The sequence below is a fragment of the Burkholderia sp. Bmkn7 genome, from assembly GCF_041103175.1.
GTDB classification, from domain to species: domain Bacteria; phylum Pseudomonadota; class Gammaproteobacteria; order Burkholderiales; family Burkholderiaceae; genus Burkholderia; species Burkholderia cepacia.
Map to the genome: position 1 here is coordinate 2,158,949 of NZ_JBGCUH010000002.1, position 115,343 is coordinate 2,274,291.

The window sequence follows — 115,343 nt, forward strand, 5'->3', positions numbered from 1 at the left end:
GTCGCGCAACGAAGTCGCGCGGATGCTGAAACGCTACAAGGGCGTCGCGTGGGACCAGAGCCCGCTGTTCCGCAAGATCTACGAGGAGGAATACGGGCAGTTCGGCGGCGAGCCGTTCGGCTGCCTGGTCGGCGATTTCCATTTCAACCACAGCCCGCCCGACGTCGAGATGCTCGGCGAGCTGTCGAAGATCGCGGCGGCCGCGCACGCGCCGTTCATCGCCGGTGCGTCGCCGGAGCTGATGCAGATGGATTCGTGGCAGGAGCTGTCGAACCCGCGCGACCTGACGAAGATCTTCCAGAACACCGAATATGCGGCGTGGCGCAGCCTGCGGCAATCGGAGGATTCGCGCTACATCGGGCTCGCGATGCCGCGTTTTCTCGCGCGGCTGCCGTACGGCGCGCGCACCAACCCGGTCGACGAATTCGACTTCGAGGAAGACACCGACGCCGCGAACCACGACCGCTACACGTGGGCGAACTCGGCGTACGCGATGGCCGCGAACATCAACCGCTCGTTCAAGCAGTACGGCTGGTGTTCGTCGATCCGCGGCGTCGAGTCGGGCGGAGCGGTCGAAGGACTGCCGAGCCACACGTTCCCGACCGACGACGGCGGCGTCGACCAGAAATGCCCGACCGAGATCGCGATCAGCGACCGCCGCGAGGCCGAACTCGCGAAGAACGGCTTCATGCCGTTCGTGCACCGGAAGAACTCGGATTTCGCGGCGTTCATCGGCGCGCAGTCGCTGTACCAGCCGGCCGAGTATCACGATCCCGACGCGACCGCGAACGCGCGCTTGTCCGGCCGCCTGCCGTACCTGTTCGCGTGCTGCCGCTTCGCGCATTACCTGAAGTGCATCGTGCGCGACAAGATCGGCTCGTTCCGCGAACGCGACGACATGGAGCGCTGGCTGAACGACTGGATCATGAACTACGTCGACGGCGACCCCATCAATTCGTCGCAGGAAACCAAGGCGCGCAAGCCGCTCGCGGCCGCGCAGGTGGTGGTCGACGAAGTCGAGGACAACCCCGGCTACTACACGTCGAAATTCTTCCTGCGGCCGCATTACCAGCTCGAAGGGCTCACCGTGTCGCTGCGGCTCATCTCGCGGCTGCCGACCGCGAAGGCGGCCAACGAATGAGCGGCGGCACACGCAACGATTGGACTTCAACGCGGCATTCATCCTGACATCGCACTGAAACGGAGACGGTTATGGGCGTGGCAATGTTTATGAAGGTGGACGGCGTGACCGGCGAATCGGCGGACGCGCAGCACAAGGGCTGGACCGACATCCAGTCGTTCACGTGGGGCGCGAGCCAGCCGGGCGCGATGGCGAGCGGCAGCGGCGGCAACGCGGGCAAGGCGAGCTTCAACGACCTGGTCGTTGCCGCGTACATGGACAAGGGGGCACCCGCGATCATCAAGAACTGCGCGAACGGCAAGCATTTGTCGTCGGTCGAGATTTCCGCGTGCAAAACCGGCGGCACGCAGGTCGAGTTCATGCGCGTGACGCTGCAGGAGGTGCTCGTCACGTCCGCGCAAGTCGCGGGGATCGATCCGGGCGACGTCGCCGACCGGCTGATGATGCACTACGGCTTCCAGGCCGCGAAGGTGAAGAAGCAGTACTGGCAGCAGAACGACAACGGCGGCAAGGGCGCGGAGGTGACCGTCGGCTGGAACATCAAGGAAAACACCGAGATGTGACGGCGCGGAGACGACCATGGACGACCCGCGAACCCGCGACGGCCGGGAGGGCAACCTGCGCGACCGGCTACAGCCCGCGCTGCTCGACCGGCTTACCGACGACACGCCGCAGCGCGCGAGCGAAGCGCCCGGCGCGCAGTGGATCGGCACCGAACGCCTGCGTGCGGCCGTGCTGCGCGATCTCGCATGGCTGCTCAACACGCGCAACGCCGAGGACGGTTTCGTCGACTGGCCGGCGTTCGCGCACGCGCAGGCGTCGGTGCTCAACTACGGGATGCGGCCGCTCGTCGGCAAGCCGATGTCGGGCGTCGAGCGGATGTCGGTCGAGGCGTCGATCCGCGACGCGATCGTCCGCTTCGAGCCGCGCATCGCGCCCGACAGCATCGACGTCCGCAGCGTGACCGATGCGCCGGCCGGCCGCGCCGGCGAACGGCGTCACAACGTGCTGCTGTTCGAGATTCGCGGCACGCTGTGGTCGATCCCGCATCCGCTCGAATTCGTGCTGCGCTCCGACCTCGATCTCGAGACGGGCGCGATGTCGCTGCAATCCGTGGCGGGAGCCTGACGCGATGGATACGCGCCTGCTCGACTACTACAACCGTGAACTCGCGTACCTGCGCGAGCTCGGCGGCGAATTCGCGCAGCAGTTCCCGAAAGTGGCCGCGCGGCTGCGGCTCAACGAATCGGGGCCGCCCGACCCGTACGTCGAGCGGCTGCTCGAAGGCTTCAGCTTTCTCACCGCGCGCGTGCAGCTCAAGATGGATGCCGAGTTTCCGCGCTTCACGCAGGCGCTGCTCGATGCCGTGTATCCCGGTTATGTCGCGCCGCTGCCGTCGATGGCGATCGTGCGGTTCGCGCCGATGCTGAACGAAGGCAGCCTCGCGCAAGGCTGGCGGCTGCCGGCCGGCACGGCGCTGCGTGCACGGCCGGCCGCGTCCGAGCAGACCGCGTGCGAATTCCGTACCGCGCACGACCTGACGCTGTGGCCGCTCGAACTGACCGATGCGAGCGTCACCGGCGCGCCGTCGTGGCTGCCGCGCGGTGTCGTCGCCGCACGGCAGGACGTGCGCGGTGCGCTGCGCATCCGGCTGAAGGCGCGCGGCGGCGCCAGGCTGTCGCAACTGCCGCTCGACCGGCTGACGTTCCATCTCGCGGGCCCCGAGCGCGACGCGCTGCACCTGCTCGAACTGATCGCCGCCCATGCGCTCGGCGTCGTGTGCCACGACCCGGCGCAGCCGCCGCGCTGGCTGCATACGCTCGATGCCGACGCGATCGTCCACGAGGGTTTCGATCCCGCGCAGGCGATCCTGCCCGACGACGGCCGCAGCTTCCACGGCTACCGGCTGCTGCGCGAGTATTTCGCGTTTCCGGCGCGTTTCCTGTTCTTCAGCATCGGCGGGCTGCGTGCCGCGCTCGCACGCGCGACCGGCGACGAGTTCGAACTGACCGTGCTGTTCGACCGCCACGACGCGGCCCTCGAAGCGGCCGTCAGCGCGCGCCACCTCGCGATGAACTGCACGCCGGCCGTGAACCTGTTCGCGCGCCGCGCCGATCGCATCCAGTTGCAGCCGGGAGCGCGCGAACACCATGTCGTTGTCGATCGCAGCCGGCCGCTCGACTACGAGGTCTATGCGGTGCAGCGCCTCGCGAGCGAGCAGCGCGACGACGGCCAGTCGCGCGAATTCCGGCCGTTTCACGCGTCGTTCGCCAGCGACGACGGCAACCACGGCGCGTACTACACGGTGCGGCGCGAACCGCGGCTCGTCTCCGCCCAGGCGCGCGCGAACGGCACGCGCACCGGCTACGTCGGCAGCGAGACCTACGTGTCGCTCGTCGACAGCCAGTGCGCGCCATACGACGAGACGATGCGCTACCTGGCGGCCGACACGCTGTGCACCAACCGCGACCTCGTGCTGCTGCAGCCGCCCGGCGACGCGAACACGTTCACGCTGCGCGTGTCGGCCCCGGTCGACAGCATCGTCGCGATCCGCGGCCCGTCGCGGCCGCGCCCGCCGATCGCGGATGCGCAAACCGCGTGGCGGCTGATCCGCCATCTCGGGCTGGCCCGCCACACGCTGACCGATCTCGACGACGACGAGGGCGCGCACGCGCTGCGCGAACTGCTCGGCCTGCATGCCGACCCGGCCGATGCCGCGATGCGCCGGCAGATCGACGGCGTGCTGCGCGTGGCGTTCTCGCCGGTGTTCCGCCGGCTGCCGGCGTCCGGCCCCCTGATGTTCGGGCGTGGCGTGCAGGTCGACGTGACCGTCGACGACCATGCGTTCTCCGGCGAGAGCCCGTTCCTGCTCGGCGCGGTGCTCGAACAGTTCTTCGCGCGCCACGTGTCGATCAACGCGTTCGCCGAATGCGTGCTGACCAGCGCGCAGCGCGGCACGCTCGCGCACTGGCCGGCGCGTGTCGGCAGGCGGCCCGCGATATGAAGCGCGACATGTCTCCGCGTGCCGGAACGGCCACCGAAGCCGCACGCCGCGACGCGTGGTGGGCGCGCCTGCGTGCCGCGCCGCACGGTTACGACCTGTTCCAGGCGCTGCGCTGGCTCGATGCGCTGTCGCCCGGCCGCGCGCCGCTCGGCCATGCCACGCGGCCGCGCGACGAGCCGGTGCGGCTCGGGCAGCGACCGTCGCTCGCGTTCGCGGCGTCGATGCTTGCCGGCGTGTCCGATGACGGCACCGTGCCGCCGCGCATTGCGATTCACGGATTCGGGCTGTTCGGCCCGAACGGGCCGCTGCCGACGCACCTGACCGAATACGCGCACGAACGCGCCGCGCAGCACGACGACCCGACGTTTGCCGCGTTCGCCGACCTGTTTCATCACCGGCTGATTCTGCTGTTCTACCGCGCGTGGGCAGACGCGCAGCCGACGGTGAGCCTCGATCGCCCGGAACGCGCGCGCTTCGACGGTTATGTCGCGAGCCTGATCGGGCGCGCGGCACAGGGCGACAAACCGGCCGCGCAAGCCAACGCCGATACCGACACGCTCGCGCCGCATGCGCGTTATTTCCATGCCGGCCATCTCGTCCGGCACACGCGCAACCCGGAAGGGCTCGTGCAGATCCTGCGCCGGCATTTCGGTGTCGACGCCCGCATCGTCGAGCACGTGCCGCAGTGGGTCGCGATCGAGCGGTCGCAGCGCTGCACGATCCGCGCGACGCGGCCGACGTTGCGGCTGGGCGCCGTCGCGCTCGGTATCGCCGTGCGCGATGCGCAGTCGCGCTTCCGGATCGTGCTCGGCCCGCTGTCGCTCGACGCATACCGTCGCTTCCTGCCGGGCGGCCCGCATGCCCGGCAGCTTGCGCACTGGGTGCTCGAATATGTCGGCATCGAGTTCGACTGGGACGTGCAGCTCGAACTGGCGGCCGATGCGGTGCCGGCGATCGCGCTCGGCGCGCCGCAGGGCATCGGCCGCACCGCGTGGCTCGGGCAGCGGCTCGAACCGGGCCCCGCGCGTGACCTCGTCGTCCGCTACGACGTGCGGCGCGGCGGCGTACCCCTTCATCGCGAAACCGCCTAAACGGGAACCGTCATGTCCGATATCGGCCGCGCCAACCTGTTCGGAAAGCTGAATCCGTTCCTCTACGAGACGCTCGAGCAGGCGACCGGCTTCTGTCGGCTGCGCGGCAATCCGTACGTCGAGCTCGCGCACTGGTTCAAGCAGATGCTGCAGCGGCCCGACGGCGACCTGCAGCGCGTGCTGCGCCACTTCGCGATCGACGACGCTGCGATCGACCGCGGGCTCGTCGCCGCGCTCGACAAGCTGCCGCGCGGCGCGGGCTCGGTGTCGGATCTGTCCGTGCATATCGACGACGCTGTCGAACGCGCGTGGGTGTACGCGACACTGAAGTACGACGCGACGCGCATTCGCGGCGCGGTGCTGCTGCTCGCGATCCTGAAGACGCCGCAGTTGCGCAACGTGCTGCTGGCGATCACGCGCGAATTCGAACGCATCGTGCCGGACGTGCTCGCCGACGCGCTCGAATCGATCGTCGAAGGCTCGCCCGAGGCGCCGCCGGCCGGGCAAGCGACGCCGGACGGCGGCACGGTGTTGCGCGGCGCAGCCGGCGCCGCGGACGGCCCGGCACTCGCGCGCTTCGCCGTCGACCTGACCGCCCGCGCGCGGGCCGGCGAGATCGATCCGGTCGTCGGGCGCGATGCCGAGATTCGCCAGATCGTCGACATCCTGTTGCGGCGCCGGCAGAACAACCCGCTGCTGGTCGGCGAGGCCGGCGTCGGCAAGACGGCCGTTGCGGAAGGTTTCGCGCTGCGGATCGCCGCCGGCGACGTACCGCCGTCGCTGCGCGACGTCGCGCTGTACCTGCTCGACATCGGGCTGCTGCAGGCCGGCGCGAGCGTGAAGGGCGAGTTCGAGAGCCGGCTGCGCGGCGTGATCGACGAGGCGATGTCGTCCGAGCGTCCGGCGATCCTGTTCATCGATGAAGTCCACACGCTCGTCGGCGCGGGCGGGGCGGCCGGCACCGGCGACGCCGCGAACCTGCTGAAACCCGCGCTCGCGCGCGGCCTGCTGCGCACGATCGGCGCGACCACGTGGTCCGAGTACAAGCAGTACATCGAGAAGGACCCGGCGCTGACGCGACGCTTCCAGCTCGTGCACGTTCACGAACCGGAAGAGGCCGCCGCGCTGACGATGCTGCGCGGTCTGGCCGGGAAGCTCGAGGCGCATCACCGCGTGCTCGTGCTCGACGACGCGCTGCAGGCCGCCGTCACGCTGTCGCACCGTTACATTCCCGCCCGCCAGCTGCCGGACAAGGCGATCAGCCTGCTCGACACGGCCTGCGCGCGCGTCGCCGTCAGCCAGCACGCGGTGCCCGCGCCGATCGAGGATGCGCGCCGCCGCATCGACAGCCTGCGCGTCGAACAGGAGCGGATCGGGCGCGAATGCGCGCTCGGCACCGGCGATACCGCGCGGCGCGATGCGATCGACCACGACATCGCCACCGCCCGGGCCGAACTCGACCGGCTCGACACGCGCTGGCAGACCGAACGCGACGCATTGACGGCGATCGTCGATGCCCGCGCGCTGCTGCTCGACGACGACCCGTCGCACGTGCTCGACGCCGCCGCGCGCGTCGCCGCTCAAACCCGTCTGTCGGCCGCCCAGCAGGCGCTGGCCGAGCTGCAGGGCGATGCGCCGCTCGTGCTGCCCGCCGTCGACACGCACGCCGTGGCCGCCGTCGTCGCCGACTGGACCGGCATTCCGCTCGGCCGGATGGTGCGCGACGAAACGCAGGCCGTGCTGAAGCTCGCCGATACGCTCGGCGAACGCGTCGTCGGCCAGAAGCACGCGGTCGAACTGATCGCCGAGCGCATCCAGACCGCGCGCGCAAGACTGGACGACCCGAAGAAGCCGCATGGCGTGTTCCTGCTGTGCGGGCCGTCCGGCGTCGGCAAGACCGAGACCGCGCTCGCGCTGGCCGACACGCTGTACGGCGGCGAACACAATGCGATCACCATCAACATGAGCGAATTCCAGGAGGCGCATACCGTGTCGACGCTGAAGGGCGCGCCGCCCGGCTATGTCGGCTACGGACAGGGCGGGGTGCTCACCGAGGCCGTGCGCCGCCGCCCGTACAGCGTCGTGCTGCTCGACGAGATCGAGAAGGCGCACCGCGACGTGCACGAGATTTTCTTCCAGGTGTTCGACAAGGGCTGGATGGAGGACGGCGAAGGGCGCGACATCGATTTCCGGCATACGGTGATCCTGCTGACGTCGAATGTCGGCGCCGAGCGCGTGATGCAGCTGTGCCGCGATCCCGAGCGCCTGCCCGATGTGCAGACGCTCGCCGATGCACTGCGCGCGCCGCTGCTCGACGTGTTTCCCGCCGCGCTGCTCGGCCGGCTGACCGTCGTGCCGTACTACCCGCTCACCGACGCGACGCTCGCGCGGATCGTCGCCCTGCAGTTGCGGCGGATCGAGCAGCGGATCGACGCGCATCACGGCATCCGGCTGCGCTGCACCGACGCGGCGACCGCGCTGGTCGTCGAGCGCTGCCGGACGATCGAATCCGGCGGCCGGATGGTCGACGCGATCCTCACGCATACCGTGATGCCGCGCATCGGCCGCGCGATCCTGCAGGCCACGCTCGAAGGCCGCACGCTGTCGTCGATCGAGCTGGGCGCGGCCGACGGCGAATTCGCCTACCGGTTCGACGAGGAGGAGACGACTTGAATCGCGTATTCACACTCGACAGCCCGCACGGCGACGACCTCAAGTTCCATACGCTCGACGGCAGCGACGAACTCGGCCGGCTGTTCGAATTCCGGATCGAGGCGCTCGCCGACAGTCACAGCCTGTCGCTGAAGGACATGCTCGGCAAGCCCGTGACGGTCCGGATCGAACAGCAGGACCTGTCGACCCGCTACCTGAACGGTATCGTTGCGCGCGCATCGCTCGCCGGGCGACGCGCCGAGCGGTACTACGGCTACGAGCTGATCGTGCGCCCGTGGCTGTGGCTCGCGACGCGCCGCTCCGATTGCCGGATCTTCCAGAACAAGACCGTGCCGGAGATCGTGCAGGAGGTGCTGTCGACGTATGGCTTTCCGATCGAGAACCACCTGGCGGAGACTTACGTGCCGCGTGATTACTGCGTTCAGTACAACGAGACCGACGCCGCGTTCGTATCGCGGCTGATGGAGTTCGAGGGCATTTATTACTGGTTCCGCCATGCGGAGGACACGCATACGCTGATGCTCAGCGACGCAATGTCGTCGCATATCGCGCTGCCCGGCTACGAGACGATTCCGTACATCGCGCGTGACCGCACCGCGATCGCCGACGAGGAGCACATCGACGGCTGGCTGCCCGCGCAGGAAGTGAGCGTCGGCAAGCACCAGACCACCGACTACGACTACACGAAGCCGCGCGCCGATCTTTCGTCGCAGAAGGTCGATCCGCGTGGTCATGATCACGATAGCTTCGCTTCGTTCGAGTGGCCGGGCGGGTACCGCGACGATGCGCCCGGTGCGCATTACAGCCGCGTGCGGCTCGAGGAGCAGCAGGCCGAGCATGAGCGGGCGAGTGCCGATACCGATGTGCGCGGTGCTGCGCCGGGTTACCTGTTCACGTTGGCGCATTGTCCGCGTGCGGACCAGAACCGCGAATATCTGATCGTGCGGTGCCAGTACCGGTTTCAGGAGAACGCGTATGCGAGCGATCAGGGCGCGGAGGCTGTGGTGCATCAGACGATGATGCTCGTGCAACCGTCGAGCCTGCCTTACCGATCGCCGCGCGATACGCCGCGGCCACGAACCAACGGGCCGCAGACGGCCACCGTGGTCGGGCCGCCGGGGGAGGAAATCTGGACCGATCAGTATGGGCGCGTGAAGCTGCAATTCCGCTGGGATCGGTATGGGCAAAGCAATCAGGATTCGTCGTGCTGGGTGCGGGTGTCGAGTCCTTGGGCGGGTGGTGGATTCGGGGGTGTGCAGATTCCGCGGGTGGGCGACGAGGTCGTCGTGGATTTCCTGAACGGCGATCCGGATGAGCCGATCGTGACCGGGCGGGTTTACAACGGCGAAAAGATGCCGCCGTGGGGGCTGCCCGGGAGCGCGACGCAGAGCGGGTTGCTGTCGCGCTCGTCACCGGGCGGGACGACCGAGCATGCGAATGCGTTCCGGTTCGAGGACAAGAAGGGCGCCGAGCAGCTGTGGATGCACGCGGAACGGAATTTCGATGCGGAGACGGAGCTCGATCATTCGCTTTCCGTCGGGAACAACCATACGCATACGGTCGGAAACGACGAGACGATGCAGGTGAAGAACAACCGGCAACGGAGCGTGGGGCAGAACGAGACGGTGAACATCGGGCAGAACCGGGTCGCGCAGATCGGGGCGAATGAGACGCATGGGGTCGTCGGCAACCGGACGCGGACGGTCGGACAGAACGAAACCGTGACGATTGCCGCGAATCGGGACGCGACCATCGGAGGCGTGCATACCGAGACGGTCGCGAAGGGCAAGACCGAAACGATCGGCGAAGCCAAGACGCTGAACGTCGGGCAGATGTATCAGACGACGTCGCAGGACATGAAGACGCTGGTTGCGTCGGCGCATACAGAAGAGATCGGCACGCGCACTTCGACGATTGCGAAGGCGCATACGCACACGGTCGGCGGTGAGCACACCGTCAACGTCGGTGCGAACCACACGACGAACGTGCAACATCAGGTGCTCGTCAACGCAGGCGATCAGCTTGCGCTCGTCTGCGGGATGTCGAGCATCGTGATGAAAAGCGACGGCACCATCACGATCCAGGGCGTCAACGTCGCATCGACCGGTACGAACACCCACAGCGTGAACGGCAAGACGGTGACATCGTCAGCGACTGCGGAGCACACGGTCGAAGGTGCCGTCCTGAAACTGAATCCGTGACGGAGGCCCGCACGAATGCAGAACTGGCAGCCGACCAATCCGGTGGAGCGCAGGTTCATGGATGCGCATGCGGACTGGATGAGTTTCGCGAACGACAAAGCCGCGAGGTTGATGGTCTGGCAGACCGACGAGACCGATTCGGAACTCGTGCGGCTGTATTTCCAGGTTCAGGACGAGACGTCGTGCGCGGTCAGGACGATGCGGGCGTCGTTCGTCGATGAATCGGGTTATGCAAAGGCATTGACGGATGAACTCGTTGCGTTCTACGACAGCCGGCGAGAGGGATCTGATGCGCAGGGCGTGCGTGCGAACTGGCAGCCGCCGTATGACGACGGCAAGAATCCCTTGCTGTATCTGTTCGCGGTAACCGACAGCCTGATGCAGCACCATCCGGATGTTTTTCCGGCGATGGTGTTCGTGCTGGAACCGGCGAAAGTGCGGGATGACGCGGCATGGGTGCGATGGATGGACGATGTGCTGTCGATCATTGCGGTCGCGCCGCAGCTTGCCGAGCGCGTGCGGTTTGTCGTGCCGCGTATTGATATCGCGCCGTTTGCTGCGTTGATGCAACGGCATCGCACCGCGGTTCGCGTCGTGCACGCCAAGTATTCGATGGCTAGTGTGCCTCGCGAGTTACTGGCGGAATCGGGCGAGCGCGGGCCGAGCGGCGAATTTCGACGGCACTTCGTGATGCTGACCGAGATGATCGAAGGCGGCAATCCCGCACGGCTCGAGGAACTGCGTGCGGCGGCACTGAGCGTCGCGGAGCGCGAGGAGTGGTTTGATCAGTGCGTGGTCGTGCATTTGATCGCAGGTGCGGCATATCTGAAGTGGCACGATCGGGAGCGTGCGATCGAAGCGTATCGCAGTGCCGTCAGCAGCGGGATGCGGGCGGTCGAAGCAGGGCATCCGGCGGGGCACAAGCTCGTCGCAAATGGTTTGTTCGGCGAAGCGAGCGTGCATCTGACGCACAGGGATTATGCGCACTCGGCGTATTGCTATGAGCGTGCGGTGGCGTCGACTACCGCTGCGAAGGACGGGCTGATGACGGTCGAGGCGTGGCGGATGAGCGCGGTGTGCTGGGAGCGGGCAGGGGAGCGTGACCATGCGCTGGAGGCCGGGTTCAACGCGCTCGATGCGGGATTGATGATCGACGAGCCGATGCGGGCGAACAGCAATCTGCCGATGGTTGTCGAGTGGATGGTGTCGCAGCTCGGTGTACAGGACCGACGGCGCAACGCGTTGAGCGAGAAGGTCGCGGCGTTGCGCAGCGGTCGCTGAGCGGGGGCGAAACCGTGGCACTTCTGGCCGTCAAGCATCTGGATCCCGTTGTTGGCGTGGACGTTCATTCGGTACTGGTCACGCCAGGTACGCCGCCGGTGTTCCTGCCGCACCCCCATGTCGGGTTCATGCTCGATCTGCGCGAGTACATCCAGGCCGCAAAGGCTGTGGCCGGCTGCATTGCGATGATGATCGTGCAGGAGAAGGTGACCGAATACATCGAAGATCATCCTGAAGATGTGAAGAAACTCGAACACCTCGCCGATGAAGCGGGCCAGCAGGTCGATGAACTGACCAGCGACCCCAATGTCGCCGAGGGGATGAAACTGGCGAAAGCAGCCAACACGATCAAGAATCGCATCGGCGACGATCTTGGCTCGAACGTCGGATCGGGGGGCGGCAGCGGCAGGCCGATTTTCGTGAACGGCATGATGCGGGCCACGGCCGGAACGCATGCGTATCACGTTCCGGGTTTGCATTTTCCGCTTGGCGAATCGTTTGCCCCGCCGCCGGCCGAGTTCGAACCGTCCAATGACGGGGAATCGTTCATGGGCAGCAAGACGGTGCTCGCCAACAACGATCCGATGTCGTACATGGCGCTGGAGGCGTTGAGTTGCTGGTCGATCGGGATGGAGCCGCCTCCGCACAACAGCGCGCATACGGATCGAACCTATCCGTCGATGCCGAGTTCGGTGATGCTGCCGATTCCGGCAGGAAGACCCGTGTTGGTGGGCGGGCCGCCGATCATGAACATGGCTGCGGCAGCGAAGGGGTTGTTCAAGGCGTTTCAGGGATCGAAGTGGGCGAAGGCGCTGGCGGACAAGCTGCATCTGAAGCCTGGATTTCTGAAGTGCAACGTCCTGCATGCCGAGCCGGTGGATGTCACAACCGGCGAAGTCATCGTCGCGCAGCACGACTTCACGATTACCGGACATCTTCCTCTCGAGTGGAACCGGTGTTATGCGAGCCGCGCGCAACGCGTCGGTACGGTTGGCGTCGGATGGCGTACGCCGGCAGACATTCATTTGAATCTCATTTCGCGCGACGACGGAATCGGCGCAGCGATCTACTTTGTCGACCATGCCACGGCATTCGACGAAGTTCCAACGCACGAGGGGTGGGCAACGCGTGCCGCTGACTGGCAGTACGGCCATGCGCTGTACTTTCGTGACAACCAATTGGTATTGCGTACAGGCGAGGGCATCGAATACGGATTCCAGTTGCACCATCCGTGGGACACGATCGTCGACAGGTTATCCGACGCGCCGTCGCTGACGCTGATGCTCGACTGGATCGGTGACCTCTACGGTCATGCGTGGCTGTTCGAGCGCGGTTCGTCGGGTCACGTGTCACGGATCGTCGAACATGGCGTCGCTGGACTGACGGGACGCCTCATCGAATGTCGTTCGAATGTTGACGTTGACGGACACCACGGCCTGACAGCGGTGATGACACTGACCAACGCTGACGGACACGTGTATCCGCTGGTCCGTTACGAACACGATCGCAATCGGAACCTCGTCGCGGCAATCGATGCCATGAGCAATCCGCGCCGCTTCGACTATGAAAGCGGCAATCGGATGACTCGGCACGTCAGTGCCAGTGGTGTTGCGTTTCACTATAGCTATCGACGAGGTGCCGACGGCGCGTGGCGTGTCGACCATGCGTGGGGCGACGATGGGGTGCTCGACTATCGCTTCGAATACGACCTCGCTCGAAACGGAACTCGTATTACCGAATCCATGGGACGCGTTGCCGTCATTCAGATGAATGAACGTCACGTTCCGATCGCCGAAATAGATGTCCTCGGCAGCATGACCAGTTACCGTTACGACAGCCAGTGGCGTACCTGCACGCAGACCGACCCGATGGGCCGTACGTCTCGGTGGGAATACGACGCGAATGGCAATCTGATTGCACAGTTCATGCCGGACGGTCGATCGGTTCGAGCCGAATACGACAGCAATCACAAGCCGGTTTGCGTGACCGGGGCCGGGGGGCGTCAATTTCGATACGAATGGGATGCACGCGGTCGTCTGATGAGTCGCGCCACACCATCCCAGGCGACGTTCAGATATGCATACGACAAACTCGGTCGCGTGACGTCCTGTACCGGTCCGCAGGGTGACGTTACGACGTTCGGTTACGACCGATACGGCAACCTGACCACGATTGTCGATGCGCTTGGACACCGAACGCAATACGAACGCGACGCACGAGGCTATGTCATAAGCTCCCTCGATGCAGCGGGACACCAAAATCGTTACGAAAGAGATGCCTGCGGACGACTGGTACGCGCCATCGAATGGGACGGACGCGAGATTCACTGCAGCTACGACCCGGATGGCAATCTCTTACGGTATCGCGACCCGCTCGGCAATGTGACGCGCCTTGCCTATACGACGCTGGGAGAAATCGCGAAGCGGATTCAGCCCGATGGCACTGAAGTCCAGTATCGCTATGACACTGAAGGGCAGCTCGTCCAGGTCGTCAATGAACGGGGAGAGTCCTATCTGCTCAAGCGCGACGCGCTCGGCAGGATCGTTGAAGAAATCGACTACTGGGGACAGTCGCGCGTTTACGAATACGGGTCGACCGCAGAACTCTTGCGTAGCGTCGACCCGCATGGCCAGGCCATCGAGTATCGATATGACGAAGTAGGGCGAATCGTCGAGAAACGCATTCCTGATCCCGACCGGCACGACGGTGTTCGGACTGACTGCTTTCACTACGACGAGCACGGCGATCTCGTTCGCGCGTCGACCGCGTCCTCGCACCTCGAATTCAGATATGACGACGACGGCAGGCTGGTCGAGGAACGACAGGGCGACGACTTTACGCTTTTCAATCGATATGATGCGACCGGTAATCGAATCGAACGAAGAACGCGCCTCGCTGCAGGCAGCGAAATCGTCGAGCAGTCGATTCGTTACAACTATGACGCACTGAATGCGGTCGTCCGGATCGAGATCGATGGACATGCGCCAATCGTCATCGAACGGGATGCACTTGGCCAGATTCGCGACGAACGCCTGGGTGACGCCCTGCGACGAGAAATGTCGTACGAAGCCAAGGGACGTTTGTCCCGACAGGCGCTGCTTGCCGATACCGGGGAAATGTTCGCGATCGAATACGCGTACGACGCGAACGGCGACCTGATCGAGCGACGCGACTCCCGGACCGGCATCGAGCAGTTTCAATACGACCCTGTCGGGCAGGTCGTCGCGCATATCGACTGCGCAGGCACGACACGCCGCTTCATGTACGACCCCGCCGGAGAACTGCTCAACAACCGGGTGTTCCGGTCAGGCGCGCTGCGAGGCGAAACCGGATTGCCGGCATGGCGTCGGGAAGGCGTGCACGAAGACAGTCACTACGTATTCGATCGTGCCGGCAATCTCGTGCACAAGCGCGCGGCGCACCAGGAGATTACGCTGCGGTGGGACGCTGCAGGGCAGTTGGCCGAGACGCTGACGACTCGTCGCGCCGGGCAGGGCGACGCCAACGACGATCATCACCTCCGCGTACGGTACGAATACGACGCATTTCGCCGACGGATCAGGAAAATCACATCGTCGCGCCGGCTCGAATCCAGCCACACCGCTGTTCGTCAATTCTTTTGGGACGGCGACGTCCTCGCAAGCGAACTGCGCTCCGACCAGTCAGACGAGAAAAATGGCCAGACACAAGGTGTGCTGATCCGACAGGACGTACGGGACTGGATTCACTATCCCGATACGTTTCGGCCGCTCGCCGTGGTTCATCGAACCATCGACTCGCGCATACCTCCACTCGTGCCAGAACATGCCGGTGTCGAGCCCGGAAGCGCGCCTTCGCTCGATGAGAGACGGTCGCCCACGGCGATCGCCGACTATTCCGCTCCGAACACGACGTCGACTACGCGCCAGCAACCGGCGTCATATTGCCCAGCCAGCACGGTCTACTTCTTCCATAACGACCCTAATGGGGCGCCCGTCCGCGTTGTCGACGAGCGTGGCCAAACTGCGTGGGAAGCGAGTTACGCCACATGGTCGAGCAACACGCCGATACAGCGGAACGACAGGCCATCGTTCGATCAGCCCATTCGTCTTCAGGGTCAGTATTACGACGAAGAAACCGGATTTTGCTACAACAGACACCGGTATCTCGACCATGGAATCGGGCAGTTCATCAGCCAAGACCCGAGCTGCATCGAGGGAGGTTCGGCACTCTATCGATATGCACCGAATCCGGCCGCCTGGATCGACCCTTACGGTCTTGCAAACACGATCGACGGTCACGGGAATACGGTCCCGATTGTCTCCCTGGGTATCCCCGACAAGTCCTTGTTCAAACCCAAATCCGGCATCACAACGGCGTACTCGCGCAACTCCCAATGCGGACCGACCCCGGCGCAGACGAGGTCAGTGCAGGGCAAGCCATGCGTGGCGTGCAATCAAACGGCCACAACGATGGTTGCTGACCATATCGATGCGCTCGTGGTCGAGTATTATCGAACCGGAGCCAACGACGTCACTGCGCAAACGTCAATCGCCGCGGTACAACCGCATTGCCCAGATTGCTCTCGGTCCCAAGGGGGCAAAGCGTCGGGCTTTTCGCGCGCAATGAAAAAGGCCCTTCATATCCAATGAAGAAGATTTTGAATATCTGAACGCACACCTGGAGTGCAAAGATGGAATCACAACACGAAACAGCCATAGCGGACATGCAGCGCGAAGTATGCGAACGATACGGGTTGCAAGAAACGGCAGTGGAGAACATGGTCGCCTTCGCGACGTCGACTGTGGGGCAGATGCCAGTTTATGGCACGCGTCTGGAACGTCGTCCGGACGATAACATCAGTTGGTATTTCCATTGCGGCGAATACTCGGACGCCGATGACTTTTATCAGCCGGTGCATACGGAGCATCTTCAGCAAATGCTGCCGCTCGTCATCAAGTACCTTCGGTTGCCGCCCGGCACGCGCTTCATCGTCGATGACCAGGGATACGAGGATGTTTGGCAGGAGCCGGCCTGATCCTGCAGGCGGAGCGGCACCGAGGGCGTACGCGGTGCACAAATTCCGCGGCCCGCGTTCTTGATTTTGCATGACTTGAATCGTTGCCCCCCATTTTTCTGCTAGGTCTCTGCTTGGGCGGGAGAGGGCGTCACAAAATATAAGCACGTCTCGTTGCCCATGAACCTCTTTCCGGTTCGGTATTGGCTCGCGTTTTTTGCGCAATGCCAAGGTGCTCGACGAATCATGGGTGTGGCGATCAGAGGAATTAACATCACATGCGGCAATTCACTTGATCGCCATACGAATCACATTGAATCAAATTGATTCGACCAATAAATTAATTTGCCTGCTTGAAGGTAGCGGTCCCGGTGATCGACGGCTTCCCATTAAATGCCGAATTCCCGTTTCCAGAGAGGATTCCGATTACGGTTCCGTCGCTCGCAGTAAATTGAAGTGTCGTTGCGGCCACTCCAATGGTAAGCGAGAAGGTTGCCGTTCCATACGTCAACAACTGCGTCGGTGTAAGGGTCTGGCCGTTCAGCGTCCGAAGAAAAGAAAGATTGGCTGAGGACGAGAACGCGCCGCTCCCTGCAACTGTAAGCGTAATCGCAGTTTGGCTTGCATCGTAGGAAAGCGCCTGACAACTAAAGGCAAGAATTTGATACTCATTGATCACCTTAAACGAGAAAGGTCCACCCGCATTAATGAAGAGCAGCTCTCCATGCTTGACTTTATTGAAAACCTCGGGGTGATCTTTCGCAATACGTTCTGCTGCCTTGTTGGCTTCCTCGATTGCAAGAGCCGCGACCACGCCGTATGCATTTTTTTGTTCACTGGTAAGCGATTGAACATTCTCGGACATTTTTTCACCCATTTTGTTTCGGTTCGAAGGATGCGCGCATGGCAAGATCGTCACACCGCAATAATAATCGAGCACATTCACGCCTTGACTTGCAAATATTGAGTGATCTGCAACTCAAGTTATTCGCGATTTGCCTATATCGGGACTCGCTTGAATATGAAATTATGCGAACCGCACCTTGTGATCAATTACACGTGATTACACGCGTATAAAATTGGGGCTAGCAAATAGAGGCACCCCTGCCTGATGAATTCGCAGGCAAGCCTACTGGAGGCGGCGGCGCCCGAGTCGTGGAGCGGAGGCAACGGTGTCGATCAATGACATTGCGGGAGCTGTCAGCTTTTCTGGCGGAACTGCTGGAGCGCGAGTCGAGCGATACCGCCCGGGAGATCCGGCATCTGTACCGGATCATTCGTAACGCCTGGCTTCACAAAGAACACGTGGTCGTGGCAGGCGTTTCGAAGGAGGCGATTTCGGGCTTGTTACGCTGTTGCCGAGCGCGAGGTGCCGGGAGCAGCCATGCCTTGATTGCCCGGATCATGGCGACAATTCTCTGAATTCCATTTTACATAACGTGAATTATCAGTGATTTTTGCTGTAGTAGCTTTTTAGAAATGTCGTGTTCTAGCCATTTAGAAATGTCGCGTTTGGAACTCGGTAAGCTTGCCGGCTCCCCGTCAGATCATGGAGCCGGCGATGCACCGAACAGCTCTGGTGACATTGAACATGCGAGAACTCGACCGTCTGAAGGTAATCCGGGCCGTGGTGGATTTGGACCTGAAGCCTGGCCGCGCGGCAGAACGGCTGGGCCTGACGGTCCGGCAGATCGAGCGGCTGGTGATTCGATACCGGGAGTCTGGTGCGGCGGGCCTGGCCTCGCGCAAGCGTGGCGGTCCCGGCAACCGGCGGCTGGATGCGGAGTTGGCCCAACGGGCGCTGACGATCATCCGCGATCGCTACGCCGATTTCGGACCGACATTGGCCTGCGAGAAGCTCTGGGAATGCCACGGCATTCGGTTGGCCAAGGAAACGGTCAGGAGGCTGATGACGGACGCTGGCTTGTGGATTCCACGTCGGCAGCGACCGCCGAAGGTGTACCAGCCGCGAGCACGTCGGGCCTGCCTGGGCGAATTGATCCAGATCGACGGCAGCGATCATCGGTGGTTCGAGGAACGGGCGCCGGCCTGCACGTTGCTTGTCTATGTGGATGACGCAACGAGTCGGCTGATGATGCTGCACTTCACGCAGACCGAATCGACCTTCAGCTACTTCGAGGCGACGCGAGCGTACATCGAACGTCACGGCAAGCCGGGGGCGTTTTACAGCGACAAGTACAGCGTGTTCCGCAACGTAACGCCAGGCAAGACTGGTAATCGAGTGACGCACTTCGGCCGCGCGATGTACGAGCTGAACATCGACGCGTTCTGCGCAAACAGCAGTCCGGCCAAGGGGCGAGTCGAGCGAGCACATCTGACTCTGCAGGATCGCTTGGTCAAGGAGATGCGCTTGCGCGGGATCAGCACGGTGGTCGACGCCAACGCTTACGCACCCTCCTTCATGGCCACTTACAACGCGCGGTTTGCGAAGCCGCCGAAGAGCGACTTCAATGCGCACCGACCGCTGCGCGCCGATGAGAATCTTGACTTGGTGCTGACCTGGCGCGAGCCGCGGAAAGTGACGAAGTCGCTCACAGTACAGTACGACCGAGTGATGTATTTGCTGGACGATACACCGGAGAATCGGCAACTGATTGATCGAACGATCGAGGTTTGGGAGTACCCGGATGGGCGGATCGAACTCCGAGCAGAGGGTCGCGTGTTGCCCTGCAGGCAGTACGATCGGCTGGCCGAGATCGATCAAGGTGCCATCGTCGAACACAAGCGTCTGAGTCACATGCTGCAGATCGCGCAAGCGCTTCAAGCGCAACGCGATAACAGCCGAATCGGTAAGGCACCGTCTCGAACGCATCGAGGCGACTCGACCAAGGCAAATCGCAACACCATGCAGCCGAACAAAAAGAAGCAACGTGAGTTCACGCAGGCCGATGTCGAGCAGGTGATCGTAGATCTAGCTGAACACCGACAGGCACAGAATCAACCCCGCAAACCTGGCCGGCGGTCTGCGAAGGCCAACGCGGTAAGCGGAAGCGCCCTGCCCGATCAGGACCAAATCTTCGACACGGCGTGATCCGGAAGCCCAAGAGAAACAAATCCTGAACCCTTGAAAACACGACATTTCTATTTAGCTGGCGCCACGACATCTTGAAATGGCTACGACATTTGTGTAGGTCCCAAGTTCAGATGTCGCGTTTCCGCTAAATAAAAATGTCGTGTTTTGGCCTGTAGGTTGATCGCCTGCACCCTTGGGAGCGCCGGCGATGAACGCGACTGGGACGATCACCATGACGATGCGTGAAGTGGATCGGCTGAAGGTCATCGAGGCTGTAGCCGAGTGTCGGCTCAAGCCTGGCCAGGCGGCCGAACGGCTGAAGTTGAGCGTGCGGCAGATTGAGCGTCTGGTATTGCGCTATCGCGCGGCCGGCGTGGCCGGATTGGTGTCAGGCAAGCGTGGGCGCCCGAGCAATCATCAGTTGCCGGCTGGAAAGGCGCAGCGGGCGCTGGCATTGATCCGCGCTCGCCACGCCGATTTCGCCCGCCGCATCAAACCAGATACGCGGCCACTTCCTCCGGCGTCAGGAACCGCACCAGCGTCACGGACGGGTTCTGCGCCGGATGGCAGGCGCCATTGAAGCCGTTCCAGCTCCTCTTGATACCCTCTTCCGTCTCCAGCGCGATCAGCGCGCATTTACCGTGCTTGCGGTGGCTGCGCAACGGCGCTTCGCCCCATGCGAGCGCCAGGTTGTCGACCAGCACGCCGTTCGCGTACGCATGCGCCTGCAGCCAGTGAAACTCCGACGAATCCTGATCTTCGTCGCCGCTCCTCGGCGCGATCGGCTTGCCGACGCGCAGCGTCCGCGCATGTTCGCCGATCAGGCGCTGTAGCAGCGTGAACGCATGGAACGTGTTGTTGACCGCATGCGCGCTGGCGACGAAGCCCGTGCCGGAAGCCGGCAGCACGACGACGCACTCCGGTTCGTAGCTCAACGCCGACGCTGCACACAGAAAGTGCAACTGATCGAACGGCAAACTGTCGTTGTCGGCGATCCGCTCCAGCAACGCCTGCAGCGCGGTGTCGGCCACGAGATCGCCGTGATTGTCGCGATCGCGCATCAGCATCGCCATCAGCGGCAGGACGAGCGTATCGACCGCGTCCCGCAACGCATCGATTTCCCGGCCCTGTAGCCCGTCGAGCGCATCGAGCCGTTGCCGGGCGGCGTGCCAGTCGCGCCGCTCGTCGTCGGTGGCGCCGTCGTCGTCATCCTCGACTGCCCTTGCGCAAAACGGCGCGAGTTCAGGCAGCCACGCCCCAAGCCTCGCCAGCGCGGCCGGAAACAGGATGCGCGGATCGGCCCCACCCTCGACGATCGCGCCACCGAGCAACGCCAGCAATGCCGCGCGATTCGGATGCAGCGCCGGCAGCTCGGCCGCACACGCGTGCAGGATCGCGTCGGCGCGGCGACGGTCCTGCGCCTGCGCACGCAGTTCGTCGACTTCGGCCAGTTCGAAGAAGTCGTCCAGCGTGAAGAGATCGGTTTCGTCGAGGACGGGCCGGTGCAGGACGGCAAGGAGTTCAGGTGTCAGCTGCGTCATGGTTGGCATGGCAGGAACGGGCGAATGGGCGACAAGCGTGATCGAGGCGGTCGGCGTGTCGGTTTGCAGACGTGCGGTTCAGACTGTCATTCAAATTGGAAACCTTTGTTCGGCGCGTGCTCCTCGTCGATATACGTGCCCTGAAAATCCACGTCGCTGCCGTGGCCGAGCACGGTCCCGCATTGACCGCGCTGTTCGACTTCCATCTGCGCACCGTGAATGGCGAAATCGAGCTGGCAGCCGTCGGCGCCCACGTGGAATGCCTTGCCGTCGGCCCGCACGACGGCGTCTGCCTTGTATTCCCGTCCGCTGTTTTCACCGTTCCACGACGACGCGTCGAACGTCAGCCGTGCCGCATCGGCATACGGGTTGAGGTGAATCATGATGATTCCGCCGCGATTGCGCGGCAACGGCCTGGACGAAATCTCCAGGAGCGTCCACGTTTGCGACCAGTGGAAGTCGTTGATGTCGAGCACGATTTCGGGGTTGGGCTGGGAAAGCTGCTGCAGCCGCCGGAGATAGCTGGTACGCAGGCAGTCGACGTCTCGTCCGCAGGCATCCCGTTGGCTTCGCCAGCCGCGCTGATCGCGCTTCAGTCCATTGAGGCCGGAGTCGCCGTGCGACCTGTCGACGCGTTGCGGCGCAAGCGACCACGCGATCGCGAGCTGATCGTCGAGTTTCGACAACTCGGGGACGGCGCATATCGTTTGCTCCGCCGGTTGTCTGGCCAGATGGCAATTGAAGGACGCCGCGTATACGGTGCCGGCGAACCAGATGGACACCGGCAGCAGTGCGATGCGGGCCAGCGTCCGGGGGGCAATCGTTGTCTTCATGTCGAATGGGATGAAGGTGGATGGTCATGCAATGGTCACGTGTTACTCCCGCATCCCCTCCAGATCGCGGATCAACTCGCTCGCCGAGATCTCGTCGAGCGTCGACAGCGCATCGGGTTCGCGAATGCTGCCCCAGTTCGACGGCGAACCGGCCTGCAACGCGCCGAGTTGCTGATCCGGATTCATGTCGACCGCCCCGACGAAGATCCCCGGGTCCAGCGACAGTTCGATCACCTTGCCCGCGCCGAGCGGCTTCGTGAAATACCAGATGCAGCCGGCATCCTCGACCTGGCCGCGCCGCCAGCCCTTGTTGACGAGCCCGAGCACGCGGCCGGTCGGCACCTTGACGCCCTTCCAGCGTTCGAGCTGCCGCCCGTTGCGCTCGTCGTCGGTCAGCCGGTACACGTCGCGACCGAGCTGCGCGAACGGCTGCAGCAGCTCGTAGTCGGCGAACACCTGCCCGAATGCGGCGGCATCGGCCGGCGCGATCTCTAGCGCATGCGGCACCCCGATGCGGATCGTCGCGCCCTCCGGCAACGCAAACGCATCGTCGTCGGCAGTCGCCGCCGTGCCGTCTTCCGCCACCCGGAAGCAGGCCTTCAGCGTGCCGCCGAAGTTGCCGCCGTCGTCGACTTCGTACACACCCCAGACAAGGCGCTGGACAAGGTGGCGCACGAGCGGATGCTCGGCGAGAAACGTGCGAAACACCTCGGGTGTCCAGCGGCGGCGCCCGCACATCGCCACCTCGAGCCGCGCGACCTGCTGGCTCGCGATGGTGCGCGCATCCTTCTTCAGCACCTTGAAGCGCTCGACCGCCTCCTTGCCCTTCACGGGATCGTCGGTCTTCTTCGGCTTCGGCAGGTCCGCGAGCCGCGCGCCGGCCACGCCGTCGGCGCCGGTCTCGCGCACATACGGCTTGAGCGTCTCGTCGAAGCCGACCCGGAATGCACGCGGACCGAAGTCGAGCAGCATCGTCCCATGTTCGTCGAGCCCGAGATCCGGCGCGAGACGGTCCTCCAGCTCCTCGGACGACAGCCCGCGCGCTTCCGCGATCGCATCGATCTTCTCTCGTGCGCGGTCCTGCAGCGCGCGGAACTTGACCTTCTGCGCGATGCCGTTGAGCAGCATCAGCGCGACGTCGCTGCCGATCGAGGCCAGCACGTCGAGGCCGGTCGCCGCGCGCGCATGCGCCGATTCGCCGGGCCATGTGCGGATCAGCGGCGTCAGCTTGCGTGCGGTGTCGTCGTTGCCGAACAGGCCCAGCGCGGTGAGCGCCCAACCCTCCTTGCCCGGCGCGCCGGCATCGAGCCATGCGTTGAAGCAGTCCCACGCGAAATCGGCCAGCGACTCCGCCGTGCACGCGTCCTTCACGACATCGATGCCGCCGTAGACGCCTTCACCGGTCGGGAACGTCAGCATCTGGCCGAGATGGTCGAGCGCGTCGTCCGGCAGCGCCTTGCCGTTTTTCAGCACCGGCCGGCGCCAGCCGCGCGGCTGCCAGAATTCGGGCAACTTGCTGCGCTTGGTCGGAAAACGGTCGAGCGGGCTCTCGTCGAGCACGGCGCGCACCGCTTGCGGCACCGCGTCGTCGGCATAGCGCGAGGCGACGTCGATCAGCAGCGCCTCGTGGCCGTTCGCCTGCAGCAAACGCAGCGCCGCGCCGGCGCAGTCGCGCGCTTCGCCCGGCTTGCCGAGCGACGGTGCGATCAGGCCGCAGGCCGCATGCTCCGGAAACTTGAGCAGCCACGCACGGCCGTCGTCGCGCAAGGTCTTCAGCTTCGCGAACGCGCGGGCCGCGATCGGCGCGCATTCGACGGCGCCGTAATTCAGCGCGTAGCCGAAATTCTCGGTCGGCTTGTTGCGCACGGTCGCGATGAGGCCGGGCAACGCGGGCAGGCCGAAGGTCGCCATCACCAGGGTCACGCCCGCCGTGCTGTGTTCGCCTGCCACCGCGTTCCAGATGTCGACGGCCACCGCGGCCGGCAACAGCGTCAGGTATTCGGCGCGCAGCCAGTACCAGAAGTAACGCTCGCGCTTGCGCGCGTCGATCATCGCGCGCCACGCGGCGACGAACGCCGGCGCGTCACCGTGCCGGATCGCCTTCGCCGCCGCCTCGCCGAGCGGCCCGTAGTATTTTTTGCTCGCGTCGAAACCGAGGCCGTCGATCAGCGTCATCGTGTCCTTCGACGCCGCGGCGAGCCGCTTCACTTCCCACTGGTCGGGCGTTTTCGCCTGCTTGCGCTTCGCTTCGTCCCAGCATTCGACCGCTGCCAGTTCGAGCGGCTCCAGCGTGAGCGCAGCCGCCCGCTTCTGCCGTGCGGCAAGCCAGGGGGGCGCGGCCAGCACACCCGGCAATTCCTCGGCCGATGCGACCTCGGCCGGGCCGGCCAGCAGCGCGAGGAGCTTGTCGATCACGGCCTGGGCCGGTGCGTCGAGCCACGGCCGCAGCCCGTCGACGTGCGCCGCATGCGCGCGCAACAGGCGCGTGAGGCTCGGCGTCAGCAGCCCGGCATCCTTGCCGCCCGCTGCCACGAGCCGCGACAGCGCGACCATGCCGGCCACCGGCCAGCGATCGAGCGACAGCGACAGGCGCGCGAGCGCGCCCTTCGAACCGCTGGCGACCTTCGCCAGCGCAGCCACCGCGTCGGGCGTGCCGATCGCGGCGAGCGCGTCGCCCGCCTCGTCGGCGGCAGCGCCGCGTTCGAGCACGTCGAACGCGGCGCTGCCGCGCTCGCGCAGCACGGTCGCGACCATCCGCGACATTCCCCAGAACTCGCGGCCATAGCTGTTCGGCCGGATTCTCCCGGCCACCGCGATCGCATCGGGATCGGTCGCGGTCAGCAGCATCCAGTGCAGCGTCTCGGGCACGTCGGGTTCAGCGCTCAGCCTGCGCACCAGCGCATTCGACAGCTGCGGCACATCGGGCAACAACAGTGCGGGTATCGGCTGGCGGGTCGGGTGCAGCGCCGGCAACGCGGCCTCGATCCTGTCGACGCAGGCCTGCCAGTCCGCCTCGCTCGCCGCGGCAAGATGCTCGCGCAGCGCCGCCTCGCCGCCGACGATCGGCCCGCGCCAGCTCCCGCGCACCGGGCCTTCGACATTCGTCGAGAAACGATGGAGGCGGCGCTGCGCCTGACGGTCGTAATCGGCGTGCACGTGGATTTTCAACGCGTCGAGCAGCACGTCGATCGCGCCCGTCAATCCGTACTGCGCAACCAGGTAGTCGGCAACCGGGCGGCCGATCGTGGTTTCGCCGTGATAGTCGCCCACGGTCATCGCCAGCGCGAACAGCACGGCGTCGGCTTGCGCGTCCGCCACCGGCCCGGCGATCGGCGTACGCGCGGCCAGCCGGTCGAGCATCCGCTGGGCGGCCGGCCGCAGCGCCGCGTCGGTCGCGCCGATGTCGATCGAGTACCCGTCCTTGCCTTCGATCTTCAGCCACGCAGCGCGCACGTCGAGCACGGTCACCGGGACGGGAAAACGGCGGGACGCATAGGCTTCGCGCAGGATCTGCGGCGACAGCCGCACGGGATCGCCGTGCATCAGCCACGGCGGGGCGCCGGTGTCGGCGACGGCGGGTGCGGCAGGCGCCGGCGCGGCGGCCGCCTCGGACGCCAACCACTCGCCGAGTGCCACGGCAGTTGCCTGCCCGTGCTCGTGCACGCTGGCCGACGCGCCCCAGCCATGCAGCAGACGGCGCGACTTGAGCAGGTCGAGCGCCATCGCGGCGCCCTGGTCGCCGACGTCGTAGCGGCGCTTGATCACGGCGACCGTCAACGTCTCGCCGGGCTTCAGGTCGCCGTTCGCGATCTGCGCGCGCACGGTCTCGAAGACACGCTCGCACTGGGCGTCGAAACCTTCGGCGGCGACGGGCGGCAAGGGCGCGGCGGCCGTGGCGGCGGTGGTGCTGGAAACCGTTGAACGCGGCGTCGATGCCGCCGGCTGGGCCGACGGTGTGGGCGGCACACCTTTCGCGGCTTTCGCCGCTGCGGGTTGCGCGTTCGCGCCCGGTTCCGCGTCTGTCGGCGCCTGCGGCACCGCGGCCGGGGTTGCCGGCGACGCGACGGCCGGCGGCTTGGCGGCAGTCGCGCCGATGCTGGCGCCGGCCGCCACCGCGACTTCGGCATAACCCTTGCCGGTCTTCTCCTTGACGAGCTTGTCGAGCGCGGCGCGCGCCTTCGCGTCGTCCGCGAACGACTTCGTCTGGCTCTGGCCCGCGGTGCCGATGCGGCCCCAGCGGATATTGAGCCCGGAGCCTTCCTGCTCCACTTCCCAGAACTTGCTGGAGTTGCCTTCGATCAGTTCAAAACGACGCATCCGTTCCCTCTCACTCGGATCGACGACGCGGCACGATGCCGCGCCCGCATGCCATGGCCGCAACGCAGCCATGGCGCCCTCTCGTTCATTCATCCCGCGAGCCGTGCAGCCTGCCCGACGGCTCGCGGTGTCGGGCGCCGACTGCTCGCCCGTTCGACGGTCATGCCGTCATTGCTCGACGATGCCCAGCAGCAGCAACGTCAGCGAACCCAGTTGCGTCAGGATCGACGCCGATTGCGCACCGCGCAAGCCGTCGGCCAGCGTGCGCAGCAGCCGCCCGGCGTGCGCGAGGCCGGCACGCTCCAGTCGCGTGGCCTGCGCCAGCGCACGCTCGACCGCGCCGCCGCCCTGATGGCGCATGCCCTGGCGCAGCCACTCGGCCAGCAGCGCCAGCGTGTCCTCCGCGAGCGCGACCAGCGCGGGCAACGACTCGCGCCCGCCGGCCAGCGGCAGCGGTTGCGGCGCCGTCGTTTCGGTCTGCAGCACGACGGCGCGCTGCGCGGTCAACACGGCCAGCGGCCGCATCACGGCCGTGCCCGCATGCAGCCGGACGGTACCCGCCAGCGCGCGCAACGTGCCCCATTCGCCGGACAGCGCGCGCGCCAGCGCATCGACCGCGCCGGGTGCCACGGCGCGATGCGGCAGCGCGAGGTGCAGCACATCGTCGCCGTCCACATCGGCCGTCCCTGCTTCCCCCTGCTCGAGCCGCGCGTGCAGCACCTGGGCAGCCGCATCCCAATGGACCGACCGCACGACCATCGGCTCGAACGCGACCACGTGCAGCGACCCGGCCGCGCCGGCCGCCGCGCCGTTCGCCGCCTGTCTCGGCCGCACGAAGTCGGGCAGCGCGTCACGCAGGTGCGCGACGAGCGCCGCGATGCCCGGCTGGCGGATCGGCGCGACGAGATCGTCCCAGGAGGTCGGCGACAGCGGCAGCACGCCTGTCTGCCGCACGCCGGCGGAGATGTCGACCGCACCGTTCGCGCGCCGCTTCGCGGTCTTCGTGACGACCTGCCCAGCGGCGATCTGCCGCAACGGAAAACCCGCGACGCGGCGGCCGGCCAGATCCGGCGCACGGCCGCCGGCCGCGACGTCGGCGGCACGCGGCCAGTTGCGCGTCAGCACCATCACGGTCTGCGTATCGGGATCGGCGAACAGCACGCTCGCCCCCTCTTCCGCGTCGTCGGCCCACAGCTCGACGCCGAGCGACACCAGCCGCAGATGATCGAGTTCGACCTCGCCCTTCACGCCGATGCCGAGCATCTGGCGGGCCGGCACCGCGGCACCCTCAAGCTGCGTCGCGGCGGACAACGCCGCGCGCAAGCGTGCCCACAGTTCGGCCAGCACGCGCACGAGCCGCAGCGGCTCGAAGCGGCTGCTGCGCGCATGCTGTGCGTGCACGAGCTGCCAGGCTTCGTCGAGCGCGTCGTCGACCCACTGCCAGCCGCGCTCGCGCAGGCGGCCGCGCAGCGACTCCACGCGCGCGGCCAGCGCGATCGGCGGCTGGCTCGAACCGTCCAGCCACAGCGCGTGTACCAGCCTGTCGAGGTCGGCGATCAGCGCGTGCGCCGCTTCGTCGCGCAACGGCGACCGGTCGTCGCCACGCTCGTCTTCTTCGCCGGCCGGCGGGCGCACCTCGACGATCGTCTCCGGTACGCCGTCGGCCGGTGCCCCGGCCTGCCGGAATGCCCAGACGGCCAGCACGACGTGCGCGCAGCCGCTGCCCTGCCGGCAGTCGCAACGCGCATGCGCGAGCGAGCGTCGCGAGAAGAACCGCACGGTACACATCGGCAGGCGTGCAACCGGCGACGACTGTGCGCCGGACCACGGCTGCACGGTCACGGCGGGCCGCGCGGCCGCCATGCGCGCGGCCTGTTCGAGCACCGACGGCGCAAAACTCGTCGCCAGCGCGGCATCGTCGAAATCGGCGGGGCTCCATGCGCGATCCGCGGACGACGTGCCGTTCGTGTCGTCGCCCGGCGGCGCATCGTCCGCACCGGCACCTGCTGCGCCGCGTGCGACATCGTCCGGATTGCAGATCGATTCATCGCGCGTATCGGCCTGCCCCGTCTCGTCGTCTCCGCCTGCACCCACCTCGCCCGGGGCAACCGCTTCGATCCCCCGCATGCTCGCCTGATAGGCGAACACCAGCATCACGCGATGCCGGCACATGCCGCTCGCGGTGCAGTTGCACGCCGCGTCGCGCAAGGTCCGGCCCGGCGGCAGGCTGGTACGCACGCCGTCGGCGAACGACGCATGCACGGTGCCGTCGCCGTCGACGGCCACCGCCGGCACCGCGCCGGCGGCGACGTCCTTCTGGGCGCGCTTGACGAACCCGGCGTTGGCGAGCGCCGTCAGCGCTTCGGGCGTCAGTTCGAGGAGGTCGTCGCGGATCGGTGCGCTCATCCCTGCACCTTCTCGGCGAGCCACGCGGCCAGTTGGCCGGGCGTCATCGCGCCGACTTGCGCACCGGCGTTCACGAGCCGCGCGGCCATCTCGCGGTCGTAGGCGGGCTCGGCAGCCGAATCGAGCGCGGCCAGCCCGAGCACGCGCGCGCCGCTCTCGGCCAGCGCCTTCACGCGACGCACGAGTTCGTAGCCGCTGCCGCCTTCATAGAAATCGCTGACCAGCACGATGATCGTGCGGGCGGGATTCGCGACGCAGGATTGCGCATACGCGACGGCCTTCGCGATGTCCGTGCCACCGCCGAGCTGGACCTTCATCAACAGCTCGACCGGGTCGGACACGTCGGCGGTCAGGTCGACCACCGACGTGTCGAAGGCCACGAGCCGCGTGCGCATGCCCGGCAATTGCCACAGGCACGCGGCCATCACCGCGCTGTGAATCACCGAGTTGACCATCGACCCGCTCTGGTCGACGAGCAGCACGATGTCCCACGGCTCGGCGTGGCGACGCGTGCGACTGTTGAAGACCGGCGTGTCGAGATACAGCTTGCGCCGCTCGGGATGCCAGTGACGCAGGTTCGCGGCCAGCGTGCGCGTGTAGTCGAAATTGCGCGCGATCTTCATCCGCGAGCGCCGGCGCCGGTCGCGGGTGCCGCTGAAGGCCTGCCGCACGTCGGTCGCCAGCCGCTCCATGATTCGCCGGACCACCTCGGCAACCAGCCGCCGCGCGGCCGCCAGCACCTCGGGATTCATCAGGTGCTTCGTGTGCAGCACGGCGCGCAGCAACGATTCGGACGGCTCGATCCGCTCCAGCACCTCGAGGTTCGTGACGACTTCGTCGATGCCGAAACGCTCGACCGCGTCGCGTTCGAGCCGGTCGATCACCTCCTTCGGAAACAGCGTGTGGATCGTGTTGATCCAGTCCGGCGTGCTCAGCGCGGACGGCCCGAGGCCGGCCCCGCGCTCGCCGCGCTGCGCGCGGTCGTCGTCGCGGCCGTACAGCCAGTCGAGCGCCGCATCGGCGGCCCGCGCGTCCGCACCCGGCGTGCCGCATGCGGCCTCGGCCGGTTCGCCGAGCAGCAGGCGCCAGCGTTCGAGCGGACCGGGAATGTTCAGCGGCATGGCAGGACTCGCGGAAAACGCGCCGCACCGTGCCGTGACGGCGCGACATCGTGGTAAGGGAAGCGGAAGCCGGATGCGCGGCGGCCTGTCGGTCGGCACTTCATGACGCCTCCGGATCGGGCGTGAGCCCCCAGCGGCGCAAACGGCCGAGCACCTGCCCCTCGATGCGCGCGGCGTGCGCGGCCTCTTCGGGCGACGCATCGTCCGCGTGCCGCTCCGTCAGCACGCGGCGTGACAGGTGTGTCGCGTCGTGCAGCGCGAGCACCTGATCCGCGAGCTGCCCGCGCTCCCGCGGCGGCAACCACGCGAACGCGCTGCGCAAGCCCGGCAACGCGAGCACGAAATCGGCGTCGTCGAGCGCGCGTATGGTCGCATCCATGCCCGCGACGAAAGCCGGTGCGCTCGCCAGTGTCTCGCGCGCCAGCGCAAGCAAACCGCCGAGCGCATCGCCGAGCGCCGCGGCCGGCATCGCCCGCAGCAGCGCCATCGCATCGTCGATGCCTGCGACGGGTTGACCGTCGTCGACGCCGGCCTGCCCCGCCAGGCCGAGCAGCGCGCCGAGCGCCGCGCCGCGACTCGCGGGCGCCGCTGCCTTATCGGCCGCCTTGCGCCGCCAGACGGCCAGCGCGCGCGACGGCTCGATCGCGAGCGGCGTGTGGCCGGCACCGTCGGCACCGGCCAGTACGTCGGCTACGATCCGGCGCAGTGCGACGTGCCCCTGTACGTGGGCGTCGAGATCGGCCGGCGGCAGCGCGGCGGCCGGCTCCAGCAACCATAGCGCGCGATCGAACCCGGCCTCGACGACGATCCGCAGCACCGGTGCATCGTTCATGCCGAGCAGATGGCCGTGACGCAGCAGCGTATGCAGGTTGCCGAGCGCCGGGGCGAGCGACTCGAAGCGCTGCTCGCGCGCGACCGCATCGTGCAGCGTGTCCAGCAGCGCGGTACTCAGCGCTGCCAGCCCGGCCCACGCGGCGCGGTTCAGGCCATCCGCGAGCGGCGCGATGCGGCCGCCCGCCTCACGCAATTCATCCTCGAGCCGCGCGCGTGCCGCGTCGGACAGCGTCGCGCCCCACGCGCCGGCTTCGATCAGCGCCGCCTGCTGCTCGAGCGGCTCGCCGAGCTGCCAGACTTCGTCGCGTTCGCCCGACATCGCAAGCTGTGCGCCCTGGCGGCGCACGATGCCCGGTACGCGCAACAGCGCCAGCCGGTGCAGCACGCGGCTGCGCGCACGCCCCTGGTCGGTCAGCAGGTCGAGCGTCAGCGTGCCGTGCAGCACGATGCCGAGCGCGGCCAGCTCGTCGCGCACCGCGGCGACGAGCGGCGGTTGCGGCGTGCCGGGCGCGAGCTCGCCGGCGGCGTCGCCCGCCAGCGCATCCATCGCCTCGACCAGCACCGGATCGGTGCCGGCCCGCAGCGGCCCGCGATAGGTCCACGGCAGCGGCGCGTCGAGCGCCTCCTTCACCAGCGCGCCGGCCAGCGCGTCGAGCCAGTCGCAACGCAACGGCCGCGCGTGGCCGCGCAGGCGTGCCAGCCCTTCGGCCCGCACGTGCACGGCAATCAGGTCGGCCGTCGATACCGGCAGCTTGCGCGCGCGCAGCCGCTGCATCACGTTCTCGAGCACGCGCCGCGCCGCCGCTTCCGCGCCGTCAGCCCAGACCCACTGGTAATAAGCCGGCGAAGGCATCCCCGATGCGTAGCCCGCGAACGCGTCGAGACGCTTGAACGTGTAAGGCACGAGATAGGAACCGTAGCGGACGCTGCGCGCAGCCCCGTCGGCGGTCGTCGAATCCGTGTCGCACGCGCTGGCGTCGTCTTCCCGTTCGTCGGGCACGGCACCGGCATCGCCGTCGATCGCGCCGGGTTCGGGCGTATCGGGCAACGCGGCCGGCCGCGTGCGCCAGAGTGTCGCCAGCGCCGGCGCGTGATAACCGCCGCAGACGACCAGCACGTCGTCCGCCTGCCCGTCGGCTTCGGCGACGGCCCACGCGATCCAGCGCGCCATCATCCGTTCGCGTGCCTGGTTGCCGAGCGAGCCCGGATCGTCGGCGCGCAGATGCGAGAAGTAGGTCGACAGGCGCGCCTCGAGTTCGTCCAGCGCGCCCGGCGTATCGCCGACGTCCTCGAACAGGTGGTCCCACAGCGCATCGCGGCCTTGCACCGAGAGCGTGTCCGCCAGCGCGCGCTCGTATGCGTCGGCGCGGGCCTCGTGTTCGGCGTCCGCGACATCGGCGTAGCGGTTCTCCAGCCGCGAGAACGCCGCGTGCCACGCGGGCAGGTCGATGAACCGGACCGTCGCGCCGACTTCGCGCCCCGCCTGCAATGCCTGCCATTCCGGCGAATGCTCGGCGAACGGGGTCCACGAGCCGTAATGCGCGGTATCGCCGGACAGATAGCTGTAGATCGCGATCGGCAGGCGGTGCGGACGATACAGTTCGTCGAGCCGGCCGTTGAAGTCGGCCGGCCCCTCGATCAGCACGTAGCGCGGCCGCCGTGCGCGGATGCGCTCGGCTACCAGCCGCGCGCACGCGGGGCTGTGATGGCGGATGCCGACGATGTGCGGCTGGCCGGGCGTCACGGTCTGCATGCGGCGCCTGTCAGTCGAAGTCGACGCATACGGAGGCGCCGGACGCGATGCAGCCCGACCTGCCCTTGTCGATCTCTACGCCCTTTTTGCCGTGCACGCGGCACGCATCGGGCACACGACGTCCCGGCCCGCGCATGCCGCCGCGATCGGTCGTACTCATGTTGCGCATCACGGCAGACGGTGGCGTGCCGCGTAATACGCGCGCCAATGCGCCCCTTCGCGCCGGGCGGCCTTCTGTTCGAAATAGCGGCGCAGCTTCGCGCGGTCGTCGGCGTTGTCCTTGACCACGGTGCCGGCGATGCAGTCGACGAGATCCTGCGGCGACCCTTCACGCTGCTCGAGAAACCATGCGCGCACGCCGACCGCATGCGCGACGTTCACCGCTTCGGCCGTCGACATCACCGCCGTCAGCCGGTCCATCGCGCCGTCGCTGCCCGCCGCATCGCCGGCCCCGCCGCGCAAATCGCGAAACGTGGTGACCAGCAGTTCCAGCACCGGCTGCGGCACGGCCGCCGGAATGCCGCTGCCGGCCAGCAGGCGCGCGCTGGCTTCGCGCACGAGCGCGAGTTCGCTGTCGAAGTCGAGAATCGGAAACACGGTTTCGAAATCGAAGCGCCGCTTGAGCGCCGCGCTCATCTCGTTCACGCCACGGTCGCGCGTGTTCGCGGTCGCGATGATGTTGAAGCCCTCGCGCGCGTACAGCATCCCGTGTTCGCCGTGCAGTTCGGGCACGGCCATCACGCGATCCGACAGCATGCCGAGCAGGCAGTCCTGCACTTCCAGCGGCGCACGCGTGATTTCCTCGAAGCGCACGATCCGGCCGTCGTGCATGCCCTGGTACAGCGGCGCGGGCACGAGCGCGCGCGGGCTCGGCCCTTCGTTGATCAGCAACGCGTAGTTCCAGCCGTACTTGATCTGGTCTTCGGTGATCGATGCGCCGCCCTGGATCGTCAGCGTCGACGTGCCGCTGATCGCGGCCGCCAGCAGCTCGGACAGCATCGATTTCGCGGTGCCCGGCTCGCCGACCAGCATCAGCCCGCGCCCGGTGGCGAGCGTGACGAGCATGCGCTCGATGCTCGCGATCGGCGCGACCACCTTCGGCGCGATGCCGAGCGAGCGATCGCCGGCAATGAATGCGCGGGCGGCCGTCAGACTCAGTTGCCAGCCCGGCGGGCGTGGTTGGGCGCCATCCTGCGCCTTCAGCTGCGCGAGCTGATCGGCATACAGGACTTCAGCGGGCGGACGCTGCAATGCATGCGGTTGAGACGGAGCCATGTCTGCTTCTTCTTGTCTTGTATTCGCGGTCGGGCTCGATGGCCCTCGGAGCGCGAATTATATCGCCGCGTGCAAGATCGCGATCCGTCGATGACGGTATTTGTCATCTCATGGGCCGATCGCCGGAGCGGGCGCCGGCTTGCGATGCGTCGAGCCGGGGAGAAACCGCATCGGGCTCGCGTGGCGCAACGCGGTGGCGTCGGCCGGGCCGGAATCCGGATGATGTCCGGGGGCGCTGCCCGAAGGGAACGCGGAATCGGGCAACCCGGGTTACCCGATCCTTAAAGGGGGAAGTCATTGAATTCACGAGCACCCGGCCGTCGTGAAGCGATTCAGTTCACGACGGACAGGGTGCTCGAGTCCGGTCGCGCCGCGAGGCGACTGGAACCGACGACGCGACAGTCTCTACATCGACAAAGCGGCCGCCAACCGACGCTTTCGATCATCGCCACGGTCGCCCGGTTGGCCCTCGTCGACCACATCCCGCACGAATCCTCGCCGGCATCGCGCCGGCGAGGATTCATCGGCGACGGCGGGCGGCATCCCGCGTCGCCAATCCGGATCAAACCGCGATACGTGCCAGGCGGCTGCGGATGATCTCCGTCGCCTCGCTCACGATGCGCTCGACGAGTTCCTTCACGGTCGGGATATCGCGGATCAGGCCGACGACCAGGCCGCACGACCACGCGCCCGCGTCGAGCGCGCCCTCCTTCATGATGCGCGGATACACGCCGGCGACTTCTTCGGCGATATCGTCGAACCGGATGCCGGCGCCGAGCCTGCTTTCCTTTTCGAGAATGCGATCGACCGCGGCATTGCGCAGCACGCGCTCGGTATTGCGCAACGGGCGCATGACCAGGCGCGTATCCAGCTCGGAGGCCGCGACCAGCGCCTGCTTCACGTTCTCGTGCACCGGCGCCTCGCGGGTGGCGACGAAGCGCGTTCCCATGTTGACGCCGTCCGCGCCGAGCGAAAGTGCCGCAACCAGCGACCGGCCGTCAGCCATGCCGCCGGAGGCCACGAACGGAATCCTGAGTTCTTCGGCGGCGCGTGGCAGCAGAATGAAGTTCGGAATGTCGTCCTCGCCAGGGTGGCCGCCGCATTCGAATCCATCGACGCTGACCGCATCGCAGCCGATGGACTCGGCCTTCAGCGCGTGGCGAATCGACGTGCACTTGTGGATCACCTTGATGTGCGCTTCCTTGAGCGCGGCCAGGTAGGGCTGCGGGTTGTTGCCGGCCGTTTCGACGACCTTGACCCCGCCTTCGACGATGGCCCGGATGTAGCCGGGATAGTCGGGGGACGTGACGGTCGGCAGGAACGTGAGGTTCACGCCGAACGGCTTGTCGGTCATTTCGCGGCAACGCCGGATTTCAGCGGCCAGATCGGCCGGCGATCGCTGGGTCAGGCCGGTGATGATGCCGAGTCCGCCGGCGTTGGAGACTGCTGCGACCAGCTCCGCGTACCCGACATGGTGCATGCCGCCCTGGATGATCGGATAGTCGATGCCGAAGAGTTCGGTGATCCTGGTTTTCATGATGTTTGCGGTTCAGGTTGAGACGAAAGCGCCTTCGCATGCAGGGCACGCTGCGGCCCCGACGCGCGTCATCGCGCGGCTGAATCGGCGGTGCGAAGCCGACGGAACTCCACGCTGCCGGGCAACGGAGGCGCCTGCCGCTACCCGGGGGCGGCCACATTGGCCTTCTCGTGGCCCGGACGGCACACGATACTGCGTCCCCCGCGCTGCCGGCCGCATGGCGATCCTGTCGCTGCCCGCCAACTGGCGCCAGGTTGACACGACCAGTTTCCTCTCGGGCCGAACTGCCGTACATTGGCGAAACTGACACATTGAATGCGATATCCGACACATCATGCCTCGCGCCGCCATTCTTGCGTATGACGATTGCTACGCGTCCAGCCTGGGCGGGTTCGCCGACATCCTGCAGATCGCGAACGCGCACTGGCGGCGACAAAGGGGCGATGGCAATGCGCAGTTCGAATGGCGGTTCGTTTCTCCGACGGGGAAGCCGGTCATGGCGAGCAACGGCTTGCAACTGAACACGGAGCCGATCCGGCCGCGAGAGAAGTTCGACCTGGTTTTCATTCCCAGTGCGCATTACGCGAGCGGCAAGGCCTTCGACCGGTTGCTGGCACGACAGTCGGCCGCATGCGACTGGCTGGTTTCGCAATGGAACGCGGGGGCCTATCTTGCGGCGAACTGCACCGGCACGTTCGTCCTGGCCAGAACCGGCCTCCTGGACGAACGGCCCGCGACGACCACATGGTGGCTGGCCGATCAGTTCCGCAGCCGGTTTCCCCGCGTCGACCTTCAGTTGGAACCCGTCGTCACCGAAGCCGACCGCCTGATCTGTGCCGGAGCATCGGCGTCCTACCTGCTGCAGACCATCCATGTCATCGAGCGCTTCTGCGGGGCGGCCATCGCCGCGCAGTGCGCGAAGACGATGCTGATCGACGTCAGCCAGACGAAGCAATTGCCGTATCTCCCGTTGCTGGCAGACAAGGAACACGCCGACTCGCTGGTTCACCGCGCGCAGTATTGGCTGCAGAAGAACATGACGAAGGACGTGAAGATGTCGGAGATGGCGCATGAGCTCGGCGTGAGCGAGCGCACGATCATCCGCCGGTTCCGCGCGGCGCTGAATCAGCCGCCGTTACGGTATTTGCAGAACCTGCGCATCGAAGCCGCGCGCGGCTTGCTGGAGGCCGGCGATCTCAGCCTCGAGCGGATTACGGCCCAGGTGGGATACAGCGATACCAGCTCGTTCTGCCGACTGTTCAAGGACAAGGTCGGCCTCAGCCCCGGCGCATACCGCGATCGCTTTCGCCCCGCGGGGGAATCGTAGACAACCCGACGTGCGCGCGCCGGCACGATTCACGACCCGTTCGGTTACGATTGCCCGATCGTGCCCACGATCGAAGCGGTCGAGCCCGATGAAATGCAGCGGCGTCATACGGCGCTGCTGGCCGGCGGTCAGCAGACAACCCGAACGGCGCGCCGCGCGCGCCGTTCGATTACCCCGACCTTCGCGATGCACTATCACCCCGACGACATCTACCGACTCTACCGGAGCGTGCCGACGCTGCTGCTGAACCGCCCGGCGCCGGCCGAACAGTTCCTGGCCGCTGCTGTCGAGACCGGCGCCGAACTCGGCCATGTGCTGCGCGACTATCCGCAGGTCCGTTACCAGCCGCTCGACTTCCACTACCTGTGCCAGCAAAGCCTGTCCGTGCTGGACGACACGCTGCTCGCCGACCTCACGGACGACATGAACGTGGGATGGCGCGGCGCGCACTGGGCCGCGCTGTTGATCGCGTTATCGGGCGATGCGCGCCATCTGCCGCACCTCGACGAAGTCAGGCGCCACCGCGGCGTCGAGTGGGCGGCCGAGCTTGCGGAAGCCGCGTCCGGCCCCGACGCCGGGTCGTCGGCATTCCGTGGCTGCCGGTCGATCGTGCGCCTGCGCGATCAGCTTGCCGCGTTGCCGCGCGTCGCGGTCCGCTTGCGGCCCTGGCTCTCGCCGGAAGCACTCGAAGCCAGGGCGATCGCCGTTCGTGCCGCGTATCGCGGCGGTGGCATCGAAGCCGCGCTGCCGGTTGCCCGACGCTAGGCTCCCCGTCGGCCATCGCCCGACGGACGATCACGCGATGGTCAACTGAATCACCTGACCTCGCCCTTGAGCCTTTGAGCCCATCGCAAACCCGGTGATGGGTTTCCCGCCGAACCGCCCCCTCCCCGCCTTCGTCCCGCCGCGATTCCACGCGATTTCGCAGAGGACCTTTCCTGTGCAACGCCTTAATCGACCGGCGCGCGATCTCCAATAATGGCCGCTCGATCCGCCGGCCGCCGCGCCGGTAAAACGATAAAAAACTCCTTTGCATTCCTACAAGATGAACAAACACGCCAGCACTCGACTCGCGGGGACCGCCATTGCCACCTGCCTGACCGCCTTCGCGTCGGAGGGTGCACACGCGCAGAGCAGCGTGACGCTGTACGGCCTGATCGACACGTCGATCACCTACGCGACCAACCAGCGCACGCACGGCGCCGGCTCGCCGGGCAGCGGCGCCGTCGCGATGACGAGCGGCGCCCTGAACGCGTCGCGCTGGGGGTTGCGCGGCCGCGAGGATCTCGGCGGCGGGATGGCCGCGATCTTCGGGCTCGAGAACGGTTTCTCGGGCACCACCGGCGCGCTGTCGCAGAAAGGCGTCGACATGTTCGGCCGCCAGGCATGGGTCGGCGTGAGCTCGAAGACGGCCGGCGAACTCACGTTCGGCCGCCAGTACGACCTGATCCTCGATTTCGTCACGCCGCTCGGCGCGTCCGGCCCCGGCTGGGGCGGCAATCTCGCGGTTCATCCGTACGACAACGACGATTCGAACCGCAACCTCCGCATCAACCAGGCGGTGAAGTACACGAGCCCGACGTATCGCGGGCTGAGGTTCGGCGCGATGTACGGGTTCTCGAACACGGCCGGCCAGTTCGCCAACAACGCGGCATGGAGCGCGGGCGTGTCGTACGCGAACGGGCCGCTGAAGCTCGGCGCCGGTTACCTGAAGATCAGCCGCGACCGCAATGCGCCGAACCCGAACGGTGCGCTCAGCACGGTCGACGGCTCGGCGACGATCACGGGCGGCAACCAGCAGATCTGGGCCGCGGCGGGCCGTTATGCGTTCGGGCCGCATTCGGTCGGCGCCGCGTGGTCGCACTCGACCACCGACGGCGTGACGGGCGTGCTCCAGGGCAGCGGCATCGCGCCGTTGAAGGGAGAATCGCTGGTGTTCGACAATTTCTCGGTCGACGGGCGCTTCGCCGTCACGCGTGCGTTGAGCCTCTCGGCCGCGTACACGTACACGATGGGCCGCTTCGACACGCGCACCGGCCAGACGCGGCCCAAATGGAACCAGGTCGTCGCGCAAGCCGACTATGCGCTGTCCAAGCGCACGGATGCGTATCTCGAGGGCGTCTACCAGAGCGTGAGCGGCGGCAACGGCAACCCCGCGTTCAACGCGACCGTCTGGACGCTGACGCCGTCGGCGAACAGCAACCAGGTCGTCGTCGCACTCGGGCTGCGGCACAAGTTCTGAAGACGAAGCACGGCGTCGCCACGCCGTCCGCGCAACGCATGCGTTTCGGCACGGCTCGATCGCATGCCCCGAGCCGCAAAGGCCGTGCCCGTGCACGGCCTTTGCGCAGTGGCATCGCGCCGCGTGACGGCACGAATGCCGCCCGGTCTGTGGCGTCGACGCAAAAAAATGCGGAGAAACTGGTCACGCTGTGACATTTTTCCTAATCTGTTTGCAGCGACGCCGAGATTTGGCGTTCCGGCCGCAACACTCTTTCATATGGCGCACCACCGGCTTACGAACATGATTCACGTCGTAGGTGCCGGATCTTTCGCGCCGTTCGGCCGGATACGGGCGTGTCGATCGCCCCACGCGTTCAATGCAGTCAACCGCTGGAGACGAACTATGAGCAAAACGAACCGATTTGCGGTCCTGACAACCGTCGTACTGCTGGCCGGTTGCCACCATGCGGCCAAGACACCCGAGAATGCCGGCATGGAGCCCGCGCCCTCGAGCGAAGCCGTCGCAACGGTGACGGCCGACGAGCTCAACAATCCGAACAGCCCGCTCGCGAAGCGCAGCATCTACTTCGATTTCGACCAGTACTCCGTCAAGCCCGAATACCAGTCGCTGCTGCAGGCACACGCCGACTACCTGCGCAGCCATCCGGCGCGGCACGTACTGATCCAGGGCAACACCGACGAACGCGGCACGTCCGAATACAACCTGGCGCTCGGCCAACGCCGTTCGCAGGCCGTGATGAGCGCGCTCGAAACGCTCGGTGTGCAAGCCACGCAACTCGAGGCGGTCAGCCTCGGCAAGGAAAAGCCGGTCGCGCTCGGCCACGACGAGGATTCGTGGGCACAGAACCGCCGCGCGGATCTCGTCTATCGTTGATCCCGGGCCGCCGTGACGGCGGCATTCGCTTCAGGAACGGCATGGCAGCCCGCTGGTCGCGCAAGCGGCCGCGCGGTGCCGCCCGTGCCCGCATGCCCGCCCCATGCATGCGATCGGCGCGAAGGCGACCGATCGCGCAATGCTTCGCGCTCAACGCCGGCGATCGAGCCGGCGATGCAGCCAGTACGACATCACGGCCGACGTCACGATCGCATCGAGCGTGGCGATCGCGTCGATGTCGCTGAACTGGTCGATTTTCATCAGGTAACCCTCGAGTTCGACAAAACCGATCATCGCACCGGCGCCGACGACCATCCCCAGCAGCACGAACCAGCGCCGCCGGAGCCGCGTGCCGATTGCGCCCATGATGCCGCCGGTCACGGCCGCCGGCAGGAAGTAGCCGAACAGGAACGACGCGAAGAAGATCAGCGGAACCATGCCGGCACCGACTTTCAGTGCCTCCCACGACGGGCCGTCGATCAACGACCACCCGACCAGCATCACGGCCGGCCAGACGAGCGATGCGACCAGCGGGCCGCCGACCGCAAACGACAAGCAGCCGAGCACGGCGGGACGGAACGGACGCGACGACGGACGTTCAGCGGTGGCACTCATGTTTTTCGTGGTCGGAACCGGAATGGCGGCGTGCCGCAGTGTACCAACACGCCGTGCGACGACGCCGATCCGCCCCCTCGCATTCGACCATCCGCAAAACGCATGGAATAAACGCCCCGCCCGAAACGTTTCTTCAGCGCGCAGACGCACGGTTCACGCGAACCGGCCTTTCCCGCGGCCTGCGCGTTGCAAGGAGGTGGAAATGAGATCTGCAACCTTGGCCGCGGCGCTGATCGCGGCGCTGGTGCTCGTGCTGTCGGCAGGATGTACGTCCGGCGGCGGCGCGCCGCAAGGGCCGGGCATGAGCCGGTACGGCGGCAGTGGCGCGGGAGGTGCGGGCGGTGGCGGAGGAGGCAGCGGCTACTGAAGAACCGCTGCGAGCAGTCGGGCGACGCGTCGCGCACGAGCACCGGAAACCGGCTGAATCGCGCGCGACGCCCCGCCCGGCCGCACGACTTAACGCATGGCCTTCACGTCGGCCGGCGTGACGCTCGCGGGCTGGCCGCCCCACGTCGCACGCAGGTAGTTCGCGAGCTGCGCGAGTTCGTCGTCGCTCAGCGTATGCGCGAAACCGGGCATCGGCTGCAGGTTCTCGAACCCGGCGAACTTCTGCTCGCCGATGCCGTCGAGCATCGCGACCAGCAGGTTGCGCGGGTCGCCCTGGCGCACCGTCGAGTTGCCGTTCATCGGCACCGCCACGTGCGGCTTGCCTTCGCCGTTGAAGCCGTGACAGCCCGCGCAGACCGCGAGATACACCGAGCGGCCAGCCGCGAGCTGCGCGGCGTCGGCCGACACCGGCTTCACCGGTTGCGGCGCGGGCGGCGTGTCGCCCAGCAGGTACACGGACAGCGCACGCAGGTCGTCCTTCGTCATGTACTGCGTGCTCAGGTGCACGACCGGGTACATCTCGCCGAACGCCGAGCCTTGCGGCGCGATGCCGACCCCGAAGAACGTCTGCAGGTCGGCGCCCGTCCAGCCGCGCGCGGCAAGGCCGGCCGGCGTGATGTCGGGCGCGGCCACGCGGCCGAGCGCCGCGCCCGCGAACGGCTTCGCGCTGTCGAGCTGGCCCGTGAACGCGCGCGGCGTGTGGCATTCCGCGCAGTGGCCGAGCGCACCCGCCAGGTAGCGGCCGCGCTGCCAGTCGGCGGACTGGCCGGCCGAGGCATCGGGCAGGCTGTCCTTCAGGAACACCATGTCCCAGAAGACCATCCCGAACCGCAGGTTGTACGGGAACTTCAGCTCGTGCTCGCGGTTTTCCTGCGCGACCGGCCTGACGGTCTTCAGGTACGCGTACATCGCGTCGGAATCGGCACGCGTGAGCTGCCGGTACGACGTGTACGGCATCGACGGATACAGGCGCTTGCCCGGCGCCTTGCCGTCGTGCAGCGCGGCGTAGAAATCGTCCGCGCTCCAGTTGCCGATCCCGTGATCCTTGTCCGGCGTGATGTTCGAGCCGTAGAACGTGCCGAACGGCGATTCGAGGGGCGCGCCGCCGGCGAACGGCGCGCCGTCCTTCGCGGTGTGGCACGCGGCGCAATCGGCGGCCTTGACGAGATAGCGGCCGCGCGCGACCGGGTCGGCACCGGGCGCGCCGGAAGCGGCGTTCGAGGCCGGGGCGTCGTGGCCGCCGCATGCGGCGAGCAGCAGCGCGCAAGCCGCCGCGAGCACCGGGAGGCCCGCAGCCCGCGCGACACGATGAGCGAATGTGCGTTTCATGCGGCGTCCTTCACGAGTCCCGGCGTCGTCAGCACCACGTCCTTGACGGCTTCGTAGTAGCGGACATAGCCCGTGCAGCGGCAGAGGTGCGCATCGAGCGCCTCGGTGATCGTGCGCTCGACGTCGGCCTTCGCAACCGGCTCGCGCTTCAGGCGTTCGATCAGCACGGTCGCCGCGTTGACGAAACCCGGCGTGCAATAGCCGCACTGGAAGCTGAAGTGCTCGAGGAACTTCTGCTGGATCGGCGACAGCTCGACCACTTCGCCCGCTTCGTTGCGCTTCGCGTGGCCTTCGATCGTGCGGATCGTGCGGCCGTGGAAGAAATGCGCGCCGGTGATGCAGGTGCGCACTTCCTCGCTCGTACCGTCCGGCTTGTCGACGATCACGACGCACGCGTGGCAGATGCCCTGCCCGCAGCCGAGCCGCGACCCGGTGAGGCCCGCGTATTCGTGCAGGAACTCGATCATCATCAGCCCTTCCGGCACCTGCATCGGGCCGACGGACTTGCCGTTGATGTTGATCGACAGCGGTTTCGACTGGAACCGGACGAGCGGACGCTCGACGGCGGCCGGTGCCGATGCCGGTACGGCCGGGGCCGAGGCCGGGGCCGGTGCGGAAGCGCCGGTCGCAGCGGCGCTGGCGCTCGCGGCCGAAGCCGCGGTTTGGGCGGTCGTCATGCGAGCACCTCCTGAATCTTTTGCGGGGTCACCGGCAGGTCGGTGAAACGATGGCCGATCGCGTGCGCGATGCCGTTCACGATCGCGCCGACGACGGGGATCATCACCACTTCGGCGACGCCCTTCGGCGGATCGGTCTCGGACAGCGGCGGCAGCACGTCGCCCGTTTGGGTCCATACGGCGACATCGGACGCACGCGGCAACTGGTAACGGTTGAAGTTCCACGTGCCGTTGCCGGGGCCGTCTTCATACAGCGGCAGGTATTCGTGCAACGCGTGGCCGATACCCATCGCGAGACCGCCCTGCAACTGGCCCGACACGAGCTGCGGCGAAATCTGGTTGCCGCATTCCATGATCGAGTGATGCGTGAGCAGCTCGACCTTGCCGGTCGCTTCGTGCACGGCCAGCTCGACCAGCGTGCCGACCGCCGTGTAGTACGTGACGGCCGCGTTGTTGCGGCTCGTCGGCGGAATGAACACGCGCTTGCGGTCCAGCACGCGGTAGCCGTTCGCGGTCGGCGCCAGCGTGCCGCGCAGCACGGTCGCGCCGGCAGGCGCGGCGGTGCCGGGCACCGGGCCGTTGTCGCCCGTCTTCGGTGCGCCGACGCGCAGCGACAGCCCGTCGATCGGCAAACGATCGACCACGCCGCCCACTTCGAACTCGGCGTCGGTCCACTGCCAGCGGTTGAACACGTGCACGACGGCGCCGGTCGGCAGGCCGAGCGCATGCGCCTGCTTCGCGAGCTGTTCGAACGACAGCGGCTCGAGGCCGTCGGCGGTCAGCTTGCCGTCGACCCAGCGCGCGTCCTCGATGCGGATCGTGTACGGCGCGGCCTGGCCGCCGCCGAGGCCGCGCGTCCAGATCGACATCGCCGCCGGCCACAGGCCGTAGCGGAACACCGCGCGCGCGGCTTCGCGCGTGCTGTGCGTGAAGTAGTACGCGGAGTTCGTCGCGCTCGACGGCGACGCATAACTCGGCGACCAGCGCGGGTTCGCGCTCAGGCGATCCTGGTCGGCCTGCGACATGATGTACGGATCGCCGCTGGTCTCGACCGGCAGGTCCGGCCATTCGGTCACGGCGACCTGCACGTCCGTCGCCGGACGGCCGAGCCACTTCACGACGGCCACCGCCTGCGACGTCGACATCCCGGTGCCGATCTCGGCAGCCGTGTGGCGCAGCGACACCTTGCCGTTCTCGTCGAATTCGACTTTCGCGAACGACGCTTCCGCGCCCGTGCCGAAGTCCTTCTGCACGCACGCGAAGCCGACGCCGTAACGCTTGCCCGGGTTCGCCGCCTCGTATTCGGCCTTGCGCGCGGCGCGGCGCGTCCACAGCGGATGCTGCCTCGAACGCTCGAGCACCTCGTCGACGCGCAGCGCGCCGGCGGGAATCGCGCCTTGCGTGTTCTTCATTCCCGAACGCAGCGCGTTGCGCAGGCGGAAATCGATCGGGTCGATGTTCAGCTGCGCGGCAATCTCGTCGACCGCCATCTCGGTCGCCGCCATGCTCTGCAGCGTGCCGTAGCCGCGCGCGGAACCGGCATCGATCGCGCGCGATGCAATCGCCACGGCCGCGAGGTCGCTCTTCGGGAAGTAGTAGATCGATTGCGCGGCCGTCGCGCCGACCATCGCGACCGACGGCGAGAAGTTCGAGCGCCCGCCGCCGTTCGCCTCGAAGTCGCCCTTGAACGACTGCAGCAGGCCCGTGTTGCGGTCCACGGCGATCCGGTAATGCATCTTGAACGCGTGACGCTTCAGCGACGTCTGGAACTGTTCGTAGCGATCGTTCGCGAAACGCACCGGGCGGCCGTCCGCGTACAGCGCGCAGACGAGGCCGTAGAACGGTACGTTGAAGTGATCCTTCGAGCCGTAGCCGACCGTGTAGCACGGATGCACGAACAGCTTCTTCACCGGGAAGCGGCACTTCGCGACCATCGCGGCCGCGTTCTCCGCCACCTCGAGCGGCGACTGGGTCGGCACGACGAGGTGCAGCGACTGCGTCGCGGCGTCGTACCAGCAGTTCGCGTTGTCGGGTTCGAGCGCGGCGGTGTCGACCGACTGCGTGCTGTATTCGCGGTCGAACACGAGCCAGTCGGCCGACGGATGGTCGAGTTCGCTCGCGATCTGCCCGGCGAGGAACATGCCCTGCTCGTCGAGCTTGCCGTGCTCCTTGCCGTCCGGCCACACCGGCAGGTGCTTGCGCATCATGCTCGGAAAGATCGGCGCGTCCTTCAGGCTCGAATAGACATCGTCGTCGTAGGCCGTCTTGCCGCCCACGCGCACGTAGCGGAAGGTGCCCCACGGATCGCGCTCGAGCGGGCCCGTGACCGCGCCGTAGCGGATCACGTCGTCGCGGAACTTGAGCGCGTTCTTCGCGAAGCGGAAGCGCGCGAAGTCGTGATAGATGAGGATCGCGACCGCATGGCCGAGATACGCGGGCGTCTTGCCGGCGGGCAGCAGCATGTCGTCGCCGTAGAACGCCGGGAACGCGACGCCGTCGCGCACGAGATCGTCGGCCGTGACCACGCGGTCCGGTTTCAGCTCGTCGCCCAGCAGCGAAAGGTCGAAGCCTTCGTACGTGCGGTCGGCCTGCGTGACGCGCAGGATCAGCGCATGAGACTGCTGCTGCGGCCAGTGCGGCATGTCGGCTGCGCGCACGTCACGGGCGAACACTTTCGAGCCCGTGACCTTCGCGATGCCGTCGATGCGGAATTGGGGGATGCCGGTGACGCTATCCCATTTGACAGGGGTGAGGAGTTTTTCTTCGAAGAGCGCCGCGAACGCGCGGCTGCCCAGGGGCGCGACATACACTGCGACGCCCGCCAGCACGCTGGCTTTCAGAAAACCCCGCCGTGACAGGCCGTGGTTTTTCATTGGGGGGAACCTCCTGATACGGCTCGGACGGCGATCGGATGTCGCGACGTTCGGAGCGGCGCGCATTCTGGCATTGTTTTTGATATATCGCCTATAGTATTTCCCGCATGAAATACTTATTGAATTTCTTATAACGGTATTCAGCCGGGCTGCGACAGCCGGTCGCGGGTGGCAATCAGGTCATCAGGTCGCATCGCCTGCCCGCTTGCGGCGGTTTCGTTCGTGTCGATCGCGCCCGGCGGATACGTGCCTGTCTCCTGTCGATCGCCGAGCCTTGTTCGGTTCGCAACGATGCTGCCCCGGCGCCGGCGAATGCGCAAGACTTTCGTGGGCGTGGTTGACGACTGGTGGCCGACGCGGCACGCGGGTCCGCCGGGCGATCCGGGCAACCCGCGCCGCCCGTTTTTCATGGTAATGTCGTGCGCATCCGGCCTGGCCGGGCTTCCGCCACGTGCCGTGCGGGTGCCGCCAGCCATCGCGATATCGAGCGACATCGTGTCGAGGTCAAAAACCATGGCAGTCAGGGCATCTCTCCTGCACTCCGTTCTCGCCACTCCCCCCTCCGGCAATCACCGTGTGACGGCCGCGCTGCGCCCGTCGATGCTCGTTACCCTGTTCGAGGACGTCCGGCCGATGGCGCTCTCCGGGCTCGCGAGCGGCTTCGTCGCGGCCGTCGCGCTGATCCGGCTGCAGCAGCTCTGGTGCCTCGCGTGGCTGATCGTCGACGTCGGCCTGCTCATCGCGCGGCTCTCGATCGTGCGTGCGTACACGGTTCAGCGCGACGGCGGCGACGACCGCGCCGAATACTGGGCGATGCGCTATGCGCCCGTGTCGCTCGTCGCGTGCTTCGTGCTCGGCCTCGGCGTGATGGGCTGCGTGCAGGCCGTCGACGTCGAGCTCGGCACGCTGTCGGTGATGGTCGCGGGCGGCGTGTTCGGCGGGATCGCGTCGCGCAATTCGGCGCTGCCCCGGCTCGCGATGACGCAGGTCACGGTCGGCGTGCTGCCGATCGGCATCGGCGCGTTGCTGGCCCAGCGACCGGGGGCGTGGCTGCTGCTGCCGCCGCTCGCGATCTACCTCGTCGCGATGCGCACCGTCGTCCAGCGTCACTATCGCGTGCTCGTTGCGCTGATTGCCGCGCGCCAGCGCAACGCCGAACTCGTCGCGCGCTTCGACGCCGCGCTCACCTACATGCCGCACGGCCTGTGCATGATCGACGGCGAGCGCCGCGTGATCGTCGCGAACCGGCGCACAGCGCAACTGTTCGGCTCGCCGCGCCAGATCATGCTCGATACGCCGCTGCCCGACGTCGTCGCGGCGCTCGGCGCGAACGACGCGATCGATCCCGGCGGCGCCCGTCTCGCCGCGCAGTGCGAGATCTGGCTGGCCTGCGACGAACCCGCACCGCTCGACCTGGTGCTCGCCGACGGCCGCCAGCTCGAACTGACGCGCCATCTCGTGCCGGACGGCAACGCGGTGATCATCGTCGAGGACGTCACCGCGCGCCGCCAGACCGAACAGCACATCCGGCATCTCGCGCGGCACGATGCGCTGACGGGTTTGCCGAACCGCCACGAACTGCATGCGGAACTCAAGCGGATGCTCGCGAGCCGGCCACGCACGCCGGAGTCCGGGCTCGCCGTGATGTATCTCGACCTCGACGGCTTCAAGGCGATCAACGACCGGTTCGGCCACCAGGCCGGCGACGACGTGCTGACGCAGGTTGCCGAGCGACTCGGCAAGACGCTGCCGCCCGGCGAGCTGGCCGCGCGCATCGGCGGCGACGAATTCGTCGTCGCGATCGACGACGCGACGATGCATGCGTGCTCGCTCCTCGCCGCGCGCATCATCCGGCAGATCTCGGCGCCGTACACGCTGTCGATCGGCGAGACCGTCATCCTGGGGATCAGCATCGGCATCGCACTCGACGACGGGCACGGCTCCCCCGACGAACTGATCCGGCAGGCCGACAGCGCGCTGTACGACGCGAAATCGGCCGGCAAGGGCATCTACCGCTTCTATTCGAGCGGCAGCAGCCGGGTCACGCCGGCCACCGCGAGCTGACCCGGCTGCGCAGCCCTCTTTCTCCCGCGTCAACGCTTCCCGACGAATCAATTCCGAAACGCTTTGCGTGACCACACGTGGCGTCGCGCGCGCGCGTGTCACGTGACGTGTTCCGTAACATCGGCGCCCACGGCCCGTCACGTTGGCTGCAGAAGCCTGCACGATCGATGCAGCGCGGGGCTTTTCGAACCTGGCACTCTTATTGCTCCCTGTCAGGGAAACAGGTGGTCAGGGAGACCCAACATGAATACCGTCGAAGTCCTCAGCCGCAGCGAAACCATCGACGAACTGGATGTGATCGACGGCGCATCGCTGATCCGCCGGCTCGTTTCCGAACGCCGCATGCCGGCCGCACGCGAAGCCCGATGCGTCGACAATCCGCCGCTGACGCTGTACGGCGCGTTTCGCCAGGGCGTCGCCGATCACGCCGCGCGCCGCGCGAATCCGTATCGCGCCGGCAGCCGTTTCTGGGCACTGTGGGAAGAAGGACGTCTCGAAGCTGAAACATCGGGCCGGTGAGCCGGCCTGGCACGCCGGCCCCGTCGCGACAAGGGCCGGCGCGAAACGCCGGGCCCGAATGAGGCCGGCAGGCGTTCACCGCTGCAACATCGCACCGGGTTCCGCGCATCGGCTTTGCAACTCGCCCTGATGCCTCCATGCGCTTGCCGGCTGATGGCGTTCGGCGTCGCTCGCGCCCGGCGCGGCGCGCGGCGGTCGTTTCCCGATAAGATGGCAGATTCCGTTCATCGAACGATGCCGCCATGACCGCCTCCTCCTCACACCGCAATCCCATCCACTGCGAAATCGATCTCGACGCACAAGGCAAGCACGCGGGCTACCTGCGGCTGCCGCATTCCGTCCACCGCTCGGCGTATGGCTGGCTGCCGATCCCGATCGCGTCGATTCGCAACGGCGACGGCCCGGTCGCGCTCGTGATGGCCGGCAACCACGGCGACGAGTACGAAGGCCAGATCATCGTGTCGCAACTGATGCGCGAGATCGAGCCCGGGATGGTCAGCGGGCAGCTGATCCTGCTGCCGATGGCGAATTTCCCGGGGGCGGACGCGGGCCTGCGCGTGTCGCCGCTCGACCAGGGCAACCTGAACCGCAGCTTCCCCGGCGATCCGGCCGGCACGCCGACGCAGATGATCGCCCACTACATCGAGCATGTCCTGCTGGCGCGCTCGCAGTATCTGGTCGACCTGCACTCGGGCGGCAGTTCGCTGCTGTACCAGGGCGGCAACATGCTCGCGATCGACCCGCTCGACGCCGACGAAGCCGCGAAGCTCAACGGGCTGCTGGTCGCGTTCGGGTTGCAGAACGCGCTGCTGCACGCGCCGAATCCCGTGCACTCGGCCTCGGCCGCGCGCCGCCAGGGCGCGATCTCGATCGTGACCGAACTCGGCGGTGCCGGCATGGCCGACCCGTCGCTGATCCGGCTCGGTCGCCACGGTCTGCTGCACTACCTCGGTTACATCGGCCTGCTGCGCGGCGCGCTCGTGCCCGACGCGCCGCCCACCGTCACGCGCTTCATGCGTGTCGACGGCGATCGCCACTTCGTCTATGCATACGAGCGCGGGCTGTACGAGCCGCTCGTCGAACTCGGCGACCAGGTGAAGGCCGGGCAGCCGGCCGCATGGGTGCATTTCCCCGATACGCCGCTGCGCGAGCCGGTGCTGCACCGCTTCAAGGGCGACGGCGAAGTGGTGTGCAAGCGCGTGCCCGCGCAGGTGCAGCGCGGCGATTGCCTGTTCCAGCTCGCGGAGTTGTCGGCCCCGCCGAGCATCGGCCAGACGGCCTAAAACCGGATCCATCTCTTTTCCATGCGGTCTGCCAGTCATGGCGGACGGCATCCGCTCGCCATTAACCAACTTGACAAATTAACTTACTTGGTTATGATCGCCAATGGAAAAGAGAAGGCCTCATTGCAAGCTGTCCCTCGTCAAGGCGCGGGTCGAATCCGGCCAGGTCCGGTTGACCGCGAGCGCGGTACTCGGCGCGCGGCAACTCGGTTTCACGGAACGGGAGGCGCTCGATGTCGTGATGTCGCTGACCGACCTCGACTTCCACAAGAGCATGACGACGTACGCCGACCACACGATCTGGCAGGACGTCTACCGGCCGTTGACGGTGCGCGGCGACGTGTACCTGAAACTGACGGTGATCGACGATGTGCTGATCGTGTCTTTCAAGGAGCGATGAAATGAAATGTCCTGCATGCGGTGCCGCGAAGCTCGTCCGCGACACGCGCGACATCCCTTATACCTACAAGGGCCGGTCGACTGTCGTCCGCGCCATCACCGGCGAGTTCTGCCCGGCCTGCGGGGAATCGGTACTGGATCTCGACGAGGCGACCCGTCTCGGCGAAGCGATCAGCGAGTTCAACAAGCAGGTGAACGCCACCATCGTCGACCCGAATTACATCGCGAAGGTACGCAAGAAGCTGAGGCTCGACCAGCGCGAGGCGGCCGAGCTTTTCGGCGGCGGCGTCAACGCATTCTCCCGTTACGAAACAGGCAAGACGAATCCGCCGCTTGCCCTCGTGAAACTGCTGAAGATCCTCGATCGTCACCCCGATCTGCTCGCCGAAGTCCGGGCGGCATAGGCGCTCGCATGCCGGCATCGCGCACGCGCGTGTATCGGCTTCGATGCATGCGCATGCACCGCGTCGTCGCCACCCCACTCCCGCTGCGAGCCTTCTGACGTCCGCCGCGAAATCCTTATCGAAATTGCTTCGTTCGCCTTTGCCGGCCGCGCCGCTAACGTGTTCAAAACGGCGGCGGCCCGCCACCTGCATCCCGGCAGGACATGCACCGGCCGCCGCCATCACGACAACCGCGTCGCGATAACGGAACAGACCGGACGGGCCGCGTGCCCGCACCCCGCCAGGAACGTCCGCATCGCGCGCCCTTCGCGATGCCCATGGCCACGACCGACCGCATCATCGACACGACACCGCTCGACGTCCGCGCGCAACCGCTGATCGACGCACTGATCGACGAGTATTCGACCCGTTACAACGCGTATCGCCCCGACAGCCACGCGTCCGCACGCGAGGAGCTCGCGCGCTACCCGGCCGAACTGTTCGCGCCGCCCGAAGGCGCGTTCGTGCTGCTGCTGCGCGACGGCGAGACGATCGGCGGCGGCGCGTTCAAGCGCTACGACGCGCAGACCGCCGAGCTCAAACGCATCTGGACCCGCGCGGACCTGCGCCGTCAGGGCCTCGCACGCATCATCGTGGAGGCACTCGAACTGCGCGCCGTGCAACAAAACTATCGCCGCATCTACCTGACTACCGGTTTTCGCCAGCCCGAAGCATGGGCGCTGTACGACCGCACCGGCTATACGCGGCTGTTCGATTCGTCGATCGCCCCCGAGGTGCATTACCACCTGCGGTTCGGCAAGGATCTCGCCGATCCGTCGCGCACGTCGACGCTGGCCGACCTGTGGGCGCCCGTGCCCGAACCGGCGCTGCCGCGCTGACCGCCGCCGCGCCCCCGCCTTCCTCCGATTTCCGCTTGCCACCACAGGACGCTTTCATGCAACGAGCCGTACCGTTTTCTTCCCGTGCCGCGCGCACGCTGGCCATCGCGTTGATCGGCCTGACCGCGTTCGCCGCAGCCGCGGCCGCCGCCACGTTCGACTTGAGCCCCGAACAGCGCGGGCGCCCGCGCGGCGTGGCCGATGCGGCAGTCGAGCGCGCGGTGCCCGCGTCGTTCAAGTTCGCCGAACCCGGCACGCTGACGATCGGCATCGCGCCGAGCCTGCCGCCGATCAGTTCGTATGCAACCGATGCTCGCACGGTGATCGGCTTCGACGCCGACGTCGGCCAGCTCGTGTCCGACAGCCTCGGCCGCAAGCTGAAGATCGTCGCGCTCGCTTGGGCCGACTGGCCGCTCGCGCTCGAATCCGGAAAAGTCGACGCGGTGATCTCGAACGTCACCGTCACCGAGGAGCGCAAGCAGAAGTTCGATTTCTCGACCTACCGCAAGGACCAGGTCGGCTTCTACGTGCGCAACGACAGCAAGATCCAGGCGATCCGCGAGCCGAAGGACGTCGCGGGGCTGCGTGTCGTGACCGATGCCGGCACCAACCAGGAAAAAATCCTGCTCGCGTGGGATCGCGAGAACGTCGCGCACGGACTGAAACCCGTGCAGATCCAGTACTACGACGACCAGGCGATGCGCATCGTCGCCGTGCAGTCGGGCCGTGCCGATGCCGTGTTCAGCGTGAACTCGGTGCTCGCATACCAGAGCGCGCAGCAAGGCAAGACGCGGCTCGTCGGCGCAATCAGCGGCGGCTGGCCGCGCACGGCCGACATCGCGATCGCGACGCGCCGCGGCAGCGGGCTCGCCGATCCGCTGACCGTCGCGCTGAACGGGTTGATCAGGAACGGCCGCTACCAGCAGGTGCTCGACCGCTGGAACCTCGCGTCCGAGGCTATCGACCAGTCGCGCACGAATCCGCCGGGGCTGCCGAAGAGCTGAGCGCCACGCCCGCCCTTCGTCCCGTCCCGTCACGCTTACTTCACGCTCAAGCAGGAACGCCGCCCACCATGTCTTATTCGCTTTCGTTGCTGGACAAGAGTCCGATCGCCGACGGCGCGAACGCCGCCGACGCGCTGCGCTTCACCACGACGCTCGCGCAGCGCGCCGAACAGCTCGGCTACGAGCGCTTCTGGGTCGCCGAGCATCATGGCACGCAGGCCTTCGCGAGCTCCGCGCCGGAGATCGTCGTCGCGCACCTGCTCGCGCACACGTCGCGCATCCGCGTCGGCTCGGGCGGCGTGATGCTGCAGCACTACAGCCCGTTCAAGGTCGCCGAGACGTTCAAGGTACTGGCTGCGCTCGCGCCGGGCCGCGTCGACCTCGGCGTCGGCAAGGCGCCCGGCGGGTTGCCGCTGACCACGCGCGCACTGCAGTGGTTCCACGACAAGGCGCGCAAGCCGGACTTCGCGGGCCAGCTCGCGGAACTCGACGCGTTTCTCGGCTGGGGCGTCGCGGAGGATCACCCGCTCGCCGGCGCGGCCGCGCTGCCCGTGCCGCCGCAGGCGCCCGAACGCATCCTGCTCGGCGGCTCGCCGGACAGCGGCACGCTCGCCGCGCGCAACGGCTGGCGCTTCTGCTACGCGGGGCATTTCAACGGCGACGACGCGAACATCGAACGCTCGCTCGACGCGTACCGCAGCGCGGGCGGCACACGGCCGCTGGTCGCGCTGTACGCGGTGGCCGCGCCGACGCGCGACGAGGCCGAGCAACTGATCGGGCCGCTGAAGATCTTCAAGCTGCAGCTCGCGGGCGGGCAAAGCTTCAACCTCCCCAGTGCGCAGGCGGCCGCCGAATTCGCGCGGCAGAGCGGCGCGTCCGACTATCGCATCGACGAGCTGCGCCCGACGGTGCTGGCCGATACCCCCGATCGCGTGCACCACGCGCTCGATGCGCTGAGCCGGCGGCTCGACGTCGACGCGTTCGTGATCGATTCGCCGGTGACCGACTACGCGGCGCGGCTCGCATCGGCCGAATGGCTCGGCGGCGCGCTGTCGGCCACGCCGTTGCAGGCGGCCCTCGCGGCCGACCGCTCCCTTTCCCCTGACCAGAACGCGTGACGCTCCCATGACGACCCGACGATCGATCCCTTTCGGCCTGATGCTGCAAGGCGCAGGCAGCCACATGAACGCATGGCGGCACCCGAGCAACCCGCCGGACGCGAGCATCAACCTCGATTTCGCGATCGGCATCGCCCGCAAGGCGGAAGCCGCCGGCATCGCCTTCGCGTTCGTCGCGGACGGCCTCTACATCAACGAGAAGTCGATCCCGCACTTCCTGAACCGCTTCGAGCCGCTGACCGTGCTGTCGGCGCTCGCGGTCGCGACGAAGAAGATCGGGCTCGCGGGCACGATCTCGACGTCGTACAGCGAGCCGTTCACGGTCGCCCGCCAGCTGGCGTCGCTCGATGCGATCAGCGGCGGGCGCGCGGGCTGGAACGTCGTGACGACGCCGCTCGAGGGCACCGCGAAGAACTTCGGCAAGGCGCATCCCGATCATGAGTTGCGCTACGAGATCGCCGACGAATACCTCGACGTCGTGCAGGGCCTGTGGGACAGCTGGGACGACGACGCATTCGTGCGCGACCGCGCGACCGGCCGCTTCTTCGATCGCGACAAGCTCCACACGCTCGATCACCACGGCCGCTTCTTCCAGGTCGCGGGCCCGCTGAACATCCAGCGGTCCCCGCAGGGGCAGCCGGTGATCTTCCAGGCCGGCTCCTCCGACACCGGCATCGGGCTCGCCGGGAAGTACGCGGATGCCGTGTTCACGCATTCGCCGTCGCTCGACGAGACGGCCGCGTTCACGCGGCGCGTCAAGCAGAGCGCGATCGAGCACGGCCGGCAAGGCAGCGACGTGAAGGTCTTCCCCGGCATCGGGCCGATCGTCGGCCGCACGGCCGCCGAGGCCGAGGACAAGTACCAGGCGATCCGCGACCTGCTGACGATCGACGAGGCGCTCGCCTATCTGGGCCGCTATTTCGATCACCACGATTTCACGCAGTACGCGCTCGACGCGCCGTTCCCGGAGCTCGGCGAGCTCGGCCGCAACAGCTTCCGCTCGACCACCGACCGGATCAAGGCCGACGCGAAACAGAAAGGCCTGTCGCTGCGCGAGACGGCGCTCGCGGTCGCCACCCCGCGCCCGAACTTCATCGGCACGGCCGAGCATGTCGCCGACGAGCTGATCCGCTGGCACGACGCGGGCGCCGGCGACGGCTTCATCCTCGGCTTCGCGGTGCAGGCGCAAGGCGTCGACGATTTCGTCGAACTCGTGATCCCGGCGCTCGAGGCGCGCGGCCGCTACAGCCGCGACCTGCCCGGCGCGACGCTGCGCGACCACCTCGGCCTGCCGCGCAAGGCAAGCCGTCACGCGGTGCGTGACGCGTCGCCCGAAACGGCGGCCGAAGCGCACGCCTGACACCCGCCGCCGCGCCGCCCGTGCGCGTGCGCGGCGCGTCCGCCCGACCGATTCGAGGATTTCCACCGACATGAGCGACACGACCCACCTCGGCGGCGCGCTGCCGCCGCTCTCTTCCCCCGGCGCGCGCGACGCCGGCACGCGTTTCCGGATCGTGCCCGCGCGCCACCGGTCGCGCACGGCCGGCACCGTGCTCGCCGTCGCGCTGATCGCGATCGTCCTGCATTCGATACTCGGCAACCCGCAATGGGGCTGGCCGGTGTTCGCCGAATGGTTCCTGTCGCCGCCGGTGCTGTCGGGGCTCGCGCGCACGCTGGTGCTGACGCTGCTCGGCGCGGTGTTCGGCTTCGTGCTCGGGGCGTTCGTCGCGCTGGCCCGGCTGTCGCGCTCGCGGCTGCTGTCGGCGAGCGCGTGGGCCTTCGTGTGGCTGTTCCGCTCGATTCCGCTGATCGTGCTGTTGCTGATCCTGAACAACCTCGGCTACCTGTACGAGCATGTGCGGCTCGGCGTGCCGTTCACCAGCATCGTATGGTTCGACACGCCGACCACCGACCTGATCAGCCCGTTCCTCGCGGCCGTGCTCGGCCTCACGCTGAACCACGCGGCGTTTTCCGCGGAAGTGATTCGCGGCGGCATTCTCGCGGTCGACCAGGGGCAGCTCGAAGCGGCGGCCGCGCTCGGCCTGCCGCGCGGCCGCCAGACCACGCGGATCGTGCTGCCGCAGGCGATGCGCGCGATCCTGCCGACCGCGTTCAACGACCTGATCTCGCTCGCGAAAGGCACGTCGATGGTCTACGTGCTCGCGATGCCGGAGCTGTTCTACACGGTGCAGGTGATCTATCGCCGCAATCTCGAGGTGATTCCGCTGCTGATGGTCGCGACCGTCTGGTATCTGATCATCCTGACCGTGCTGTCGGCGATCCAGGTGCAGGTCGAGCGCCACTATGCGCGCGGCGCGCTGCGCAACCCGCCGCGATCCGTCGTCACGTTCGCGCTCGCGCGCCTCGGCGTGCTGTGGCGGCGTGTCAGGTCCCGCCGCGATGATTCGCTCGTGCGCGTCGAAGGCGATGCCGATACGGCGGCCGTCGCACCACGCGCCGGCGGCGAAGTGGCCGTGCATGGCGTATCGAAACAGTTCGGCATGCAGCGTGTGCTCGACAACGTCTCGTTCGTCGCGCCGCGCGGCAGCGTGACCGTGATCGTCGGGCCGTCGGGCTCGGGCAAGTCGACGCTGCTGCGCACGATCAACCATCTCGAACGCGTCGACGACGGCTTCATCGACATCGACGGGGAACTGATCGGCTATCGCCGCGACGGCGACGTGCTCTACGAGTTGAAGGAGCGCGACGTGCTGACGCGGCGCACCGCCGTCGGGATGGTGTTCCAGAACTTCAACCTGTTCCCGCACCTGACCGTGCTCGAGAACCTGATCGAGGCACCGGTCGCCGTCGGCGGCGTCACGCGCGACGCCGCCGAGCGCATCGCCCGCACGTTGCTCGCTCGCGTCGGTCTCGCGGACAAGGCCGATGCGTATCCGCGCCAGCTCTCCGGCGGCCAGCAGCAGCGCGTCGCGATCGCGCGGGCACTCGCGTTGCGCCCGAAGGTGCTGCTGTTCGACGAACCGACTTCCGCGCTCGACCCGGAACTCGTGAACGAGGTGCTCGACGTGATCAAGGAACTCGCGCGCTCGGGCACGACGCTCGTCATCGTCACGCACGAGATCGGCTTCGCGCGCGAAGTCGCGGACAACGTGCTGTTCATGGAGCGCGGGCGCATCGTCGAATCCGGGCCGCCGGCCGTCGTGCTCGACGCGCCGACGCATGCGCGCACGCGCGCGTTCCTGTCGCGGGTGCTGTGATGCGCGCCGCTGTCGACTCCCGAGGGGCCGCACGATGACCGACCGACGCCAGTTCATGACCGCCGCGCTGGTCGCGGCAGCGGGCTTGCCGTGGCGCGCGGCGCATGCGGCCACCGCGACGGCCGACCTCGACCCGCGCCAGGCAGGCCGCGTGCGTGCCGGACGCGACGACGCGGCGATCCGCGCGGCAGCCGGCTACCGCTGGGTGCGCGACGACGCGTTCACGGTCGCGATTTCACCGCACGCGCCGCCGGTGTCGACCTACGCGACCGACGCGCGCACCGTGGTCGGCGCCGATCCGGATTACGCGCAGCTCGTCGCCGACGCGCTCGGCCGCACGCTCGTGCTGGTGCCGATCGCATGGGCCGACTGGCCGCTCGGGTTGACGTCCGGCAAGTACGACGCGGTGATCTCGAACGTCGGCGTGACCGAGAAGCGCAAGGAGAAATACGATTTCACGGCCTACCGGCTCGGGCTGCACGGCTTCTACGTGCGCACCGGCAGCCCGATCGCGAAGATCGCCGAGCCGAAGGACATCGCCGGCCTGCGCATCATCACGGGCGCGGGGACGAGCCAGGAACGCATCCTCCTCGAGTGGAACAGGCGCAACGTGGCGCAGGGGCTGAAGCCGGCCGAGCTGCAATATTTCGACGACGATGCGACGTCGCGCATCGCGCTGCTGTCGGGCCGCGCCGATGCGGAGCTGAACCCGAACGCGTCGCTCGCGTACGAGGCCGCGCGCACCGGCAAGATCCGCCGTGTCGGCGTCGTCAATGCGGGCTGGCCGGCCAACGCCGACGTGGCGATCGCGACGCGGCGCGGCAGCGGGCTCGCGCCCGCGCTGACGCTGGCGACGAACGCGCTGATCGGCAGCGGCCGCTACGGACAGGCGCTCGCGCGCTGGGGTTTGCAGAGCGAGGCGATCGCGCGGGCGGAAACCAATCCGCCGGGATTGCCGTCGTTCTGAAGGCTCTCGCTACTCGACCACCCGAATGACATCGCCCCGGCATCCCGCAACGGGAATGCCGGGGCGAATCGAAGCAGCCTCCTGCGTCGCAACGACGCGATGCGCCTACGCAGGCACTGCCGCGTGATGTCGGTCGAGCTCCGCGACCTGCGCATGAATCGCCGGAATCAGGTGGCGCCCGTAATCGAGCGCATCGTCGAGCGGATCGAACCCGCGAATCAGGAACGTCGAAACGCCGAGCCGGTAATACGCCCCGAGCGCACGCGCGACCTGCTCGGGCGTGCCGACCAGCGCGGTCGAATTCCAGCGCGCGCCGGTCAGGTTCGCGACGCCCATCCACAGTCGCTCGTCGAGTACGTCGCCCTGCGCGGCGGCGGCCATCAGCCGTTGCGAGCCCGCGTTTTGCGGCGCGTGGCCGTCGATCGGCTGGCCGTTCGCGAGCCGCGCCGCGCGCACGCGCTCGCGGATCGCCTCGGCCTTCTCCCACGCGGCCGCCTCGGTATCGGCGACGATCGGCCGAAACGACACGCTGATGCGCGGCGCACGCCCGAACGGCGCGGCGGCCGCATGCACGCGCGCGATCTGCTCGCGAACCGACGCGAGCGGCTCGCCCCAGGTCATGTAGACATCGGCATGCTCGCCCGCCACCGCCAGCGCGGCCGGCGACGAGCCGCCGAAATAGATCGGCACATGCGGCCGTTGCGCGCCCTTCACGAGCGGCGACGCGCCGCGCAACCGGTAGAACGCGCCATCGTGATCGACCGGCGCGTCGGCCTGCCAGATCCGTTTCAGCACGTCGAGATACTCGCCGGTACGGCGATAACGCGCGTCGTGCGGCACGAAATCGCCGTCGCGCTGAAGATCGGTATCGTCGCCGCCCGACACGACGTTCAACGCGAGCCGGCCGCCGCTGAACACGTCGAGCGTCGCGATCTGCCGCGCGGCGGCCGACGGCACGATCACGCCGGGCCGGTGCGCGAGCAGGATGCGGATGCGTTCGGTCGCGGCGGCCGCGAACGACGCGACGATGAAGCCGTCCGCCGCGTTGCTGAAATGGCCGACCAGGATCTGGTCGAAGCCGGCGGCCTCGTGCGCCTGCGCGAAGCGGCGCACGTAGTCGGGCTGGACGGCGGCGCCGCCCGGTACGTCGACCTCCGCGCCGGGCGTCGCGGTGATCATGCCGATGATGTCGACGGGCATGTCGAGGGTCCTTGTCGTTGTCGATCGGAAATGGCTGCGCGCTGCGGCACGCTCACTGCGCGGCGGCCGTCTTCTGCGCGGGCGCGGCGAACGCGCCCGCATACGAGCGGTCGAGCAGCTTCGCCGTGTCGTACGCGGTCGGAATCACGCCGGCCTTGTGCAGGAAGTCGGCGGTGTTCTGCGCATCCTTGGCGGCCGTGTCGTCGACGGGGCCCACGCGCTGGTGCGCATTGTTGAGCCAGCGGTACGCGACGTCCGGCTCGAGCTTCGCGCGCTTCGCCCACAGGTCGGCATACTCGCGCGGATGGCTGTCGACCCACTGGCGTGCGGCCACCACGCGCTTCAGGAAATCGGCGATCTCGGCGCGCTTGCCCGTTGCGGCCTGCTCGTTCGCGGCGACGAAGCTCAGCGCGGGCATCAGCCCCTGCGCGGTCGTCACGGGCCGGGCGCCCTGCCGCAACGCGAGCGTGCTGACGAACGGCTCCCACAGCGACACGGCGTCGACCGAGCCGTTCGCGAGTGCGTTGGTCGCATCGATCGGCATCAGGTACGCGTACTTGACCGAATCCGCGCGCAGGCCGGCGTGTTCGAGCGCGCGCAGCACGAGTTGCTGGCTCCATGCGCCGCGCCAGACGGCAATGGTCTTGCCCTGCAGGTCGGCGACGGTGCGCACCGGCGAGTTCTTCGGCACGAGGATCGCAACGCCGTCGAGGCTCTGCCGCGACACCGCGACGACTTTCACCGGCGCGCCGCGCGCGGCCAGCGTGAGCAGCGCGGAATCGCCGAGGAAGCCGACGTCGATCGCATTGCCGTTCAGGCTTTCGGCGACGGGCGCGGCGGCCTGGAAGTGCTTCCACTCGATCGTGTAAGGCAGGTCCTTCAGCACGCCGGATGCCTCCATCGACGCCTGGATGTTGAAGTAGTTCTGTTCACCGACGCGCAGCGTGACGGTGTCTTTGGCCATGCCTGGCTGCGCGGCAAGCGCCAGCAAGAGTGCCGTGACGATTCGGCTCAGCAACGTGATCTCCCGGAAGGTTGGCGGGCGCCCGCGCGATCGCGGCGCCACGTGATCCGCCGTGCCCGGCGGCCGGCGGAACGGATGGAACCGGTGAAGATACGTCGATCCGCACCATGAAACAAACGCAATATTCTTCTATGCAAAGATGCAAATGTTTTATGACGTGACCGGTATCGCCGGATGCCGCCCGCCGCCCGTCCGGGAACCCGGTTCGAATGAATCCTCGACAGATATTTCGTGCGCGAAATAAATCCCGGACTATATTTCGCATACGAAATAACCATCCGGAACGAGGACGGCCATGACCTCCCAACCCATCGAGTTTTCCGCCGCCGACGGCTACGCGTTGCACGGCACGCTGTGGTCGCCGGACGCGGCGCCGCGCGCGCTGGTGCTGATCCATCCGGCGACGGCCGTGCCGGAGCGGCTGTATGCGGGCTTCGCACGCTTCCTGACCGGGCGTGGTTTCGCTGCGCTCACCTACAACTATCGCGGCATCGGTGCATCGCGGCCCGCGCGCCTGGGTGCGCTGCAGGCCCGCATGCGCGACTGGATGGAGCTCGACGTGGGTGCCGCGACCGCGTGGGCACGGCAGGCCTATGAAGGGCTGCCGCTGCTGGCGGTCGGTCACAGCGTCGGCGGGCACGCGATCGGGCTGTCCGCCGCCACGCCGCACCTGCGCGCAGCCGTGCTCGTCGCCGCGCATGCGGGCAGCACGCGGCTGATCACGCGGGCGGCCGAACGCGTGAAGGTGCGGCTGATCCTGCGTGTGCTCGGCCCGCTGATGTCGGCGCTGCTCGGCTACGTGCCCGGCAAGCGGCTCGGGCTCGGCGAAGACATGCCGGCCGGCGTGTTCCGCGAATGGAGCCGCTGGACGACGCTGCCGCATTATTTCTTCGACGATCCGACGCTCGGTGCGGCCGAGCGCTTCGCGAAGCAACGGCTGCCGATTCTCGCGCTCGGCTTCGACGACGATCCGTGGGCGAACCCGGCCGCGATCGGCCTGCTGGTAAGCTATCTGACCCGCGCGCCGGTCGAACGCCGCCAGATCGATCCGCACGCGGCGGGCAGCGGCCCGGTCGGGCACATGGGCTTCTTTCGCAGTCGGCCCGGCGCCGTGCTGTGGCCCGACGTGGCCGACTGGCTCGCGCGGGCACTCGACGCACCACGCACCGCGGGCCGCCCCTCCCTTTCCATTGCAGCCGGGAACCCAGCTTGAGCGAAGACCGACGACTGTTTTTCATGTTGAACATCGGCCAGCGGCGCGTGCAGCGCTGGATCGACCGCAAGGCCGAAACCGAGACACGCGCGAGCGCCGCGCAGGCCGGTGCACTGTTCTGTCTCGCGAAGCAGGACGGCGCGCTGATCGGCGAAATCGGCGCCGCGCTGCAGCTCGCGCCGTCCGCGATGACGGGCCTCGCCGACCGCATGGCAAAGGCCGGCCTCATCACGCGTCACGCCGATTCGGACGACGGCCGCGCCACGCGGCTGTACCTGACCGACGACGGCCAGGCGGCGCTCAAGCGCGCACGCGTGCTGCTGCGCGAGCTGAACGGCAAGCTGTGCGACGGGTTTTCCGATGCCGAACTCGACGTCGTCGCGCGCTGGCTGCACGCGTTGCAGGATCGCTTTCCGGCCGAACGCTGAACCGCGCCGACCGCGCACCGCATCGGCACGAATCCGCGTAATCGATAGCGATTCCGATTCGTGCCTTCGATTCGCGCCTTCGATACGTTTATTCGATTCGGTTTCCGAACTTTCTAGCGGAAAATCTTGCGTCCCGGAAGCGCTGTTTCGGCAACGCTTTCCGGCTACGTACTGTTACAAAAAATCGCCTCCCGCGCCGCATACCGATCGCCTACATTCAATCCACTTCGACGCATTCGCCGTATGCACGGACTGGCTTTCCCGTCGCGTCCGCCTCCGTGGACGCACCCGACAAGCAATGAAAACGAAGAGGTGTCTTGACCGACGTGCTGGCGGCATCCAGCACACGCGGATTGCGATGACCGAAACGGCTTCCTGAACGACACGATCCGACGCGCGGCACGGCATTCGTTGCCGCCGCGTACCGGTGCGCGACGTGCCGCTCCATGCCGCGCCATCGCCGCCGCACGTCAACGAGGAGCTGTCCATGCGACGTTCGACCGTATCCCACCCGCTTGTCACCGGCCTGCCCCGCCTCACTCGCCTCACCCGCCTGTCCGCCGCGGCGGCCGTGGCAATGGCCGCCGCCGCGGCCGCGCATGCCGACCCCGTGGCCGTGTCCGGCCCGAGCCCGTTCGCCGCCTGCACCATCGGCGGCCCCGGCACGAACTACGTGAACGCCGAGGTCGAACCGTGGCTGTCGGTCAACCCGGCGAACCCGATGAACATGATCGGCGTGTGGCAGCAGGACCGCTGGTCGAACGGCGGCGCCCACGGGCTCGTCGCCGGCTACACGTTCGACGCGGGCGCGACCTGGGCGCGCACGCCGCAACCGTTCAGCGCATGCGCGCCGGGCGGGCTGAAGTACGAGCGCGCGTCCGATCCATGGGTATCGTTCGGGCCGGACGGCACCGCGTATTCGGTATCGATCTCGTTCAACCAGTCGAACAATGCCAACGCGGTGGCCGCGTCGGTGTCGACCGATGGCGGGCAGACCTGGAGCAGCCCGGCCGTGCTGATCGCGAACGACGAACCGACGACGCAGTTCTTCAACGACAAGGAATCGGTGACGGCGAACCCGGTGAAGGCCGGCACGGCCTACGCGGTGTGGGACCGCCTCGAACTGCCGAACGGCAACCCGTACGCGAACCTGCACACGCACGCCTACCGCGGGCCGACGCTGTTCTCGAAGACGACCGACGGCGGCAAGACGTGGAGCGCACCGAAGGTCATCGTCAACGTGCCGTCGCGTCAGCAGACGATCGGCAACCAGATCGTCGTCGATCCGAAGAGCGGCACGCTCTACGACTTCTTCGACCTGATCCAGCCGCCGTTCAGCAAGGCGGCAGGCAAGGTCGCGTTCATCAAGTCGACCGACGACGGCGCGACGTGGACGAAACCGCAGGTGATCGCGGGGCTCCAGACGGCCGGCGTCACCGATCCGAACACCGGCGAGCCCGTGCGCACCGGCGACATCATTCCGGAACCCGCGATCGATCCGGCCTCGGGGCAGCTTTACGTGGTGTGGCAGGACAGCCGCTTCAACGGCGGCACGTACGACGAGATCGCCGTATCGACGTCGAAGGACGGCGGCGCGACGTGGAGCACGCCGCAGCAGTTGAACACGCCGACCGGGCGCCCCGCGTTCAATCCGTCGGTGCGCGTCGACAACACGGGCGCCGTGATGGTCACCTACTACGACTTCCGCGACCTCCAGGCCGGCAACACGACGACGCTGCCGACCGGTTTCTGGCGCAAGATCTCGCATGACGGCGGCACGACGTTCGCCGACGAGCGGCGCGTCGGTGGCCCGTTCGACCTGAAGCTCGCGCCGAACGCGGAAGGCTTCTTCATCGGCGACTACCAGGGGCTCGACGTGATGCCTTCGTCGTCGTTCCACCCGTTCTTCGTGCAGACCAACGCGGGCAACCTGACGAACCGCACCGACGTGTTCTTCGCGCCGTGATGCACGCGTGAGCGCAGCGCTGCCGCGACGTCCTTCGCGTCGCGGCAGCGGGCCCGAATGCGCGTCAGTGCATGTCGGTGAGCACGATACGACCGTCGACCTTCCCTTCGCGCAGCCGCGCGAATATGTCGTTGATGTTGCCGAGCCGGTCGCGATGGATATGCGCGCGCACCAGCCCGTCCGCCGCGAAATCGAGCGACTCCTGCAGGTCGCGCCGCGTGCCGACGATCGACCCGCGCACCGTGATGCCGTTCAGCACGCTCGAGAAGATCGGCAGCGGGAAATCGCCCGGCGGCAAACCGTTGAGCGCCACCGTGCCGCCGCGCCGCACCATCCCGAGCGCCTGCGCGAACGCACTGCGCGACACGGCCGTGACGAGCACGCCGTGCGCGCCGCCGATTTCCTTCTGGATCACTTTCGCGGGATCGTCGATCGACGCATCGATCGTCAGCTGGGCACCCAGCTCGCGCGCGAGTGCGAGCTTGTCGGGCGAGATGTCGACGGCCGCGACGTGCAGGCCCATCGCACGCGCGTATTGCACGGCCACGTGGCCGAGCCCGCCGATACCGGAAATCGCGAGCCACTGGCCCGGGCGCGTATCGGTGACGCGAATGCCCTTGTAGACCGTGACGCCCGCGCACAGGATCGGCGCGATCTCGTCGAACGCGACCTGCGCCGGCAGATGGCCGACGTAATCGGGATCGGCCAGCACGTATTCCGCATAGCTGCCGTTGACCGAATAACCGGTGTTCTGCTGCCCGTGGCAGAGGGTCTCCCAGCCGGTGTGACAGTACTCGCAGTGGCCGCATGCGGTGTAGAGCCAGGGCACGCCGACGCGGTCGCCCTCGCGCACGTGCGTGACGCCCGCGCCGACCGCCGCGACGACACCCACGCCTTCGTGTCCGGGAATGAACGGCAGCGTCGGCTTCACGGGCCAGTCGCCGTCGGCTGCGTGCAGGTCGGTATGGCAGACGCCCGTCGCCTTGATGTTGACGAGGATCTGGCCAGGGCCCGGCGTCGGGATCGGCACTTCCTCGATGCGCAACGGTTCGCCGAACGCGTGCACCACGGCCGCTTTCATGGTTTGAGTCATGCGTCGCTCCTGTCTGGTCGATGACCGCGCCAGTATCCGGGCTCGAAACCGGAACGCATTGATACGCGTCAACGGGGCGGGAATCGTGCGCGCCGGTGGCGGATTCATGGTGGGACGCGTGGCGCAAACCGCCGCTGCGCCGCCGGGTCGACGGCCCGCCTCTGCTTTCGCAGCCATTTCAGCCGTTTGTCGGAAACCCTGTGGCAGGACGCCGTTTCGCTTGGATTTTGAAATGATATAACATATCATTTCGTGATCTCGCCCACCTGAAACCGTTTCATCCGGGTGGCCGGGTTACGCCGAGTCATATCCAGACGGGTCACTGCGCGCCACAGACGCAACAATATATCGTATCCAGCCGTGACCCGCATGGCTCGCCTTCCGATCGAACTCCAACCCATTCCAATTGATTCACCGACCATGCGCGACCTCCCTCGTCTACCGCTTCGCCCGCTCTCGCCCGTCTCGCTGATGCTGTTCGCCGCCGTCGCGCACGCGCAGGCCGATGCGCCCGCGTCGCCGACACCGACGCAAACCACTGCGCTCGCGCCGATCTTCGTGACCGCGAACCCGCTCGGCGACACCGACCTGATCTCGCCGACCGCGCAACTGTCCGGCGACGCGCTGACGCGCCGCCAGGCCGATTCGCTCGGCGAGACGCTGAACGGGCTGCCCGGCGTATCGACCACCACCTACGGGCCGATGGTCGGCCGCCCGATCATCCGCGGGATGGACGGCGACCGGATCCGGCTGCTGCAGAACGGCGTCGCGGCCTACGACGCGTCGTCGCTGTCATACGACCATGCGGTGCCGCAGGATCCGCTGTCGATCGAGCGCGTCGAAATCGTGCGCGGGCCGGCCGCGCTGCTGTACGGCGGCAATGCGGTGGGCGGCGTCGTCAACACGATCGACAACCGGATTCCGCGCGAGGCGATCGAAGGCGTGACGGGCGCGCTCGACGCGCGCTACGGCGGCGCCAATTCGGTGCGCGCGGGCGCCGCGCAGGTCGAAGGCGGCAACGGCCGCTTTGCGTTCCATGTCGACGCGTTCGACCGCGAAACGAGCAAGCTGCGGATTCCCGGCTACGCGCGCAGCAGCCAGCAACGCGCGATCGACGGCCCCGACACGCCGCAACCGTACGGCAACGTGCCGAACAGCGACGGCCGCGTGCATGGCGGCGCGGTCGGCGCGTCGTACACGTGGGCCGACGGGTTCGCGGGCCTGTCGTACAGCGGCTACGAGTCGAACTACGGCTCCGTCGCCGAGGACGACGTGCGCCTGCGGATGCGCCAGGAACGGCTCGCGCTCGCCTCCGAGATGCGCAACCTGAGCGGCCCGTTCACGAAGCTGAAATTCGACTTCGCGTACACCGACTATCGCCACAAGGAAGTCGACAACGGCGAGACGGCCACCACCTTCCGCAATCGCGGCTACGAGGCGCGCATCGAGGCGCGGCATCGCAGGATCGGCCCGTTCGAAGGCGCGATCGGCGTGCAGTTCGGCCAGAACACGTTCTCGGCGCTCGGTGACGAATTGCTCGTGCCGTCCACGCGCACGAACAGCGTCGCGCTGTTCGGTCTCGAGGAATGGCAGGTCGTCCCGGCGCTCAAGCTGAGCCTCGGCGGGCGCTTCGAGCACGTGAAGGTCGATCCCGATCCGGCCGGCGTCGAGAAATTCGCGGGCGCGCAGCCGCGCGACTTCAATGCCGGCAGCGTCTCGGCCGGCGCGCTGTTCTCGCTGACGCCCGTGTGGTCGGTGGCGGCCAACGTCGCATACACCGAACGCGCGCCGACCTTCTACGAGCTGTATTCGAACGGCCCGCACGATGCGACCGGCCAGTTCCTGATCGGCAACCCGAACGCATCGAAGGAAAAGGCCGTGTCGACCGACCTGTCGCTGCGCTACACGAGCGGGCCGAATCGCGGCAGCGTCGGCGTGTTCTACAACCGCTTCTCGAACTACCTGACCGAGTACAACACGGGCCGCGTGGTGAACGACGACGGCGAACCGATCGCGCCCGGTACCGACGGTTCGCTCAACGAGGCGATCTACCGTGGCGTGCGCGCCGAGTTCTACGGCATCGAGCTGGACGGCAAGTGGCGCGCCTTCGCGCGGCGCGGCCATACGGTCGACCTGGAGCTGACGGCCGACTACACGCACGCACGCAACGTCGATACGGGCCAGCCGCTGCCGCGCATCGCGCCGCTGCGCGCGACACTCGCGGCCGACTACGGCTACGGCCCGTTCGGTGCGCGCGCGCAGGTCACGCATGCGTGGTCGCAGCATCGCGTGCCCGACAACGACTTTTCGACGGACGGCTACACGTCGCTCGGCGTGATGCTGACCTACAAGTTCCGCGTCGGTGCGACGCACTGGCTCGCGTACCTGCGCGGCGACAACCTGACGAACCAGGAAATCCGCTATTCGACCTCGGTCGTGCGCGGCCTCGCGCCGGAAGGCGGCCGCAGCGTGATGGCCGGGTTGCGCACCACGTTCTGACCCTCTCATGGCCCGCGGCGCCCGCCGCGGGGCCGCCTTGGGGCGCCTCCACTCCGCCACGAATTTCCGCTTTCCGGACAATTCCGCCCATCGCGCATACATACCGACGACGCGCACCGGTTCCCTCCCCAATTAGAGCGCGAGGGAATTTCGTTTTATTCACCCATAAATAGAAACCAATTCATCAGACAATTATTAGCAAAAATATCTCTTTTGCCTCGCCGGGTAAAACCGGTTTCAAATTCCACGTATAAACCTTTGAATCACGGGCGCCTCGGTTCTTTCTGCCCGGGTTCGAGCAAACCCGCCCGAAAAGGATTCCAGCGCTAAAAAAACTAATATCAGGGTTTTCGAAGGGTAAAGAATCATTCCGTATACCCGTTAATGCCGGCACGAGCCCGTATCTGGTCGAACAATAAATTCAATTCACCAACCACACGCGCAGGGGCACAACGTGAATATCGCCAGAATGAGCATCAAGACAAAACTCCTCGGCGGCTTCGGCCTGCTCGCCGCGGTCGTCGTGATCGTGTCGGGCGTGGCACTCAAGGCGCTATCCGATACGAACGCCGAGTTTTCCCGCTACATGAACGGCATCAACGCGCGGGCGAACCAGTCCGCGCAAATCCGAACCGCGGTCGACCGGCGCGCGATCGCCGCGCGCAACATCGTGCTCGTGACCAAACCGTCCGATCTCGAGTTCGAACTGGCCGAGGTGAACCAGGCGCACAAGGACGTGCAGGAACATCTCGCGAAGCTCAAGGAGATGATGGCGAACGCGACCGACACCTCCGATCGCGCGCGCGAACTGGTGGACAACATCGCCCGCATCGAATCCAGCTACGGGCCCGTCGCGCTGCGTATCGTCGGGCTCGCGCAGGCCGGCAAGAAAGAAGAGGCGACCGCCGACATCGACGACAACTGCCGCCCGCTGCTCGCGCAGCTCGTGCGCGCGACCGATGCCTACGCGACCTATACGCATGAACGCGAACTCGCGATCGCCCAGCAATTCGCGGATCGTTATGCGATGGAGCGCAACCTGCTGGCCGGCATCTGCCTGATCGCGGTCGCGCTCGCGGCCTGCGGCAGCCTGTGGCTGACGCGCAAGATCACGGTGCCGATCGGCTCGGCCGTGGACGTCGCGCGCACGGTCGCGAACGGCGATCTCGGCAGTCGCATCCACGTCAGCGGCAATGACGAAACCCGCGACCTGCTCGAAGCGCTGCGGACGATGAACGAGCGGTTGATCGGCATCGTCGGCCGCGTGCGCGATTCATCGAACAGCATCGCGCATGCCGTGAGCGAGATCGCGTCGGGCAACCTCGACCTGAGCCAGCGCACCGAGGAACAGGCCGCGTCGCTGCAGGAAACCGCCGCGACGATGGAGGAATTCACGTCGACGGTGCGGCTGAATGCCGAGAACGCGCAACAGGCGAGCGCGCTCGCCGCGAATGCATCGGATGTCGCGCATCGCGGCAGCTCGGTGGTCGGCCGCGTGGTCGACACGATGACGGAAATCGGCCAGAGCTCGTCGAAGATCGCCGACATCACGGGCATCATCGAAGGCATCGCGTTCCAGACCAACATCCTCGCGCTGAATGCGGCGGTCGAAGCCGCGCGCGCGGGCGAACAGGGCCGCGGCTTCGCGGTCGTGGCGAGCGAGGTGCGCAGTCTCGCGCAACGCTCGTCGACGGCGGCAAAGGAGATCAAGGAACTGATCACCGCGTCGGTGCAGACGATCCGCGACGGCTCGGCGCTCGCCGGCGAAGCCGGCAAGACGATGTCGGACGTCACGCAGGCCGTCGCGCGCGTGACGGACATCATGGGCGAGATCGCGGCCGCGTCGGCCGAGCAGAGCCGCGGCATCGACCAGGTGAACCTGACGATCACGCAGATGGACGAGACGACCCAGCAGAACGCGGCGCTCGTCGAGCAGGCCGCGGCCGCATCGAAGTCGCTCGAGGCGCAAGGTCGCGAGCTGTCCGAAACGGTTGCCGCGTTCCGGATGCCGTCCGGCACGCACGTGACGTCGTCGGGCACGCACGCGCAAGAACCCGCCGCACATCACTGGCAACCGACCGCCGCGTAGCGGCTACCGCAAGGAGACGGCGATGCGCACGCGGTTTCTCCGGCCTGCCTGCGTCACGCTTGCGCATACCGCGCGATGGGCCGTGCATCGTCAACGTCCCGCTCGATCCGTTCGCGCGCGCGTCGCACGTCTCCTTTTCCGGTTCGCGGCACGCGCGCGTGTAGCTCGCGCATCGGCGCAGCCGCTTCGTCGCCGGTCGTTTCTACCGACCGGCGCGGCATCGTGCGCCTATCCGGGAACGCGCATCGTCACGGACGATCGCGCGCGATGCCCGTCGTCCGCATGCCTTCGCGCACGCCGCGTTTGCAGCGTTGCGCAAGTTTCGATCCCGGCCCTGTATCGCGCGTTGCCACACCGGCGACATGGAGATAACGCCGCGTTCGCACGAACATCGCTCGCCGACGCAGACTTTTAAAACGAACGAATGACGAGTATGCTTAAAAAAGCACTCCGCGTTCGGACGGCGAATCGCGTGCCCTGACTCCCGTCCGATCGTATTGCGGCCTCATCGCTTCGCGCACCGCGAGCCGATGGCGGCGTCAGCTTCTCGCGCCACGGCCGCACGAACCTTCCCCCAACAATCGTCAGGAGAGCTGGTGAGCCGACTCGTCGTCGTATCCAATCGCATTGCAGATCCCCGTAAAGCCGCAGCCGGCGGGCTCGCCGTTGCCGTGAAAGACAGCCTGCAGGAATCCGGCGGCGTCTGGTTCGGCTGGAGCGGAAAGCTGCGCGGCAGCGACGACCAGCCCGCGCATGGCGACGACGTGCAGATCCAGAACGTCGGCGGCATCCAGCTCGCGACGATCGATCTCGACCCGCAGGACTACGACGCCTACTACCTCGGTTATTCGAACAACGTGCTGTGGCCGGTGTTTCACTACCGGCTCGATCTCGCGCAGTTCGACCGCCGCTTCGCCGACGGCTACCGGCGCGTGAACCAGTTGTTCGCGCGCAAGCTGCGCACGCTGCTGCGTCCCGACGACACCATCTGGGTCCACGACTACCAGCTGATTCCGCTCGCCGCCGAGCTGCGCGCGATGGGCTGTACGAATCCGATCGGTTTCTTCCTGCACATCCCGATGCCGCCGCCGCCGATCATGGCTGCGATCCCGGAACACGAATGGCTGATGCGCTCGCTGTTCGCCTACGATCTCGTCGGCTTCCAGACCGAGTCGGATCTGCTCCACTTCGAGCATTACGTCGAAGCGGAAGCCGGCGCCGCGCGGCTGCCGGACGGCCGGCTGCGTGCATTCGGCCGCACGCTGTCGGCCGGCGCGTTCCCGATCGGCATCAACGTCGACGAGTTCGAGTCGCTCGCGCGCGACCGCGACGGCCTCGACATGTTCGAACGCATGCGCGACGAATACTCGCGCCGCCAGTTGCTGGTCGGGGTCGACCGGCTCGATTACACGAAAGGGCTGCCACAGCGCGTGCATGCGTTCCGCGAGTTGCTCGAACAGTATCCGGAGAACCGCGACCGTGCGACGCTGATCCAGATCGCCGCGCCGAGCCGCGAGGATCTCGGCGCATACGACGACCTGCGGCGCGAGATGGACAGCCTGTGCGGCGCGATCAACGGCGACTACGGCGAGCTCGAATGGATGCCGATGCGCTACATTCACCGCACCGTCGCGCGCAAGCGCCTGCCGGGCCTCTATCGCGCGAGCCGCGTCGCGCTCGTCACGCCGCTGCGCGACGGGATGAACCTCGTCGCGAAAGAATTTCTCGCCGCGCAGGACGCGGCCGATCCGGGCGTGCTCGTGCTGTCGCGTTTTGCCGGCGCGGCCGAGCAGCTGAAGTCCGCGCTGCTCGTCAACCCGTACGACACGCAAGGCACCGCGCAGGCGATCCAGCGTGCGCTCGCGATGCCGCTCGAGGAACGCCGCCAGCGTCATGCGGCGCTGATGGCGATCGTGCGCAAGACCGACGTGCACTGGTGGCGCACGCGCTTTCTCGACGCGCTCGCCGAAGCGGCCGAAGTCGCGGCCGCGGCCGAATCCTGACGCGCGCTCACGCGTCCGTCGCCGCGAATTCGAGCGCCGCGCCGCTCGCATCGCACAGGTCGACCGACACCGGTATGCCTTCTCGCAGGCTATCCGTCAGCACGCAGTACGCATCGAACTGATCGAGCACGCGCGTCGCCGCCGCGAGATCGGCCCATGTCCTGCCGATCGACAGCCGTACCGACATCGCGCCCACGCGCACCCTGCCCGCTTCGTTCCGCACCATGTCGACATCGATGTGCGCGGCAATCGGCTGCGGATCGACATGCTGCTTTTCCAGCGCGAACAGCAGGCTCGCCGCGAGACAGGTCGCGACCGCCGCGGCCAGCAACCGGATCGGGTTCGGTCCGCGTCCTTCGCCGAGCGGCGGCGGTTCGTCGGTGAGCACCGGCGACAGCGTCGTGCCGGCAAACACCACTTCGAAACAGAAGCGCGCCTGCTGCGCGACATCGACCGATATGTGCGCCTCGCTCATGGCAACTCCGCGCGGATCAACTGGGAAAGGAATGCCGGCACGCAGTCGCATCGATGCGCGCCGCCCGCAGGTTCGCGGCACCTTCAGCGCTCGGGTTCGCGTGGCGGCCCGTATGCGACGAAATCGCGCTCGACCGCGGACGCGTGCTCCGTTTCGATCGCACCGCCGCGTGCGCCGGCTTCGTCGTCCGGTGCCGGTGCCGCCGGCGTCGCGGACGACGGTTCGACGCGCCCGTCGATCAGCGCCTGCAGCGCTTCGCGCTCGAGCACCTCGGATTGCAGCAGCCGTCGCGCGATGCGTTCGAGCGCATCGCGGCGCTCGCCGAGCGTCATCGCGACCCGCGCATGCGCATCGGCGAGCAGCGTGCGCACCTCGTCGTCGATCATCCGCGCGGTGTGCTCGCTGCAGCGCCCGTCGCCCGCATGCCACGCGCCGGGCATGCCCTGGCGCACATCGCCGTCGTCGAACGTCGCGAGCCCGATCTTCTCGCTCATCCCGTACTGCATGACCATGTGGCGCGCCATCGCGGTCGCGCGTTCGAGATCGTTCTGCGCGCCCGTCGACACGTCGCCGAACACGAGCTCCTCGGCAACGCGCCCGCCGAGCAACGCATCGATCCGGTCGAGCAGTTCGCTCCGGCGCAACACGTAGCGATCCTCGGTCGGCACCTGCTGCGTATAACCGAGCGCCGCCACGCCGCGCGGAATGATCGACACCTTCTTCACCGGGTCGCAATGCGCGCGGCTTTCCGCGACGAGCGCATGGCCGGCCTCGTGATACGCGATGGTCAGCTTCTCCTGCGCGCTCATCACGCGGCTCTTGCGTTCGAGGCCCGTCAGCGCGCGATCGATCGCCTCGTCGAAGTCGGCCATCCCGATCGCCGGCTTGCCGAGTTCGGCCGCATGCAGCGCGGCCTCGTTGACGACGTTCGCGAGATCGGCGCCGACGAAGCCCGGCGTGCGCGATGCCAGCTCGCCGAGATCGACGTCGGCCGCGAGCTTCACGCGCTTCACATGCACGCCGAGAATCTGCCGGCGGCCGTTCACGTCGGGCCGGTCGATCGCGATGTGGCGATCGAAGCGGCCCGGCCGCAGCAGCGCGGGATCGAGTATCTCCGGCCGGTTCGTCGCGGCCATGATGATCACGCCGGAGCCGGCCTGGAAGCCGTCCATCTCGACGAGCAACTGGTTGAGCGTCTGCTCGCGTTCGTCGTTGCCCGACATCGGGCCGACGCCGCGCACCTTGCCGAGCGCGTCGAGCTCGTCGACGAACACGATGCACGGCGCCTTCTGCTGCGCCTGCTCGAACAGGTCGCGCACGCGCGCCGCGCCGACGCCGACGAACATCTCGACGAACGCCGAGCCGCTGATCGAGAAGAACGGCACGGCCGCCTCGCCGGCCACCGCGCGCGCGAGCAGCGTCTTGCCGGTGCCCGGCGCGCCGACGACGAGCACGCCCTTCGGGATCTTGCCGCCGAGCCGCTGGTAGCGGTCGGGGTTGCGCAGGAACGCGACGAGCTGCTGAAGCTCGGCCTTGGCTTCGTCGATGCCCGCGATATCGTCGAACGTGATGCCGGTTTCCTGCTGCACGTACACGCGCGCGCGGCTCTTGCCCATCCCGGTGAAATCCTGCAGCCCGCCGCGCTTGCGCAGCATCATGTTCCAGATGAACACGAACAGCACGAGCGGCAGCAGCCACGAGGCAAGCGATGCCATCCAGCTCGTGTCGGGCGTGCCGTGATAGCGGATGCCGGCCGCGGTCAGCGTGTCGGTCAGGTGTTCGTCGCTCACGCGGTTGGTCGTGAACCGCCACGGCGCGCCGGCCTGCTGCACGGCCGAGGCGTCGGACGCCGGCAGCATCGCGCCGGCCTGCGGCATCTTCAGCGTGCCCGAGATCGACGCGGGGCCGACTTCGAGATCGTCGACGAGCCGTGCGGCGACGAGCCGGTGGAAATCGCTGTACGCGATCGACGCCGACGACGGACGCAGCATCAGCAACTGCGCGGCGAACAGCACGAAGAAGCCCGCCGCGATCAGCAATCCCGGATAGTCGAATTTCCTGTCCATGGCATCCGGCCGGACGTGCGCGCGACGCTACGCTGCGCTGCCGCGGCACGGCGGACGTGCGTGGCTGCGCGCGCAGCCCGCGCGCGGCGTCGGCGGCCATGCGGCAGCGGTAGTCATGCGTGCCATCTCGCCTCGCTCCTGCGCATCAACGATGCCGCGACAACGCCGTCGGCCGGCATCGCCGGGCAATCCTCGCCCGGGCGACACGCCGCGACGCGCCGCCCCTGATTCAAGTCTAGTTCGCGCGAGTGCGTCGCGCATCGCTCGCGGCGCGACGGGAATCGTCCGACAAACACCTTTCATCCGCCCCCGTTGCCGCGTTATAGTCGCGTTCGTGACATTTTTGTGACAGATGCATCGCACGCGCCGATACGCCATACGGGCCGTTGCCTTCCATCGTTCGGCACGGCAGCCTGTGCGGCACCGCCGTGCATCACGCCCCGTCCACCCGCCCATTCGAGGAACCCACGCCGTGAACGACACCCCCGATCGCCCCGACGACCTTCCCGCCGATCCCGACCGCCGCCGCGTGCTCGGCGGCCTTGCCGCGCTCGGTGCGGGTGTCGCGCTCAGCGGCTGCGAAACCACCGGCGCGCCGCGTTCCGCCGCCGACCTGCGCGTCGACGAAGCGTTGCGCCAGCGTGTGCGGCACATCGTCGTGATCTACGCGGAAAACCGCAGCTTCGCGAACCTGTACGGCGATTTCCCGGGCGTAAGCCATCCGCTGAGCGAGGTGCGGCCCGAGCACGCGCAGCAGTTCGATCGCGACGGCAAGACGCCGTTGCCCGTGCTGCCGAAGATCTGGGGCGGGCTCGTGCCGCAGGCGCAGGAGGTGGACGGCAAGCGCTACGCGATCGCCGAGCGCGACATCGACAAGCTGCCGAACGCGCCGTTCCGGATCACGGACGCGCAGGGCAAGCCGCTGCCGAACGGCGTGATCACGCGCGACCTGTGGCACCGCTTCTACCAGAACCAGATGCAGATCGCGGGCGGCCGCAACAACCAGTTCGCCGCGTGGGCCGATTCGGGCGGCCTCGTGATGGGCCATTACCGCAATTCGGCCGACACGCTGCGGCTGTGGAACCTCGCGCGGCAATACACGCTGTGCGACAACTTCTTCATGGCGGCCTTCGGCGGTTCGTGGATGAACCACATGTTCCTGATCTCCGCGCAGCCGCCGCTGTATCCGGACGCGCACAAGCATCCGCATGCGGCGAAACTGCTGTCGAAGGTCGAAGGCGACGATCCGGCCGGTACGCGCCTGAAGCTCGCCGACGATTCGCCCGCGTCCGCGCTCGACGGCCCGCCGAAGTTCGCGGGCGACGGCCCGCTGACGCCGGACGGTTATGGCGTGAACACGATGGCGCCGCCGTATCAGCCGAGCTACGTGCCGCCGCCGGACCCGGGCAATGCCGCGTACGCGGACCCGGCCGACCATCGCGTGATGCCGCCGCAGGGTTATGCGACGATCGGCGACCGCCTGTCGGAGAAGAACATCGACTGGGCGTGGTACAGCGGCGCATGGCAGTACGCGCTCGAGCATCGCGACACGGGCACCGTGCCCGATTTCCAGTACCACCACCAGCCGTTCAACTATTTCGCGAACTACGCGCCCGGCACCGAGGCGCGCAGCAAGCACCTGCGCGACGCCGGGCTCGGCGACGAGCCGTCGACCAACCACTTCATCGCCGACATCGACGCGGGCCGACTGCCGGCCGTCACGTTCTACAAGCCGCAGGGCAACCTGAACATGCATGCGGGCTACGCGGACATCGAATCCGGCGACCGTCACATCGCGACGGTGATCGACCATATCCGGCGCGGGCCGCAATGGGACAACACCGTGATCGTGATGACGCACGACGAGAACGGCGGCTGGTGGGATCACGTCGCGCCGCCGGTGGGCGACCGCTGGGGCCCCGGTTCACGGATTCCGGCGCTCGTGATCTCGCCGTTCGCGAAGAAGGGTTTCGTCGATCACACGCTGTACGACACGAACTCGATCCTGCGCTTCATCAGCCGCGTGCACGGGCTCGCGCCGCTCGACGGCGTGGTCGCGCGCAACAAGGCGTTCGCCGCGCGCGGCGCGACGCCGCCGGGCGACCTCACGAACGCGCTCGACCTCGGCTGACGGCGGGTTGGCCTGGTTGGCGGCTTGGCGGCTGAGCCGCTGAACCGCTCAAGCACCTGGGCACTTGGGTGCCCGAAACGACGACGCCCCGGGCAAGACGATTGCCCGGGGCGTCGTTCATTTGCACCCTGCCAACGCTACGCGGCGTTGCGCAGCGCGTCGCACCCCGCCTGCGCGGCGTGACGGCCGGCCTGCCGGCCGAAGAACGTCGCGTCGGCCAGCGACAACCCCGAGCTGTACCCGGCGCCCCAGCGCGGCAGCCCGCAGGTCGTGCGGCCGGCCGCATAGAGCCCCGCCACCGGCGCGCGCGCCGCGTCGACCACCTGCCCGGTCGGCAGCGTGTCGAGCCCGCCGAGCGTGAAGTGCGGATAGAACGCGTAGTCGATCCGGCAATCGAGCGCGACGAACGGCGGCTCGATCAACGGCTGCAGCCATTTCCCGGCCTTGTGGAACAGCGGATCGGCGCCTTCGGCAGCATGGCGGTTGTAGACGTCGACAGTCGCCGTCAGCGTGCCCGCCGGCATCTGCAGGTCGCGTTCGACTTCCTCCCACGTTTCGCCGGCCGCTGCGATGCCGATCCGCGCAATCGCGGGCGGCTCGCGGTACGTCGCCTGGTCGACGAGCAGGTAGATGCGGTCGCCGGCCTGGTGGAACGCGTGATGGCCCGTGCGGCCGTGATAACCGTCCTCGTTGATGAAGCGCTGGCCGCGCGCGTTCACGAAGATTCCCCGGATCAGCGATTCGGGCGCGTAAAACGGCAGGCTGACGAAACCCTGGTCCATGTGGATCGCCGCGCCGCCCGCGCTCTGGCCGAGCAGGATGCCCGAGCCGTCGTCGCCGGGGCTGCCGATCGGTTCATCCGAGCGCAGGAACTGCGGCGCATGCCGGCGCACCATGTCGCGATTCATCGCGAAACCGCCCGCGCACAGGATCACCGCACGACGCGCACGCACGCATGCCGTCTCGCCATACGCGCGCAGCACGACGCCGCGCACCGCGCCGTCGTCGTCGACGATCAATGCGAGCGCGCGCGTGTCGTAACGCGTCGCGACGCCGAGCGCCGCCACGCGTTCGGCCAGCACGCGCATCAGCATCTGCCCGCCGCCCCAGCCCGGCCATTGCGGCGTGTGCCCGCGCGGGCACGGCTTCGCGGCCTCGCTGAACGGCCAGGCTTCCTCGCTGCCCGACCAGATCAGGCAATCGTCGGTCTCCGGTTCGACGATCCGCTCGGCAATGAACGTGTTCTTGTACGTGAGGCCCTGCGCGACGAGCCAGTCGTGGTGCGCCAGGCTTTCGTTCGCGTAGAGCCGCACCTTTGCCTCGTCGGCGTCGCGCCCGCCGGCCAGCATCAGGTAGCGGTACAGATCCTCGGTGTCGTCGGTAAAGCCGGCCTGCCGCTGTGCGGGCGTGCCGCCGCTGCCGCCGAGGTAGATCTCGCCGCCCGACAGCGCGCTCGTGCCGCCGTAGCTCGACGCGCGCTCGACGATCAGCGTGTCGGCGCCGGCGCGCGCGGCTTCGATCGCCGCACAGGCGCCGGCCGCGCCGAAGCCGACGATCACGACATCGTGTTCGGCATCCCAGCGATGCACGTCGCGAATGTTCAGGGGGTGAGTCAGGGAATAGTCGGATGACATGAGGAATGGGTCAGCGTGTAGGAAACCTGAGGGAAGCGATGGAAAGCGGTGGACGCGGTGAGGGCCGACAGGCGGCCCGTTGCCGACGTTGCCGCCGCAATGCCTGAATGCCGGATCGGGCGTGCGACGGTGCGCGTGCACGACGCACGCGTCCCGTGCCCGGTTGAAGCCGCGACCCGCATCAAACGGGATCGGCCCGCGCGATGATTACGACGTGGCCGTGGCGAAGGGCGTTGGTACGCCATCGCGCCGCCACGGCTGCCGGCCTGCGCTGTGCGCAGCCGCGCGGACGTCACATGCCGCGCAGCGCGGCGAAACCGAAGTGCGACGGATCGATCGGCACGCAGCCGGCCGGCAGCCCGTTCGCGTCGACCGAGCGGCATTGCAGGATGCCGGCCGCATACGGCGGCGACGGAACCTGATCGGCGCCGTATCGCGCCATCGCCATGGCAGCGAACGTGCCCATCGCCAGTACGCATAGCTTGCGAGTCGTCAGTCTCATGATCGTCGTCCCCTCCGGTTGTCCGCTGGTGCGGTTCGTGTCCGGCGTGCATCGCATGCGGCACCGGATGACTGCACGGTAGCCAGCGCCCGGCCGCCGGCCATCGTCCATTTCGACTAGGGGCAAACGCTGAGCGGCGGGCGCACGGCGTGTCGCATCGCAGCATCGTGCGCGACGGCTTCGCACACGCGGAGGAGACGCGGCGCGTTGCGCGCCAGTCGCGGCCGGCCGCGCCAATCGTCAGACGCCTGTCGCACGCCGGTCGCTGCGCCGCACCAACCTTGCGCGATCGTGCGGCACGCGGCGCCCGGCCCCGGTGTTTTCCCCGACCCTCGCCCTGCTCCGTATGGATGATGAGCCGCCACCAGTCCGATGCGAACCTTCGCCTCGACGTCGCAATGCCGCCGCGTCCGCACTCGCGGCGCGGCCGACTCTTTCCGTTCTTCCACGGGAGCCCTGCATGACCGATTCGAATCCCCGCCACGCGCTGTACGAACTGGCGTGCCGCTACGCGCAAGCCGTCGACCGGCGCGACTGGCCGCGACTCACCGCCCTCTTCACGCCCGATGCACAGCTCGCCGGCCCCGGCTTCCGCTTCGACGACCGCGACGCGATCGTGACGGGCATGCGCGTGATCGAGCGCTACGAAGCGACCCAGCATCACGTGCACAACCAGCTCGTGACGCTCGACGGCGGCGCGGCCGACGTCGAGACCTATGGCGTCGCCTGCCACGTCTACGTGCGCGACGGCGTGAAGCGCAAGCTCGACTGGGGGCTGCGCTATCGCGACCGCTGCGTGTTCGACGGCGGCACGTGGCGTTTCGCCGCGCGCACGCTGCACGTCGACTGGTCGCAAGACCTGCCGCTGGAGGGCTGAACGATGCGCACCGCTGCTCCCCTCGACGGCCGCACCGCACTCGTCACGGGCGGCGCCGGCGGCATCGGCGCGGCCTGCGCGCACGCGCTCGTCGCCGACGGCGCGGCCGTCGTGCTGATGGGCCGCCGCCGCGACGCGCTCGAACGCACGCAACGGCAACTGACCGACGCGGTGCCCGGCAGCCGCGTCGCGATCCACGCGGGCGACGCCTGCGACGAAGGCGACCTGCAGGCCGCGCTCGACTGCGCGTGGGCGCTCGACCGTCGCCTCGACATCGTCGTGCCGACGGTTGGCGGTGCGGGTTTCCGGCCGCTGCTGCTGCACGACGCCGACACCTTCCGCGCCGAAATCGACCTGAACCTGCACAGCGCGTTCGCCGCGATCCGTCACGCCGCGCCGCGGCTCGCCGACAGCGGCGGCGGCGCGATCGTCTGCATCTCGTCGACGGCCGCGCGGATCAATTTTCGCTGGCTGTCCGCGTACTGCACCGCGAAAGCTGCGCTCGAAGCGCTCGTGCGCGGCGCGGCCGAGGAACTGGCCGGCGCGAAGATCCGCGTGAACGCGGTGCGCCCTGGCCTCACGCGCTCCGAAGCAACGGCGCCGATGTTCGACAACCGCGCGCTCGTCGACAGCTTTCTCGAGCAGATCCCGCTCGGCACGCTCGGCGAACCGGAAGCGATCGCGCATGCGGTGCGCTATCTCGCGGGCCCCGAGTCGAGCTGGGTGACCGGCCAGAGTTTCGCGGTCGACGGCGGCCACGAACTGCGCACCAACCCGCGCGTCGACGACACGATCGCGCAGATCTACGGCACGGCCGCGCTCGACGCGATCAAGGCCGGCCGCGCACCGGGCGCCGCATGAGCGGCCGCCTTCTTTCAACGTCAAGGGAAAACGACCGACCATGAATCGAGTCGCAAACAAGGTCGCGCTGGTCACCGGTGCGGCAAGCGGCGTCGGCCGCGCGGATGCGCTGCTGCTCGCCGCCGAAGGCGCGCGTGTCGTGCTGACCGACATCGACGAGGATGCAGGCCGCGCGCTCGCACGCGAGATCGGCGACGCCGCACTGTTCGTCCGCCACGACATCGCCGACGAGGACGGCTGGCGACAGGCGATCGCATCGACGCTCGACCGCTTCGGCCGCCTCGACGTGCTCGTCAACAACGCGGCGATCTGCCCGGTCGGCTCGATCGAGGACACGAGCCTCGACACGTGGCGCCGCGTGATGCGCACCAACGCCGACGGCTATTTCCTCGGCTGCAAATATGCGATCGGCGCGATGAAGGGCAACGACACGCCGGGCTCGATCGTGATGATGTCGTCGGTCGCCGCGCTCGGCGGGCTGCCGATGATGTGCGCATACACCGGGTCGAAAGGCGCGGTGACGGCGCTCTCGCGCAGCGTCGCCGTGCACTGCAAGCGCAGCGGTTACCGCATCCGCTGCAACTCGATCCATCCGGACGGGATCTGGACGCCGATGACGCAGGCGCTGATGCCCGATCTCGACCCGGCCGCGCTCGGCATCGGCAGCGATCCGATGGCACGCATGTGCGACCCGCGGGACGTCGCGAATCTCGTGCTGTTCCTCGCGTCCGACGAATCGCGTTTCGTGAACGGTGCGGAGCTGCGGATCGACAACGCGCAACTGGTGTCGTCGCTGTGACGCGACGCACTGCCCTCCCGTTCAAAGGAGTTCATCGATGATTTCGTTCAACGGCAAGACCGTGCTGGTCACCGGCGGCGGCGCGGGCATCGGCCGCGCGTGTGCGGAAGCGTTCGGCGCGGCCGGCGCGCGCGTCGCGGTAGCCGAGATCGACCCGGCCCGCGCGCAGGACGTGCGCCAGGCGCTCGAGGCGGCGGGCGTCGACGCGCTCGTCGGCACCGTCGACGTCACGCGCCGCGAGCAGGTCGATGCGTTCGCACGAACCGTCGACGCGCGCTTCGGCGGCCTCGACGTGCTCGTCAACAATGTGGGCGACTTCCTGCAGATCGCGAAACCGTTCGACGACTGCACCGACGACGACATCGCACGGCTGTTCGACGCGAACCTGCGCCAGGTGTTCGTCGTCACGCGCGCGATGCTGCCGTTGCTGCGCAAGCGCGGCGCGGGCGGCAGCATCGTCGGCGTGTCGTCGATCGAAGGCTTTCGCGCCATTCCGAACTGCACCGTGTACGCGTCGTTCAAGGCCGCGCTGACCGGCTTCACGAAAAGCCTCGCGCTCAAACTCGGGCCGGCGGGCATTCGCGTGAACCAGATCGCCCCCGAAACCACCGAGACGCCGCAGGTGCCCATCAGCGCGATGGTCGCGGCCGAGCATCGCGAGCACATCCCGCGCTGGATCCCGCTCGGGCGCTTCGGCGCGGCCGGCGATATCGCGGGTGCCGCGTTGTTCCTCGCGAGCCCGCTCGCCGCGTGGGTCACCGGCACGACGCTGCATGTCGACGGCGGCGCGCTCGCGGCGGCCGGCTGGTATCGCGACCCGAACGGCTTCTGGACCAACATGCCCGTCGTCACGGGCAACGGCTTCAATTTCTGAGCGGCACCGCCCGCCTGTTCATTTCACGCGGCACGAAAGCGCCGCTACCGGAGACACCATGAAGATCCTGATCGTCGGCGGCACCGGCCTCATCGGCGGCCATGCCGCGCTGCACCTGCACGCGCAGGGCAACCACGTGACACTCGCCGCACGCAAGCCACCCGCCCCCGGCAGCGCACTCGCGCAGTTCGATGTACTGCTGCGCGACTACGTGGCCGGCAACTTCACGCGCGACGATCTCGCGCCGTTCGACGCGGTGGTGTTCGCGGCCGGCAACGATATCCGCCACCTGCCGCCCGGCACCGACGAAGCCGCGCACTGGGAGCGCGCGAACGTCGACGCGGTGCCACGCTTTTTCGCGCTCGCGCGCGACGCGGGCGTGAAGCGCGCGGTGCTGGTCGGCAGCTTCTATCCGCAGGTCGCGCCGGCGCTCGTCGACACGGTACCGTACGTGCGCTCGCGCCATCTCGCCGACGAACGTGTCCGCGCGCTCGCGACGCAGTCGTTCGCCGTCTGCAGCGTCAACGCGCCGTTCGTCGTCGGGTCGGTGCCGGGGCTGCGCAACGAGATGTTCGCTGCCTACACGGGCTATGCGCAAGGCCAGTTCGCGGGGCTGCCCGTGTTCGGGCCGGCCGGCGGCAGCAACTTCATCTCGACGCAATCGCTGTCGGAAGCGATCTGGGGCGCGCTGCAGCGCGGCGAAGCAGGCAAGGCCTACCTCGTCGGCGACGAGAACCTCAGCTTCGCCGACTACTTCGCGGCCTTCTTCCGCGCGGCGGGCAATCCGCGGGACGTCCCGTCGCTCGACCAGGAGCATCCGCTGTTGCCCGACATCGCGATCTACACGGGGCGCGGCAACGTCGTGTCGTACGAGCCCGATCCCGCCGACAGCGCGCTGCTGCGCTACCGGCGCGGCGATGTGCAGCGTGCGGTCGATGAAGTCGTTGCGCATTGCCGCGCGCAGTAGGCAAACGGCGCGTGTGCGGCGCGGATGCAAAAACGTCCCGCCGCCGGCAACGAATGCCGGCGGCGGGACGTCGGAGCGACAACGTCGATGCGGGCCGTCAGGCGCCGATACGCTGCTCGATCTTCTTCATCGTGTCGGTCATTTCAGCCGGCAGGCGCAGCTTCAGCATGTCGAACAGCGCCGCATGCAGTTTCAGCTCCTCACGCCATTCGTCGGCGTTCATCGACGTCACCGCGTCGAACTGCTCGCGCGTGAAATCGAGGCCGTCCCAGTGCAGGTCCTCATACGCCGGCGACACGCCGAACGCATGCTCACCGCCGCCGCCCGTGCCTTCGAGACGGTCGAGCATCCACTTCAGCACGCGCATGTTCTCGCCGAAGCCCGGCCACACGAACTTGCCGTTCGCATCCTTGCGGAACCAGTTCACGCAGTAGATCTTCGGCAGTTTCGCGCCGGCGCCTTCGAGCTGCTTGCCGAGCTTCAGCCAGTGCGCGAAATAATCGCTGACGTTGTAACCACAGAACGGCAGCATCGCAAACGGATCGCGGCGCACGATGCCCTGCTGGCCGACCGCCGCGGCGGTCGTCTCCGAGCCCATCGTCGCGGCCATGTACACGCCTTCGACCCAGTCGCGCGCCTCGGTCACCAGCGGCACGGTCGTCGAACGGCGGCCACCGAAGATGAACGCGTCGATCGGCACGCCGGCTGGGTTCTCCCAGTCGTCGTCGATCGACGGGCACTGCGCGGCCGGCGCCGTGAAGCGCGAATTCGGATGCGCCGCCTTGCGGCCCGTCTCCTTGCCGATCTCCGGCGTCCACGGGTTGCCCTGCCAGTCGGTCAGTTTCGCGGGCGGCGTGTCGGTCAGCCCTTCCCACCACACGTCGCCGTCTTCCGTCAGCGCGACGTTCGTGAAGATCACGTTTTTCGTGAGCGTCGAGATTGCGTTCGGGTTGGTCTTCACGCCCGTGCCCGGCGCGACACCGAAGAAGCCGGCTTCCGGGTTGATCGCATACAGTCGGCCGTCGCGGCCCGGCTTCAGCCACGCGATGTCGTCGCCGATCGTCGTGACCTTCCAGCCATCGAAGCCCTGCGGCGGAATCAGCATCGCGAAGTTCGTCTTGCCGCACGCGGACGGGAATGCGGCTGCGACGTGATACTTCTTGCCGGCCGGCGACGTCACGCCGAGGATCAGCATGTGTTCGGCGAGCCAGCCCTGGTCACGCCCCATCGTCGATGCGATACGCAGCGCGAAACACTTCTTGCCGAGCAGCGCGTTGCCGCCGTAGCCCGAACCGAAACTCCAGATCTCGCGCGTCTCGGGAAAGTGCACGATGTACTTGACCGGGTTGCACGGCCACGGCACGTCCTGCTGGCCGGCTTCGAGCGGATGGCCGACGCTGTGCACGCACGGCACGAAATCGCCGTCCTCGCCCAGCACGTCATACACCTCGCGGCCCATGCGCGTCATGATCCGCATGTTCACGGCGACGTACGGGCTGTCGGACAGCTCGACGCCGACGTGCGCGATCGGCGAGCCGAGCGGGCCCATCGAGAACGGCACGACGTACAGCGTGCGGCCGCGCATCGAGCCGCGGAACAGGCCGTTGAGCGTCTCGCGCATTTCGGCGGGCGCGATCCAGTTGTTGGTCGGGCCGACGTCGTCGCGCGATGCCGCGCAGATGAACGTGCGATCCTCGACGCGCGCGACGTCGGACGGATCGGATTGCGCGAGATACGAGTTCGGGCGCTTCGCCGGGTTCAGCCGCTTGAGCGTGCCCTGGTCGACCATCGCCTGGCACAGCGCGTCGTATTCTTCCTGCGAACCGTCACACCACACGACACGCTCGGGCTCCGTGAGCGCCGCGATGCGCGACACCCAGTCGATCAGCTTGCGATGTTTGACGAAAGCCGGCGGAGCGATCAGCGGGCCGTGTGTTGCTTCGGCCAGATTGTTTTGCGACATGAGGGTGTCTCCAGATTATTGGGCGAGGATGGGGGATGCGGGGCGAGCCCGCGAGATGGGGGATGCGATTGGAGCGCAGGGTGCGGCGGCGCGCAGGACGGGACACGCGAGCGGAGCGCGTGTCGATGCCGCGATGCGTGCGAGAGAAGGTGACGTCTCGTTAGAAGGTGCGAACGCGAGTTTCGCCATGCAAGCAACCTGCCGTACAACTCCATGGCGACCAGCATACCATCGCCGTTATTCGGCAAACGTTGCGTTGCAACAAGAAACAACTATGTCGGCGATCCGGCACGCCGGTTGCCTGTGAATTATTTTTACAACGCCATTGCGCGCGTTTCGGCGGTGAAACGGCCAGGACGGCCGTCCAACAAGGGTTTCGCGGAAGCGGCAAATCCGGCCCGCCGCGCCCGCGTTTGGCCAGCGAGCGCGCGGGCCGTGCGAATTCACGTTTTCGCTAGTCAGGCAAACCCTGAATTAGGTTGCGTACACAAACATCCGACGAGAACGTGCGGCAGGCCCACCTGCTCAAAACGGCGCGCCCGGCAATCCGGGGTAATACGCGCCTGCCGCCATCCCGCCGTCGACGGCCAGTTCCGCGCCGTTGCAGTACGACGCTTCGTCGCTCGCGAGGAACAGCGTCGCGCGCGCGATTTCATCGGGCAGGCCGACGCGTTGCAGCGGTACGTTCGCATAGTGCTTGTTGATTTCCTCGAGCGGCGCGCCGGTCGGGTTCGACATCGCGGTGTTCACCCCGCCCGGATGGATCGAATTCACGCGCACGCCATGATGGCCGAGTTCGAGCGCCGCGACCTTCGTCAGCCCGCGCACGCCCCACTTGCTCGACACGTACGCGGCCAGTGCGTTCACGCCGCGCAGCCCGTCCACCGACGAGATGTTGACGATTGACCCGCTTTTCTGCGCGATCATGCGCGGCGCGATCGTCCGGATCCCGACGAACGTGCCGACGAGGTTGATCGACACCGCACGCTCGAAATCGCGTTTCGACAGCTCGGTGATGCCGCCGAATGTCAGCACGGCCGCATTGTTGACCAGCACGTCGATACGGCCGAACTGCTCGACCGTCGCTTCGGTCACGCGCACCCAGCTCGCTTCGTCGGCGACGTCGAGCCGCATGAAGCGCGCCGCGTCGCCGAGCTCGCGCGCGAGCGCTTCGCCTTCCGCATCGAGCACGTCGCCGATCACGACGCGCGCGCCCTCCGCGACGAACAGCCGGCACGTCGCCGCGCCCATGCCACGCGCACCGCCCGTGACGATCGCTACCTTTCCTTCCAGTCGACCCATGTCGTCCTCTCTTCGATTCCGGTTTGCCGGCCGCCGCGCGCAGGCGTGCACGCGCGTGCCGGATCATGATCGGCACGCGGCCGGTGCCGCGCGCCTGTGCCGTCGGCCCGCGTCGTCAGCCCCAGTACGCCTGCCCGCCGTCGAGCGGCAGCGTCGCGCCCGTCAGGTACGCCGCGTCGCGGCTCGCCAGAAACACGATCGCGCGCCCGATGTCCTGCTCGCAGTCGCCCACGCGGCCGAGCGGAATCGTGCGGAAAAACGCGGCGGCTTCCTGCGGGTTCGCGTCGACCCAGCCTTTCAGGCCCGGCGACAACGCATGCGGTGCGACCGCGTTCACGCGGATCCCGTCCACGCCCCACTCGCAGGCAGCCGCGCGCGTCAGCGCACGAATCGCCTCCTTGGTCGCCGCGTACGCGCCGTAGCCGGACGCATCCCAGCGCACCGCGGCCGACGAAGCGAAATTGACGATCACGCCGTCGCCCTTCAGATGCGGATGGCACGCGCGCATCATGCGCAGCGTCGCGATCGGCCCCGACTCGAGCCCCGCGAGGAAATCCGCATCGGTGACGTCGAGCAGGCGGCCGAGCGGCACGACCTGCGCGTTGTTGATCAGGATCTGCACGCCGCCGAAGCGCGCAACGACGCTGTCGACGCACGTCACGATCTGCGCGGCGTTCATCACGTCGCACACGAACGGCTCGGCCACGCCGCCACGCGCGCGAATCGCCTCGCAGGTCGCGAGCAGCTTGTCGCGGGTACGACCGACCACCGCAACGTGCGCGCCTTCCGACGCGAGCGCCTGCGCGACGCCCTGGCCGACGCCCTGCCCCGCACCCGTCACGAGCGCGACCTTGCCTTTCAGGATGCCCATGTGCGCTCCTCAGGCGACGATCGCCGGATGGGCCTGCACAGGCCCGCCGAGCAGTTCGCGGTACGACGGCGGCTGCTTGCCGTCGAGATCGGCGATGCCGTATTGCAACGCGGCTTCCGCGCCGACGAGCACCTGCCCCGACAACGCCATGCGCTGCGGATCGCCGTGAATCGCGTGAATCACGCGGCCCGTGAATTCCGGACTTTCCGCGACGAGCGAGAATTCCTTGTACAGATCCGGGTGTTCTTCCCACACGCGCGTCGTGCGCTCGGTGCGCAGCGGGCCCATCCAGATCGACACGGCCGCGACGTCGAACGGCTTCAGGTCGACGGCCATGTCCTTCGCGAACTTGTCGACACCGGATTTCTGCGCGCCGTAGGCCGCCCCGTGCATGTAACAGCTCGCGCCGAACGACGACGTGAACGCGATCAGGCCGCTGCGACGCTTCACCATCAGCGCCGCCGCGTGCCAGCTCGCGACATAGGCCGAGCGCAGGCCGACATCGAGGATGTTGACGAGGTCGAGCGACTTCTCCCAGAACGGGCCCGGCTGGATCAGTTGATCGTGCAGGTAGGTCGCGTTGTTGACGAGAATGTCGAGCCGCCCGCTTTCACGTTCGACGCGCTCGAACAGCGCCTTCACCTGCGCGTCGTCCGCGTGGTCGCACGCCACCGCGATCCCGCGGCCGCCGAGCGCATCGATCTCGCGTGCGGTCTCGTGGATCGTGCCGGGCAGCGGCGCATCGCCTTCGTTCTGCGAGCGGCCCGTGACGTAGACGGTCATGCCGGCCGCACCGAGCGCGCGCGCGATACCCTTGCCCGCGCCGCGCGATGCGCCCGTCACGACGGCGACCGGCGCATCGTGGTTCTGTGTCATGTTCGATGTCTCCTGTGGAATGTGCGTCATGTGCATGGCGCTGGCGTGCGTCAGGCGGCCGGCGGCTGCGCACCGGCGAACAGCACGCCCGGCGCATCGCCTTCGTAACGGGCCGACAGCGTCGACGTGACGACGCAGCGCGTGCCCGCGATCTTCCATTCGCCGTCGACCTTCCGGTATTCGTCGTCGTAGTACGCGCCGAGCTGCGTGAGCGTTCGCGCGTTCGTGTCGATCATCTGGTAGTGCAGGCCCCACGTGCCGCGCGCATGCACGTCGTCGAGCACGTCGATCTCGGGATTCACGCCGTGATGCATCTCGACGATGTGCGGATGGCAGCCGAGTTGCGCGAATACGTCGACGAGCGCGTCGCGCGTGTCGAACGTGCCGATGCGGCCGTAGTCGATGTGCACGTGTCCGGGCGCGAAGCAGTCGCGCATCCCTTGCGGATCCTTGCGGTCGCAGCACGTGAAGTAGCGCGCCTTCAGCCGGCGGATCGCGTCGGCATCCTCGAGCCGGCGCACACGCGCTTCCAGCGATTCGATGAGGGTCATCCTGTCTCCTTGTTCGGTGCCGGCGCGGTTCGATGGCCGCGTCGATGCCACGTTACCGCCGCGCGATGCGTCGGCCATCACCCGTTCGGATGAAACCCGCGATTCGTCCTCGCAGCGCGGCGCGCACGCGGACGGCGCGTTCGTCCGAACAGACGATGTGATGCAGGCGGCTTCGTTCCTACCATCGAACGACACCACCACGAGACCCGGCGATGGACGACACGACCCGCACGCTCCATGAATACGAGCAGATCCGACAGTTGAAGTACCGGTATTTCCGCGCGGTCGACACGCACGACTGGGCGCTGCTCGCGGATTGCCTGACCGAAGACTGCGAGGCCCGCCTGTACGGCGGCCGCTACGTGTACGACGGCCGCGACGCGTTCGTGTCGAGCCTGCGCGAGCTGATCGGCAAGCCGACCTTCCTGACGATGCATCACGGCCATCACCCCGAGCTCACGCTGGTCTCGGCCGATCATGCATGCGGCGTGTGGTTTCTCGAGGACCACGCGATCAATCTCGAGGACAACTACCTGCTGCACGGCACTGCGTTCTACGACGACCAGTACGTGAAACGCGATGGCGCGTGGCGCATTCACGCGACGCGCCACGAACGCCTGTTCGAAACCGTCACGTCGCCGATTCCGCCGTCGTTCACGCTGACCGCGAACCGGTTCGCGCCGGACGCACACCCGTCGGCCGGATCGCCTGAAATCGCTTCCTGAACCGCGGCGGCAACGCCGCCGATCCCGTCATTACCCTCTGGAGCCGGAGCAATGGAGAAAGTCATTTACGTGTTGTGGCGCGACGCACAGGCTGCGCCCGATCAGTGGAGCCGCTCGGTGCGCGCGCCACTCGCCGACAAGCTGCTGTCGCTCGGTGCGCACGGCGTGCAGGTGAACGTCGCGGATGCGGACGTCGCGCCGGCCGCCGGCCTGAAGCAGACCAACACGCACCCGGGCATCGACGGGATCGTCGCGGTGTGGGTCGATAGCGCGAACGCGATGTTCCGCCAGCCGTTCGACGACGCGGTGCGTGCGGTCGTCCCGCACATGGCTGCGTATCTCGTCACGGAGTCGCAACCGATTCCGAATACGCGCTTTCCTGCACGGCCGGGCGAGCGCACCACGGGCTTCTCGCAGCTCGCGTTCCTGAAGCGGCCGCCGCGCCTCACGCACGAAGCATGGCTCGACGTGTGGCACGGACATCACACGCGCGTCGCGATCGATACGCAGGACAATTTCCTGTACGTGCAGAACGTCGTCGTGCGCGCGCTCACGCATGCGGCGCCCGGTTATGACGCGATCGTCGAGGAGTGCTTTCCCGCCGCGGCGATGACCGATCCGCATGCGCTTTTCGATGCGGTCGGCGATGACGATAAGTTCCAGCGCAATGTGGCCGAGATGATGGACAGCTGTGGACGCTTCATCGACTTCGACAAGATCGATGTGGTGCCGACGAGCCAGTATGTGGTGAAGGCAGTGCGGGGGTGAGTTCGGGAGGGCGTGGGGGGCGATCCATTTCGGTGAAATTCGGTGTGGTGTCCCTTTGCGGGCCGGCGGCATGCAATTGCGTGGCACCGGCCTACTTCGATCCCAAATGTCCAATGTCTATACCCGCGTTATGCGATCGCCCTGAAGCGTCAGAGATGGATACGGTTCCAATCGATACGATATCGATTACATGCCAGCCCCGTTATCCTGAACCGGGGATGATCGGCCAAGGCGCTTCGTCACCCGTGCGAATGCCCGCCGACAACGTTTCGCTTCGCGGCTTACCCTTGTTATCAGGTCGTCCTGAGAACAATCGAGACGTGCGATCCAGACAGCACGCATATCGCATCGCCATTCCTCTAGACAAAGCCTGAATCGTTTCCTATTCTCCCTCTCAACATCGGCATTTTTTGCTCGCTCCGGCCTTAACAATCAGTCAAATGTCGGACGACATTTCGTCCTGAAGAAAACCAAAAAAGAAGGGGGAAGTCAAAAATGGCGAAGAAACTTGCTGCCTGGCTCATTTTTGTTTCGAGCGTCCCCTTCGTTCTTTCGTCCTGCACTTCCGTTTATTCAGTCAAACGTCCGGACGACTCCTCACCGATTTACGGCATCCCCTATTCCCTTCCGCAGAAAATATATATCGTCTCGGCCAAGTACACGATCACTCAATGTGAATTACTGAAAAATGGGTCGCTCCATATCCAGGTAAATAAACAAATCACCATCACATCCGAGACACAGCCCGATCCCTCGGAGCGTTACTACATCCCCTATTCATCGCTCAGAAATTTCTTCAAAGATACGGATCTGACGGTAGAGAATTTCGACAATTCGACGCTGAAGTCGATAAATGCCACGATCGCGGACAAGACCGGCCCCACAATCACAGCTTTGGTTGGAACCGCACTACGGGTCGCATCGCTGGCTGGCGGTGTGACGCTGACCAACGCCGGGGCGCCCCCGACCACCCAGGACATGTGCAAGGCCGACGTGCTCAAGGCTTTGAACGCGCAAGCCAAATCGCAAGCTCAAGGCTCTGGAAAAACCAAGGGTGCCGCGAAACCCGCAACTGCCAGTGCCACCGATACTGCTTCCGCAACGCAGGCAGCCAGCGCGCAAGACAGCAATTCCCCGACGACCTTCAGCACGGTGTTCGTGTGGCGGCCTCAACTGAGCGATACGCCCGATCCTAAACATCCCGAAATTTCCGGGCACTTCTACCCCAGGCGGATCCTGGATAGATGGCTTACCCCACGGGGTTATAAGGCACTGAATAATAGAGACCAGAATGAGGACACGATCGAGATTCCGGCCGGACAGGATGACGTGATCGTCAAATCACTGCGGACCGAACTTCGCATCGACCCGGTCGTGGCGCAGAAAAAAGTGAACATCGATAGCGCGTCCACCCAAGGAATCATCCTTCGCGAGCCTGCCTACGGCCTCCTGCAAGCATGCGACGAGGCCTGCCCCAATCCCATGCCCGGTGGTTCCGAATCGTCCGGGTACAGCACCCACGGTGTATTTCACGTGAGCGAAGAAACGGTGCCTCAACTCGGCTCCTATGTGATCCTCCCGCTCCGAAACAGAATGTTCGAGACTCAAACCGCGACGATCGCACTGTCGTCGGATGGCGCCATCAACAAGCTTGGACTGAAGTCGAACGCGACCGTACCGGATGCTGCCAGCACCGCCAACACCGATCTCGATGCGCTCCAGAAGGCCCGTGATGCTCGCGCGAAAGCCCGCACGGATGCAGCCGCCGCCGAGGCGAACGCTGCGCAGGATGCGGCCAAGAAGGTCACCAATGACAACAAGGCCATCTCCGAGTGCCTGAGCGCGCAAAAGGCTGTCCGCGATGCAAACGGAACCGTCGTGGGGAAATGTCAATGATGGCGGAAAGCGCGCCGCGTCCCAGAAGATTGACAACAGCGGCAACGCTGCTCGCGGCCGTATCGCTGAACGCGCACGGTCAGGCCGCGGATGAGAATGCGCGGGTGACGCACGCCGTCATACCGCTTGTCGCAAGAGCACTCGGCAAACCTGATGCAACGGGCGCGGCACTGCCCGCATCTGCCGCACTGCCCGCTCCCGTGATGAATACGTTGACTGCGTTTCTTCGGACACGAGTCAACGTCGAACAGATCGCGAACGGCACCATACCACGCGATGTCAAGCTCGACTTCGATGATGAAGTCAAAACCCGAGCCGCACTGCTGACGTTGGCGAACGCTGCGGGTAATTGCGGCACGCTCCTGGCCTCTTCACGATCGACGTTGGCCCTTGCAGCGGCAAGCGTCGAGGTAGATCCGGATCTCAAGCGTCGCATGACGCAGCAGTACAGCATTCCGGCGCTGGCCGCCCTTCACCTCGGGGGGCCGGAGATTCAGGTGATTTGCCCGAACACCGGCAAAGACCCGAAGTACGTCCCGCCACTTGTCGGCAAACACGATATACATCCAGCCAACAGCCACGTGGCAACGCCTTACGAGTTTTCGGGCTTCGATGACGTCGTGGCGATCAGCCTGGACGGAAAATACCAATGCTCGGGAACGTTGGCGACCCGCAAATGGATCATTACCGCAGCGCATTGCGTGACGGATGAGGCCAACAATCAGAAGCTTGCGCCCGATCGCCTCCGGTTCTACAAGTACGGCGAGACCGGGAAGGACGGGTTCTCCACGACGGCGCTGGACGGTTCGACGGTCTCTATCAAGGGACGAAAGGCGCGCGGCATCACACAGATCTTCGTCAGTCCACGTTGGGCCGCCACGCCGGCGAAAGCTACACCCGATGCGGTCGCGGACCAGGCGATTCTGGCGGTCGATTATGACGGAGCGCCGACTGAACACATCGTGTCGCTGACTCGAAAGTCACCCCCGGTCAACACACCGATTTCGATCATAGGTTATGGATTCACCGGTTCGATCAACGATGTTCCCGGCGACAACCCTCAGTTGGGATGGAATTCCTTGTCGGAGTCGACACGGAATCCGGGCAGCGGCGGATGGATATATCTACAGCCAGCGGGCGTCGGCACCAATTGCATTGGAGATTCAGGAGGCGCAATATTCTCCGGGCATCTCAATGGCGCTCAGAACGAGACGCATGAACTCGTCGCCATCGTGAGCCGGATGGTCTATGCCGGTGCGTTCGACGGACCTGCGCAGCAAGGTAGCGCCGCGAATTGCGTTGGTCAGGCAAGCATCAACTCTCTCATTACGGAGGAATCGAGACAGTTTCTATGCGACGCGGCACACAATGACATTCACGGATGTTGATGCCAGTATTTCGTCGGGAAATGTTCGGAGGCACTTGCTGATATTCGCGTTGCCGCCCGGCAGCGACGAGCGAACCGGATTCGACCACGACTATCCCCGACTCGCCGTCGCCGCATGCACGAACGCCGAAATTGCCGCCACCACGCCATCCGCCAGCGGCAGATCCGGGTTCGAATAAGCGGCGAGGTTTTCCTGCAGCGCCGACGTGCGAACCGTCTTGAGCACATGATTGGCGTCGGCGATCAGCGCCATTTCGGCCCGCGGATTGGCGTGCTTCAGAAGTTCCGCGTCCTGTACGGTGACCTGGATATCCCGCGCCCCTGCACGATAAGCACGGGCTTCACGTAACCGGCCACGAGCGCTGCCGGATCGAGGGTCAACTCGCTCATCAGGAAGCGCTGGACTTGCGGCCTGAACAACGGCATGAGTGCCGGGTCGATCCTGGCCGCGTCTACCCGTTCACCTGCCTCCAGGGATTCGAGGATCGACATTGCATTGGCAAGAATCGGCGCATTTGCCGGGTTCGATTGCAGTTGTTGCCTCAACACGGGCCCTAGCGGGCGCCCTGCCTTCGATACCAGGATCAGGCCGTCGATGTCGTCCATTTGCCGGGCAGCCGACAACGCCACCCATCCGCCCTCGCTATGCCCCAACAGCCACACGCGGGAAGCTCCCGTCCGCGCGCGAATGGCGGCGAGCCACGAACGGACGTCGGCCGCGTACTCGTCGATCGTGACGTCATCGGCATCCGGTATCGCCGACGCGCTGCCGTACAGGCCGCGCTTGTCGATTCGAACCGACGCGATTCCTTCATCGCGCAATCCTTCCGCGAGCAATCGGTAGGTCGACGGCTGAATCCCGTTCGGCGCGTTACCGTTCCTGTCGGTCGGGCCCGAGCCCGGCACGATCAGCACCACCGGGGCATCGCCGGAACCCGGGGACAACAGCGTGCCTTTCAACGGGCCGGCCGGGCCCGGTGCTTCGATTTCCGTCTGCATGGTTTGTAAAGGATCTCTCGAATGAAGGGCGCAAGCCATGGTGATGCTTGTGAACATCGCCGTCGGCCCTGCCCGCACATGAATCCTCGATGTATTCCCGGGATAGCCACGACGTCCTGGCAACACGGCGATCAATTGCCAACGAAGGAAGCAGCTCGTTCAAGCCGTCGTGCCTGACCGACGCCTGTCCGATGCAATTGACCGAGGCCGCCCCGTTCTTGCCCGTCAGTCACCCGTGAACCGGCGCGGCTGATACGTATTCCCGTTCCAGGTAAAACGCGCGGACTTGCCCGCCCCGGCCTTTCCCTTGGGGCGCACAAGGAGGTCGTAGTGCCCGTTCGTCATGTGAGGACTGAACGACAGCACGTAATGCGTCTCCGTCGTATTTTCCGCATCACAGGAATCCTGCTGGGCATCGCCCGGCTTCCCGCGTTTTCCGTCATTCTTCTCCTCACATTCCGCCGCCCCGTCCTTGTCATAGGTCGACCAGTCGGTAAGCGCGGAGAAGACGGGCGTCACGCGACCATCGCGATAACGGTACAGGTTCAGTATCCCGGTCGAATCGCTATGTGCGGTCGACGTGTAGTTATTGCCAAAGAGCACGCCGAAGGCAGTTTCCTGCGCGCTGATGCGGTAGGGAATGACGTCCATGGCCAGGAATGGACTCCATAACATCGGTGACGTATCGACGCGCTCGCTCCGATCGCTCGCGAGCAGGCGGAACCCTTGCCCGTCGCGGGTCAGCACACCTGTCCACAACTCCGCGTCGACGGTCTCGGTCGGGCGCTGGACCAATGCGGCCACGACCCAAAGCGGCCCGGAAGCCGATGGACCATGCGCCCATGGTGACAGCGCGACACCCTTGACACTGTCCGCCGGGGCCGGGTCCGTGCCCATCAGGGTACGCAACGCAGCTTGTTGCTGCTCGTCGTCGGTCACGTTGCTCGACGCAAACGCGCAGTGCGCAACCAGCGCCAGGACGAGCGTCAGCACCGTCTGGATGGAAAAGCCGAGTTTCCTGCTTCCTCGGACGCGTGAGTATTGCCGCCCAAAGGATGAAGCATCTCTGCGCGCTTCCTGCATGCCGATCAACATTGCCCCTTTCTCCTCGTAAATCCTGTTTCCAGCCAGTTGCAAGCAAGTTTCGTCGCGTCAACGTCTCTGCGCCTGACTCGACGGGCTTCGACCATTCGAGCCGATGCCGGAGACGTCGAACCGCATCGCAGCGATCGGCACGAGATCGCGCCGCGCGTCGACCAGCATCGCCGTGCAGCGGTTTCCGCCGTCTGAAGTTGCCCCGATCGACGCCGACGCCGCGCCGCCGCAGCGATTCAACTCATGGCGCCTTGGCCAAAGCCAGAACGGCCATCACCGCATCGTCCTCGATTCCCTTGATATCCGACGGGAACCGGTTTCTTTGCGGTATCAACACGATGAGCCCCTCGATCTGCGCGGTAACCAGCGCGGCTCGCCTCGCGAGCGCGGCGTGTGACAGCGCCGGGTTCACGGCCTCGATGAATCCGGCGATCACGCGCCGTTGAAACCCGTATCCCTCTTCGAGCATTTTCCGCGCAAACTCCTGAGTCTGTGCCAGTGCCCAGAAGTTCACGAACAGGCTTTGCGTCCGGGGCTGCTTGCCGTCCTCGAGCAACAACCTGACCACTTTCTCCAGGCGGCCCTCGGCGGTCAGCGACGTGTCCGCGCTGACACTGTCGTACGTATTGGCGTAGGCCTCCATCGTCGCGGAAAGGATGGCCTCGAAGATGTCTTCGCGAGTGGGGAAGTAGTGTTGCAGGTTCGACAGCGCCAGGCCCGCCTTCGCCGCGACCTTCCGCATGGTCAGCCCACCATAGCCTTCGACGACGAAGATCTCGATCGCGCTGGCCATGATTTTATTCACCGTGTTCTTGCCGCGTTCGGTCAACACGCGTTCGTTATCGAGAGCCGCCCTCTTCAAGAAATCCTCCTGCTGCCCCATGAGCGAATGCCCGGCCGCATACCAACCGCACCGCCCCCGCTCGATACACCGGAAGCGGATATTTAGGTTGGCCGACCTGATTTTGTAACGCATCGATACCCGACGCCGGATCGCGCCGATCGACTCGAATTTGCCGCCGGCTTCCCGGTGCCCGCTCTGCGGCGGGGGCCGAAACGCCGAACCTGACGGCGACATTCTACGCAGGTTTGGGAATCCGGGCAGACGAGAGGGTATCCATCGGCAAGCGGGCCTGTTCCCTGTCCGATGTCCGTATCCAAGCGGAATCATTGCTCATCTTCCACTTGTCTAGCCTCTCCTGCGAAACAGCCCACTGTGGCAACGAGCGCGCTTCCTCACGTTGTTCGAGAAACTGCCGATCCACGCCCCCGGCCTCACAGCGCTGAACCGGATGGCGGCAGCCGCGATCCGCCGCCCACCTCGCGCGTTCATCGCCGATGTTGCGCAAATAGGTCATGTGACATATTATCGTCTGCACGCACCGGCGACGGCATACGTCGCAGATTGCCCGGCATCGCTTAAAACGGGCTTCAGAGAATCGCTTCCTCTCGGGAAGCCGCACGGACGTTTTCGCGTGCGGGACTGCTGGCGTGTTCAGCGATTGAGTACGTAACCCCTTTTGTCCCGGCCGTCGATGTCAGCCGGCCCTTGATTATCAGGATTACTGCATGCTTTCCAGAAGCGATCGACATGCCTGCATGGCCGGGAACCGATTTTCCCTGCCGGGCTCCGGCCATACACAAGCGGAAAATTTCGATGCCGACTGACGCCTTTATCGCCGGATTTCGTCACGAGATCCAGAACCGCGCGTTCGCCCTGCGTGCCATTGGAAGACTGGCGGGGCGCCTCGACGGCGATCCCCGCCAGCGTCTTTGGGCAGCCTATCTGAAGCTGGAAGCGTTCAATGCGCCGATTTACCGCGCTGTGGCGACCCGCTGGGGGATGGATGCTTCGCCCACGCTGGCGACTCGACTGAAGGCATGGGTAGTGAGTTCAGTCCCGACGTGTCTGCTGAAGCCTTTCCTGAAGTACGTGTACGCGGAGACTATCGCCTACTGCGAAGCGTTGCGCCGCCTTCGAGACATCGGCCCCTCCGACGCGCGCGACTTTCTCGACTACATGATCGATCAGGAGGAGTTCCAGATCGACATGATGAGGCGCTCGTTGAATGGTGACGATGCCGTGCTGGCAAGCCGCATCGATACGTTCATTCAGCAGCACAAGAGAATAGCTACGGATTCCATAATCAATAGCCGGCGTCAGCAGGCGTGAGCCTCTGTCACCCGTGAAATCGGCCGCTTCGCCCTCGCAGTCATTCATCGGGCAGCGGCCGGATCTCCCCACATGCGAGCATCGCGATGGCAGTCGATCAAACACCCCTGCTTCAGGCCAGGTCATTCTGGCAGCAAGCCTACGGAGAATATTCGCCCAATCCAGCGCTGATCGGGGATCTCAAGGTCGATGTCGCCATCATCGGCGGCGGCTTCACCGGGCTGAACACCGCGTTTCAATTCCAGCGGGACAATCCCAACGCTCGAGTCGTCGTGCTGGAGGCCGCCATCGTGGGATTCGGTGCCAGCGGCCGCAACGCCGGGTTCAGCACGAAGATGTTCGGCCTGGAGCCGGAACTGGTCCTGCTGCGCTGGGGCAAGCAAAAGATGATCGATGCTCATCGCTACCTGCAGCTCGCCGTCGCGCATACCCGGCAGCTCATCGACGAACACGGTATTCAGTCCGACTACTGCCATGGCGGCCTGGTTCGCGCGAGCTACACGAAACAGCAACTGGGCCGCATGCAGAAGACGTTCGAATTGTTCCAGAAGCTGGGCATCGACACGGACATGGCGTGGCGCAGCGCGCACCAGTTCCGGCAGGACTTCCATTCGGAACGTTTCGCGGGCGGCATCTACGAGTCGGACACCGGATACCTCAACCCCTGCAAGCAGGTCCGGTCGCTGAAGGCGCTGGCGATGTCGAGCGGGGTCTCGATCCACGAGCTGACACCCGTCACGAATCTGGAAAGAACACCGCGGTCGGTACGCATCGCGACGCCGCACGGCCGGATCGAGGCAGACAGGATCGTCGTTGCGACGAATGCCTATTCTCGCGACGTTCCCGGCCCGCCGAACCTGAAAGCGCGTCAATATCCGCTCTGGACGTATCAGGTCGTCACCGAACCCTTGAGCGCGGCTCAATGGGACAGCATCGGCTGGAAGGAGCGGCAGTCCTTCGGGGACAACCGGCAGATGCTGCACTATTTCAGGCCGACGGCCGATGGCCGCATTCTCATGGGAGGCGGCGACGCGATCAGCTACCGGACGGACGCGATGGAAGAGGTTCCCGCGCCCGCCGCCTGGCGGCATTGCGAGGCACACCTGAAATGGATCTACCCGCAGCTGCGGAATACGCGCATCGACTATCGATGGGGCGGCCCGGTTTCCGTGACGATGGACATGGTTCCGGAGATCGGTTTCATCGACGACGAACGCATCATCTACTCGGGTGGATGTTTCGGTCACGGCGTCGCCCTGACGCACCTCAACGGCCGGACGATCGCGGACATGCTGAGCGGGAAGCAAACGGCCTTGACGGACTTCTGGATCGTGAACCGCAAATCGATGTCGATGAAGAGCGACACGCTGTCGTTCCTGTTCGGCAGGGCGGCCCGTCAAGCGCTGAAGACCTGGGACCGATGGGAGGAGCGAGGATTGACGAAGTAACGGCGGAGGATCCGCGCGTTCCCGCCCTGGCCGGCGGCATGACGCTGGCGCCGGCCCCCCGTCGCGATTCCCCTCGCCCGAAATCCTCATTCTTCAACGGGCCGCGCGCCGGCAATTCCCCGGCGCTCATCAACATTGCGCAACGCAACTGTTTGTCGATCCCCTTTCCACCCGCAGCGCCCTCCACGCCCCGCCCGCACGCACCTTTGCCACGCCCATGACAAAACGTCTATAATTGGACAATCCATCGACTGGCTCGCTGCAGCATTCGCCCTGGCGCGCCTTGATTCCTCGGCCCTGCCTGCCCGGAACGACATGAGCGACTACCCCGTTTTCGACACGCTTTGCGATCTGCTGAACACGTCCGGCGCACGATTCCGCGTGCTGGAACATCCGGCCGAGGGAAAATCCGACGCGATCGCCGCACTGCGCGGCACACGCCCCGAACAGGGCGCGAAGGCGATGCTGTGCACGTTCAAGGACGGCGGCGACGCCACTGCGCTCGCGGTGATTCCCGGCCACCTGAAGATCGATTTCCGCAAAGTCGCCGATGCGGTCGGCCGTCGCAAGGCGACACTCGCATCGCCCGATCTCGCGGCCGCCGTCACGCGCTGCGTGATGGGCGCCGTGCCGCCGTTCGTGTTCGACGCCGGCGTGACGCTCGTCGTCGATCCCGCACTGGTCGAACAGAACACCGAGATTGCATTCAACGCGGGCCGCCTCGACCGCTCCGTCGTACTCGACTCGGCCGATTACGTTCGGATCGCGCAGCCGCTGCTCGCCGACATCACGCGGCCGCAAGCGGCGGACGGCGAGTAACCCGCCCGCCGCCGGTCGCCCGTTTCCTGGCACCCTCGCATCGATCCGAACACCAACCGCGAAACCACCATGACCACCACCCGGAACAAGGCGCCGTCCGAGCAGGCATCGCTGATCGAACAGGTGCAGCGCATTGCCGAAGGGCTCGGCGCGATGTTCGCGCCGTTCACCGAGGTCGTGGTTCACGACCTGCGCACGCCGAAGCACGCGATTCTCGCGATCCACAACAACCTGTCGGGACGCGCAGTCGGCGATCCCGCGACCGAGCTCGGCCTCGCCCGCATCGCGGATGACGATTTCCCGCAAGTGCTCGCGAACTACCCGAACCGCTTCGCCGACGGCCGCACCGCGAAAAGCACGTCGATCGGCATCAAGGATTCGACCGGCCGCTACGTGGCCGCGCTGTGCCTGAACGCCGACACCACGCTGTTCCGCGGCTTCCAGGGCATGCTGAACCAGTTCTGCAGCACGGACGGCGAAGCCGTCGCCGAAACGCTCGACCCGGCCGGCGCGGACGCGATCCGGCAACGCATCGACGCATTCGCGATGCGCCTCGCGACGACGCCGCGCGAACTGAAGACCGACCAGCGCCGCGAGCTGATGCAGGCGCTGAAGGCCGACGGTTTTCTCGAAGTGCGCCGCGCGATGGAAATCGTGTCGCAGCATCTCGGCGTCTCGCGCGCGACCGTCTACAACGATGCGAAATGATTCCGGATTCCGGCGCGCCGTGCGCGCGGCGTCCCTGTTGACTGACCTTTCCGACCCCAAACGACCATGAACGCTCCGACTCTCCCCACGTACGACGACGTTGCCGCCGCCGCGGCCCGGCTCGAAGGCCATGCGCACCGCACGCCGGTGATGACGTCGCGGACGATCGACGAAGCGCTCGGCGCGCAGGTGTTCTTCAAGTGCGAGAACCTGCAGCGCATGGGCGCGTTCAAGTTCCGCGGCGCGTTCAACGCGCTGTCGCGCTTCGACGCGGAGCAGCGCCGCAACGGCGTCGTCGCGTTCTCGTCCGGCAACCATGCGCAGGCGATCGCGCTGTCGGCGCGCATCCTCGGCATTCCCGCGACGATCGTGATGCCGCAGGACGCGCCGGCCGCGAAGATCGCCGCGACGCGCGGCTACGGCGGCAAGGTCGTGACCTACGACCGCTACACCGAGGATCGCGAGCAGATCGGGCGCGATCTCGCCGCGCGGCACGGGCTCACGCTGATCCCGCCCTACGACCACCCGGACGTGATCGCCGGCCAGGGCACGGCGGCCAAGGAACTGTTCGACGAAGTCGGCCCGCTCGACGCGGTATTCACGCCGCTCGGCGGCGGCGGGTTGCTGTCGGGTACCGCGCTCGCCACGCGCGCGCTGTCGCCGAACGCGACGCTGTACGGCGTCGAGCCGGAAGCCGGCAACGACGGCCAGCAATCGTTCCGCTCCGGCGCGATCGTGCATATCGACACGCCGCGCACGATCGCCGACGGTGCGCAGACGCAGCACCTCGGCAACCTGACGTTCCCGATCATCCGCCGCGACGTCGACGACATCCTCACCGCGACCGACGCGGAACTGGTCGACTGCATGCGTTTCTTCGCCACGCGTATGAAGATTGTGGTCGAGCCGACCGGCTGCCTGTCGTTCGCCGCCGTGCGACGGATGAAGGACGCGCTGCAGGGCAAGCGCGTCGGCGTGGTGATCAGCGGCGGCAACGTCGATCTCGAGAACTTCTGCACGCTGGTGTCGGCGTCGGCCTGACCATCGCGGCGCGCATGACCATTCCGTGATCCGCGCCGCATTCCGCCGCATCGCTCCTTCACGCCACGTTAAGTTTCGCGCCCTAGACTGATTACGTTGTCCCGCAGTCAGTCGCGCAATCCGTCGCGCAATCCGTCGCGCAGTCAGTCGTGAAGGAGTCACCATGAAAACGCACGCGATCGTCGCCGCCGCCCTGGCGGCCGCTTCCCTTTCGGCGTTCGCTCAACCGGGCGTCACGTCATCCGGTTTTCCCGCCACGTCGCCGCACGACGCCGTCGCGCAAGCGACGCACCGCTCGCCCGCCGCGTTGCCGCACGCCGGCTTCATCCTCGCGAAGATCGATCAGAACAATACGCCCCCCGATCGCGGCGGCGACCCGAGCGGCCGCACGCATTCCGGCATGCACATGTGACGGCCCGCGCCGGGCGCCGCTACCGCCCGGCCCTCAGAACGACGGCAACGACGGATCGCGCGCGGCCAGAATGTCGTCGGTGCGCCGCTGCAGCGCGCCGTCGATCGTCTCCGGTTGCGGAACCAGCCAGTACCGCCCGGCTCGGATGCCGTCGAACACCCGCTCGGCGAACGCGTCGGGCGTGAGCCCGTGCGCGTTCAGCATCGAGCGCATCGTGTCGACGAAGCCGCGCACTTCGGGCCGGTCGTGCACCGCGCCGAACGGGTCGTTGAAGATGCCCGATTGCACGGGGCCAGGCGCAAGCAACGACACGCCGACCGGCGCACCGAGCATCTTCAGTTCTCCGTACAGCGATTCGGTCAGCGCGACCACCGCGAATTTCGTCGCCGAATAAGGCGACATCAGCGGGCTCGGCAGGAACCCGCCCACCGACGCGGTATTCACGATGCGCGCCGGCACGTTGCGTTCGAGCATCCGCGGCACGAAGCTGCGGATCCCGTTCAGCACGCCGTGCACGTTGATCGCGAAGCTGCGCTCGAAGCGCTCCGGCGTGATTTCCCAGCTGAAGCCGGTCGCCATCACGCCCGCATTGTTGAACAGCAGGTCGACGCCGCCGAAGCGCTGCCACGCGGCTTCCGCCAGCGCATCGACGGCTTCCGGCCGGCTGACGTCGGTCGGCACGCACAGCACGTCGGTGTCGAGCGTCGCGGCGAATGCGTCGAGCTTCGCCGGGTCGAGATCGGCCAGCACGACGCGCATGCCGAGCCCGGCAGCATGGCGTGCAAGCCCGCTGCCGATGCCGCTGGCCGCGCCGGTGATCACGGCGGTGCCGCCGTCGAAGCGAATCGGGTTCGTCATGTCGATCAGAGTCCTGTGGGGTCGATGTGGGGATGCGCATACGCGGGAATCACCGGCGGCGGCAGCACCGTGCGGCCGTCGAGCGAATGCACTGCGAACTGCTGCGCGAGCGGGAAATGCAGGCTGTGCGTGACGAGGCCGGTGCGTTCACGCGCCGGCAGGCTGCACAGCGCGAGCGCGGTTTCCGCGAGATACGCGACATCCTCGGTCGGATAGCCCTCGGGGATGTAGCGCGCGGCGCCCGGCGTGCGGATCGCCGTGCTCGGCGCGACGAGATTCACCGCGATGCCGTCGGCTTCGAGTTCGGCCGCGAGCCCCTGCGTGAAGCGCGACAGCGCCGCCTTCGCCGCCGCGTAGACGGTCGCACCGCCCGCACGCGAGAAATCGTCGAAGGGGCGCAGCGGCGGCAGCGCCGTCACCGAGCCGACGTTCACGATCCAGCCGGCGCCGCGCGCACGCATCAGCGGGATCGCGGCCTGCGCCAGCGCGAACGGAATCCGCAGATAGTGTTCGATCGTCGTGTCGAACATCGTCATCGGCATCGCGTCGACGCACGCATAGTCCGCCACGCCCGCGTTGTTGACGAGGATGTCGAGGCCGCCGGCCGCCTGCGCGGCGCGCCCGACGAGCGCGTCGCGCTCGGCCGCGTTCGACAGGTCGGCCGCGAGCGCGATCGCGCGACCGCCCGCCTGCTCGATCAGTGCGACCGTTTCGGCGAGCGTGCCGGCGGTCGTGGCCGATTGCGCGAGGCTGCGCGCCGTCACGACGACGGTCGCGCCTTCGGATGCCAGGCGCTGTGCGATCGCACGGCCAATGCCGCGGCTTGCGCCGGTCACGAGCGCGCACTTGCCGGCCAGTACGCCGGTTCGAATATCGGTCATCGTTGTCTCCTGTGATGGGCGTGCGGGCCACTCAACCGGCGATATCCGCAACATGAAGCACCAGCTTCGTTTTCGCCTCGCCCGTTTGAACGAGATCGAGGGCATGGGCCGCCTGTTCGAGCGGAAATCGGTCGAAGCGCGGCACGCGCAGTGCGCGCCGCTCGAGTTGCGCCGCGATCCGGCCGAGCGTGGCGCCGCTCGGCATCCGACTGTAGGTCATCGCGGTGCGCAGGCCGCGCCGGGCGGCTTCGGCGGCCGTCGCGGCCTGCCGCTGCGCATCGCCCGGTGCGAGCGTCATGATGTTCACCAGCGTGCCGCCCGGTGCCAGCAGGTCGAGCGCGTCGGGCAGCGCGTCGCCGCCGACCGCGTCGAGCACGAGGTCGGCCCCGCCGGGCGCCCATGTGCGCAGCGCCGCCGCGACGTCCTGCGCGCGATAGTCGATGCTTGCCGCGGCGCCCAGCGATTCGACCGTCTCGCGGTTGCGCGCGGAACACGTCGCCGCGACCCGCGCGCCGGCCTGCACCGCTAGTTGAATCGCGAACGTGCCGACCGCGCCCGCGCCGCCGTGCACCAGCACGGTCTGTCCGGCCCGCAGCCCGCCGTCGTCGAACAGGCCGGCCCACGCGGCAAGCGCGGGGGTCGGCACCGTGGCGGCTTCCGCGAGGCTCACCGCGTCGGGCACGCGCACGACCGAGTCGTGGCGCACCGCCACGTATTCCGCATACGCGCCCCAGCGGCCCGCGCCGACGTCGGTTTGCGCGAACACCCGCATGCCGGGCGCGAAACCGTCGACGCCGTCGCCAACCGCTTCGACCACGCCCGCCGCGTCGAAGCCGATCACGAACGGAAACGTGTACTGCATGAATGCGCCGAGGTAGCCTTCGCGGCATTTCCAGTCGGCAGGATTGACGCCCGCAAAGGCAACGCGGATCAGCACGTCGCCGGGGCCCGGCGTCGGTGCCGGCACGTCGGCCATCCGCAACGCGTCGGAATGACCGGCGCGGTCGATCAACATGGCTCGCATCTTCGTGTCTCCAGGGGTGTTGTCAGCTTGACGGGCGCGACGCGTCACGCCGCCGTCTCGGCCAGCAGGCTCGACGCGAGCGGACAGAACGCATGCGAGATCGCATCGACGGTCCAGTCGGGGCTTTCGGCATCGAACCGGCGGTCGACCCAGCCCCAGTGATACGGATGCATCAGGTATTCGCCGAGCAGATCGCCGACGTGCGCGAATTCCTGCTGCCACACGTGTGTCCATGCGTCCGGGGTCGCGATCCGGCTCAGGCGCCAGTTGCGGATGCCGGGCATGAACGCGGGCATGCGCAGCAGTTCGCGTTCGAGCGCGGCGACCTGCTCGGCGCCGGCCTGCGGCCGCACGCGCAGCATCAGCGTGCGCCACACGCCGTCGCGCAGCGCGGGTTCGCGCAGGCCGCCGCCGATCGCGCGGCACACGGCGCCGTCGATGCGCACGATGCCCGGAAGTTGCGCGAGCGCGGCGAAATCCGCCGTGCCGTCGGCCGCGCAGTTGACCGTGCCGTTGGCGGTGCCATTGGCCGCCGAATCGTCGCGCAGCACGTCGAGCGTGTAGTCGCCGGCGCCCCAACTGCCGTCCTGGTTGCGCGCAAGCGCCACGCGTTTCGCGCCGGCCAGCGCGTGCGCGGCTTCATGCAACGCGCGTTCGATGCCACCGGCGTCGCGATCCGCCGACACGAACACCTGTGCCGTGTCATGCCGCATGATCGACCTCCGTCAGCGCGGGCAGCGGCGCATCGGCGTCCGTCATCACATGGCGGCGGCGCACGTCGCACAGCGCGTCGACCGCCATCCAGAAACTCACCACGCCGGCATCCGTCAGCGCGCGCATCCGGTAGTAGGCCGGCGCATCGGCCACGTGCCAGGTCAGCCACAGCGTGCTCGGCTGGCCGGGCACCGCGACGGGCGGCGACACCCAGTGGCCGGCCGCCGTCAGCCCGCGTGCCGCGTGGCCCGGCAGGTAGCGGTCGCGCAGCAGTGCAAGCACGTCGGGAATGCGCTCGGGCGCGAGCGTGATTTCGTCTACGATCTGGATCATTCGCGTGTCGTTCGTGGTCGTTCGTGGTCGTTCGTGACAGGGATCGGCGGCCTACCTACGCCGTTCCGGCGAGGCCGCGGTCGGCCGGCGTGGATAGCATTCTTGCGTGGCGGCGATGAACGGGCCCCTACCGGCCCGCTCACCGGCCCCTGTCGCAACGATCAGATCGGGAAACTCATGAAACAGCGCGCCATGCCGGCCCGCGGCCGCATCCTGCCGGGCCTCGGCGCGCGCCTGCTGAGCGAACTCACGCGCAGCGGCGCGCCGCCGGCCGACCGTGATGCGCAGCCATCTCGACCGGCGACGACACCGGGCGATTTCGTCGCGCTGTACCGCGACGCGATCGAGCGGCTCGAGGCGCGGGTCGCGCGCGGCGACGGCCACCCGCCGATGCGCAAGCGCGAAGTCGACCTGATGTGCCGCTGCCTGCTGAGTTGCGCGACGCTCGCCGACGCGATCCGCTGTGCGGCCGAGTTCTGCGAAATGCTGCAGCCGCGCGCCGGTCACCTGACGCTTGCGATGCGCGACGGGCGTGCGCTGTTCCGAATGGATTCGCTGCGGCGTACGCGCAGCCCGGCCGCGTGCCTGGTCGACCTGACCGGGCTGTTCTGCTACCTGCAGCTGTTTGGCTGGCTGATCGGGCAGCCGTTGCGGCCGACCGACGTGTGGCTCGGCCATCCGCGCCGCGACGACGCGATGCCGTTGCTCGGACTGTTCAATGCGCCGGTTGAAGTGGGCCGCAAGACCTACGGTTTCGCGTTCGATGCGGCGCGGCTCGCGTGCCGCGTGATCCGGCAGCCGGCCGAGCTCGACGCGTTTCTCGTCGATTTTCCGTTTCGCCTGATCGATGCGGCACCGGCCGTCGTGTCGTGGACGCAGCAGGTGCGCGGTTTCCTCGATGCGGCACTCGCGCATGAAGAGGCGTTGCCGGCGCTCGCCGAACTGGCAGCATGGCTCGGCGTCAGCGAGGCGACGTTGCGGCGGCGGTTGACGGCCGAGCACACCGGTTATCACGCGCTGAAGGAGCAATGTCTCGCCGAAGCCGCACAACGCTGCCTGCGTGAATCGGACTGGCCGGTCGCGCGGATTGCCGCGCATCTCGGGTTCGGCGGCGAGGAGGCGTTTCGCCGCGCGTTCGTCCGGTGGACAGGAGTCGCGCCGAGCCGGTTCAGGCGCGATCGGACGGCTTCGAACCACCCTGTTTCGTCAGACATGAAACGCGACGCTGACGCATGAAAGAAAGGATTTCGAAAGGAGTTGTCCGGCAATGACGTTTTTTCGCATCCCTGCGTCGCCGGATATTTGACGTAGCGGCGCGCACGCCATTACCCTTGCGCGCTGATGGTGCCCGGAGACGGGATCAAAAGGGAACGCAGGAGAGGCCATGCCTCGAATCTGCGGCTGCCCCCGCAACTGTGAGCGGTGAATTCGTGCCACTGCGTGCCACTGGGAAACCGGGAAGGCCCGCACGAATGACGACCCGCGAGCCAGGAGACCTGCCATCGACCCGAGGTCCAGGCAGCCGCACCGGGCGGGGTGTCCCGGAGCGCCAGGCACCGCCGTTGGCGGTCGCCCGCTGCATGGACGGCCCGACCTCAGGATCCGCCCGATGTCCATCGTTACCGCATCCGCTTCCGCACCGGAAGCGCCGCGCCGGCACGCCGCCGGCCTGCACGGCCCGCACGCACGCGCGTGCCGTCCCCCATCGACTGCGTCCGCCGGCATGCGCCGCGCCGACGCCCGTGACACCGGCCTGCCCGGCCCGGTCGCGCGATAACCCGATCACCGATAACAAGACCGGTGCTGCGCGCCGCCCGTTCACGATCGACGCCAGCGCAGCCCGACGACAACGACAGCCTCATGAAGATTCGACACCTCCTTGCCACGTCCGCCGCGACCGCGCTCCTCTCGCCCCTCGCCCATGCCGCTAGCGACACCGCGGTTTCGCAAGCGGCCCCTGCCGCCGAAGGCACCGACCTGCCGACGATCAACGTGACCGACACGCGGCGCCTGCCCGAGTCGTTCGACCAGCGTTATGCGACGACCCAGGTGCTCACGCGCACCGATCTCGACCGGCTGTCGCCGAGCGACCCGAGCATCACGCAGGCACTTGCGACGCTGCCCGGCGTGACCGTCTCGCAGAACGGCGGCCCCGGTTCGTCCGCGTCGGTCAGCATCCGCGGCTCGTCGGCCAACCAGGTCGCCGTGTTCATCGACGGCATCCGGATCGGCTCGCCGACTACCGGCATCGCGCCGTGGGCCGACTTGCCGACCGAAGCGTTCGAACGTGTGGAAGTGATTTCGGGGCCGGCTGCCGCGTCGTTCGGCGCCAATGCGATGGGCGGCGTCGTGCAGCTCTTCACGCGCCGCGCCGCCAACCAGCCGAACCAGACGACCGTGTCGTTCGGCGGCGGGTCGAACAAGACGTTCGACACGCAGCTCCGCACGTCGGGCACGGTGCCGTCGACTGGGCCGCTCGCCGCGCTCGGCGGGCTCACCTACTCGCTCGGCCTGCGCTCGTACAACACGGCCGGCATCGACTCGACGCGGCCCGTGCTGCCGTACCATGAGGCCGGCCGCAACCCGTACCACGCGCAGGATCTCGATGCGCGCCTCGGCTACGCGCGCGACAACTGGTCGATCTCGACGTTCGCGCTGTATCACCGGTCCGATCTGTCCTACGACAACAGCGGTTATGCGAACCGCCAGCTCGATCATCAGCTGACGACCGGTATCGCGTTCCATCTCGACATCACGCCCGACACGCAGTTCGACCAGTCGTTCGGTTATGCGAACGATCGCCAGTTCCTCTACGCGAGCGATCCGGCCATCCCGACCGACCAGATCAATTCGCAGCGCATCAGCACGTCGACGTCGTTGACGCATCAGGAACGCGGGTTCCGCCTGTTCGGGCTGCCGCTGTCGGGCGAGACCAAGCTCGCGTACGACTTCACGCGCGAGCAGGCGTTCCTGCCGGTCGATATGCCGGGCGGCATACCGACGCGCAACGATTCCGCGTTCTCGCTGCATCAGTCGGCGACGCTCGGCAGCGTGACGATGTTCCTCGCCGGGCGACATGAAATCATCGCCGGGCAGTCGGTGAATACGGGTAACGCGGCGCTGTCGTGGGCGATCACGCCGGTGTATACGGCGCGCGTGTCGTACGGCAATGCGTTCAAGCTGCCGACGTTCAACGACCTCTACTACCCCGGCTACGGCAATCCGGATCTCAGCCCGGAACGCAACACGTCGGTCGAGGCCGCGGTCGATGCGAACACGTCGTACGGTACGTTCACGGCCGCGATCTACGACACGCGGGTCACCAACCTGATCGCGTACAACCCGGCGACGTTCTCGCCGATGAACATCGGTCGCGCGCATATTCGCGGGATCGACCTGTCGTACAAGGGGACGATCGGCCGCTCGACGCCGGTGAGCGTCGCGGTCGGGATCCTGAATCCGCAGGACGAGACCAACGACTCCTGGCTCAGCCGCCGTCCGCGCCAGACGGTCAGCATCAACATCGATCACACGTGGGATGAACTCCACCTGCATGCGTTGAGCACGGGGGCGTCGCTGCTTTACGGCGGCACGACGTTCGACGATCCGGCCAACTCGACCTACCTGCCGTCGTACCTGACGGTGGGCCTGCGCGCGTCGTACCGGATCAATTCGCACCTGACGGTGTCGGCGACGGTGTCGAACCTGTTCGACCGGCAGTACATGACCGCGTATGGATACAACACGCTTGGGCGGACGGCGTTCGGGAAGGTGAGTTACACGTTCTGACGGGTGGATGGGGAGGCCTTGGCGCGGTGGGCGGCGAGGTCTCCCGTCCGGAAGCGGTGTTCGATGCTTCCGTCACCGGGTATGGGAAACGGTATTCCGCTCCAAACCCGTCGACGGGCTGATGACTGCGGATCTGCCGGTCTTTCGGTCGCGCCACGGGCGTCAATGTCCGTATCAACGCTGTTAGACTGCGGACGCCTTCCCCGTAGATGTACTCACCATTCAGGACATCGACATGACCGAATGCACGCTCACGTTTGCCAGTCAGATCGAATGGGAAAGCTGGTTAGGGGAAAACGGCAGCACGTCAACCGGCGCATGGCTGCGTCTCGCGAAAAAAGGCGCCGGGCTGCGAACCGTCACCTACGAACAGGCGCTGGAAAGCGCCCTCTGCCATGGCTGGATCGATGGTCAAAAGCGGGCCGGGAACGACCAATACTGGTTACAACGCTTCACCCCACGCACCGCCAAAAGCCTGTGGTCGCAACTCAACAGGGACCGGGCCGAAGCACTGATCGCCGCAGGCAGAATGCGCCCGCCCGGCATGGGCGAAATCGAGAAGGCCAGGAAGGACGGCCGCTGGAACGCTGCTTATACGTCGGCCAGCAACTCGACCGTGCCGGACGACCTGCAGGCGGCTCTGGACGCCAATCCCGGAGCCAAGAAATTCTTCGCAACCCTGAACAGCCGTAACCGCTATGCGATCCTGTATCGCATAGAGAATGCCAAAAAGCCCGAAACAAGGGCGCGCAAAATCGGGGAGTTCATCGACATGCTGATGCGTGGCGAAACGTTCCATCCATGAGTTTTTCGCCGACGGAGATTTTCCCGAACGTGGGGGATACATCCCGTCATGGCCGCTTCGGCTCGGCATCGGTCATCACACACTCGTTCCATTCTTCGGACTATGATGATCCGGCCGGCAGCCACGGGGCTGCCGGCCCACGCTTCCTCGATACATTTCACGTAACGCAACGCGCATTCCCGAGCGCAGCGACCAGGGTGAATCATGGATCAACACGAAGACTTCATCGTGCGCACCATGTCGGCCGACGAGGTAGCCATGTCGATCGAATGGGCAGCGGCGGAAGGCTGGAACCCCGGCCTGCATGATCCTTCCTGTTTCCGGGAAGCGGACCCGGCCGGGTTCTTCGTCGGCGTCTGGCGTGGCGAGCCGGTCGCGTGCCTCGCCGCCGTCGCCTACGACGAACGCTTTGGTTTCATCGGCCTTTACATCGTGAAACCCGGGTTTCGCGGCAAGGGCTTCGGCATCCGAATCTGGCAGCACGGCATGCGTTACCTCGCCGATCGCAACATCGGGCTCGATGGTGTCGTGGCCCAGCAGGCGAACTACCGGAAGTCCGGATTCGCGCTCGCGTACCGCAACATCCGCTATCAGGGGCGCGTGGACGGCATCGGGTGCGCGCAGGTGACCGCCGCGGCCGACGTGCCGTTCGAGCAGTTGCTCGCCTACGACCGCCAGTGCTTTCCAGCGGCACGCGCGCGTTTCGTCTCCGCGTGGATCGCGCAGCCGGATGCCGTGGCGCTCGTGGCCGTCGACGCCGGCCGTATCGCCGGATACGGTGTCGTGCGACGCTGCAAGGCGGGCTGCAAGGTCGGCCCGCTGTTCGCCGACGACGCAGGCGTTGCCACCGGGCTGTTTCGCGCGCTGGCCGCGCGCATGCCCGGCGAGGTCATCGTGCTCGACGTGCCGGAAACGAACCCCGCAGCCGTCGCGCTGGCGGAACGGCACGGCATGACGAGCGTGTTCGAAACCGCGCGGATGTACACGCGAGACGCGCCGCCGATTGCAATCGATCGCGTGTTCGGGGTGACGTCGTTCGAGCTGGGGTAATCGTCCCGAACGGCGCGGACGCCCAAGGCGCTACGCGATGCAACGTCAGCAAGCGTGGCTGGGTAATTCCGCCCTCTACGGCCCTTGTACGGCAGGTACGGGCATCGTGCGGGCATCAACGGGCCGCCCGTCGGAACGGGTGATGCGCAGACGACGCAGATCCCGATCGCCGCGACAGCCGGGTGGAAATGGCTTACATGCTCGATGCATGTTTGTCTCCGCTTCCTGACGCACGGCACCCGACCAAAGCGGCCATCCCCGATCACATGAAGCCATAGCGCTTCGACGCAGCGGAACACGTCATCCCAATGACGCACAGGCAGAACCGGCACGCCCGGAAAATTGACATCCCCACCGAACCTAATACAATTAGCCTTTTGACTAACTCGAATAGCATCTGTCATGGCACGCGCCGGCATCACCCTGGACAAACTCGTCGAAGCCGGCGCACAGCTCGCCGATGAGACCGGCTTCGAGCACCTGACCGGCGCAGCGCTCGCGCGTCACTTCGACGTCAAGCTCGCCAGCCTGTACTCCCATGTCCCGAGTTTCGACGATCTCAAGAACCGGATCGCACTCTTCGCGCTGCGGGAACTCGCCGACCGCGCAACCGAAGCACTGGCCGGCCGTACCGGCAAGGATGCACTGACAGCGCTCGCCAACGTCTATCGCGACTACGCGCGCGAGCACCCCGGCCGTTTTGCAGCCGCGCGCCACCCGCTGAGCGTCGAGCGCGCCACTGAAAGCGCCGGCGGCCGGCTCGTCAGGATGACCTCGGCCGTGCTGCGCAGCTACGACATGCCGGAAGCCGAGCAGCCGCATGCGATCCGCCTGCTCGGCGGCTTTTTCATGGGCTACGTCACACTCGAAAGCGCCGGCGGGTTCTCGCACAGTGCACCGGCTTCCGACGCGTCGTGGTTGCGCAGTCTCGATGCGCTGGACGTGATGCTGCGCCACTGGCCTTGCGCCGCATGACTCGCCCAACGGAGCCGAATCGATGAAAGACCAACCCGACGGCGTGGTCCTGCCGACCCGTGTCGTCCCCTTCCCGGCCTCGATCAGCGAAGAGGCGCGAGCCGCGTTGCAACGGCTGGTCGGCAGCGACGGCGTGCCGCTGAACGCGCTGCACGTGATGCCTGCCCCGGACGATTTCGACGCATGGATGCGCGTGAAGGCGGCCGCCGACGCACACTACGCGGCGGCCATCGAGCAGCTCGGCGGTCATCTGCGTTCAAGCGTGGAGACGATCCGGGCCGGCGCCGCGGACGTGCACGTCGCCACGCCCGAGGCAGTGGCTTCCGGCGAATGCGCGTACATCGACCTGCATGGCGGTGCGCTGGTTCTCGGCGGCGGCGCCGCATGCCGCGCCGGCGCGCAGATGCAAGCCGACCGGCTCGGCATTCGATGCTACGGCGTCGACTATCGCCTGCCGCCCGAACATCCGTATCCGGCCGCACTCGACGATTGCATCGCCGCGTATGCGTACGTGCTGGAGCGCTACGCACCGAAAAACATCGTCATCGGCGGGCGCTCGGCGGGCGGCAACCTCGCCGCCGCGATGGTGCTGCGCGCCCGCGACGAAGGGCTGCCGCTGCCGGCCGCGCTGGTGCTGTTGTCGCCGGAAGTCGACCTGACCGAATCCGGCGACAGCTTCGAAACCAACCGCCTCGTCGACGTGGTGTTGCCGACGTCGCTGATGCCGAACAACCTGCTCTACGCGAACGGCGCCGATCTCGCGCATCCGTATCTGTCGCCGCTGTTCGGCGATTTCGCTGCCGGTTTCCCGCCGACCTTCATCCAGAGCGGCACACGCGACCTGTTCCTGTCGAACGCGGTCCGCCTGCATCGCGCATTGCGGCGCGCACAGGTGCCGACCGAGCTTCACCTGTTCGAAGGCATGCCGCATGGCGGGTTCATGGGCGCGCCCGAAGACATGGAACTGGGCCAGGAAATCGCGCGCTTCGTGCGTGCGCATTTGCCTGCCTTGAATTGACTACATCGAGCGTCGGACGATGAACGGCAAACCCCACAAGGACGACATCGGCATCGGCCCGGATCGCTGGATCGCATTCGGCGATCTGTCGGGCGGGCAGGCGCAGGCGGTCGCGATCGATCCCTGTCTGGCCGGGGTCATGTCGTTGATCGATGCACTGGAGACGGACTGTGTCGCCGAGTGCTGCGGCATCGACGCATTCGGTTTCTGGCCGGACGAGATCGCGGTTGCCGTGAGCACGCTCGATAGCGCCGCGCTGGCACGGCTCGCCGACGATCTGCTGTCGGTTCAGCGTGCGATCGACGCGTTGCCGGCCGATCTCGTCGTCAGCACGCGGATGAACCAGTTTTTCAGGAAGGCGGTGTTAGTCGAGTTGCTCGCGCATATCCGGACGACTATCGACGCGATCCGGTCGCAGCGCGATGCGCGCGACGCATCGGCCTAAATGACGGCGCGCACGCCCGCGACCACCTGAATCACGCCGAACGCCGCGACGACCGCGGCCGACACACGCGACAGCCCGTGCATGAACGCGAACGACATCCGCGTGCGCAGCGCGGCGGTCGTACCGCTCAGGCACAGCCACCACATCGCGGAGCCGATGAACACACCGGCGACCATCAGCGCCACGGCCGGCCACATCGCGCCTTCCCGCGCTCCCGTCAGCGGGCCGAGCGCCGCGAAGATCCCGACGAACGACAGGATCGTCATCGGGTTCGACAGCGTCAGGCCGAACGTCGTCAGGAAGTCGCGCAGGACGGTCGTGCGCGGCAGGTCGCGTTGCGCCGTCGACGCGGCCGGCGCCTGGCGCGCGATGGTCCACGCCAGCCACACGAGAAATGCGCCACCGGCGATTTTCAACCCGACGGTCAGCATCGGGAACGCCGTGACGATACCCGCGATGCCGAGCGCACCGAGCAGGCCATAGATCGCATCGGCGCACGCGGCGCCGACGCCCGTCGCGAATCCCGCCTGAAAACCGCGGCTCAGGCTGCGCTGGATGCACAGCATGCCGATCGGGCCGACCGGCACCGCGATCGACAGCCCCATTACGACGGACTTGATGAACAGCATCGCCTGCTCCTTGCGACATGTGACGCGTTGAACAGGCATCGTAGGGAAAGTCCGGTCATCGCTGAATGCGGTTTTTAAGGAAAAATGACGGCTCCACCTTAAAAAATTCCACCGCGATGGACGATCTGGACTGGAAGGTACTGGCGCTGTTGCAGGCCAACGGCCGCATCAGCTACACGGAGCTGGCGCGCCAGGTGCACCTGTCGGTGCCGGCGGTGACGGAGCGCGTGAAGCGCCTCGAAGCGGCCGGCGTCGTCGAGGGCTACACCGCGCGGATCAATCCTGCCGCCGCCGGCTATCCGGTCAGCGCGCTGATCGGCATCACGGTGCCGCAACCGGCGAAAGCGAAATTCCTCCGGTTGCTGGAGACGATTCCCGAAGTCGTCGAATGCCATCACGTGACGGGCGCGGACTCGTATGTGATGCGACTCGTCGCGATCAGCATGACCCATCTCGAACAACTGATCGAACGCATCAACCTGTACGGCGAAACACGCACGTCGATCGTGATGTCGACGCCGCTGCCCGCACGCGGATTGGCGCGGCCGCCGTCGCCGCGCGACATCGTTCGCGATTGACGCATCGAGCGGCCCCGCCCGGTCCGCTTTCCGCAGAAGACCATCAGGAAACCCGCCGGCGGTAACCGGAGGCCAAACTTCATCTGGCCGGTTACCGCCGTGACGATCCGGACCGATCGGCTACTTGCCGGCCACGCCGCCAAGCAGGCCGCCCACCAGCCCCGTGATGGGCGCGAGCGGATTAGCGAGCGCCCCCAGCGGCGAGCCGCCATCCGCGCCGGTCGCGGAACCGTTGTGAACCGTCGCCGGCATGCCGCCGACCACGCTCGTCACCAGGCCCGCCACCGGCACCGCGCCGTTCGCGCCGCTCGGGTTCACGAGGCCGCCCACATTGGTCACGGTGTTGCCGACCGCGCGAACGAGCCCGCCGACGCCGCCGACCAGCGGCTGGGGCGACGTGGACGTCACCTTCCATCCCGCCGACGTGATCGCGCCGCCGATCTGTCCGAGCAGGCCCGCGACCGGCTGTCCGAGGCCGGTCGCCGTGCCGACCTGCTGCGTGACCTGGCCGACGGTCGTGACGAGCGGCGTGATCGCGGTGCTGATCGCCTGCGTCGTCTGCTGGACCGGGGCCGACGACAGGGCCGAGCCGAGCATGGTGCCGCCCGTCTTGATGCCGCCGGACACGGTGTCGAGCAGGCCGCCGACCGGGGTCGTGAGCGGCGCCAATGGCGACAGCGGGCCGGTGCCGAGCGCCTTCACCGTGTCGCCGAGGCCGGCGACCGGATTGCTGACCGAGCCGACGATGGAGCCGAGCCCGGCGACCGTCGTGCCGACGGGGTTCGCCGTGAAACCGGTCTGGCCGATGCCGTTGCTCACGGCGTTCGACGTGTCGCGGATGATCGTGCCCACGCCCGTGACCGTGTTGCCGAGGCCGGTGGTCACGCCGTTGCCCACTCCCGGCGGATTCGCTTCACTGATCGTGGCGCCGGCGGCCATGACGACCGCCCCGACGGAACTGATGATGCCGTTCGTGCCGGGGGTTCCGCTGGTGCCGCTTGTGCCGCCGGTTCCGCTCGTTCCGCTCGTTCCGCTCGTTCCGCTCGTTCCGCTCGTTCCGCTCGTTCCGCTCGTTCCGCTCGTTCCGCTCGTTCCGCTCGTTCCGCTCGTGCCACTGGTTCCGCTCGTGCCGCTGGTTCCGCTCGTGCCGCTGGTCCCACTCGTGCCGCTGGTTCCGCTCGTGCCACTGGTCCCCCTCGTGCCGCTGGTTCCACTCGTACCACTCGTCCCACTAGTCCCACTAGTCCCACTCGTCCCACTCGTCCCACTCGTCCCACTAGTCCCACTCGTC

At 67.0% G+C, this 115,343-nt stretch carries 96 protein-coding genes, 1 pseudogene and 1 riboswitch (2 of these 98 running past the window's edge); of the genes and pseudogenes, 59 read left to right on the forward strand and 38 right to left on the reverse strand.

Translation table 11 applies throughout. The features are described from left to right. The 10 genes from tssC to AB3K92_RS15630 all read left to right on the forward strand — a co-directional run. Positions 1-1,141, forward strand: the 3' portion of a protein-coding gene (gene tssC / locus AB3K92_RS15585; protein WP_048024664.1) for a type VI secretion system contractile sheath large subunit. Its footprint begins 368 nt before the window's first position; the window shows 1,141 of its 1,509 coding nt (coding positions 369-1,509); the start codon falls outside the window, past its left edge; it ends in the stop codon at positions 1,139-1,141. Positions 1,142-1,212: 71 nt separating this feature from the next. Continuing rightward, positions 1,213-1,704, forward strand: coding sequence for a type VI secretion system tube protein Hcp (locus AB3K92_RS15590; protein ID WP_027791618.1), 492 nt, complete (start codon positions 1,213-1,215; stop codon positions 1,702-1,704). 16 nt (positions 1,705-1,720) lie between these two features. Next, on the forward strand, positions 1,721-2,269 hold the full coding sequence (tssE, locus tag AB3K92_RS15595) for a type VI secretion system baseplate subunit TssE (RefSeq protein ID WP_059650667.1): 549 nt from the start codon (positions 1,721-1,723) through the stop codon (positions 2,267-2,269). A 4-nt stretch (positions 2,270-2,273) separates the two neighbouring features. Continuing rightward, complete coding sequence (gene tssF / locus AB3K92_RS15600) at positions 2,274-4,145, forward strand: type VI secretion system baseplate subunit TssF (protein ID WP_369465378.1); 1,872 nt, start codon at positions 2,274-2,276, stop codon at positions 4,143-4,145. Positions 4,146-4,153: 8 nt separating this feature from the next. After that, a complete protein-coding gene (tssG, locus tag AB3K92_RS15605; RefSeq protein WP_369465379.1) occupies positions 4,154-5,236 on the forward strand; it encodes a type VI secretion system baseplate subunit TssG in 1,083 nt (360 codons plus the stop codon). Positions 5,237-5,248: 12 nt separating this feature from the next. Further along, positions 5,249-7,909: a type VI secretion system ATPase TssH gene (tssH, locus tag AB3K92_RS15610; protein ID WP_104768561.1), complete on the forward strand. Its 2,661-nt coding sequence runs from the start codon at positions 5,249-5,251 to the stop codon at positions 7,907-7,909. After that, positions 7,906-10,110: a type VI secretion system tip protein VgrG gene (gene tssI / locus AB3K92_RS15615; protein WP_059853775.1), complete on the forward strand. Its 2,205-nt coding sequence runs from the start codon at positions 7,906-7,908 to the stop codon at positions 10,108-10,110. The genes tssH and tssI overlap by 4 nt, the downstream gene beginning before the upstream one ends. Before the next feature lie 15 nt (positions 10,111-10,125). Next, positions 10,126-11,391 carry a hypothetical protein gene (locus AB3K92_RS15620; protein WP_226206360.1) on the forward strand — a complete coding sequence of 422 codons (1,266 nt, stop codon included), beginning with the start codon at positions 10,126-10,128 and terminating at the stop codon, positions 11,389-11,391. Between the two features lie 14 nt (positions 11,392-11,405). After that, the gene (locus tag AB3K92_RS15625) at positions 11,406-16,022 is read left to right on the forward strand and encodes an RHS repeat-associated core domain-containing protein (RefSeq protein WP_369465380.1); all 4,617 of its coding nucleotides are present in this window, start codon (positions 11,406-11,408) and stop codon (positions 16,020-16,022) included. Between the two features lie 41 nt (positions 16,023-16,063). Further along, positions 16,064-16,408 carry a hypothetical protein gene (locus AB3K92_RS15630; protein ID WP_048024654.1) on the forward strand — a complete coding sequence of 115 codons (345 nt, stop codon included), beginning with the start codon at positions 16,064-16,066 and terminating at the stop codon, positions 16,406-16,408. A 319-nt stretch (positions 16,409-16,727) separates the two neighbouring features. Here AB3K92_RS15630 and AB3K92_RS15635 read toward each other — a convergent pair whose 3' ends face one another. After that, complete coding sequence (locus tag AB3K92_RS15635) at positions 16,728-17,333, reverse strand: hypothetical protein (RefSeq protein WP_124587782.1); 606 nt, start codon at positions 17,331-17,333, stop codon at positions 16,728-16,730. Between the two features lie 236 nt (positions 17,334-17,569). Between AB3K92_RS15635 and AB3K92_RS15640 the strand changes: the two genes are divergently transcribed. The 3 genes and pseudogenes from AB3K92_RS15640 to AB3K92_RS15650 all read left to right on the forward strand — a co-directional run. Then, positions 17,570-17,809, forward strand: a complete 240-nt coding sequence (locus tag AB3K92_RS15640) for a hypothetical protein (protein WP_059622957.1) — start codon at positions 17,570-17,572, stop codon at positions 17,807-17,809. A 139-nt stretch (positions 17,810-17,948) separates the two neighbouring features. After that, positions 17,949-19,439, forward strand: a complete 1,491-nt coding sequence (locus AB3K92_RS15645; protein ID WP_059586690.1) for an ISNCY family transposase — start codon at positions 17,949-17,951, stop codon at positions 19,437-19,439. Between the two features lie 190 nt (positions 19,440-19,629). Beyond that, positions 19,630-19,902: pseudogene (locus AB3K92_RS15650) on the forward strand (helix-turn-helix domain-containing protein); the annotation flags it as partial. A gap of 10 nt (positions 19,903-19,912) precedes the next feature. Here the strand turns inward: AB3K92_RS15650 and AB3K92_RS15655 are convergent. From AB3K92_RS15655 to AB3K92_RS15695, 9 genes are all read right to left on the reverse strand, one after another. Next, positions 19,913-20,971 (reverse strand): hypothetical protein, encoded by a 1,059-nt coding sequence (locus tag AB3K92_RS15655; RefSeq protein ID WP_369465381.1) that lies wholly within the window; start codon positions 20,969-20,971, stop codon positions 19,913-19,915. Between the two features lie 77 nt (positions 20,972-21,048). After that, entirely contained in the window at positions 21,049-21,795 is a 747-nt protein-coding gene (locus tag AB3K92_RS15660; protein WP_369465382.1) for a lysozyme inhibitor LprI family protein, read from the reverse strand. Positions 21,796-21,837: 42 nt separating this feature from the next. Beyond that, positions 21,838-26,112 (reverse strand): DUF4132 domain-containing protein, encoded by a 4,275-nt coding sequence (locus AB3K92_RS15665; protein ID WP_369465383.1) that lies wholly within the window; start codon positions 26,110-26,112, stop codon positions 21,838-21,840. Positions 26,113-26,280: 168 nt separating this feature from the next. Further along, positions 26,281-28,518, reverse strand: coding sequence for a hypothetical protein (locus AB3K92_RS15670; protein WP_369465384.1), 2,238 nt, complete (start codon positions 28,516-28,518; stop codon positions 26,281-26,283). Beyond that, positions 28,515-29,639, reverse strand: a complete 1,125-nt coding sequence (locus AB3K92_RS15675; RefSeq protein WP_059552223.1) for a VWA domain-containing protein — start codon at positions 29,637-29,639, stop codon at positions 28,515-28,517. The genes AB3K92_RS15670 and AB3K92_RS15675 overlap by 4 nt, the downstream gene beginning before the upstream one ends. Positions 29,640-29,739: 100 nt before the next feature. Next, positions 29,740-32,226 (reverse strand): DUF5682 family protein, encoded by a 2,487-nt coding sequence (locus tag AB3K92_RS15680; protein ID WP_369465385.1) that lies wholly within the window; start codon positions 32,224-32,226, stop codon positions 29,740-29,742. A gap of 10 nt (positions 32,227-32,236) precedes the next feature. Then, positions 32,237-32,386 carry a hypothetical protein gene (locus AB3K92_RS15685; protein WP_155630914.1) on the reverse strand — a complete coding sequence of 50 codons (150 nt, stop codon included), beginning with the start codon at positions 32,384-32,386 and terminating at the stop codon, positions 32,237-32,239. Between the two features lie 8 nt (positions 32,387-32,394). Then, positions 32,395-33,501, reverse strand: a complete 1,107-nt coding sequence (locus AB3K92_RS15690; RefSeq protein ID WP_021158777.1) for an AAA family ATPase — start codon at positions 33,499-33,501, stop codon at positions 32,395-32,397. A 562-nt stretch (positions 33,502-34,063) separates the two neighbouring features. Then, positions 34,064-35,038, reverse strand: coding sequence for an NAD(P)H-dependent flavin oxidoreductase (locus AB3K92_RS15695; RefSeq protein ID WP_369465386.1), 975 nt, complete (start codon positions 35,036-35,038; stop codon positions 34,064-34,066). 334 nt (positions 35,039-35,372) lie between these two features. On the opposite strand from AB3K92_RS15695, the gene AB3K92_RS15700 reads away from it, so the two are divergent. From AB3K92_RS15700 to pal, 4 genes are all read left to right on the forward strand, one after another. After that, positions 35,373-36,365, forward strand: coding sequence for a GlxA family transcriptional regulator (locus AB3K92_RS15700; RefSeq protein WP_048024642.1), 993 nt, complete (start codon positions 35,373-35,375; stop codon positions 36,363-36,365). Positions 36,366-36,425: 60 nt separating this feature from the next. Next, complete coding sequence (locus AB3K92_RS15705) at positions 36,426-37,130, forward strand: hypothetical protein (RefSeq protein ID WP_369465387.1); 705 nt, start codon at positions 36,426-36,428, stop codon at positions 37,128-37,130. Positions 37,131-37,410: 280 nt separating this feature from the next. Then, positions 37,411-38,607, forward strand: coding sequence for a porin (locus AB3K92_RS15710; protein ID WP_042974289.1), 1,197 nt, complete (start codon positions 37,411-37,413; stop codon positions 38,605-38,607). A 384-nt stretch (positions 38,608-38,991) separates the two neighbouring features. Further along, positions 38,992-39,483 carry a peptidoglycan-associated lipoprotein Pal gene (pal, locus tag AB3K92_RS15715; RefSeq protein ID WP_042974287.1) on the forward strand — a complete coding sequence of 164 codons (492 nt, stop codon included), beginning with the start codon at positions 38,992-38,994 and terminating at the stop codon, positions 39,481-39,483. 150 nt (positions 39,484-39,633) lie between these two features. Here the strand turns inward: pal and AB3K92_RS15720 are convergent, their stop codons facing one another. After that, the gene (locus AB3K92_RS15720) at positions 39,634-40,098 is read right to left on the reverse strand and encodes a hypothetical protein (protein WP_175924825.1); all 465 of its coding nucleotides are present in this window, start codon (positions 40,096-40,098) and stop codon (positions 39,634-39,636) included. Between the two features lie 202 nt (positions 40,099-40,300). Here AB3K92_RS15720 and AB3K92_RS15725 point away from each other — a divergent pair, with 202 nt between their 5' ends. Then, entirely contained in the window at positions 40,301-40,465 is a 165-nt protein-coding gene (locus AB3K92_RS15725; protein WP_165580347.1) for a hypothetical protein, read from the forward strand. Positions 40,466-40,554: 89 nt separating this feature from the next. On the opposite strand, the gene AB3K92_RS15730 is transcribed toward AB3K92_RS15725, so the two are convergent. The 4 genes from AB3K92_RS15730 to AB3K92_RS15745 all read right to left on the reverse strand — a co-directional run bounded on the left by AB3K92_RS15730 (position 40,555) and on the right by AB3K92_RS15745 (position 45,879). Continuing rightward, positions 40,555-41,814, reverse strand: a complete 1,260-nt coding sequence (locus AB3K92_RS15730) for a cytochrome c (protein WP_059492212.1) — start codon at positions 41,812-41,814, stop codon at positions 40,555-40,557. Further along, positions 41,811-42,491 carry a (2Fe-2S)-binding protein gene (locus tag AB3K92_RS15735; RefSeq protein WP_369465388.1) on the reverse strand — a complete coding sequence of 227 codons (681 nt, stop codon included), beginning with the start codon at positions 42,489-42,491 and terminating at the stop codon, positions 41,811-41,813. Before AB3K92_RS15735 ends, AB3K92_RS15730 begins: the two co-directional genes overlap by 4 nt. Continuing rightward, on the reverse strand, positions 42,488-45,364 hold the full coding sequence (locus AB3K92_RS15740; RefSeq protein WP_060055625.1) for a xanthine dehydrogenase family protein molybdopterin-binding subunit: 2,877 nt from the start codon (positions 45,362-45,364) through the stop codon (positions 42,488-42,490). The genes AB3K92_RS15735 and AB3K92_RS15740 overlap by 4 nt, the downstream gene beginning before the upstream one ends. Before the next feature lie 140 nt (positions 45,365-45,504). Beyond that, positions 45,505-45,879: a hypothetical protein gene (locus AB3K92_RS15745; RefSeq protein ID WP_133295703.1), complete on the reverse strand. Its 375-nt coding sequence runs from the start codon at positions 45,877-45,879 to the stop codon at positions 45,505-45,507. On the opposite strand from AB3K92_RS15745, the gene AB3K92_RS15750 reads away from it, so the two are divergent. From AB3K92_RS15750 to AB3K92_RS15800, 11 genes are all read left to right on the forward strand, one after another. Continuing rightward, positions 45,878-47,428 carry a sensor domain-containing diguanylate cyclase gene (locus AB3K92_RS15750; protein ID WP_059484891.1) on the forward strand — a complete coding sequence of 517 codons (1,551 nt, stop codon included), beginning with the start codon at positions 45,878-45,880 and terminating at the stop codon, positions 47,426-47,428. The two genes, AB3K92_RS15745 and AB3K92_RS15750, sit on opposite strands and share 2 nt — an antisense overlap. A 243-nt stretch (positions 47,429-47,671) precedes the next feature. Next, positions 47,672-47,947 (forward strand): hypothetical protein, encoded by a 276-nt coding sequence (locus AB3K92_RS15755; RefSeq protein ID WP_021158762.1) that lies wholly within the window; start codon positions 47,672-47,674, stop codon positions 47,945-47,947. Between the two features lie 242 nt (positions 47,948-48,189). Continuing rightward, on the forward strand, positions 48,190-49,230 hold the full coding sequence (locus AB3K92_RS15760) for a succinylglutamate desuccinylase/aspartoacylase family protein (RefSeq protein WP_369465389.1): 1,041 nt from the start codon (positions 48,190-48,192) through the stop codon (positions 49,228-49,230). Positions 49,231-49,333: 103 nt separating this feature from the next. Further along, positions 49,334-49,630 (forward strand): type II toxin-antitoxin system MqsR family toxin, encoded by a 297-nt coding sequence (locus AB3K92_RS15765; protein ID WP_048024629.1) that lies wholly within the window; start codon positions 49,334-49,336, stop codon positions 49,628-49,630. Position 49,631: 1 nt separating this feature from the next. Continuing rightward, positions 49,632-50,033, forward strand: coding sequence for a type II toxin-antitoxin system MqsA family antitoxin (locus tag AB3K92_RS15770; protein ID WP_042974280.1), 402 nt, complete (start codon positions 49,632-49,634; stop codon positions 50,031-50,033). 317 nt (positions 50,034-50,350) lie between these two features. Beyond that, the gene (locus AB3K92_RS15775; RefSeq protein WP_059707500.1) at positions 50,351-50,911 is read left to right on the forward strand and encodes a GNAT family N-acetyltransferase; all 561 of its coding nucleotides are present in this window, start codon (positions 50,351-50,353) and stop codon (positions 50,909-50,911) included. A 56-nt stretch (positions 50,912-50,967) separates the two neighbouring features. Beyond that, positions 50,968-51,915 (forward strand): ABC transporter substrate-binding protein, encoded by a 948-nt coding sequence (locus AB3K92_RS15780; protein WP_369465390.1) that lies wholly within the window; start codon positions 50,968-50,970, stop codon positions 51,913-51,915. A gap of 68 nt (positions 51,916-51,983) precedes the next feature. Further along, complete coding sequence (locus AB3K92_RS15785) at positions 51,984-53,033, forward strand: LLM class flavin-dependent oxidoreductase (RefSeq protein ID WP_369465391.1); 1,050 nt, start codon at positions 51,984-51,986, stop codon at positions 53,031-53,033. Between the two features lie 7 nt (positions 53,034-53,040). After that, positions 53,041-54,393 (forward strand): LLM class flavin-dependent oxidoreductase, encoded by a 1,353-nt coding sequence (locus AB3K92_RS15790; protein WP_059492206.1) that lies wholly within the window; start codon positions 53,041-53,043, stop codon positions 54,391-54,393. A 70-nt stretch (positions 54,394-54,463) separates the two neighbouring features. Continuing rightward, positions 54,464-56,251 (forward strand): amino acid ABC transporter permease/ATP-binding protein, encoded by a 1,788-nt coding sequence (locus AB3K92_RS15795; RefSeq protein ID WP_369465392.1) that lies wholly within the window; start codon positions 54,464-54,466, stop codon positions 56,249-56,251. 34 nt (positions 56,252-56,285) lie between these two features. Continuing rightward, positions 56,286-57,218, forward strand: a complete 933-nt coding sequence (locus AB3K92_RS15800; protein WP_369465393.1) for an ABC transporter substrate-binding protein — start codon at positions 56,286-56,288, stop codon at positions 57,216-57,218. 105 nt (positions 57,219-57,323) lie between these two features. Here the strand turns inward: AB3K92_RS15800 and AB3K92_RS15805 are convergent, their stop codons facing one another. Together AB3K92_RS15805 and AB3K92_RS15810 are read right to left on the reverse strand one after the other, a co-directional pair. After that, entirely contained in the window at positions 57,324-58,418 is a 1,095-nt protein-coding gene (locus tag AB3K92_RS15805) for an LLM class flavin-dependent oxidoreductase (protein WP_048024619.1), read from the reverse strand. 52 nt (positions 58,419-58,470) lie between these two features. Then, positions 58,471-59,436, reverse strand: a complete 966-nt coding sequence (locus tag AB3K92_RS15810) for an ABC transporter substrate-binding protein (protein ID WP_175849970.1) — start codon at positions 59,434-59,436, stop codon at positions 58,471-58,473. Between the two features lie 301 nt (positions 59,437-59,737). Here AB3K92_RS15810 and AB3K92_RS15815 point away from each other — a divergent pair, with 301 nt between their 5' ends. The 3 genes from AB3K92_RS15815 (at position 59,738) to AB3K92_RS15825 (ending at position 63,049) form a co-directional block, all read left to right on the forward strand. Then, the gene (locus AB3K92_RS15815; protein WP_318828128.1) at positions 59,738-60,655 is read left to right on the forward strand and encodes an alpha/beta hydrolase; all 918 of its coding nucleotides are present in this window, start codon (positions 59,738-59,740) and stop codon (positions 60,653-60,655) included. Then, positions 60,652-61,083: a MarR family winged helix-turn-helix transcriptional regulator gene (locus AB3K92_RS15820; protein ID WP_021162132.1), complete on the forward strand. Its 432-nt coding sequence runs from the start codon at positions 60,652-60,654 to the stop codon at positions 61,081-61,083. The genes AB3K92_RS15815 and AB3K92_RS15820 overlap by 4 nt, the downstream gene beginning before the upstream one ends. A gap of 487 nt (positions 61,084-61,570) precedes the next feature. Further along, the gene (locus AB3K92_RS15825) at positions 61,571-63,049 is read left to right on the forward strand and encodes a sialidase family protein (protein ID WP_369465394.1); all 1,479 of its coding nucleotides are present in this window, start codon (positions 61,571-61,573) and stop codon (positions 63,047-63,049) included. Positions 63,050-63,113: 64 nt separating this feature from the next. On the opposite strand, the gene adhP is transcribed toward AB3K92_RS15825, so the two are convergent. Next, a complete protein-coding gene (gene adhP, locus AB3K92_RS15830; RefSeq protein WP_048024611.1) occupies positions 63,114-64,142 on the reverse strand; it encodes an alcohol dehydrogenase AdhP in 1,029 nt (342 codons plus the stop codon). A gap of 420 nt (positions 64,143-64,562) precedes the next feature. Between adhP and AB3K92_RS15835 the strand changes: the two genes are divergently transcribed. From AB3K92_RS15835 to otsA, 3 genes are all read left to right on the forward strand, one after another. Next, a complete protein-coding gene (locus tag AB3K92_RS15835) occupies positions 64,563-66,641 on the forward strand; it encodes a TonB-dependent receptor (protein ID WP_369465395.1) in 2,079 nt (692 codons plus the stop codon). Positions 66,642-67,110: 469 nt separating this feature from the next. Continuing rightward, complete coding sequence (locus AB3K92_RS15840) at positions 67,111-68,730, forward strand: methyl-accepting chemotaxis protein (protein WP_081079260.1); 1,620 nt, start codon at positions 67,111-67,113, stop codon at positions 68,728-68,730. 596 nt (positions 68,731-69,326) lie between these two features. Then, a complete protein-coding gene (gene otsA / locus AB3K92_RS15845) occupies positions 69,327-70,733 on the forward strand; it encodes an alpha,alpha-trehalose-phosphate synthase (UDP-forming) (RefSeq protein ID WP_021162139.1) in 1,407 nt (468 codons plus the stop codon). Positions 70,734-70,740: 7 nt separating this feature from the next. Here otsA and AB3K92_RS15850 read toward each other — a convergent pair whose 3' ends face one another. Together AB3K92_RS15850 and ftsH are read right to left on the reverse strand one after the other, a co-directional pair. Next, positions 70,741-71,208, reverse strand: a complete 468-nt coding sequence (locus AB3K92_RS15850; protein ID WP_048024606.1) for an OsmC family protein — start codon at positions 71,206-71,208, stop codon at positions 70,741-70,743. A gap of 83 nt (positions 71,209-71,291) precedes the next feature. Next, entirely contained in the window at positions 71,292-73,274 is a 1,983-nt protein-coding gene (gene ftsH, locus AB3K92_RS15855) for an ATP-dependent zinc metalloprotease FtsH (protein ID WP_369465396.1), read from the reverse strand. Between the two features lie 472 nt (positions 73,275-73,746). Between ftsH and AB3K92_RS15860 the strand changes: the two genes are divergently transcribed. Beyond that, on the forward strand, positions 73,747-75,405 hold the full coding sequence (locus AB3K92_RS15860) for an acid phosphatase (RefSeq protein ID WP_369465397.1): 1,659 nt from the start codon (positions 73,747-73,749) through the stop codon (positions 75,403-75,405). A 137-nt stretch (positions 75,406-75,542) separates the two neighbouring features. Here the strand turns inward: AB3K92_RS15860 and AB3K92_RS15865 are convergent, their stop codons facing one another. Both AB3K92_RS15865 and AB3K92_RS15870 read right to left on the reverse strand, forming a co-directional pair. Further along, positions 75,543-77,039, reverse strand: a complete 1,497-nt coding sequence (locus AB3K92_RS15865; RefSeq protein ID WP_059552196.1) for an FAD-dependent oxidoreductase — start codon at positions 77,037-77,039, stop codon at positions 75,543-75,545. A gap of 292 nt (positions 77,040-77,331) precedes the next feature. Beyond that, complete coding sequence (locus tag AB3K92_RS15870) at positions 77,332-77,541, reverse strand: hypothetical protein (protein ID WP_027791660.1); 210 nt, start codon at positions 77,539-77,541, stop codon at positions 77,332-77,334. Positions 77,542-78,001: 460 nt separating this feature from the next. Between AB3K92_RS15870 and AB3K92_RS15875 the strand changes: the two genes are divergently transcribed. From AB3K92_RS15875 to AB3K92_RS15895, 5 genes are read left to right on the forward strand one after another with little or no spacing between them, the layout of a single operon-like run. Further along, the gene (locus AB3K92_RS15875) at positions 78,002-78,418 is read left to right on the forward strand and encodes a nuclear transport factor 2 family protein (protein WP_059552194.1); all 417 of its coding nucleotides are present in this window, start codon (positions 78,002-78,004) and stop codon (positions 78,416-78,418) included. A gap of 3 nt (positions 78,419-78,421) precedes the next feature. Continuing rightward, entirely contained in the window at positions 78,422-79,279 is an 858-nt protein-coding gene (locus tag AB3K92_RS15880; RefSeq protein ID WP_369465398.1) for an SDR family NAD(P)-dependent oxidoreductase, read from the forward strand. A gap of 40 nt (positions 79,280-79,319) precedes the next feature. Further along, entirely contained in the window at positions 79,320-80,078 is a 759-nt protein-coding gene (locus tag AB3K92_RS15885; protein WP_369465399.1) for an SDR family oxidoreductase, read from the forward strand. Next, positions 80,032-80,952, forward strand: a complete 921-nt coding sequence (locus AB3K92_RS15890; RefSeq protein ID WP_369465400.1) for an SDR family NAD(P)-dependent oxidoreductase — start codon at positions 80,032-80,034, stop codon at positions 80,950-80,952. Before AB3K92_RS15885 ends, AB3K92_RS15890 begins: the two co-directional genes overlap by 47 nt. A gap of 58 nt (positions 80,953-81,010) precedes the next feature. Continuing rightward, positions 81,011-81,919, forward strand: coding sequence for an NAD(P)-dependent oxidoreductase (locus tag AB3K92_RS15895; RefSeq protein WP_059492192.1), 909 nt, complete (start codon positions 81,011-81,013; stop codon positions 81,917-81,919). Between the two features lie 97 nt (positions 81,920-82,016). Here AB3K92_RS15895 and AB3K92_RS15900 read toward each other — a convergent pair whose 3' ends face one another. From AB3K92_RS15900 to AB3K92_RS15920, 5 genes are all read right to left on the reverse strand, one after another. Then, positions 82,017-83,882: a phosphoenolpyruvate carboxykinase (GTP) gene (locus AB3K92_RS15900; protein WP_059588836.1), complete on the reverse strand. Its 1,866-nt coding sequence runs from the start codon at positions 83,880-83,882 to the stop codon at positions 82,017-82,019. A 525-nt stretch (positions 83,883-84,407) separates the two neighbouring features. After that, positions 84,408-85,184, reverse strand: coding sequence for a glucose 1-dehydrogenase (locus tag AB3K92_RS15905; protein WP_369465401.1), 777 nt, complete (start codon positions 85,182-85,184; stop codon positions 84,408-84,410). Between the two features lie 115 nt (positions 85,185-85,299). Next, complete coding sequence (locus AB3K92_RS15910) at positions 85,300-86,055, reverse strand: SDR family NAD(P)-dependent oxidoreductase (protein ID WP_059650614.1); 756 nt, start codon at positions 86,053-86,055, stop codon at positions 85,300-85,302. Positions 86,056-86,064: 9 nt separating this feature from the next. Then, complete coding sequence (locus AB3K92_RS15915) at positions 86,065-86,931, reverse strand: SDR family NAD(P)-dependent oxidoreductase (RefSeq protein WP_060052600.1); 867 nt, start codon at positions 86,929-86,931, stop codon at positions 86,065-86,067. Positions 86,932-86,981: 50 nt separating this feature from the next. Continuing rightward, on the reverse strand, positions 86,982-87,482 hold the full coding sequence (locus tag AB3K92_RS15920; RefSeq protein ID WP_060226122.1) for a nuclear transport factor 2 family protein: 501 nt from the start codon (positions 87,480-87,482) through the stop codon (positions 86,982-86,984). A 212-nt stretch (positions 87,483-87,694) separates the two neighbouring features. Between AB3K92_RS15920 and AB3K92_RS15925 the strand changes: the two genes are divergently transcribed. The 4 genes from AB3K92_RS15925 to AB3K92_RS15940 all read left to right on the forward strand — a co-directional run bounded on the left by AB3K92_RS15925 (position 87,695) and on the right by AB3K92_RS15940 (position 92,259). Continuing rightward, positions 87,695-88,207 carry a nuclear transport factor 2 family protein gene (locus tag AB3K92_RS15925; protein WP_021162156.1) on the forward strand — a complete coding sequence of 171 codons (513 nt, stop codon included), beginning with the start codon at positions 87,695-87,697 and terminating at the stop codon, positions 88,205-88,207. 51 nt (positions 88,208-88,258) lie between these two features. After that, complete coding sequence (locus AB3K92_RS15930; protein WP_369465402.1) at positions 88,259-88,975, forward strand: EthD domain-containing protein; 717 nt, start codon at positions 88,259-88,261, stop codon at positions 88,973-88,975. Between the two features lie 495 nt (positions 88,976-89,470). Further along, positions 89,471-90,871, forward strand: a complete 1,401-nt coding sequence (locus tag AB3K92_RS15935) for a hypothetical protein (protein WP_021162158.1) — start codon at positions 89,471-89,473, stop codon at positions 90,869-90,871. Beyond that, the gene (locus AB3K92_RS15940; protein WP_162175301.1) at positions 90,868-92,259 is read left to right on the forward strand and encodes a trypsin-like serine protease; all 1,392 of its coding nucleotides are present in this window, start codon (positions 90,868-90,870) and stop codon (positions 92,257-92,259) included. Before AB3K92_RS15935 ends, AB3K92_RS15940 begins: the two co-directional genes overlap by 4 nt. Positions 92,260-92,349: 90 nt before the next feature. Here AB3K92_RS15940 and AB3K92_RS15945 read toward each other — a convergent pair whose 3' ends face one another. The 4 genes from AB3K92_RS15945 to AB3K92_RS15960 all read right to left on the reverse strand — a co-directional run bounded on the left by AB3K92_RS15945 (position 92,350) and on the right by AB3K92_RS15960 (position 95,430). Beyond that, positions 92,350-92,511 carry a hypothetical protein gene (locus AB3K92_RS15945; RefSeq protein WP_369465403.1) on the reverse strand — a complete coding sequence of 54 codons (162 nt, stop codon included), beginning with the start codon at positions 92,509-92,511 and terminating at the stop codon, positions 92,350-92,352. A gap of 23 nt (positions 92,512-92,534) precedes the next feature. Further along, on the reverse strand, positions 92,535-93,314 hold the full coding sequence (locus AB3K92_RS15950; protein ID WP_369465404.1) for an alpha/beta hydrolase: 780 nt from the start codon (positions 93,312-93,314) through the stop codon (positions 92,535-92,537). Between the two features lie 168 nt (positions 93,315-93,482). After that, positions 93,483-94,394, reverse strand: a complete 912-nt coding sequence (locus AB3K92_RS15955; RefSeq protein WP_369465405.1) for a hypothetical protein — start codon at positions 94,392-94,394, stop codon at positions 93,483-93,485. A gap of 199 nt (positions 94,395-94,593) precedes the next feature. Beyond that, on the reverse strand, positions 94,594-95,430 hold the full coding sequence (locus AB3K92_RS15960) for a TetR/AcrR family transcriptional regulator (protein WP_369465406.1): 837 nt from the start codon (positions 95,428-95,430) through the stop codon (positions 94,594-94,596). Positions 95,431-96,009: 579 nt separating this feature from the next. Between AB3K92_RS15960 and AB3K92_RS15965 the strand changes: the two genes are divergently transcribed. The 6 genes from AB3K92_RS15965 to AB3K92_RS15990 all read left to right on the forward strand — a co-directional run bounded on the left by AB3K92_RS15965 (position 96,010) and on the right by AB3K92_RS15990 (position 100,953). Beyond that, complete coding sequence (locus tag AB3K92_RS15965) at positions 96,010-96,525, forward strand: hypothetical protein (RefSeq protein WP_369465407.1); 516 nt, start codon at positions 96,010-96,012, stop codon at positions 96,523-96,525. A gap of 86 nt (positions 96,526-96,611) precedes the next feature. Further along, the gene (locus tag AB3K92_RS15970) at positions 96,612-97,973 is read left to right on the forward strand and encodes an NAD(P)/FAD-dependent oxidoreductase (RefSeq protein WP_369465408.1); all 1,362 of its coding nucleotides are present in this window, start codon (positions 96,612-96,614) and stop codon (positions 97,971-97,973) included. Positions 97,974-98,288: 315 nt separating this feature from the next. Further along, positions 98,289-98,792, forward strand: coding sequence for a YbaK/prolyl-tRNA synthetase associated domain-containing protein (locus AB3K92_RS15975; RefSeq protein WP_021162167.1), 504 nt, complete (start codon positions 98,289-98,291; stop codon positions 98,790-98,792). A gap of 69 nt (positions 98,793-98,861) precedes the next feature. Next, positions 98,862-99,500, forward strand: coding sequence for a transcriptional regulator (locus AB3K92_RS15980; RefSeq protein ID WP_021162168.1), 639 nt, complete (start codon positions 98,862-98,864; stop codon positions 99,498-99,500). A 66-nt stretch (positions 99,501-99,566) separates the two neighbouring features. Continuing rightward, positions 99,567-100,541, forward strand: a complete 975-nt coding sequence (locus tag AB3K92_RS15985) for a threo-3-hydroxy-L-aspartate ammonia-lyase (protein ID WP_059484867.1) — start codon at positions 99,567-99,569, stop codon at positions 100,539-100,541. Between the two features lie 163 nt (positions 100,542-100,704). After that, positions 100,705-100,953, forward strand: coding sequence for a hypothetical protein (locus AB3K92_RS15990; protein ID WP_059707455.1), 249 nt, complete (start codon positions 100,705-100,707; stop codon positions 100,951-100,953). 33 nt (positions 100,954-100,986) lie between these two features. Here the strand turns inward: AB3K92_RS15990 and AB3K92_RS15995 are convergent, their stop codons facing one another. The 5 genes from AB3K92_RS15995 to AB3K92_RS16015 are packed head-to-tail and all read right to left on the reverse strand — an operon-like array spanning position 100,987 to position 104,763. Continuing rightward, positions 100,987-101,811 (reverse strand): SDR family NAD(P)-dependent oxidoreductase, encoded by an 825-nt coding sequence (locus AB3K92_RS15995; protein WP_048025154.1) that lies wholly within the window; start codon positions 101,809-101,811, stop codon positions 100,987-100,989. Between the two features lie 5 nt (positions 101,812-101,816). Next, on the reverse strand, positions 101,817-102,692 hold the full coding sequence (locus AB3K92_RS16000; protein ID WP_059853973.1) for an SDR family NAD(P)-dependent oxidoreductase: 876 nt from the start codon (positions 102,690-102,692) through the stop codon (positions 101,817-101,819). Between the two features lie 31 nt (positions 102,693-102,723). Then, entirely contained in the window at positions 102,724-103,716 is a 993-nt protein-coding gene (locus AB3K92_RS16005) for an NADP-dependent oxidoreductase (protein WP_369465409.1), read from the reverse strand. A gap of 44 nt (positions 103,717-103,760) precedes the next feature. Further along, positions 103,761-104,429 carry a Dabb family protein gene (locus tag AB3K92_RS16010; RefSeq protein ID WP_369465410.1) on the reverse strand — a complete coding sequence of 223 codons (669 nt, stop codon included), beginning with the start codon at positions 104,427-104,429 and terminating at the stop codon, positions 103,761-103,763. After that, on the reverse strand, positions 104,419-104,763 hold the full coding sequence (locus AB3K92_RS16015; RefSeq protein WP_059492176.1) for a hypothetical protein: 345 nt from the start codon (positions 104,761-104,763) through the stop codon (positions 104,419-104,421). The genes AB3K92_RS16010 and AB3K92_RS16015 overlap by 11 nt, the downstream gene beginning before the upstream one ends. A gap of 177 nt (positions 104,764-104,940) precedes the next feature. Between AB3K92_RS16015 and AB3K92_RS16020 the strand changes: the two genes are divergently transcribed. The 7 genes from AB3K92_RS16020 (at position 104,941) to AB3K92_RS16050 (ending at position 112,845) form a co-directional block, all read left to right on the forward strand. Next, on the forward strand, positions 104,941-105,999 hold the full coding sequence (locus AB3K92_RS16020) for an AraC family transcriptional regulator ligand-binding domain-containing protein (RefSeq protein ID WP_369465411.1): 1,059 nt from the start codon (positions 104,941-104,943) through the stop codon (positions 105,997-105,999). Between the two features lie 89 nt (positions 106,000-106,088). Further along, a riboswitch (cobalamin riboswitch) is annotated at positions 106,089-106,282 on the forward strand. A 341-nt stretch (positions 106,283-106,623) separates the two neighbouring features. Then, positions 106,624-108,552, forward strand: coding sequence for a TonB-dependent receptor (locus tag AB3K92_RS16025; protein ID WP_318828150.1), 1,929 nt, complete (start codon positions 106,624-106,626; stop codon positions 108,550-108,552). Positions 108,553-108,787: 235 nt separating this feature from the next. After that, complete coding sequence (locus AB3K92_RS16030; protein WP_318828151.1) at positions 108,788-109,357, forward strand: YdeI/OmpD-associated family protein; 570 nt, start codon at positions 108,788-108,790, stop codon at positions 109,355-109,357. Between the two features lie 204 nt (positions 109,358-109,561). Beyond that, on the forward strand, positions 109,562-110,407 hold the full coding sequence (locus AB3K92_RS16035) for a GNAT family N-acetyltransferase (RefSeq protein ID WP_318828152.1): 846 nt from the start codon (positions 109,562-109,564) through the stop codon (positions 110,405-110,407). 402 nt (positions 110,408-110,809) lie between these two features. Further along, a complete protein-coding gene (locus AB3K92_RS16040; protein ID WP_369465412.1) occupies positions 110,810-111,382 on the forward strand; it encodes a TetR/AcrR family transcriptional regulator in 573 nt (190 codons plus the stop codon). Between the two features lie 22 nt (positions 111,383-111,404). After that, entirely contained in the window at positions 111,405-112,400 is a 996-nt protein-coding gene (locus tag AB3K92_RS16045; protein WP_369465413.1) for an alpha/beta hydrolase, read from the forward strand. Positions 112,401-112,419: 19 nt separating this feature from the next. Beyond that, a complete protein-coding gene (locus tag AB3K92_RS16050; protein ID WP_369465414.1) occupies positions 112,420-112,845 on the forward strand; it encodes a DUF6331 family protein in 426 nt (141 codons plus the stop codon). Here AB3K92_RS16050 and AB3K92_RS16055 read toward each other — a convergent pair. After that, positions 112,842-113,474, reverse strand: a complete 633-nt coding sequence (locus AB3K92_RS16055; protein ID WP_369465415.1) for a LysE family translocator — start codon at positions 113,472-113,474, stop codon at positions 112,842-112,844. The genes AB3K92_RS16050 and AB3K92_RS16055 overlap by 4 nt on opposite strands. Before the next feature lie 116 nt (positions 113,475-113,590). Between AB3K92_RS16055 and AB3K92_RS16060 the strand changes: the two genes are divergently transcribed. Continuing rightward, on the forward strand, positions 113,591-114,052 hold the full coding sequence (locus tag AB3K92_RS16060) for an Lrp/AsnC family transcriptional regulator (protein WP_027791696.1): 462 nt from the start codon (positions 113,591-113,593) through the stop codon (positions 114,050-114,052). Between the two features lie 120 nt (positions 114,053-114,172). Here AB3K92_RS16060 and AB3K92_RS16065 read toward each other — a convergent pair whose 3' ends face one another. Next, positions 114,173-115,343 carry the 3' portion of a collagen-like triple helix repeat-containing protein gene (locus AB3K92_RS16065; RefSeq protein ID WP_369465416.1) on the reverse strand. It continues 152 nt past the right edge of the window, so the window shows 1,171 of its 1,323 coding nt (coding positions 153-1,323); its start codon lies beyond the right edge, outside the window; its stop codon occupies positions 114,173-114,175.

Bases quoted from the DNA above. Each gene is read 5' to 3' on its own strand.
- AB3K92_RS15950 (WP_369465404.1), bottom strand. From the start codon at position 93,314: ATGTTCACAAGCATCACCATGGCTTGCGCCCTTCATTCGAGAGATCCT.
- AB3K92_RS15670 (WP_369465384.1), bottom strand. From the start codon at position 28,518: ATGAGCGCACCGATCCGCGACGACCTCCTCGAACTGACGCCCGAAGCG.
- AB3K92_RS15795 (WP_369465392.1), top strand. From the start codon at position 54,464: ATGAGCGACACGACCCACCTCGGCGGCGCGCTGCCGCCGCTCTCTTCC.
- AB3K92_RS16025 (WP_318828150.1), top strand. From the start codon at position 106,624: ATGAAGATTCGACACCTCCTTGCCACGTCCGCCGCGACCGCGCTCCTC.
- AB3K92_RS16035 (WP_318828152.1), top strand. From the start codon at position 109,562: ATGGATCAACACGAAGACTTCATCGTGCGCACCATGTCGGCCGACGAG.
- AB3K92_RS16030 (WP_318828151.1), top strand. From the start codon at position 108,788: ATGACCGAATGCACGCTCACGTTTGCCAGTCAGATCGAATGGGAAAGC.
- AB3K92_RS15730 (WP_059492212.1), bottom strand. From the start codon at position 41,814: ATGAAACGCACATTCGCTCATCGTGTCGCGCGGGCTGCGGGCCTCCCG.
- AB3K92_RS15790 (WP_059492206.1), top strand. From the start codon at position 53,041: ATGACGACCCGACGATCGATCCCTTTCGGCCTGATGCTGCAAGGCGCA.
- ftsH (WP_369465396.1), bottom strand. From the start codon at position 73,274: ATGGACAGGAAATTCGACTATCCGGGATTGCTGATCGCGGCGGGCTTC.
- pal (WP_042974287.1), top strand. From the start codon at position 38,992: ATGAGCAAAACGAACCGATTTGCGGTCCTGACAACCGTCGTACTGCTG.
- AB3K92_RS15945 (WP_369465403.1), bottom strand. From the start codon at position 92,511: ATGGCGCTGATCGCCGACGCCAATCATGTGCTCAAGACGGTTCGCACG.
- AB3K92_RS15840 (WP_081079260.1), top strand. From the start codon at position 67,111: ATGAGCATCAAGACAAAACTCCTCGGCGGCTTCGGCCTGCTCGCCGCG.
- AB3K92_RS15695 (WP_369465386.1), bottom strand. From the start codon at position 35,038: ATGAAAACCAGGATCACCGAACTCTTCGGCATCGACTATCCGATCATC.
- AB3K92_RS15760 (WP_369465389.1), top strand. From the start codon at position 48,190: ATGACCGCCTCCTCCTCACACCGCAATCCCATCCACTGCGAAATCGAT.
- AB3K92_RS15655 (WP_369465381.1), bottom strand. From the start codon at position 20,971: ATGCCAACCATGACGCAGCTGACACCTGAACTCCTTGCCGTCCTGCAC.
- AB3K92_RS15620 (WP_226206360.1), top strand. From the start codon at position 10,126: ATGCAGAACTGGCAGCCGACCAATCCGGTGGAGCGCAGGTTCATGGAT.
- AB3K92_RS16010 (WP_369465410.1), bottom strand. From the start codon at position 104,429: ATGCGGCATGACACGGCACAGGTGTTCGTGTCGGCGGATCGCGACGCC.
- AB3K92_RS15895 (WP_059492192.1), top strand. From the start codon at position 81,011: ATGAAGATCCTGATCGTCGGCGGCACCGGCCTCATCGGCGGCCATGCC.
- AB3K92_RS15835 (WP_369465395.1), top strand. From the start codon at position 64,563: ATGCGCGACCTCCCTCGTCTACCGCTTCGCCCGCTCTCGCCCGTCTCG.
- AB3K92_RS16040 (WP_369465412.1), top strand. From the start codon at position 110,810: ATGGCACGCGCCGGCATCACCCTGGACAAACTCGTCGAAGCCGGCGCA.
- AB3K92_RS15690 (WP_021158777.1), bottom strand. From the start codon at position 33,501: ATGGCTCCGTCTCAACCGCATGCATTGCAGCGTCCGCCCGCTGAAGTC.
- AB3K92_RS15720 (WP_175924825.1), bottom strand. From the start codon at position 40,098: ATGAGTGCCACCGCTGAACGTCCGTCGTCGCGTCCGTTCCGTCCCGCC.
- AB3K92_RS15700 (WP_048024642.1), top strand. From the start codon at position 35,373: ATGCCTCGCGCCGCCATTCTTGCGTATGACGATTGCTACGCGTCCAGC.
- AB3K92_RS15915 (WP_060052600.1), bottom strand. From the start codon at position 86,931: ATGACACAGAACCACGATGCGCCGGTCGCCGTCGTGACGGGCGCATCG.
- AB3K92_RS15660 (WP_369465382.1), bottom strand. From the start codon at position 21,795: ATGAAGACAACGATTGCCCCCCGGACGCTGGCCCGCATCGCACTGCTG.
- AB3K92_RS15725 (WP_165580347.1), top strand. From the start codon at position 40,301: ATGAGATCTGCAACCTTGGCCGCGGCGCTGATCGCGGCGCTGGTGCTC.
- AB3K92_RS15875 (WP_059552194.1), top strand. From the start codon at position 78,002: ATGACCGATTCGAATCCCCGCCACGCGCTGTACGAACTGGCGTGCCGC.
- tssE (WP_059650667.1), top strand. From the start codon at position 1,721: ATGGACGACCCGCGAACCCGCGACGGCCGGGAGGGCAACCTGCGCGAC.
- AB3K92_RS15940 (WP_162175301.1), top strand. From the start codon at position 90,868: ATGATGGCGGAAAGCGCGCCGCGTCCCAGAAGATTGACAACAGCGGCA.
- AB3K92_RS15850 (WP_048024606.1), bottom strand. From the start codon at position 71,208: ATGAGCGAGGCGCACATATCGGTCGATGTCGCGCAGCAGGCGCGCTTC.
- AB3K92_RS16005 (WP_369465409.1), bottom strand. From the start codon at position 103,716: ATGCGAGCCATGTTGATCGACCGCGCCGGTCATTCCGACGCGTTGCGG.
- AB3K92_RS15590 (WP_027791618.1), top strand. From the start codon at position 1,213: ATGGGCGTGGCAATGTTTATGAAGGTGGACGGCGTGACCGGCGAATCG.
- AB3K92_RS16045 (WP_369465413.1), top strand. From the start codon at position 111,405: ATGAAAGACCAACCCGACGGCGTGGTCCTGCCGACCCGTGTCGTCCCC.
- AB3K92_RS15970 (WP_369465408.1), top strand. From the start codon at position 96,612: ATGGCAGTCGATCAAACACCCCTGCTTCAGGCCAGGTCATTCTGGCAG.
- AB3K92_RS15780 (WP_369465390.1), top strand. From the start codon at position 50,968: ATGCAACGAGCCGTACCGTTTTCTTCCCGTGCCGCGCGCACGCTGGCC.
- AB3K92_RS15800 (WP_369465393.1), top strand. From the start codon at position 56,286: ATGACCGACCGACGCCAGTTCATGACCGCCGCGCTGGTCGCGGCAGCG.
- AB3K92_RS15965 (WP_369465407.1), top strand. From the start codon at position 96,010: ATGCCGACTGACGCCTTTATCGCCGGATTTCGTCACGAGATCCAGAAC.
- AB3K92_RS15775 (WP_059707500.1), top strand. From the start codon at position 50,351: ATGGCCACGACCGACCGCATCATCGACACGACACCGCTCGACGTCCGC.
- AB3K92_RS15935 (WP_021162158.1), top strand. From the start codon at position 89,471: ATGGCGAAGAAACTTGCTGCCTGGCTCATTTTTGTTTCGAGCGTCCCC.
- AB3K92_RS15805 (WP_048024619.1), bottom strand. From the start codon at position 58,418: ATGCCCGTCGACATCATCGGCATGATCACCGCGACGCCCGGCGCGGAG.
- AB3K92_RS15755 (WP_021158762.1), top strand. From the start codon at position 47,672: ATGAATACCGTCGAAGTCCTCAGCCGCAGCGAAACCATCGACGAACTG.
- tssH (WP_104768561.1), top strand. From the start codon at position 5,249: ATGTCCGATATCGGCCGCGCCAACCTGTTCGGAAAGCTGAATCCGTTC.
- AB3K92_RS15815 (WP_318828128.1), top strand. From the start codon at position 59,738: ATGACCTCCCAACCCATCGAGTTTTCCGCCGCCGACGGCTACGCGTTG.
- AB3K92_RS15960 (WP_369465406.1), bottom strand. From the start codon at position 95,430: ATGTCGCCGTCAGGTTCGGCGTTTCGGCCCCCGCCGCAGAGCGGGCAC.
- AB3K92_RS15630 (WP_048024654.1), top strand. From the start codon at position 16,064: ATGGAATCACAACACGAAACAGCCATAGCGGACATGCAGCGCGAAGTA.
- AB3K92_RS15900 (WP_059588836.1), bottom strand. From the start codon at position 83,882: ATGTCGCAAAACAATCTGGCCGAAGCAACACACGGCCCGCTGATCGCT.
- AB3K92_RS15925 (WP_021162156.1), top strand. From the start codon at position 87,695: ATGGACGACACGACCCGCACGCTCCATGAATACGAGCAGATCCGACAG.
- AB3K92_RS15870 (WP_027791660.1), bottom strand. From the start codon at position 77,541: ATGAGACTGACGACTCGCAAGCTATGCGTACTGGCGATGGGCACGTTC.
- tssF (WP_369465378.1), top strand. From the start codon at position 2,274: ATGGATACGCGCCTGCTCGACTACTACAACCGTGAACTCGCGTACCTG.
- AB3K92_RS15740 (WP_060055625.1), bottom strand. From the start codon at position 45,364: ATGAAAAACCACGGCCTGTCACGGCGGGGTTTTCTGAAAGCCAGCGTG.
- AB3K92_RS15765 (WP_048024629.1), top strand. From the start codon at position 49,334: ATGGAAAAGAGAAGGCCTCATTGCAAGCTGTCCCTCGTCAAGGCGCGG.
- AB3K92_RS15995 (WP_048025154.1), bottom strand. From the start codon at position 101,811: ATGACGAACCCGATTCGCTTCGACGGCGGCACCGCCGTGATCACCGGC.
- AB3K92_RS15680 (WP_369465385.1), bottom strand. From the start codon at position 32,226: ATGCAGACCGTGACGCCCGGCCAGCCGCACATCGTCGGCATCCGCCAT.
- AB3K92_RS15825 (WP_369465394.1), top strand. From the start codon at position 61,571: ATGCGACGTTCGACCGTATCCCACCCGCTTGTCACCGGCCTGCCCCGC.
- adhP (WP_048024611.1), bottom strand. From the start codon at position 64,142: ATGACTCAAACCATGAAAGCGGCCGTGGTGCACGCGTTCGGCGAACCG.
- AB3K92_RS15865 (WP_059552196.1), bottom strand. From the start codon at position 77,039: ATGTCATCCGACTATTCCCTGACTCACCCCCTGAACATTCGCGACGTG.
- AB3K92_RS15750 (WP_059484891.1), top strand. From the start codon at position 45,878: ATGGCAGTCAGGGCATCTCTCCTGCACTCCGTTCTCGCCACTCCCCCC.
- AB3K92_RS15990 (WP_059707455.1), top strand. From the start codon at position 100,705: ATGAAAACGCACGCGATCGTCGCCGCCGCCCTGGCGGCCGCTTCCCTT.
- AB3K92_RS15920 (WP_060226122.1), bottom strand. From the start codon at position 87,482: ATGACCCTCATCGAATCGCTGGAAGCGCGTGTGCGCCGGCTCGAGGAT.
- AB3K92_RS15905 (WP_369465401.1), bottom strand. From the start codon at position 85,184: ATGGGTCGACTGGAAGGAAAGGTAGCGATCGTCACGGGCGGTGCGCGT.
- AB3K92_RS15735 (WP_369465388.1), bottom strand. From the start codon at position 42,491: ATGACGACCGCCCAAACCGCGGCTTCGGCCGCGAGCGCCAGCGCCGCT.
- AB3K92_RS15665 (WP_369465383.1), bottom strand. From the start codon at position 26,112: ATGCGTCGTTTTGAACTGATCGAAGGCAACTCCAGCAAGTTCTGGGAA.
- AB3K92_RS15880 (WP_369465398.1), top strand. From the start codon at position 78,422: ATGCGCACCGCTGCTCCCCTCGACGGCCGCACCGCACTCGTCACGGGC.
- AB3K92_RS15785 (WP_369465391.1), top strand. From the start codon at position 51,984: ATGTCTTATTCGCTTTCGTTGCTGGACAAGAGTCCGATCGCCGACGGC.
- AB3K92_RS15930 (WP_369465402.1), top strand. From the start codon at position 88,259: ATGGAGAAAGTCATTTACGTGTTGTGGCGCGACGCACAGGCTGCGCCC.
- AB3K92_RS15685 (WP_155630914.1), bottom strand. From the start codon at position 32,386: ATGAGTACGACCGATCGCGGCGGCATGCGCGGGCCGGGACGTCGTGTG.
- AB3K92_RS15985 (WP_059484867.1), top strand. From the start codon at position 99,567: ATGAACGCTCCGACTCTCCCCACGTACGACGACGTTGCCGCCGCCGCG.
- tssG (WP_369465379.1), top strand. From the start codon at position 4,154: ATGTCTCCGCGTGCCGGAACGGCCACCGAAGCCGCACGCCGCGACGCG.
- AB3K92_RS16020 (WP_369465411.1), top strand. From the start codon at position 104,941: ATGAAACAGCGCGCCATGCCGGCCCGCGGCCGCATCCTGCCGGGCCTC.
- AB3K92_RS15675 (WP_059552223.1), bottom strand. From the start codon at position 29,639: ATGCCGCTGAACATTCCCGGTCCGCTCGAACGCTGGCGCCTGCTGCTC.
- AB3K92_RS16000 (WP_059853973.1), bottom strand. From the start codon at position 102,692: ATGACCGATATTCGAACCGGCGTACTGGCCGGCAAGTGCGCGCTCGTG.
- AB3K92_RS15910 (WP_059650614.1), bottom strand. From the start codon at position 86,055: ATGGGCATCCTGAAAGGCAAGGTCGCGCTCGTGACGGGTGCGGGGCAG.
- AB3K92_RS15745 (WP_133295703.1), bottom strand. From the start codon at position 45,879: ATGGTTTTTGACCTCGACACGATGTCGCTCGATATCGCGATGGCTGGC.
- AB3K92_RS15980 (WP_021162168.1), top strand. From the start codon at position 98,862: ATGACCACCACCCGGAACAAGGCGCCGTCCGAGCAGGCATCGCTGATC.
- AB3K92_RS16050 (WP_369465414.1), top strand. From the start codon at position 112,420: ATGAACGGCAAACCCCACAAGGACGACATCGGCATCGGCCCGGATCGC.
- AB3K92_RS15710 (WP_042974289.1), top strand. From the start codon at position 37,411: ATGAACAAACACGCCAGCACTCGACTCGCGGGGACCGCCATTGCCACC.
- AB3K92_RS16060 (WP_027791696.1), top strand. From the start codon at position 113,591: ATGGACGATCTGGACTGGAAGGTACTGGCGCTGTTGCAGGCCAACGGC.
- AB3K92_RS15885 (WP_369465399.1), top strand. From the start codon at position 79,320: ATGAATCGAGTCGCAAACAAGGTCGCGCTGGTCACCGGTGCGGCAAGC.
- AB3K92_RS15640 (WP_059622957.1), top strand. From the start codon at position 17,570: ATGACATTGCGGGAGCTGTCAGCTTTTCTGGCGGAACTGCTGGAGCGC.
- AB3K92_RS16015 (WP_059492176.1), bottom strand. From the start codon at position 104,763: ATGATCCAGATCGTAGACGAAATCACGCTCGCGCCCGAGCGCATTCCC.
- AB3K92_RS15770 (WP_042974280.1), top strand. From the start codon at position 49,632: ATGAAATGTCCTGCATGCGGTGCCGCGAAGCTCGTCCGCGACACGCGC.
- AB3K92_RS16055 (WP_369465415.1), bottom strand. From the start codon at position 113,474: ATGCTGTTCATCAAGTCCGTCGTAATGGGGCTGTCGATCGCGGTGCCG.
- AB3K92_RS15975 (WP_021162167.1), top strand. From the start codon at position 98,289: ATGAGCGACTACCCCGTTTTCGACACGCTTTGCGATCTGCTGAACACG.
- AB3K92_RS15645 (WP_059586690.1), top strand. From the start codon at position 17,949: ATGCACCGAACAGCTCTGGTGACATTGAACATGCGAGAACTCGACCGT.